Annotated in this window: 117 protein-coding genes, 4 tRNA genes and 1 riboswitch (2 of these 122 cut by a window edge); of the genes, 99 read left to right on the top strand and 22 right to left on the bottom strand. The window is 42.4% G+C overall.

Going from position 1 to position 115,343, the window contains the following annotated elements:
- From NML76_RS01990 to NML76_RS01935, 12 genes are all read left to right on the top strand, one after another.
- Positions 1 to 30 carry the 3' end of a hypothetical protein gene (locus NML76_RS01990; protein WP_230454166.1) on the top strand. Its footprint begins 660 nt before the window's first position, so the window shows 30 of its 690 coding nt (coding positions 661-690); its start codon lies off the left edge, out of view; the stop codon is at positions 28 to 30.
- A 116-nt stretch (positions 31 to 146) separates the two neighbouring features.
- A complete protein-coding gene (locus NML76_RS01985) occupies positions 147 to 590 on the top strand; it encodes a flavodoxin (protein WP_003007049.1) in 444 nt (147 codons plus the stop codon).
- Between the two features lie 63 nt (positions 591 to 653).
- Positions 654 to 926: a chorismate mutase gene (locus NML76_RS01980; protein WP_129824137.1), complete on the top strand. Its 273-nt coding sequence runs from the start codon at positions 654 to 656 to the stop codon at positions 924 to 926.
- Between the two features lie 46 nt (positions 927 to 972).
- On the top strand, positions 973 to 2,136 hold the full coding sequence (locus NML76_RS01975; protein WP_155125322.1) for a chloride channel protein: 1,164 nt from the start codon (positions 973 to 975) through the stop codon (positions 2,134 to 2,136).
- Between the two features lie 123 nt (positions 2,137 to 2,259).
- Entirely contained in the window at positions 2,260 to 2,607 is a 348-nt protein-coding gene (gene rplS, locus NML76_RS01970) for a 50S ribosomal protein L19 (protein ID WP_003003254.1), read from the top strand.
- Positions 2,608 to 2,650: 43 nt separating this feature from the next.
- Positions 2,651 to 2,722: transfer RNA gene (locus NML76_RS01965), tRNA-Arg, on the top strand.
- A 245-nt stretch (positions 2,723 to 2,967) separates the two neighbouring features.
- The gene (locus tag NML76_RS01960) at positions 2,968 to 3,390 is read left to right on the top strand and encodes a hypothetical protein (protein ID WP_254732546.1); all 423 of its coding nucleotides are present in this window, start codon (positions 2,968 to 2,970) and stop codon (positions 3,388 to 3,390) included.
- A 173-nt stretch (positions 3,391 to 3,563) separates the two neighbouring features.
- Positions 3,564 to 4,277 (top strand): DUF6572 domain-containing protein, encoded by a 714-nt coding sequence (locus NML76_RS01955; RefSeq protein WP_254732706.1) that lies wholly within the window; start codon positions 3,564 to 3,566, stop codon positions 4,275 to 4,277.
- A gap of 344 nt (positions 4,278 to 4,621) precedes the next feature.
- Complete coding sequence (locus NML76_RS01950; RefSeq protein WP_254732544.1) at positions 4,622 to 4,909, top strand: hypothetical protein; 288 nt, start codon at positions 4,622 to 4,624, stop codon at positions 4,907 to 4,909.
- A 272-nt stretch (positions 4,910 to 5,181) separates the two neighbouring features.
- Positions 5,182 to 6,150: a DUF6287 domain-containing protein gene (locus NML76_RS01945; RefSeq protein WP_254732543.1), complete on the top strand. Its 969-nt coding sequence runs from the start codon at positions 5,182 to 5,184 to the stop codon at positions 6,148 to 6,150.
- A gap of 169 nt (positions 6,151 to 6,319) precedes the next feature.
- Complete coding sequence (locus NML76_RS01940; protein ID WP_251458260.1) at positions 6,320 to 6,811, top strand: hypothetical protein; 492 nt, start codon at positions 6,320 to 6,322, stop codon at positions 6,809 to 6,811.
- Between the two features lie 152 nt (positions 6,812 to 6,963).
- Complete coding sequence (locus NML76_RS01935) at positions 6,964 to 7,776, top strand: PrsW family glutamic-type intramembrane protease (RefSeq protein WP_254732541.1); 813 nt, start codon at positions 6,964 to 6,966, stop codon at positions 7,774 to 7,776.
- Between the two features lie 291 nt (positions 7,777 to 8,067).
- Here the strand turns inward: NML76_RS01935 and mnmE are convergent, their stop codons facing one another.
- On the bottom strand, positions 8,068 to 9,441 hold the full coding sequence (gene mnmE / locus NML76_RS01930) for a tRNA uridine-5-carboxymethylaminomethyl(34) synthesis GTPase MnmE (protein ID WP_125826312.1): 1,374 nt from the start codon (positions 9,439 to 9,441) through the stop codon (positions 8,068 to 8,070).
- 162 nt (positions 9,442 to 9,603) lie between these two features.
- On the opposite strand from mnmE, the gene rpiA reads away from it, so the two are divergent.
- The 11 genes from rpiA (at position 9,604) to NML76_RS01875 (ending at position 19,756) form a co-directional block, all read left to right on the top strand.
- A complete protein-coding gene (gene rpiA, locus NML76_RS01925; RefSeq protein ID WP_227038767.1) occupies positions 9,604 to 10,275 on the top strand; it encodes a ribose-5-phosphate isomerase RpiA in 672 nt (223 codons plus the stop codon).
- A gap of 248 nt (positions 10,276 to 10,523) precedes the next feature.
- Positions 10,524 to 11,735, top strand: a complete 1,212-nt coding sequence (locus tag NML76_RS01920) for a phosphopentomutase (RefSeq protein WP_003003757.1) — start codon at positions 10,524 to 10,526, stop codon at positions 11,733 to 11,735.
- Between the two features lies 1 nt (position 11,736).
- Positions 11,737 to 12,282, top strand: a complete 546-nt coding sequence (locus NML76_RS01915) for a DUF1697 domain-containing protein (RefSeq protein ID WP_049491156.1) — start codon at positions 11,737 to 11,739, stop codon at positions 12,280 to 12,282.
- A gap of 12 nt (positions 12,283 to 12,294) precedes the next feature.
- The gene (locus tag NML76_RS01910) at positions 12,295 to 13,104 is read left to right on the top strand and encodes a purine-nucleoside phosphorylase (protein ID WP_003007090.1); all 810 of its coding nucleotides are present in this window, start codon (positions 12,295 to 12,297) and stop codon (positions 13,102 to 13,104) included.
- 4 nt (positions 13,105 to 13,108) lie between these two features.
- Positions 13,109 to 14,341 carry a chloride channel protein gene (locus NML76_RS01905; protein ID WP_254732540.1) on the top strand — a complete coding sequence of 411 codons (1,233 nt, stop codon included), beginning with the start codon at positions 13,109 to 13,111 and terminating at the stop codon, positions 14,339 to 14,341.
- Positions 14,338 to 15,051, top strand: a complete 714-nt coding sequence (locus tag NML76_RS01900; protein WP_195189815.1) for a type 1 glutamine amidotransferase — start codon at positions 14,338 to 14,340, stop codon at positions 15,049 to 15,051. Before NML76_RS01905 ends, NML76_RS01900 begins: the two co-directional genes overlap by 4 nt.
- Positions 15,052 to 15,406: 355 nt before the next feature.
- Positions 15,407 to 16,117: a purine-nucleoside phosphorylase gene (gene deoD, locus NML76_RS01895; protein ID WP_070586244.1), complete on the top strand. Its 711-nt coding sequence runs from the start codon at positions 15,407 to 15,409 to the stop codon at positions 16,115 to 16,117.
- A complete protein-coding gene (locus NML76_RS01890; protein ID WP_195189816.1) occupies positions 16,117 to 16,884 on the top strand; it encodes a hypothetical protein in 768 nt (255 codons plus the stop codon). Before deoD ends, NML76_RS01890 begins: the two co-directional genes overlap by 1 nt.
- Complete coding sequence (locus NML76_RS01885; protein ID WP_195189817.1) at positions 16,885 to 17,616, top strand: NAD-dependent protein deacylase; 732 nt, start codon at positions 16,885 to 16,887, stop codon at positions 17,614 to 17,616.
- A 124-nt stretch (positions 17,617 to 17,740) separates the two neighbouring features.
- Positions 17,741 to 18,754, top strand: a complete 1,014-nt coding sequence (locus NML76_RS01880; protein ID WP_195189818.1) for a hypothetical protein — start codon at positions 17,741 to 17,743, stop codon at positions 18,752 to 18,754.
- Between the two features lie 54 nt (positions 18,755 to 18,808).
- Positions 18,809 to 19,756, top strand: a complete 948-nt coding sequence (locus tag NML76_RS01875) for a hypothetical protein (protein WP_195189819.1) — start codon at positions 18,809 to 18,811, stop codon at positions 19,754 to 19,756.
- 121 nt (positions 19,757 to 19,877) lie between these two features.
- Here NML76_RS01875 and NML76_RS01870 read toward each other — a convergent pair whose 3' ends face one another.
- Complete coding sequence (locus tag NML76_RS01870) at positions 19,878 to 20,786, bottom strand: LysR family transcriptional regulator (RefSeq protein ID WP_003003594.1); 909 nt, start codon at positions 20,784 to 20,786, stop codon at positions 19,878 to 19,880.
- Positions 20,787 to 21,029: 243 nt separating this feature from the next.
- On the opposite strand from NML76_RS01870, the gene NML76_RS01865 reads away from it, so the two are divergent.
- From NML76_RS01865 to NML76_RS01745, 25 genes are all read left to right on the top strand, one after another.
- On the top strand, positions 21,030 to 22,466 hold the full coding sequence (locus tag NML76_RS01865; RefSeq protein WP_254732539.1) for a DUF6688 family protein: 1,437 nt from the start codon (positions 21,030 to 21,032) through the stop codon (positions 22,464 to 22,466).
- A 184-nt stretch (positions 22,467 to 22,650) separates the two neighbouring features.
- A complete protein-coding gene (locus tag NML76_RS01860) occupies positions 22,651 to 23,457 on the top strand; it encodes a dihydroorotate dehydrogenase electron transfer subunit (RefSeq protein WP_009730936.1) in 807 nt (268 codons plus the stop codon).
- Between the two features lie 9 nt (positions 23,458 to 23,466).
- Entirely contained in the window at positions 23,467 to 24,405 is a 939-nt protein-coding gene (locus NML76_RS01855; protein WP_254732537.1) for a dihydroorotate dehydrogenase, read from the top strand.
- 179 nt (positions 24,406 to 24,584) lie between these two features.
- The gene (pyrF, locus tag NML76_RS01850; RefSeq protein WP_013903499.1) at positions 24,585 to 25,277 is read left to right on the top strand and encodes an orotidine-5'-phosphate decarboxylase; all 693 of its coding nucleotides are present in this window, start codon (positions 24,585 to 24,587) and stop codon (positions 25,275 to 25,277) included.
- A gap of 267 nt (positions 25,278 to 25,544) precedes the next feature.
- The gene (gene pyrE, locus NML76_RS01845) at positions 25,545 to 26,177 is read left to right on the top strand and encodes an orotate phosphoribosyltransferase (RefSeq protein ID WP_023917983.1); all 633 of its coding nucleotides are present in this window, start codon (positions 25,545 to 25,547) and stop codon (positions 26,175 to 26,177) included.
- A 142-nt stretch (positions 26,178 to 26,319) separates the two neighbouring features.
- Positions 26,320 to 26,919, top strand: coding sequence for a hypothetical protein (locus tag NML76_RS01840; protein ID WP_049491140.1), 600 nt, complete (start codon positions 26,320 to 26,322; stop codon positions 26,917 to 26,919).
- A gap of 55 nt (positions 26,920 to 26,974) precedes the next feature.
- Entirely contained in the window at positions 26,975 to 27,466 is a 492-nt protein-coding gene (locus tag NML76_RS01835; protein ID WP_023917987.1) for a DUF3592 domain-containing protein, read from the top strand.
- Positions 27,467 to 27,614: 148 nt separating this feature from the next.
- Positions 27,615 to 29,117, top strand: a complete 1,503-nt coding sequence (locus NML76_RS01830; protein ID WP_195189821.1) for a glycosyltransferase family 39 protein — start codon at positions 27,615 to 27,617, stop codon at positions 29,115 to 29,117.
- A 130-nt stretch (positions 29,118 to 29,247) separates the two neighbouring features.
- On the top strand, positions 29,248 to 29,901 hold the full coding sequence (locus NML76_RS01825) for a uracil-DNA glycosylase (protein ID WP_254732535.1): 654 nt from the start codon (positions 29,248 to 29,250) through the stop codon (positions 29,899 to 29,901).
- A gap of 9 nt (positions 29,902 to 29,910) precedes the next feature.
- Positions 29,911 to 30,375 (top strand): 8-oxo-dGTP diphosphatase, encoded by a 465-nt coding sequence (locus tag NML76_RS01820; RefSeq protein WP_003003493.1) that lies wholly within the window; start codon positions 29,911 to 29,913, stop codon positions 30,373 to 30,375.
- Positions 30,376 to 30,386: 11 nt separating this feature from the next.
- Positions 30,387 to 31,655, top strand: a complete 1,269-nt coding sequence (locus tag NML76_RS01815; RefSeq protein WP_254732534.1) for a dihydroorotase — start codon at positions 30,387 to 30,389, stop codon at positions 31,653 to 31,655.
- Positions 31,656 to 31,669: 14 nt separating this feature from the next.
- Positions 31,670 to 32,512 carry an SGNH/GDSL hydrolase family protein gene (locus NML76_RS01810; protein WP_254732704.1) on the top strand — a complete coding sequence of 281 codons (843 nt, stop codon included), beginning with the start codon at positions 31,670 to 31,672 and terminating at the stop codon, positions 32,510 to 32,512.
- Positions 32,481 to 33,113 (top strand): YpmS family protein, encoded by a 633-nt coding sequence (locus NML76_RS01805; RefSeq protein WP_195189824.1) that lies wholly within the window; start codon positions 32,481 to 32,483, stop codon positions 33,111 to 33,113. The genes NML76_RS01810 and NML76_RS01805 overlap by 32 nt, the downstream gene beginning before the upstream one ends.
- A 655-nt stretch (positions 33,114 to 33,768) precedes the next feature.
- Complete coding sequence (locus NML76_RS01800) at positions 33,769 to 35,331, top strand: 2-isopropylmalate synthase (protein WP_195189825.1); 1,563 nt, start codon at positions 33,769 to 33,771, stop codon at positions 35,329 to 35,331.
- A 12-nt stretch (positions 35,332 to 35,343) separates the two neighbouring features.
- Positions 35,344 to 36,381 carry a 3-isopropylmalate dehydrogenase gene (leuB, locus tag NML76_RS01795; protein ID WP_049473039.1) on the top strand — a complete coding sequence of 346 codons (1,038 nt, stop codon included), beginning with the start codon at positions 35,344 to 35,346 and terminating at the stop codon, positions 36,379 to 36,381.
- 1 nt (position 36,382) lies between these two features.
- Positions 36,383 to 36,661, top strand: a complete 279-nt coding sequence (locus tag NML76_RS01790; protein WP_150905996.1) for a DUF1294 domain-containing protein — start codon at positions 36,383 to 36,385, stop codon at positions 36,659 to 36,661.
- A gap of 24 nt (positions 36,662 to 36,685) precedes the next feature.
- Positions 36,686 to 38,068 (top strand): 3-isopropylmalate dehydratase large subunit, encoded by a 1,383-nt coding sequence (leuC, locus tag NML76_RS01785; protein WP_195189826.1) that lies wholly within the window; start codon positions 36,686 to 36,688, stop codon positions 38,066 to 38,068.
- Positions 38,069 to 38,079: 11 nt separating this feature from the next.
- Positions 38,080 to 38,670, top strand: a complete 591-nt coding sequence (leuD, locus tag NML76_RS01780) for a 3-isopropylmalate dehydratase small subunit (protein ID WP_003003580.1) — start codon at positions 38,080 to 38,082, stop codon at positions 38,668 to 38,670.
- A 98-nt stretch (positions 38,671 to 38,768) separates the two neighbouring features.
- Positions 38,769 to 39,554, top strand: a complete 786-nt coding sequence (locus tag NML76_RS01775) for an L-threonylcarbamoyladenylate synthase (RefSeq protein ID WP_003003291.1) — start codon at positions 38,769 to 38,771, stop codon at positions 39,552 to 39,554.
- Between the two features lie 99 nt (positions 39,555 to 39,653).
- Positions 39,654 to 40,019, top strand: a complete 366-nt coding sequence (locus NML76_RS01770) for a hypothetical protein (RefSeq protein WP_195189827.1) — start codon at positions 39,654 to 39,656, stop codon at positions 40,017 to 40,019.
- Between the two features lie 56 nt (positions 40,020 to 40,075).
- Positions 40,076 to 40,486 carry a hypothetical protein gene (locus NML76_RS01765; RefSeq protein WP_195189828.1) on the top strand — a complete coding sequence of 137 codons (411 nt, stop codon included), beginning with the start codon at positions 40,076 to 40,078 and terminating at the stop codon, positions 40,484 to 40,486.
- A 367-nt stretch (positions 40,487 to 40,853) separates the two neighbouring features.
- Positions 40,854 to 41,630, top strand: coding sequence for an SDR family oxidoreductase (locus NML76_RS01760; protein ID WP_118095094.1), 777 nt, complete (start codon positions 40,854 to 40,856; stop codon positions 41,628 to 41,630).
- The gene (locus NML76_RS01755) at positions 41,627 to 42,769 is read left to right on the top strand and encodes a glycosyltransferase (protein ID WP_195189829.1); all 1,143 of its coding nucleotides are present in this window, start codon (positions 41,627 to 41,629) and stop codon (positions 42,767 to 42,769) included. The genes NML76_RS01760 and NML76_RS01755 overlap by 4 nt, the downstream gene beginning before the upstream one ends.
- The gene (locus tag NML76_RS01750; protein ID WP_195189830.1) at positions 42,762 to 43,418 is read left to right on the top strand and encodes a hypothetical protein; all 657 of its coding nucleotides are present in this window, start codon (positions 42,762 to 42,764) and stop codon (positions 43,416 to 43,418) included. The genes NML76_RS01755 and NML76_RS01750 overlap by 8 nt, the downstream gene beginning before the upstream one ends.
- On the top strand, positions 43,378 to 44,661 hold the full coding sequence (locus tag NML76_RS01745) for a glycosyltransferase (RefSeq protein ID WP_195189831.1): 1,284 nt from the start codon (positions 43,378 to 43,380) through the stop codon (positions 44,659 to 44,661). Before NML76_RS01750 ends, NML76_RS01745 begins: the two co-directional genes overlap by 41 nt.
- An 82-nt stretch (positions 44,662 to 44,743) precedes the next feature.
- Here NML76_RS01745 and plsY read toward each other — a convergent pair whose 3' ends face one another.
- The gene (gene plsY, locus NML76_RS01740; protein ID WP_195189832.1) at positions 44,744 to 45,388 is read right to left on the bottom strand and encodes a glycerol-3-phosphate 1-O-acyltransferase PlsY; all 645 of its coding nucleotides are present in this window, start codon (positions 45,386 to 45,388) and stop codon (positions 44,744 to 44,746) included.
- 187 nt (positions 45,389 to 45,575) lie between these two features.
- Between plsY and parE the strand changes: the two genes are divergently transcribed.
- From parE to NML76_RS01685, 11 genes are all read left to right on the top strand, one after another.
- On the top strand, positions 45,576 to 47,525 hold the full coding sequence (gene parE, locus NML76_RS01735; protein WP_254732532.1) for a DNA topoisomerase IV subunit B: 1,950 nt from the start codon (positions 45,576 to 45,578) through the stop codon (positions 47,523 to 47,525).
- A gap of 489 nt (positions 47,526 to 48,014) precedes the next feature.
- Positions 48,015 to 48,419 carry a hypothetical protein gene (locus NML76_RS01730; RefSeq protein WP_049515018.1) on the top strand — a complete coding sequence of 135 codons (405 nt, stop codon included), beginning with the start codon at positions 48,015 to 48,017 and terminating at the stop codon, positions 48,417 to 48,419.
- 591 nt (positions 48,420 to 49,010) lie between these two features.
- Positions 49,011 to 49,829 carry an aminoglycoside 6-adenylyltransferase gene (locus NML76_RS01725; protein ID WP_049515019.1) on the top strand — a complete coding sequence of 273 codons (819 nt, stop codon included), beginning with the start codon at positions 49,011 to 49,013 and terminating at the stop codon, positions 49,827 to 49,829.
- A gap of 172 nt (positions 49,830 to 50,001) precedes the next feature.
- The gene (parC, locus tag NML76_RS01720) at positions 50,002 to 52,455 is read left to right on the top strand and encodes a DNA topoisomerase IV subunit A (protein WP_254732530.1); all 2,454 of its coding nucleotides are present in this window, start codon (positions 50,002 to 50,004) and stop codon (positions 52,453 to 52,455) included.
- 175 nt (positions 52,456 to 52,630) lie between these two features.
- On the top strand, positions 52,631 to 53,653 hold the full coding sequence (locus NML76_RS01715; RefSeq protein WP_070450115.1) for a branched-chain amino acid aminotransferase: 1,023 nt from the start codon (positions 52,631 to 52,633) through the stop codon (positions 53,651 to 53,653).
- Positions 53,654 to 53,887: 234 nt separating this feature from the next.
- Positions 53,888 to 54,118 carry a DUF2969 domain-containing protein gene (locus NML76_RS01710; RefSeq protein ID WP_031576999.1) on the top strand — a complete coding sequence of 77 codons (231 nt, stop codon included), beginning with the start codon at positions 53,888 to 53,890 and terminating at the stop codon, positions 54,116 to 54,118.
- A gap of 52 nt (positions 54,119 to 54,170) precedes the next feature.
- Positions 54,171 to 54,251, top strand: a tRNA-Tyr gene (locus tag NML76_RS01705).
- A 49-nt stretch (positions 54,252 to 54,300) separates the two neighbouring features.
- A tRNA-Gln gene (locus NML76_RS01700) sits at positions 54,301 to 54,372 on the top strand.
- A 168-nt stretch (positions 54,373 to 54,540) separates the two neighbouring features.
- A complete protein-coding gene (gene rpsA, locus NML76_RS01695) occupies positions 54,541 to 55,740 on the top strand; it encodes a 30S ribosomal protein S1 (RefSeq protein WP_061604646.1) in 1,200 nt (399 codons plus the stop codon).
- A gap of 231 nt (positions 55,741 to 55,971) precedes the next feature.
- A tRNA-Arg gene (locus NML76_RS01690) sits at positions 55,972 to 56,043 on the top strand.
- Positions 56,044 to 56,099: 56 nt separating this feature from the next.
- Positions 56,100 to 56,516 carry an NUDIX hydrolase gene (locus NML76_RS01685; RefSeq protein WP_045759394.1) on the top strand — a complete coding sequence of 139 codons (417 nt, stop codon included), beginning with the start codon at positions 56,100 to 56,102 and terminating at the stop codon, positions 56,514 to 56,516.
- Between the two features lie 44 nt (positions 56,517 to 56,560).
- Here the strand turns inward: NML76_RS01685 and NML76_RS01680 are convergent, their stop codons facing one another.
- Positions 56,561 to 57,547 carry an L-lactate dehydrogenase gene (locus tag NML76_RS01680; protein ID WP_021153137.1) on the bottom strand — a complete coding sequence of 329 codons (987 nt, stop codon included), beginning with the start codon at positions 57,545 to 57,547 and terminating at the stop codon, positions 56,561 to 56,563.
- Positions 57,548 to 57,745: 198 nt separating this feature from the next.
- On the opposite strand from NML76_RS01680, the gene gyrA reads away from it, so the two are divergent.
- The 4 genes from gyrA to radC all read left to right on the top strand — a co-directional run bounded on the left by gyrA (position 57,746) and on the right by radC (position 62,147).
- Complete coding sequence (gyrA, locus tag NML76_RS01675; RefSeq protein WP_254728079.1) at positions 57,746 to 60,202, top strand: DNA gyrase subunit A; 2,457 nt, start codon at positions 57,746 to 57,748, stop codon at positions 60,200 to 60,202.
- 13 nt (positions 60,203 to 60,215) lie between these two features.
- Positions 60,216 to 60,959, top strand: a complete 744-nt coding sequence (locus tag NML76_RS01670; RefSeq protein ID WP_014713268.1) for a class A sortase — start codon at positions 60,216 to 60,218, stop codon at positions 60,957 to 60,959.
- Positions 60,960 to 61,130: 171 nt separating this feature from the next.
- Positions 61,131 to 61,409 (top strand): hypothetical protein, encoded by a 279-nt coding sequence (locus NML76_RS01665; protein ID WP_003003299.1) that lies wholly within the window; start codon positions 61,131 to 61,133, stop codon positions 61,407 to 61,409.
- 54 nt (positions 61,410 to 61,463) lie between these two features.
- Entirely contained in the window at positions 61,464 to 62,147 is a 684-nt protein-coding gene (radC, locus tag NML76_RS01660) for a DNA repair protein RadC (protein WP_031577011.1), read from the top strand.
- Positions 62,148 to 62,350: 203 nt separating this feature from the next.
- On the opposite strand, the gene NML76_RS01655 is transcribed toward radC, so the two are convergent.
- From NML76_RS01655 to NML76_RS01630, 6 genes are all read right to left on the bottom strand, one after another.
- A complete protein-coding gene (locus tag NML76_RS01655) occupies positions 62,351 to 62,998 on the bottom strand; it encodes a redox-sensing transcriptional repressor Rex (RefSeq protein WP_195529748.1) in 648 nt (215 codons plus the stop codon).
- Between the two features lie 129 nt (positions 62,999 to 63,127).
- Positions 63,128 to 63,343 (bottom strand): DUF4649 family protein, encoded by a 216-nt coding sequence (locus NML76_RS01650; RefSeq protein WP_254732529.1) that lies wholly within the window; start codon positions 63,341 to 63,343, stop codon positions 63,128 to 63,130.
- A gap of 1 nt (position 63,344) precedes the next feature.
- Positions 63,345 to 63,692, bottom strand: coding sequence for a DUF1831 domain-containing protein (locus tag NML76_RS01645; RefSeq protein WP_009730974.1), 348 nt, complete (start codon positions 63,690 to 63,692; stop codon positions 63,345 to 63,347).
- A gap of 9 nt (positions 63,693 to 63,701) precedes the next feature.
- Entirely contained in the window at positions 63,702 to 64,814 is a 1,113-nt protein-coding gene (locus NML76_RS01640; protein ID WP_254732528.1) for a cysteine desulfurase family protein, read from the bottom strand.
- Between the two features lie 9 nt (positions 64,815 to 64,823).
- The gene (locus tag NML76_RS01635; RefSeq protein ID WP_003007186.1) at positions 64,824 to 65,780 is read right to left on the bottom strand and encodes a ribose-phosphate diphosphokinase; all 957 of its coding nucleotides are present in this window, start codon (positions 65,778 to 65,780) and stop codon (positions 64,824 to 64,826) included.
- A gap of 72 nt (positions 65,781 to 65,852) precedes the next feature.
- Entirely contained in the window at positions 65,853 to 66,410 is a 558-nt protein-coding gene (locus NML76_RS01630) for a CYTH domain-containing protein (protein ID WP_254732527.1), read from the bottom strand.
- A gap of 95 nt (positions 66,411 to 66,505) precedes the next feature.
- Here NML76_RS01630 and NML76_RS01625 point away from each other — a divergent pair, with 95 nt between their 5' ends.
- From NML76_RS01625 to mutY, 5 genes are all read left to right on the top strand, one after another.
- Positions 66,506 to 67,177: a GTP pyrophosphokinase family protein gene (locus NML76_RS01625; protein ID WP_003011877.1), complete on the top strand. Its 672-nt coding sequence runs from the start codon at positions 66,506 to 66,508 to the stop codon at positions 67,175 to 67,177.
- Complete coding sequence (locus NML76_RS01620; RefSeq protein WP_302851176.1) at positions 67,161 to 67,979, top strand: NAD kinase; 819 nt, start codon at positions 67,161 to 67,163, stop codon at positions 67,977 to 67,979. The genes NML76_RS01625 and NML76_RS01620 overlap by 17 nt, the downstream gene beginning before the upstream one ends.
- Positions 67,976 to 68,869 carry an RluA family pseudouridine synthase gene (locus NML76_RS01615; protein ID WP_254732524.1) on the top strand — a complete coding sequence of 298 codons (894 nt, stop codon included), beginning with the start codon at positions 67,976 to 67,978 and terminating at the stop codon, positions 68,867 to 68,869. Before NML76_RS01620 ends, NML76_RS01615 begins: the two co-directional genes overlap by 4 nt.
- 21 nt (positions 68,870 to 68,890) lie before the next feature.
- On the top strand, positions 68,891 to 69,865 hold the full coding sequence (gene pta / locus NML76_RS01610) for a phosphate acetyltransferase (protein WP_254732523.1): 975 nt from the start codon (positions 68,891 to 68,893) through the stop codon (positions 69,863 to 69,865).
- A gap of 246 nt (positions 69,866 to 70,111) precedes the next feature.
- Positions 70,112 to 71,266, top strand: coding sequence for an A/G-specific adenine glycosylase (gene mutY, locus NML76_RS01605; RefSeq protein ID WP_254732522.1), 1,155 nt, complete (start codon positions 70,112 to 70,114; stop codon positions 71,264 to 71,266).
- Between the two features lie 27 nt (positions 71,267 to 71,293).
- On the opposite strand, the gene NML76_RS01600 is transcribed toward mutY, so the two are convergent.
- The 5 genes from NML76_RS01600 to NML76_RS01580 all read right to left on the bottom strand — a co-directional run bounded on the left by NML76_RS01600 (position 71,294) and on the right by NML76_RS01580 (position 75,553).
- The gene (locus NML76_RS01600) at positions 71,294 to 71,641 is read right to left on the bottom strand and encodes a thioredoxin (protein ID WP_247923262.1); all 348 of its coding nucleotides are present in this window, start codon (positions 71,639 to 71,641) and stop codon (positions 71,294 to 71,296) included.
- Between the two features lie 261 nt (positions 71,642 to 71,902).
- A complete protein-coding gene (locus NML76_RS01595; protein ID WP_254732521.1) occupies positions 71,903 to 73,618 on the bottom strand; it encodes a phospho-sugar mutase in 1,716 nt (571 codons plus the stop codon).
- A gap of 150 nt (positions 73,619 to 73,768) precedes the next feature.
- The gene (locus NML76_RS01590; RefSeq protein ID WP_254732520.1) at positions 73,769 to 74,329 is read right to left on the bottom strand and encodes an ECF transporter S component; all 561 of its coding nucleotides are present in this window, start codon (positions 74,327 to 74,329) and stop codon (positions 73,769 to 73,771) included.
- Positions 74,326 to 74,865 carry a phosphopantothenoylcysteine decarboxylase gene (coaC, locus tag NML76_RS01585; protein WP_254732519.1) on the bottom strand — a complete coding sequence of 180 codons (540 nt, stop codon included), beginning with the start codon at positions 74,863 to 74,865 and terminating at the stop codon, positions 74,326 to 74,328. The genes NML76_RS01590 and coaC overlap by 4 nt, the downstream gene beginning before the upstream one ends.
- Before the next feature lie 10 nt (positions 74,866 to 74,875).
- The gene (locus NML76_RS01580; RefSeq protein ID WP_254732518.1) at positions 74,876 to 75,553 is read right to left on the bottom strand and encodes a phosphopantothenate--cysteine ligase; all 678 of its coding nucleotides are present in this window, start codon (positions 75,551 to 75,553) and stop codon (positions 74,876 to 74,878) included.
- Between the two features lie 175 nt (positions 75,554 to 75,728).
- Here NML76_RS01580 and NML76_RS01575 point away from each other — a divergent pair, with 175 nt between their 5' ends.
- Positions 75,729 to 77,399, top strand: a complete 1,671-nt coding sequence (locus tag NML76_RS01575) for a formate--tetrahydrofolate ligase (RefSeq protein WP_254732517.1) — start codon at positions 75,729 to 75,731, stop codon at positions 77,397 to 77,399.
- Positions 77,400 to 77,467: 68 nt separating this feature from the next.
- Here NML76_RS01575 and NML76_RS01570 read toward each other — a convergent pair whose 3' ends face one another.
- Positions 77,468 to 78,811: an MATE family efflux transporter gene (locus tag NML76_RS01570; protein WP_254732516.1), complete on the bottom strand. Its 1,344-nt coding sequence runs from the start codon at positions 78,809 to 78,811 to the stop codon at positions 77,468 to 77,470.
- Between the two features lie 96 nt (positions 78,812 to 78,907).
- Here NML76_RS01570 and NML76_RS01565 point away from each other — a divergent pair, with 96 nt between their 5' ends.
- Complete coding sequence (locus NML76_RS01565) at positions 78,908 to 79,462, top strand: GNAT family N-acetyltransferase (protein WP_003011957.1); 555 nt, start codon at positions 78,908 to 78,910, stop codon at positions 79,460 to 79,462.
- Positions 79,463 to 79,642: 180 nt separating this feature from the next.
- On the opposite strand, the gene NML76_RS01560 is transcribed toward NML76_RS01565, so the two are convergent.
- Positions 79,643 to 80,671 (bottom strand): YdcF family protein, encoded by a 1,029-nt coding sequence (locus tag NML76_RS01560; RefSeq protein WP_118228198.1) that lies wholly within the window; start codon positions 80,669 to 80,671, stop codon positions 79,643 to 79,645.
- Between the two features lie 135 nt (positions 80,672 to 80,806).
- On the opposite strand from NML76_RS01560, the gene brnQ reads away from it, so the two are divergent.
- The 3 genes from brnQ (at position 80,807) to NML76_RS01545 (ending at position 83,570) form a co-directional block, all read left to right on the top strand.
- Complete coding sequence (brnQ, locus tag NML76_RS01555; RefSeq protein ID WP_118228197.1) at positions 80,807 to 82,123, top strand: branched-chain amino acid transport system II carrier protein; 1,317 nt, start codon at positions 80,807 to 80,809, stop codon at positions 82,121 to 82,123.
- A gap of 154 nt (positions 82,124 to 82,277) precedes the next feature.
- Complete coding sequence (ccdA2, locus tag NML76_RS01550) at positions 82,278 to 82,985, top strand: thiol-disulfide oxidoreductase-associated membrane protein CcdA2 (RefSeq protein WP_118228196.1); 708 nt, start codon at positions 82,278 to 82,280, stop codon at positions 82,983 to 82,985.
- A gap of 21 nt (positions 82,986 to 83,006) precedes the next feature.
- Complete coding sequence (locus tag NML76_RS01545; protein WP_302851172.1) at positions 83,007 to 83,570, top strand: TlpA disulfide reductase family protein; 564 nt, start codon at positions 83,007 to 83,009, stop codon at positions 83,568 to 83,570.
- Positions 83,571 to 83,607: 37 nt separating this feature from the next.
- Here NML76_RS01545 and NML76_RS01540 read toward each other — a convergent pair whose 3' ends face one another.
- From NML76_RS01540 to NML76_RS01530, 3 genes are read right to left on the bottom strand one after another with little or no spacing between them, the layout of a single operon-like run.
- Positions 83,608 to 84,852: an NAD(P)H-dependent oxidoreductase gene (locus NML76_RS01540; RefSeq protein WP_049507732.1), complete on the bottom strand. Its 1,245-nt coding sequence runs from the start codon at positions 84,850 to 84,852 to the stop codon at positions 83,608 to 83,610.
- Positions 84,853 to 84,870: 18 nt separating this feature from the next.
- Complete coding sequence (locus tag NML76_RS01535; protein ID WP_254732515.1) at positions 84,871 to 85,476, bottom strand: NADPH-dependent FMN reductase; 606 nt, start codon at positions 85,474 to 85,476, stop codon at positions 84,871 to 84,873.
- A 25-nt stretch (positions 85,477 to 85,501) separates the two neighbouring features.
- The gene (locus tag NML76_RS01530) at positions 85,502 to 86,425 is read right to left on the bottom strand and encodes an FAD:protein FMN transferase (protein WP_308219069.1); all 924 of its coding nucleotides are present in this window, start codon (positions 86,423 to 86,425) and stop codon (positions 85,502 to 85,504) included.
- A 224-nt stretch (positions 86,426 to 86,649) separates the two neighbouring features.
- Here NML76_RS01530 and nox point away from each other — a divergent pair, with 224 nt between their 5' ends.
- The 13 genes from nox to ilvD all read left to right on the top strand — a co-directional run bounded on the left by nox (position 86,650) and on the right by ilvD (position 102,553).
- Positions 86,650 to 88,026, top strand: a complete 1,377-nt coding sequence (gene nox, locus NML76_RS01525; RefSeq protein ID WP_003001563.1) for a H2O-forming NADH oxidase — start codon at positions 86,650 to 86,652, stop codon at positions 88,024 to 88,026.
- A 361-nt stretch (positions 88,027 to 88,387) separates the two neighbouring features.
- Entirely contained in the window at positions 88,388 to 89,932 is a 1,545-nt protein-coding gene (locus NML76_RS01520) for a ClC family H(+)/Cl(-) exchange transporter (RefSeq protein ID WP_214259908.1), read from the top strand.
- A gap of 110 nt (positions 89,933 to 90,042) precedes the next feature.
- Positions 90,043 to 90,915, top strand: a complete 873-nt coding sequence (gene efeO / locus NML76_RS01515; RefSeq protein WP_070661354.1) for an iron uptake system protein EfeO — start codon at positions 90,043 to 90,045, stop codon at positions 90,913 to 90,915.
- Positions 90,916 to 90,920: 5 nt separating this feature from the next.
- Entirely contained in the window at positions 90,921 to 92,126 is a 1,206-nt protein-coding gene (gene efeB, locus NML76_RS01510; protein ID WP_254732514.1) for an iron uptake transporter deferrochelatase/peroxidase subunit, read from the top strand.
- Positions 92,104 to 93,789: an FTR1 family protein gene (locus NML76_RS01505; protein WP_254732513.1), complete on the top strand. Its 1,686-nt coding sequence runs from the start codon at positions 92,104 to 92,106 to the stop codon at positions 93,787 to 93,789. The genes efeB and NML76_RS01505 overlap by 23 nt, the downstream gene beginning before the upstream one ends.
- Positions 93,776 to 94,495: a twin-arginine translocase subunit TatC gene (tatC, locus tag NML76_RS01500; protein ID WP_254732512.1), complete on the top strand. Its 720-nt coding sequence runs from the start codon at positions 93,776 to 93,778 to the stop codon at positions 94,493 to 94,495. The genes NML76_RS01505 and tatC overlap by 14 nt, the downstream gene beginning before the upstream one ends.
- Positions 94,495 to 94,692 carry a twin-arginine translocase TatA/TatE family subunit gene (locus tag NML76_RS01495; protein WP_254732511.1) on the top strand — a complete coding sequence of 66 codons (198 nt, stop codon included), beginning with the start codon at positions 94,495 to 94,497 and terminating at the stop codon, positions 94,690 to 94,692. Before tatC ends, NML76_RS01495 begins: the two co-directional genes overlap by 1 nt.
- 652 nt (positions 94,693 to 95,344) lie before the next feature.
- Positions 95,345 to 96,070 (top strand): alpha/beta fold hydrolase, encoded by a 726-nt coding sequence (locus tag NML76_RS01490; protein ID WP_254732510.1) that lies wholly within the window; start codon positions 95,345 to 95,347, stop codon positions 96,068 to 96,070.
- Between the two features lie 182 nt (positions 96,071 to 96,252).
- Complete coding sequence (gene guaC, locus NML76_RS01485; RefSeq protein ID WP_021153179.1) at positions 96,253 to 97,236, top strand: GMP reductase; 984 nt, start codon at positions 96,253 to 96,255, stop codon at positions 97,234 to 97,236.
- Positions 97,226 to 97,321, top strand: a riboswitch (purine riboswitch). It overlaps the preceding gene by 11 nt.
- Before the next feature lie 89 nt (positions 97,322 to 97,410).
- Positions 97,411 to 97,992, top strand: coding sequence for a xanthine phosphoribosyltransferase (locus tag NML76_RS01480; protein ID WP_254732509.1), 582 nt, complete (start codon positions 97,411 to 97,413; stop codon positions 97,990 to 97,992).
- A complete protein-coding gene (locus tag NML76_RS01475; RefSeq protein ID WP_254732508.1) occupies positions 97,992 to 99,254 on the top strand; it encodes a nucleobase:cation symporter-2 family protein in 1,263 nt (420 codons plus the stop codon). Before NML76_RS01480 ends, NML76_RS01475 begins: the two co-directional genes overlap by 1 nt.
- Positions 99,255 to 99,364: 110 nt before the next feature.
- Positions 99,365 to 100,708 (top strand): MATE family efflux transporter, encoded by a 1,344-nt coding sequence (locus NML76_RS01470; protein ID WP_061604233.1) that lies wholly within the window; start codon positions 99,365 to 99,367, stop codon positions 100,706 to 100,708.
- Positions 100,709 to 100,834: 126 nt separating this feature from the next.
- Positions 100,835 to 102,553 (top strand): dihydroxy-acid dehydratase, encoded by a 1,719-nt coding sequence (ilvD, locus tag NML76_RS01465; protein WP_003016651.1) that lies wholly within the window; start codon positions 100,835 to 100,837, stop codon positions 102,551 to 102,553.
- Positions 102,554 to 102,612: 59 nt separating this feature from the next.
- Here ilvD and NML76_RS01460 read toward each other — a convergent pair whose 3' ends face one another.
- Positions 102,613 to 102,795, bottom strand: a complete 183-nt coding sequence (locus tag NML76_RS01460; RefSeq protein ID WP_001117401.1) for a 4-oxalocrotonate tautomerase — start codon at positions 102,793 to 102,795, stop codon at positions 102,613 to 102,615.
- A 114-nt stretch (positions 102,796 to 102,909) separates the two neighbouring features.
- Here NML76_RS01460 and NML76_RS01455 point away from each other — a divergent pair, with 114 nt between their 5' ends.
- The 10 genes from NML76_RS01455 (at position 102,910) to NML76_RS01410 (ending at position 111,176) form a co-directional block, all read left to right on the top strand.
- Positions 102,910 to 103,494 carry a thymidine kinase gene (locus NML76_RS01455; RefSeq protein ID WP_003007269.1) on the top strand — a complete coding sequence of 195 codons (585 nt, stop codon included), beginning with the start codon at positions 102,910 to 102,912 and terminating at the stop codon, positions 103,492 to 103,494.
- A 21-nt stretch (positions 103,495 to 103,515) separates the two neighbouring features.
- Positions 103,516 to 103,995 (top strand): GNAT family N-acetyltransferase, encoded by a 480-nt coding sequence (locus NML76_RS01450; RefSeq protein ID WP_195227400.1) that lies wholly within the window; start codon positions 103,516 to 103,518, stop codon positions 103,993 to 103,995.
- A gap of 9 nt (positions 103,996 to 104,004) precedes the next feature.
- On the top strand, positions 104,005 to 105,084 hold the full coding sequence (prfA, locus tag NML76_RS01445; protein ID WP_003007273.1) for a peptide chain release factor 1: 1,080 nt from the start codon (positions 104,005 to 104,007) through the stop codon (positions 105,082 to 105,084).
- Positions 105,084 to 105,920 (top strand): peptide chain release factor N(5)-glutamine methyltransferase, encoded by an 837-nt coding sequence (prmC, locus tag NML76_RS01440; protein WP_254732507.1) that lies wholly within the window; start codon positions 105,084 to 105,086, stop codon positions 105,918 to 105,920. The genes prfA and prmC overlap by 1 nt, the downstream gene beginning before the upstream one ends.
- On the top strand, positions 105,907 to 106,518 hold the full coding sequence (locus NML76_RS01435; protein WP_254732506.1) for an L-threonylcarbamoyladenylate synthase: 612 nt from the start codon (positions 105,907 to 105,909) through the stop codon (positions 106,516 to 106,518). Before prmC ends, NML76_RS01435 begins: the two co-directional genes overlap by 14 nt.
- Positions 106,519 to 106,556: 38 nt before the next feature.
- Positions 106,557 to 107,813: a serine hydroxymethyltransferase gene (gene glyA / locus NML76_RS01430; protein WP_013903560.1), complete on the top strand. Its 1,257-nt coding sequence runs from the start codon at positions 106,557 to 106,559 to the stop codon at positions 107,811 to 107,813.
- Positions 107,814 to 107,821: 8 nt separating this feature from the next.
- Positions 107,822 to 108,796 carry a nucleoid-associated protein gene (locus NML76_RS01425; protein WP_254732505.1) on the top strand — a complete coding sequence of 325 codons (975 nt, stop codon included), beginning with the start codon at positions 107,822 to 107,824 and terminating at the stop codon, positions 108,794 to 108,796.
- Positions 108,796 to 109,398, top strand: a complete 603-nt coding sequence (locus tag NML76_RS01420; protein ID WP_003007284.1) for a lysozyme family protein — start codon at positions 108,796 to 108,798, stop codon at positions 109,396 to 109,398. Before NML76_RS01425 ends, NML76_RS01420 begins: the two co-directional genes overlap by 1 nt.
- Before the next feature lie 237 nt (positions 109,399 to 109,635).
- Positions 109,636 to 110,646 carry a DUF1002 domain-containing protein gene (locus NML76_RS01415; protein WP_129824881.1) on the top strand — a complete coding sequence of 337 codons (1,011 nt, stop codon included), beginning with the start codon at positions 109,636 to 109,638 and terminating at the stop codon, positions 110,644 to 110,646.
- Between the two features lie 155 nt (positions 110,647 to 110,801).
- A complete protein-coding gene (locus NML76_RS01410; RefSeq protein WP_254732504.1) occupies positions 110,802 to 111,176 on the top strand; it encodes a DUF805 domain-containing protein in 375 nt (124 codons plus the stop codon).
- Between the two features lie 152 nt (positions 111,177 to 111,328).
- On the opposite strand, the gene guaA is transcribed toward NML76_RS01410, so the two are convergent.
- The gene (gene guaA / locus NML76_RS01405; protein WP_003012033.1) at positions 111,329 to 112,894 is read right to left on the bottom strand and encodes a glutamine-hydrolyzing GMP synthase; all 1,566 of its coding nucleotides are present in this window, start codon (positions 112,892 to 112,894) and stop codon (positions 111,329 to 111,331) included.
- 128 nt (positions 112,895 to 113,022) lie between these two features.
- On the opposite strand from guaA, the gene NML76_RS01400 reads away from it, so the two are divergent.
- The 3 genes from NML76_RS01400 to NML76_RS01390 form a co-directional block, all read left to right on the top strand.
- Complete coding sequence (locus NML76_RS01400; protein ID WP_254732503.1) at positions 113,023 to 113,721, top strand: GntR family transcriptional regulator; 699 nt, start codon at positions 113,023 to 113,025, stop codon at positions 113,719 to 113,721.
- A gap of 218 nt (positions 113,722 to 113,939) precedes the next feature.
- A complete protein-coding gene (locus NML76_RS01395) occupies positions 113,940 to 115,217 on the top strand; it encodes a glycosyltransferase (protein ID WP_254732502.1) in 1,278 nt (425 codons plus the stop codon).
- Positions 115,214 to 115,343 carry the 5' end (the start) of an NAD(P)-dependent oxidoreductase gene (locus NML76_RS01390; protein WP_254732501.1) on the top strand. Its footprint extends 848 nt past the window's final position, so the window shows 130 of its 978 coding nt (coding positions 1-130); it begins with the start codon at positions 115,214 to 115,216; its stop codon lies beyond the right edge, outside the window. The genes NML76_RS01395 and NML76_RS01390 overlap by 4 nt, the downstream gene beginning before the upstream one ends.

Below are 115,343 nucleotides of genomic sequence, written 5' to 3'. Positions count from 1 at the left end.
GCAATTCAAGAAGAGAACAAGGGCGATTAAGTAGAATCAGTCCAAATTCTTGAAACAAGCCCCTTCTTTCACCTTATCGGGAAAGGTTTCGTGCAAAATGCTTGAAAAAGTGGTATAATACGGGAAATAGCTTTTGGGAGGAAATTATGACTGTAGCGAAGATTGTTTTTGCTAGTATGACTGGAAATACTGAAGAAATTGCTGATATCGTAGCGGACAAATTCCGTGATCTTGGTGTCGAAGTAGATGTGGATGAGTGTACAACTGTGGATGCGGAGGACTTCCTTGATGCGGATATCGCAGTGGTAGCGACTTATACTTACGGTGATGGAGAGCTTCCAGATGAGATCCAAGATTTCTACGAAGATTTGGCTGGCCTTGATCTCAAAGGCAAACTTTACGGTGTGGTAGGATCAGGTGATACCTTCTACGATGAATTCTGTAAAGCAGTTGATGATTTCGACCGTTGCTTCGCTGCGACTGGTGCTGAAAAAGGTTCTGAGTGTGTCAAAGTTGATTTGTCTGCAGAAGACGAAGACATTGAAAAATTAGAAGCCTTTGCAGAAGAACTCGTAGCAAAAGCAAATTAATGACAAAGAGGCTGGATCGATGGATTAAAGCCTCGATTTATATCCAAAATAAAGAGGAGACACATGGATTTAGATCAGATTCGTAAGGACATTGACCAAATCGATCAAGAGCTTGTAGCCTTGCTGGAAAGACGGATGGTCTGTGTCGGTCAGATTGTAGAATATAAGGAGCAGCAGGGGATACCTGTGCTCGATCAAGGAAGGGAAAGAGAGGTACTTGAGAAAGTTGGCTCTCTCGTGACGGATGAGCAGTATCGGGCGACCATTCAAGCTCAGTTTCAAGATATGATGAAGCGCTCGAGAGACTTCCAAGAGGAGGTGAGGGCGCGTGACTAGTCTATCTATCAAGCAAAAAGCACAACAGTATGTGGTCCTAACAGGGATGGCGCTTTTCATTGGACTCTTGGTTGGTGCTATTGATATGATTTTTGGTCAAGGTCTTCTCCTGATAGGAGATTTTCGAAGCCAGCATTGGCCCTTGATTCTTTTTCTGGCCATAGCGGGGCTTGTCATCGTTTATCTTTATAAACGTTTTGGTGGCAAGGCTTCAAAAGGAATGGGCCTCATCTTTGATGTCGGACACGCTCGTGAGGAGAAAATCCCCTTGGTCTTGGTGCCTTTGATCATGCTGACGACCTGGATGAGCCATCTCTTTGGTGGTTCGGTCGGTCGGGAAGGTGTAGCAGTCCAGATCGGAGCGACCCTTTCGCATCGTTTTGCCCGTCATATCAAGATTCCAGATGCTTCGCGTATCTTTCTCATGACCGGGATGGCAGCTGGTTTTGCGGGGCTCTTTCAGACGCCGCTCGCAGCAACCTTCTTTGCCCTTGAAGTCTTGACAGTTGGGGAGTTGCAGTTGATGGCTCTCTATCCAGCGCTCATCGCCTCAATCGTGGCTAGCTTCACCTCTCATGCCCTTGGCTTGGAGAAATTTGCTGTACCACTAAGAGAAACGCTGAGCTGGACACCAGAGACCTTGATCAAAGTCGCTCTACTTGGCCTGGCTTTTGGACTCGCTGGGAAACTCTTTGCAGTTAGCCTTTCCTGGTTGAAGAAAACAGTCGCTCAAGTCTTGCCTAATCCTTATATCCGGATTGCCCTTATAGGGGCTGGACTCAGTTTGGTCCTCTTAACCCTCCAGCTGACCAAGGTCGGTACTTATAGTGGACTTGGAACCAATCTGATTGATGTGGCTTTTCATCAGGGTAGAGCGCAGAGTTATGACTGGATCTTGAAGCTCCTCTTTACCGTGGTGACCATCTCTGCTGGATACCAAGGAGGAGAAGTGACCCCGCTCTTTGCGATCGGAGCTACACTTGGCGTCTTCCTTGCTCCAATGCTGGGCTTACCAGTCTTAGTCGTGGCCGCTATCGGATATGCCAGTGTCTTTGGCAGTGCGACGACGACCTTGCTCGCACCGATCTTGATCGGAGGAGAAGTCTTTGGCTATGCCAATCTTCCTTTCTTTGTCATTGCTTGCGCCATCGCCTATTGCCTGCCAAAAGAGTGGAGTATTTATTCCGGTCAAAAAGTTGCGAAAAAGTAGAGAAAAGAGCTTTACAAACCTGAAGATATCTGATATGATAGTTTCTGTGCGTAATGGAAGCACAAAAATACAGTTTATCCGCTGAGGGAGGTCCCTCAAGATTGACGAAGATAGGAGAATAAAATGAATCCATTAATCCAAAGCTTGACTGAAGGTCAACTTCGTACTGATATCCCTGCATTCCGTCCTGGTGACACTGTTCGTGTACACGCGAAAGTTGTCGAAGGATCTCGTGAACGTATCCAGATCTTTGAAGGCGTTGTTATCGCTCGTAAAGGTCAAGGACACACTGAAATGTACACTGTTCGTAAAATCTCTAACGGTGTCGGTGTTGAACGTACATTCCCAGTACACACTCCACGTGTAGAAAAGATTGAAGTTGTACGTTACGGTAAAGTACGTCGTGCGAAATTGTACTACCTTCGTGCATTGCAAGGTAAAGCAGCTCGTATTAAAGAAATCCGTCGTTAAGACGAACAAGGAGGCGGGAGTGATCTCGCTTCTTTTTTTATCGGTCCCCTTAGTTCAATGGATATAACAACTCCCTCCTAAGGAGTAGTTGCTGGTTCGATTCCGGCAGGGGACATAAATAGAAAGAAAACACTGAAGCTTCAGTGTTTTTTTGTTGGATAATGTTAGAGTGCATCTTGGGAAAGTGCTTGTGTGGTATAATAGGGGAAAGTATAAAGTACTAATTTGATTGGGATTTCTCTCCTTATAATGAGATCGGATTAATGGGTAAAAGATGGCATCGCCTATTGAGGAAGAAAAAAAGAAGCCTGATTTTATGATATTCTGGTTGAGAGAATAACTTGCACTAGGAGAGTACAAATGAAACCAACAAAACTAGAATGGGAAGATGTTACCAAGTTTGAAGAGGTAAAAGGATACGGTCAGCATATATGGAGAGATGAGGACAAGTATTATTTGGTTTTAGAAGAAGGAACCGTAGTTTCTTGGTTAGTTGTCTATGAATTACCAAATGAGCTGTTTGCTTTATTAGATAGTGGGGAAAGAACGCTAAGCGAAGTATCTTGGAAGATTAGACACGATTCTTGGCCACCGTCAGAAGAAGAAAAGAACGAAATTAGAAAAGATAGAGCTAGAAAAAAGCCAATTGTGCTGATTTCTAACCGCAAAAATCAGTTGCTTTTTAGTAACAAAGAACTTGAAATACTTATTCCCAAAGCGGAACAACAATGGATAGAATCAATGAGTAAACTTCCAGATGATTATGTATCACCATTGAAATAGAAAAAAGAAATAGTATGACAACAGAAATTCAACAATACAAAAATTGTACGGTATTAAAAAACAAGAATGATTATCAGATCCTGTGGAGTAGAGGGAAAGAAGTGCTTAACTTTCCCATTAGCCAAAAATTAGCAGAACGTGTTTCGAAATCAGAAAAAGATGCTTTAGAAGTAATGTTTTATTGTGAACATCATCGTTGGCCAAAGGCAGATGAGTTAGATGATTATAATCATTCCAATACGATTGTACATAGAGGCGATGGATTTGTTGTATATGAAACAGATGGTTATTACGAAATTAGCTTCTTTAAAGAAGTTGGAGGAGCTATGGGCCCAGAAGTATGCTCCCCCATTACTAAGGAGCTAATGGATAAAGCATTTCAATCTTCTAGGGACGCATATGAGGTGATGATTTATGCCGAAACAGGGCACTGGCCCTTAAGTAAGCAAGATGATATTGATAGAAACTATATACGTAATCATCCTGAAACTATGCTGCCAAATATAGAAGATCAACCTGAGTTGTTTGATGTTGAAGAGTTTAAATCTCTTGTAAAAAAAGCTATTGTTTCAGAACTAGAACCTAGCGAACTTGACGCTATTGGTATAGTTGATAATCATTTAGAGCTTCTTCTGGTGGATTCAGTCGGCTGGCAGAAAGAGATAGAAGCAGTCCATCTGGAAATTCTGCAGGAAAAAATTAACAATTACATTCACTTCCTCGAAAGCAAGCAATATGAGGAGAGATATGGCGATAAGTTTGATAAGAAAATCATCCATATCACCTTCCAATATTCTCCATCGGATAACGGCTTAGCCTTCCTCGTAGCGGTTCAGAAGGTATTGCAACCGACGGATATGAGCTTGAAGGTAGAATTGCCGGAGTAAAGAACAACTAAGAAGAATAAAATTAATCAATTTATGAGGGATTAAAAGTATTAAAGCGAAGGTCAGTCAAAAAACAAGATAGCTAAGAAGTAGACAAAATTTTCTAAAAGCCCATTAGAATAGGCTTTCTAAGCATATTTTATATTTCGGCAGGGGACAGAGATAGAAAAGAAAACACTGACAGTTGAACTGCACCCCAAAAGTTAGATTTTTTCTGTCTAACTTTTGGGGAGTAGTTCACTTATGACAGAGTGTTGACGTTTTAGAGCCGTGTTGTTTCGAATGGTCCCAAAACTATTTTTTGTATGATATAACATAATATTTTAAAAATGAAAGGGCTTTCTATGGAAAATGATGTGTTTTTTGATTATTTTTTAAAATCACTTAGGTTTCATTTGGGTGATAGGTGTAAGGATATTGGATTTATAGAGTTTTTAAAAGATGAAAATAATTGTTTTATTACTATAGAGGATTATGTTTTGGAATCATTTGTAATATTGTCAAATATTTTGAGTACGGATAGGATTGTGTTTTCTTGTGGAATTATTTATAGTAAGGGGGTAGTTACTGGAGTAGAAGTATGTATAAATGTATTAGAGTTAGAAAGATTAAATAATTTGTACAAGATATAGTTTTGAAGCATATTAAAAGAATAAGGGAAACTGTCTATGTAGGATGTGTGGAGTTGATAGTATCAATGTTTCCTAGTTTTAGAGCTGTGTTCTTTCGAATGATCCCAAAACAAGAAAAACAAAAAATGATGGTCTAGGAGCTCGATATATTGAGCTTCTTTTTCTTTAGAAATTCAAATAATAATTTTACAGACTTTTATGCCCCCTCCTCTTTTTCTTTGACTCTCCTTTCTTATTTTTCTAAAATAGTAGGTGTGTGAAGGGAGATTGATATGAAAAAAGGTTTGGTAATTGTGCTTTCTGCTTTGGTCTTGGCTTCGTGTGGTCGTCCTCAGAGGACGGTGTCGCCTAAGAATTCGGAGACCAAGCAGACAAGAACTGAAGAAAAGAAACAATCTGGCATGGACTTGAAAGCCATCAAGTCTAAGGACTACTCGAGTATCAAAGGAACTTGGATCGATGGTCGTGGCAATGAGCTGGTCTTTGATGACAAGGGCTTGGTCAGCGAAGATGTTGAGCTTGATGCATCGAGCTTTAAGCAGAAGGACCAGATTGCTGAGATGACGGTTAGTGCCAAGTCGGGTGTTGGCGGCTACGGTCTCTTGCTCCTTCCAAAAGGTCAGAAAGCGGGCAAAGACGATGCTTCGGATAAGTCCAAGGATCGGATCTGGGCTGGTCAGTCACCTGCTTATGGTGATGATGATAATTTCTACTATCGCAAGAAAGAGCAACCGAAAGATCGGGAACAAGTAGATACAGACGATAGCAGTAGTACGTCTAAGACGAGTAAGGCCAAGAAGTGGAATACTCGCCCGGATAGCGAGGTTAAATCTTCGAAGAAGGCGGATAAGAATGATTATCCAGGCTACACCGATGCTCAGGTCGAAGCTGCGCGTGTCTGGGCTTATGTGATCAAGTCTGTACCGACAGAATTGAGTATTAATGAAAAGAGTGCTGGTACAAAAATTTACTTTGGTGGGCTAGGAGTTGACTATCCTAAAGATGTTCGTCAGTTGTTTACACCAATTTCTGCAGAAGGTCATGTGACTTATGCATCCAACGGTGATGGGACAGTGACGATCTATCCTGTACCGAGCCATTGGCAACAGTCTGCAGATGAACTCAATAGTGAGGAGTTTATGACGCAATTTACCCAAGGGATCTTGGATCATGCTGAAACGGTGACATTGCCTGATGGGGATCCAGATATGATCCGCCAGATTCTTGCAGTACTGAAGTAAGAGAGATTATGGTAGAATAATATTAGATATAAATTTTTTAAACTATTAAAGATCTAATGACCTAATAGGTTATAAGATTAAAGGTTTGGAATATCTTTTACAGGAAGCTTATGCAATTTTGGTCAATTACAGGTCGTTTTCTACTTGTAAAAACAAAAGGAGAAAATCTATGAAAAAAACTATGTTTGCAACAATGACCATCCTCTCGCTATTTCTGTCTTCGTGCGCGCAAAAAGAAGTGAAGAATGAAGACAAAAAAGAGCAGTCTACTGAACAGAATGTAAAAGATTCTACAAAGGAAAGTAAAGAATCAGTGGTCAAAGGGATGAATCAAGCCCCTACCTCATTGGTTGGAAATGAAAAACCTAATGTAGTATTTGCTTATATGCTTCAAAATCAAATCAATGGCGAAATTGAGATGGCGAAAGTGTATTATAATGAAGAGTATGTGATCCTTGTCTTCTCTGTATCAGAAAATATGCTATCTTTAGCAAATATAAATCCAAAAGATTATTGTAAGACGCTTTTTGATCTAAAAGAAGAGATAGTAAAGCAATACAATGCAACTCAAAACACACCAAGCAGTATAAAACTTAAAATATATGATAAAGATGAGAAGCTCTTGGCAACGGAGGAAAATGGAGCGCTGGTGATTAAGTAACTAAATTTAGTCAACCATTTGTCGCCATCAACGTTTACATTTTTCTCACTAATCCACATTTATTGTTTTTTTAAGCTGATCCTGTTACAATGATACTACACGGAAAAGACTGGGCTTCCAGCCTTTTTCATTTCACTTTAGAAAGGTCTTTTATGAAACGCAAATCGATTTTGTTTCTCTATTTACTCTTGCTAGCGATCGGCCTAGCCTATGAGACCCAGTCGCTGACAGAAGGCTGGATGTCTGGTAGCCAGTACGGGATTGTGGGACTTTCAACCTTGATCCTCTTGGTTTATGCGCTTCCTGCTGTTTGGGCTCTCTTTCATTTCGCTAAGAAGTGGAAGTTGTCTTGGGTACCGGTTCTCTTTTCTCTATTAGGTGGGGGCTTTGTTGCCGGTTGGTTGTCTAGCTTTGCCAATACTTATTTCCATGACATGATTCAAGCGATCGCTCCTAATAGCGACTTTTGGAACCAGTACGAGAGTGCCATCGCTGCGCCACTCTTTGAGGAACCCTTTAAGTTGATCCCTATCTTCTTTGTCCTCTATTTGTTCAGTGTCCGTCGCATCAAGTCGATCTTCCTCTTGGCGATTGCCTCTGGTCTTGGTTTCCAGATCGTGGAGGATTTTGCCTATATCCGTCAGGATCTACCGGAAGGTTTCTCTTACACGGTGTCAGGGATTCTTGGTCGTGTGGCCAATGCGCCCATGTCTCACTGGGTCTACACAGGTCTTGTTATGCTAGGGCTCTTCCTGATTGTCCAAGCAAGCAGAGGACGCAAGGATCTAGGTCTAGCAGGCTGGGGATACTTAGTAGCTGGGTTTGGACTCCATTTTGTTGGCAATTCACCCTTCTCACAAATCGTGACCGAGTTGCCGATTGCGATTCCAGTCTTGAATGCAACTGGGCTCTTCCTAATCTACCAAGCTTATCAAACCATCGAGCGATTAGAACAAGGAAAATAAAAACAAATAATGCGTATGTGTGGAAACATACGCATTTTTGTTATTTTGGACACATTGTTTTTCTACTTTTGTATAAACTGGGTGATACGATAGATGTAAACTAAATTCTATTTTGAAAGAAATATTTGAGACTTTCTGCCGTGAGAAAAGTGCTTGAAACATTATTGTTTCAAGCACTCGGGAGTTTTGAAACGTTAGATTCAAAACTAAGTCATGGAACTTCTTTGAAGTTCGCTGACGTCCGTACTCACCTAAGGAAAGTCTCTAAGAGTATATGATCTTAAAATAGATTTATTTACCAAGACAGAACTGGCTGAAGAGTTGGGTAATGAGCTCATCTGGAGCAGCATCCCCTGTGATTTCTCCGAGGATTTCCCAGGTGCGGGTGAGGTCGACTTGAAGCAGGTCTACTGGCATACCGAGGGCCAAGCCTTCGTTGACCGCTTGCAGGCTTTCAACAGCTTTCTCGATGAGAGAGATGTGACGAGCATTAGAAAGATACGTCGCATCTTGCTCAACCAGCCCAGCATTTTCGAAGAAGAGAGCGTTAATCCGGTCTTCGATTTGATCGATGTTTTGGTTTTTCAGAACGGAAATCTTGATGTAATCTTCGGGCAGTTGGTCGATTTCGATCTTCTCTGGGAGGTCGACCTTATTGAGGAGAATGATGCGGTTGCTATCTTGAGAGATTTCAAGGAGTTGGCGATCTTGATCAGTCAAGGGCTCGCTAGCATTGAGGACGAGGAGGACTAGATCAGCTTCCTTGAGGGCTTTTTTCGAACGTTCTACACCAATTTGCTCAACGATGTCTTCTGTCTCACGGATCCCGGCCGTATCGACTAGTTTGAGAGGAACGCCGTTGATGTTGACGTATTCCTCGATAACGTCACGGGTGGTTCCTTCGATATCGGTCACGATGGCTTTTTCTTCGCGAAGAAGATTATTGAGGAGGCTGGACTTGCCGACGTTTGGTCGACCGATGATAGCAGTAGAAATCCCTTCACGCAAGATCTTACCGCGACGGGCAGTCTTGAGGAGGTTGGTCAAGAGGGCTTCAAATTCACTGGTCTTTTCGCGGATGATCTCAGTGGTTGCTTCTTCGACATCATCGTACTCAGGATAGTCGATATTGACTTCGACCTGGGCCAGGGTATTGAGGATCTCTTGGCGCGTGTTGTTGATGAGGTCAGAAAGAGAGCCGTCCAACTGTTTAACGGCGATGTTCATAGCCTTGTCGGTCTTGGCGCGAATGATGTCCATGACGGCTTCTGCCTGGGTTAAATCAACCCGACCGTTCAGGAAGGCCCGCTTGGTAAATTCACCAGGTTCAGCCAAACGAGCTCCTTCACGGATGACCAGCTGCAGGATTTCATTGGTCACAGCAATCCCGCCGTGGGTATTGATCTCGATGATGTCTTCACGGGTGAAGGTCTTCGGCGAGCGCATGGCTCCAACCATGACTTCGTCGAGAATCTCGTTCTTATCTGGATCCACGATATGACCGTAGTTGAGGGTGTGACTTGCGACCTTGCTTAAATCTTTACCTTTGAAGATCTTTTGCGCAATGGCAAAGCTGTCTGTCCCGCTCAAGCGGACGATCCCGATCGCCCCCTCACCGAGAGGAGTCGAGATGGCAGCGATGGTATCAAATTCTTTAGTAATCATGTCATTTCTCTTTTCCTGTAGATTCATCTCTATTCTATCGTAAAGTCAGCAGACGGGCAAGGTTTTGCTTTTAGAACTAAAACTTGGAAAGGGTTTCAATTAATTAGTGAAATCTCTTACAGAATATGCTATACTGTAATAGAATATAAAAGGAGGTCTATGATGGTAAACCTAAAAGAACAGGTAGGAATTAAAGCGGCTGAGTTTGTCAAAGACGGCATGATTGTCGGTCTCGGTACAGGGTCAACTGCTTATTATTTTGTGGCTGAATTGGGTCGTCGCATCAAAGAAGAAGGCTTGCAGATCACAGCTGTCACGACGTCAAGTGTGACCTATGATCAGGCTGAAAGTTTAGGCATCCCGCTCAAGGCTATCGACGATGTTGAAGTGGTCGATGTGACAGTGGATGGCGCAGATGAAGTGGATCCTCAATTGAACGGGATCAAAGGTGGCGGTGGTGCTCTCCTCATGGAAAAAATCGTCGCAACCAATTCAAAAGATTGCATTTGGATAGTGGATGAATCCAAACAAGTTGCAACTCTTGGGGCTTTCAAACTTCCAGTGGAAGTAGTGCAATACGGGGCTGAAAATCTTTTCCGTCACTTTGAGCAAAAGGGTTACCATCCTGCTTTCCGTCTCGCGGCTGATCAACGTTTTGTAACCGACCAAGGCAACTTCATCATTGACTTGGATCTCAAAGTGATCAAGGATGCAGAAGCTCTAGCCAATGAACTGGATCACACCGTAGGCATCGTAGAGCACGGTTTGTTCTTGAACATGATTTCAAAAGTGATTGTAGGGACACCAGATGGCCCTGTCATCATAGAAAAATAGAGAGTGGGACAGAAATCGGTAATTCGTTAGAATTTGATTTCGTCGTCCCACCTCCGCACAGTTGAGTAGGGCTGTAAAAGCTGATGAAATCAGCGTAGTAGAGCCCACTCAACCACTGCGTCTTGCTCGACAATCCAAAAATAATTGAGAGGCTAGGACTTTTGTTCCAGCCTCGGATCAAACAACGGCTCTCTTCTTATAGGGATATGGTATAATATAGCTAGTTTAATAAAGGAAAGAGGCAGTATATGTCAAAATTTAAACGCATGCACTTAGTTGTGCTGGATTCAGTTGGGATCGGTGCTGCACCAGATGCCAATAACTTTGTCAATGCAGGAGTTCCAGATGGAGCATCTGATACTTTGGGTCACATCTCTAAAACTGTCGGTTTGAATGTACCAAACATGGCAAAAATTGGTCTTGGAAATATTCCTCGTGAAGTACCATTGAAGACGGTGCCAGCTGAAAGCAACCCAACAGGCTATGCGACAAAATTGCAAGAAGTTTCTCTTGGGAAAGACACCATGACTGGTCACTGGGAAATCATGGGGCTCAACATTACAGAACCTTTTGATACCTTCTGGAATGGTTTCCCTGAAGAAATTTTGACTAAAATTGAAGAATTCTCAGGACGTAAGGTCATCCGTGAAGCCAACAAACCTTATTCTGGTACAGCGGTCATCGATGACTTTGGACCACGTCAAATGGAAACTGGTGAGTTGATCATTTATACATCAGCAGACCCTGTGCTTCAAATCGCGGCTCACGAAGACATCATTCCTTTGGATGAACTCTACCGTATCTGTGAATACGCTCGTTCCATCACTTTGGAACGTCCAGCTCTTCTAGGCCGTATCATTGCTCGTCCTTATGTTGGGGAACCAGGTAACTTCACACGGACAGCCAACCGTCGTGACTTGGCTGTTTCACCATTTGCGCCAACTGTTTTGGACAAGTTGAACGAAGCAGGTATCGATACTTATGCAGTTGGTAAGATCAACGATATCTTCAACGGAGCTGGTATCAACCACGATATGGGCCACAACAAATCAAACAGCCATGGTATGGATACCTTGATTAAGACCATGGGACTTCCTGAGTTCCAAGAAGGGTTCTCATTTACCAACTTGGTAGACTTTGATGCTCTTTACGGTCACCGTCGCAATGCTCACGGCTACCGCGATTGCTTGCACGAATTTGATGAACGCTTGCCAGAAATCATTGCAGCTATGCGTGAAGATGACCTCTTGATGATCACTGCAGACCACGGGAATGACCCAACCTACGCTGGTACAGACCATACTCGTGAATACATCCCATTCTTGGCTTATAGCCCATCCTTCAAGGGCAATGGTGTGATTCCAGTTGGACATTTCTCTGATATTTCTGCAACGATTGCAGAGAACTTTGGTGTTGAAAAAGCCATGATCGGTGAAAGCTTCTTAGACAAATTGAACTAAGATGACACGCTTCGCTCTCCTCGTAAGAGGGATCAATGTTGGCGGGAAAAACAAGGTCGTGATGGCAGAACTTCGAGAGGAGCTTCAAACGATCGGGCTGGATGGGGTAGAGACCTACATCAATAGTGGCAATATCTTCTTTGAATCAGCAGGTTCTAAAGAAGAATTGGTAGATTTGCTGGGACATTTCTTTCGTGATCACTATCCCTTTATCCAGTCTTTTTCTCTCTTTTCAGCTGAGGACTATGCGCGAGATCTCGCTGCTCTACCAGCCTGGTGGCAGGAGAATCTGGCCCGCAAGGATGTTCTCTTTTACACAGAAGGCCTCAATCAGGATGCTGTCTGGGAGTTGGTCTCCTCTTTTTCGCTCGGTGATGAAATCATCCATCGTGGAAGACTTGGGATCTACTGGGGCAAATACTCAGAAGAGACCTATACAAAGACCGCTTACCACAAACAAGTCCTCAAGATGCCGGATTACCGTCTGTTGACCATTCGCAATGCCAATACATTTGACAAAATTGGCCAATTTTTAAGGAAATCATAAAGGAGATATGCAATGACATTATTAGCAAAAATCAATGAAACAGCTGCTTTTTTGAAAGGCAAAGGAATGGAAGCACCTGAGTTTGGCTTGATCCTTGGATCAGGTCTTGGAGAACTGGCTGAAGAAATCGAAAATCCAGTCGTAGTAGACTACTCTGAAATTCCAAACTGGGGTCGTTCAACGGTTGTCGGCCATGCGGGTAAATTGGTTTATGGTGATCTTGCTGGACGCAAGGTTTTGGCCCTTCAAGGACGTTTCCACTTCTACGAAGGAAACCCACTAGAAGTAGTGACTTTCCCAGTTCGTGTCATGAAAGTTTTGGGATGTGAAGGGGTTCTTGTTACCAACGCTGCCGGTGGTATCGGCTTTGGTCCTGGTACTTTGATGGCCATCACAGACCACATCAATATGACTGGTCAAAACCCATTGATCGGTGAAAACTTGGATGACTTTGGTCCACGTTTCCCAGATATGTCAAAAGCCTACACTCCAGAATATCGTGAGACTGCTCATAAAGTAGCAGACAAATTGGGTATCAAATTGGATGATGGGGTTTATATCGGTGTGACTGGTCCAACTTATGAAACTCCAGCTGAAATCCGTGCGTTTAAGACACTTGGCGCAGATGCTGTCGGAATGTCAACCGTTCCGGAAGTCATCATTGCAGCACACTCTGGTTTGAAGGTTCTTGGTATTTCATGTATTACCAACTTTGCGGCTGGTTTCCAAGAAGAGCTCAACCACGAAGAAGTGGTAGAAGTGACAGAGCGCGTCAAAGGCGACTTCAAAGGATTGCTGAAAGCGATTCTTGCTGAACTCTAATCCAATGAAAGTACGACTCCAAAGTCTGCCCTACGGACTGAGGTTGCTTCTAGCCACCTTATCATTAGGGATTGGGACGGGCCTGGTCGGAATTGCCTGTCATTATCTACTAGAAGGGGTGCAAGAGCTGGCTTTTGGCAAAGCTAGTTCGGATTTGCTCCAGCAATTTCAAGAAGCTGGAGGTCTCCGTAGATTTCTGGTTTTGTGTGTGACTGGGTGCTTGGTAGCTGGCTTCTGGTATGTCCTGCAAAAGCGTTATCAGATCCTGTCTATTCGCCAGCAAATTGACTTAGCTGGAGACAGGGAACCAGCGCCCTTAGCCCACCTCCTTCATGCAGGGATGCAGGTGGCAATTGTCGGAGCAGGCGCATCGATCGGAAAAGAAGGAGCCCCACGTGAGGTCGGGGCTCTTCTAGCTGGTCGCTTGGCGAAGGGATTCTCACTAGCCCTCAAAGAGCGAAAAGTCTTGATCGCCTGCGGTGCTGGAGCTGGTTTGGCTGCGGTCTATCAGGTTCCCTTTGCCAGTAGCTTGTTTGTCTTTGAGACCTTAGGGCTCGCCTACAGTTGGCAAAACCTTCTACTGGTTTTGACCAGTACTTATCTGGCCACCTGGGTCGCTCAGCCCATCGTTGGTCAGGAGGCTGTTTATCACCTGTCCGCAGTTTCATGGTCGGCTAGCAGCTTCTTACAGGGTATTGTGATTGCTTTCTTGGTCACTCCCTTGGCTCTGGTCTTTGCTTTCCTCGCCAAGCGGGCTAGTCACAAACGGCGGAAGGATGGGACGATTCTTTGGGCTCTTCCTCTAGCCTTTCTAGTGCTGGGGAGCCTAGTAGCCTTTTTCCCTATCTTTATGGGAAATGGCCAGGTACTGGCGCAAGCCCTCTTGTCTAGCCAGTCGATTCCTTATCTTCCACTGACCCTTGCAGTGAAGGGGCTTCTGGTTTACCTCCTCTTGCGCAATGGTGCCTATGGAGGGACATTGACACCATCATTTGCCTTAGGAATTGGATCTGGCTATCTAGTGACCTTGCTTTTGACAGTCCTTGGGATTCATCTGGATCCAGCTATAGGGATGTTACTAGGAGCGACAGTCTTTTTAGGGACGACCCTAGAAGCTCCTCTGACAGCCATTGCCCTGAGCCTTGGATTTACAGGCCAAGCTTGGAGTTTGACAATCCCGCTTGTACTTGCAGCTGGTCTGTCTTATGTGATTCGAAAGAAATGGGAGAAGAAATGATGAAGGTACATTTTGTACTGCATGAAACCTTTGAAGTGCCGGGCGCTTATCTAAAATGGGCGCAGGAGCGTGGCCATCAAGTGACCACGACCAAAGTCTATGAGAATGAAGCCTTACCAGAGACAGTGGATGAGATTGACTTCTTAATTGTGATGGGAGGACCTCAATCGCCAGATGAAGATCGAGAAGCTTTTCCATACTTCGATCCTCAGGCAGAGATCGAACTGATTCAAAAGGCCATGAAGGCAGATCGTTATATTGTTGGGGTCTGTCTGGGTGCCCAGCTCCTGTCTGTTGCCTATGGTGCGAAGTATGAGCACAGTCCGGAACGCGAGATTGGGGTTTATCCTGTGACCTTGACGTCTGAAGGACTCACAGATCCGCATGTCGGTGAGTTTGGAGAAACGTTTGAAACCGGCCACTGGCATGGTGATATGCCAGGATTGACAGAAGATGCTGTTGTTCTTGCGACCAGTCAAGGGTGTCCACGTCAGATTATTCGCTTCAGTCCGAAACACTATGCCTTCCAAGCCCACTTGGAATTTGATCCAGAAGCAGTCGATCTCTTGATTGCTGCGGACGGTGAAGCTGTTTTGGAAGAACAAAGTCAAAACCTGACCTTTGTTCAAAAACCTGAAGCCATTCGTGCTTACAATTATCGAGAAATGAATGCCAAACTCTTTGCGTTTTTGGATTCATTAACAAAATAAATATAAAAATGAAAGGAAGAGCATGTGTTCTAATTTGAACACGAGTGGAAAGCTCTCCTAAATACTCAATAAAAAAAGAAAGGATGGGTTTACCGTATTCGCTGAACTGAATACGGGCGGAGAACTGTGTAAAAAAGATAAACTGTCTAGCATCTGCGATGCGTCGTCAGTTTCCTATTTTTACTTTGCCTCTTTAATGCCTATTCTAAAAAATAAAAAAGAAAGGTAGAGCATGTGTTCTAATTTGAACACGAGCGGAAAGCTCGGAAAATAGATAATCTGACTGAGAAATCAGGATTTCTCGTCAGATTCCTAATTTTCAGTCGCTTTCTGGTCGCTCTTTGTATCATAAACTATGTCTATCCATATTGCTGCTAAGCAAGGTGAAATTGCTGATAAAATTCTTCTTCCTGGGGATCCTCTTCGTGCGAAATTTATTGCTGAGAATTTCCTTGAAGACGCTGTTTGCTTCAACGAAGTCCGTAACATGTTTGGTTACACGGGTACTTATAAAGGTCACCGTGTATCTGTCATGGGGACTGGAATGGGGATGCCATCCATCTCTATTTATGCGCGTGAGTTGATTGTCGACTACGGCGTGAAGAAATTGATCCGTGTGGGAACGGCTGGTTCTTTGAATGAGGATGTGCATGTTCGTGAATTGGTCTTGGCACAAGCTGCTGCAACCAACTCAAACATCATCCGCAACGACTGGCCTCAATACGATTTCCCACAAATCGCTAGCTTTGATCTTTTAGACAAAGCTTACCATATTGCCAAAGACCTTGGCATGACGACTCACGTCGGTAATGTTTTGTCATCAGATGTCTTCTATTCAAACTACGGTGAAAAGAACATCGAGCTTGGTAAATGGGGTGTGAAAGCTGTGGAAATGGAAGCAGCAGCCCTTTACTATCTTGCGGCTCAACACCATGTTGATGCCCTTGCTATCATGACCATTTCTGATAGTTTGGTCAATCCAGATGAGGACACAACTGCTGAAGAACGTCAAACTACTTTCACAGACATGATGAAAGTCGGTCTTGAGACCTTGATTGCAGACTAATGGCAAAATTCCTTCATGATGAATGGCTCTACGATCTCCAAAATTATCACTACAGCCGGGCTCTGCGCTCTATCAAACAGCAAGAAGAAATACCGGATTTGTTGGTAAGTTTACTGCAGTTAATGGCGGAGCGTCGAGAGCTTAATATCCAACCTGTCATGAATCAAAAGTTGAGAACCGAGTTGCTAGAGGCGACTGGTTTTCAGCTTTTTTGGCATGAAGATCCAGAAGATGAGCAGTTGGCCAATTACCTCTATGACTTAGAGGCGAAGTTGCGAAATGAGCAGATTATTGACTTTGTTCGTGCCGTTAGCCCAGCCATCTATCGGATCTTTATGCGATTGATTCAGTTGAAAATTCCTGATATTACCAACTATATCCATAACTCCAAAGAATCCAGTTATGACCGTTGGAAGTTTGAGAGCCTGCATGCGTCCGACAACCATATCCTGCAGCAATTCCACAGCGAAAGTGTGGTCAATTCGTCCAGTTTGACGGACTTGATTGTGCAGTTGGATTTTCCAGATAGCGTCAAAGTTGAAGCCCAACAATTGCGGGAGTTAGAAAAATCAGTTCGCAACCCACTGGCCCACTTGATCAAGCCCTTTGATGAGGAAGAGCTCCATCGGACGACGGGTTTCTCTTCTCAGGATTTTATGAAGAATTTGATTGACCTTGCAAGCTACACAGGCATTCATTATGATCAAGTTAACTTTTATTTTGATCAGGCCAATGTTGTGATGGAAGAGCTACTAAAGGAGAAGTAGATGGATAAGATTGCTCAACTACAGGAGATGATTGATCAGAGTCAACGGATCGTGTTTTTCGGAGGGGCAGGAGTTTCCACGGAGTCAAATATTCCAGATTTTCGAAGTTCAGACGGTGTCTATAGTGTTCAGGTAGGGCGGCATTTGACAGCTGAGCAATTGGTCTCCCATACCATGTTTGCGCGCTATCCAGAGGACTTTTTCGACTTTTACAAGAAGTACTTGCTCTACCCAGATGCCAAGCCCAATGCTGCTCATCGGTATCTGGCTCGGCTTGAAGAGACCGGTAAACTCAAGGCGGTGGTGACACAAAATATTGATAGTCTCCATGAAATGGCTGGTTCTAAAAAAGTTTTGAAGCTCCATGGCAGTGCCGACCGCAATTACTGTACGGGTTGCCAGCGATTTTATGATTTAGATGCCTTTCTAGCTTTAGAAGGCCCGGTTCCACACTGTCTGGACTGTGGCGAGGTGGTCAAGCCTGATGTGACCCTCTACGAGGAACCTCTCGATATGGAGGTCTTTAGTCAAGCAGCCCAAGCCATCAAAGAGGCTGATCTCCTGATTATCGGTGGTACCTCTCTCGTGGTCTACCCAGCAGCTAGCTTGATCCAGTATTTCCAAGGGAAGAAGCTGGTTGTCATCAATAAAACTAGTATCCCACAGGACAAGCAAGCAGACCTAGTTATCGAAGGAAAAATTGGGGAAGTCTTTTCACAATTAAGACAATAAAAGAACACCTGAGAGAAGTGGAAATCCACTTGTTTCAGGTGTTTTTATGTATCCCTTTTGACTAGCGATATAAGAATGTGTCTGATTATGATATAATGAAATAGATTTTGTCAAGGAGGCGTGCATGAAGAAGTTAAAAAAGAAATTGCCACTTGTTTTAGTAGCTTTAGGATTATTCTTCTTTGGACTTTATCAATATTTGAAAAATTATGTTGATCCTGGTTTATTTGATAAGGACTATCAATATACCAGAGTTTATAACTACAAAGCAGAGAAGATCGAGCCCAAAAAAGCAAAAGTAAAAGAGATCAATCTTGAATTTATTTATTATGAAAAATCAGAGGTTCCTCAAGGGTTAACTTGGACGGAAGAAACTCGGTCTGATCTTGGCCACTTTAGCGGTGGGGATGTCATTTTACATGCCGTGTTAGAAGATGGATCAAAAATTAGAATTCCCCTAGACAAAACGATTCGAATGGGTCCAACCTTCAGTCGTAATTTACTATATGATAAAAAATTAGAAAAAGAAATGCTCCGAAGATTTCCAAATGTGATCACAGAGAAAAATAGTGGTTATAAAATTGCCTTTTTAGCCGGAATGATGTATGTAGGGGATACTCTCTATCAAGTTCCAAAAATAGAAGCTGTTACGCGTTTTGCCCTGAAGAATCCAAAATCAGGAAAGTTACAAACTTATTATGAATATGGGAATTTGCCGGAGAAAACAAATACACCTGTGTTTTTAAAAACAAAAAAAGATGTGGACCAAGTAGACATGCAATCTTTTTATGATGATTACTATAAAAGTTGGAAGGGCTACTGGGACAGGGGAGTCGATCCCATTTCTAAAGAATTGTCTAATACCTATCAATATAAATATTATTACGATACTTGGTATTATTCAGATTCTTTATCTAACCTTCCCATTAATATAAATCCTACAGGTTCGGAATTTAAATTAACAGTTACCCGTACGCAGCTGATAAAACCTGATCAAAATGATCAGATGAGAGTACGGACGGCCACAAAAAACTATACAGAGAAAAATAAAGAGGAGTACGAAAAAGAAGTCCTCAACGAACTGAGAAATTATTATGATGCTAGTGAAAGAGCAAGAAAAAAAATATTTCGTAAGTAAGAAACAAGAGGTTTCAATCTTGTTACTAGAGTCCATCTTTAGGGGGTGAAGAAGTTGGAAATTAAGAAGAAACATATCTACCTGGCTTTATTTGGTGTATTCATCGGTTATATTGCCCTTCGTTATTATTTAAAACCTGAGTTATTTGAGCCAGGAGCTATTTATTATGATGTATACAATTACAAAACCAGTAAAATAAAGCCACAGAAAAAGATTATCAAAGACATTAATTTCGAATTTATTCATGATGACATAGAAAAGAAACCATTTGATGGACAATGGAAAGAATCTATCCGAACAGACATAGAAAAATATGGTAGTCGCAGAATACTACATGTGACCTTTACAGATAAAAGTAAAGCGGACATCCCCTTTGATGTAAGTTCAATTGGTCCTGCATTTAGTGAGAAAATTTTAAATAATGAGCTTCTTACGAAACTATCTAACCGTTTTCCAAATCTAAAAGAGGTGGATCACAGCTACATTTATAGAACTGATTTAGTTTTAATGCTCTACCAAGGGGATACCTTGGTTCAAATACCAGAATATCCATATGAGATTAGATTTCAAGTTAGAAATCCAAAGAGTGGAAAACTACAAACTTACTACCAATATGGTACGGAACCAGAATTTACTTTTTTCCGCCCAGTATTCTTTCGGCAATCTGTTATGAATACAGCAGAAAGGAATCAAAGGTTTTTTGATGCTTATGATCAGTCAAAATCACACAATTATTGGGATACACGGTTTGATCATGGTGGAAATAGTTTAAATATTGGTCAAGAAAAATTTTCTGTTTATTTATTTTATTCTGATCGATTTACTAATCAACCGGTTGGAATTCGTATGACAGGAAATTCATTTAAAACTACTATAACAGATACATATATCATGAAAGACCGAAGCAAGAACATTAAAGGTTTTAGAGTTTTATCACAATCGAAAACATACACAGATAAAAATGAATACACAACTGAAATACTTAGTAAAAATGTTAACTGATTTCAAATAATATGGATGCTTAAATGATTTCGTGGATACAAATTATTGACCCATTTTGTTTTCGAAATATAGAAATGACCATAAAAAATATCTGAGTGATCCATGTTCACTCAGATATTTTTTATTTATCAAACTTCACTTCCTCAAGCAAATACTCGATGAATTTTTCTCCCATTTTTGAGAGGGCTGTTTTTTCATGTTTGATGTAGACCAGCTCGATTGGGTCTTCGATATCAAGGGGAATGGAGACGATGTTATTCCCGTTGAGATTGCTGTTGAGGATCCCGGTCGCAATGGTGTAGCCATCCAGACCAATCAAGAGATTAAAGAGGGTCGCCCGGTCACTGACGACGATGGATTTCTTATGATGCTCTTGAGAGAGGATCTCTTCTGAGAAGTAGAAGGAGTTGTGGGTTCCTTGGTCATAGCTAAGGTATGGGAAATCTTCCAGATCAGACAAGTGAACGATCTCCTTCTTGGCAAGAGGATTGGTCTTGCTGACAAAGATATGAGGCTGGGCTGTAAAGAGGTGGGTGGCAATCAGGTGATTATCATCCAGCATCTTAGAGAGGACATCTCGGTTGTAGCTATTCAAAAAGAGTACGCCAACTTCGCTTCGGAAATTCTTTACGTCATCGATGATCTCCCAAGTCCGCGTCTCCCGTAGGAAGAGCTCGTATTTTTCCATGTCGCTTTTCTTCAATAGAGAAACGAAGGCCTCAACCACGAAGGCGTAGTGCTGTGAAGAGACACTGAAAAGCTCACGAGAGCCTACAGGATTTTTATAGCGCTCGGACAAGAGGTCAATCTGCTCCACCACCTGGCGGGCATAAGAGAGGAACTCCATCCCATCGCGGGTCAAAGTGATCCCTTTGGGATTTCGGATAAAGATTTCAATTCCCATCTCATTTTCCAAGTCCTTAACGGCATTGGAAAGGCTAGGTTGCGTGATGAAGAGTTGTTTTGCGGCCTCATTCATAGAGCCGGTTTCGACGATTTTGATAATGTATTGTAATTGTTGTATTCTCATGCTTTTATTTTAACATAAAAGAGCGCGATTTTCCCGTAAAATGTGGTCTTTCAAGGACTGTATCAGAGTATAATGCAGGCTGAGGGAGGTAATAGGAAGTAGGCTAGATCAAATATTTAAAAAATAGAAAATTGGGAACAAAATCTCCATCTGGGGACTGATTTTGATGGAAAATTACAGTTTTGCCTTGATTAAGGGGTGAGCTGATTGATAGAATGGTAAAAAATTAATTGAGGAGATCTTATGAAAAAACTAGTTTCCTGGTATAAGAAAAAGGATAAGGAAATGGAAACCCATTTCACAGCCGGTCTGTTACAGATCAATTTTGTGACCAATGCTCTGATTCTATTGGCCTTTTACATCTATTTGGTCATTAGTCAGTCGATCTATGCTCTATCGGATCCATTTATCCAATTTAGTTTTTGGGAGATCATTGCCTTTACCATGAAGATCTTGCCCTACGGTTTGACCCTGGCCCTCTTTGTCCCCAATATTTTTGTCATCATTTATGGGATTGGTCGGTGGTCTAGCCTCCAGTTCAAAGAAGCAGAGGAAGAAGCTCTCAAAGATCCGGATCTATTTGAGGAAAGAGGAGCAAAGGAAGGAGAAGGGACAAGAGAAGATGACGCATTTCTTACGAAGGAAAAGCAGGAATCACCTAATCCTAAGCCTGTCAAAAAGAAAAAGCAACAGCCTACCATTGTTCTTTGGTTTGGTCTCTTTGGTTGCTTTCTCGAAGCGATTTTCATTTTCATCGTCAAGGATATGACCTTTTACGATTGGAGTGAGAGTTTGATCAATTCTCAGAAGCATGCTTTGATCTGGTCTGGCGCCTATCCGACCTTCTTCACACTGGCAGCTCTTACTTTACTAGCCTTGATCATTTATTCCTACCGGGATGCGAATTCACTTTCGCCGTTAGCAAATGTCTTCTGCATCAGTGGCATTCTAGGAGGTGTGGTTCTTCTCTTAGTTTTCGATAATCAACTGCAGGTAGCAAGTTTTCACACCTTTTTCTTATTGATCTATTCCATCCATCTATTATGGGTTCGCATCAAGGAGTGGCAGGAAGATCGAACAGAGATAAGCTATGAGAATCGTCTACTTCAATGGTTCCACCAGCTCTTAAATCAGTCGCGTAACTGGCCATGGCTAGCGGTCCTTGTTGCCCTTCCGACTCTTGCCCTTGTTGTCCTTATTCTCATGCTCTTTGGCCAGCAGCCGGATTCCATGATCAAGGCCTGGACCAATACAGCTGACTGGGCCTTCTCACAGAAGATCCCTCCTCAGAATCTCATCATTGATGAGCACTATCTCTGTACGGTTGCGGCTGGTGGGCATGAAAAAGTTGTCAAGCCACAGCGGATGGGCGTCCGCCACGGTCATCCAGTCGTTGTCAATCGCCAGCTCTGTATCGCCAATGCCTTTGAACAGGTACTAGAAGAAAAGGCGCCGCGATTCCATCGCTTATTGCGTCGCAATTATGACCGTTATGGCTATCCCTTTGCCAAACATATCAAGAAGAAATGGGCTATGGACCTGATCTATTACCTGATGAAACCTTTGGAATGGCTCTTTTTACTGGTTCTTTATCTAGTTGATCGCAAGCCTGAGAACCGAATCGCCATGCAATACATCAAACCGATCCCAGAAGATTTTGACCCCCGTAAAGTTTCCTGAGTTACTGATTTTACTTGACAAGCGAGAAGGAGCGCGATATAATGAGACAAATTTAACCTTTAAGAGGTCCAGAGAGGCCTGCAAGGAAAGACAGAAATAAGATCAGCAGACGGAGTCTAGCTGATCATTTGTAGGGCCTTGCTTTTGCGAGGTCTTTTTTGCTGGAAGAAAGAAGAGGAAATCAATGGTCAGTGACAGTTGTAAAAAACGCTTTGGCAAAATCATGATGGAAGAGATGGAGCTGGTTGCTCAAGAGGAAATCGCTCCCCGCATCTATTCTATGATCTTAAAGGGGGAAATGGTCGCGCAGATGCTACCGGGGCAGTTTCTCCATATTCGTGTACCGGATGACTCCAAGCTCCTCCGTCGTCCTATTTCCATCTCAGAGATTGATCCAGACAGCCAGACCTGTCGCCTCATCTATCGGGTAGAAGGGGGAGGGACAGCCATCTTTTCTCACTTGCCTGTCGGTAGCTTCCTCAGTGTCATGGGCCCTCAAGGAAATGGCTTTGATCTCACCAATCTCGGCCAAGGTCAGAAAGCCTTAATCATCGGTGGCGGTATCGGTGTTCCTCCTTTGGTCCAAGTGGCCAAACAACTCCATGAGCAAGGGGTGGAAGTTGAAGTGGTTGTCGGCTTTGCGACCAAAGAAGCTGTCATTTTGGAAGAAGAGCTTTCTCAGGTGGCTCATGTCACTGTAACGACAGACGATGGGACTTATGGCACTAAGGGCTATGTCTCTACGGTCATTGATCAGATGGACCAGGAGTTTGACGCTATCTATTCTTGTGGGGCACCTGGCATGCTCAAATATGTCAATACCAAATTCCATGATCATCCCCGCGCCTACATTTCTATGGAATCGCGTATGGCTTGTGGGATGGGTGCTTGCTATGCCTGTGTAGTGCATCTGGAAAATGAAAGCCAAGCAGCTAATAAGCGCGTGTGTGAAGACGGACCGGTCTTTGAAACCGGTACGATTATGATGTAGGAGGACCTTATGACAGCAAATCGACTAGCCGTATCCTTACCTGGTTTAGACTTGAAAAACCCCATCATCCCGGCATCTGGTTGTTTTGGTTTCGGTCAGGAATATGCCAAATACTATGACTTAGACTTGCTTGGATCCATCATGATCAAGGCAACAACTGCTGAGGCTCGTTTTGGTAATCCAACGCCACGTGTCGCTGAGACGCCTGCCGGCATGCTCAATGCCATTGGGCTCCAAAATCCAGGGGTAGACGTGGTCCTGGCGGAAAAACTTCCTTGGTTGGCCCAACATTATCCAGACCTACCGATTATTGCCAATGTGGCTGGCTTCTCCAATGAAGAGTATGCAACGGTATCTAGGAAGATCTCGCAAGCACCAAATGTCAAGGCCATTGAGCTCAATATCTCTTGTCCAAACGTAGACCATGGGAACAACGGCCTCTTAATCGGGCAGGTTCCTGAGTTGGCCTATGCGGCTGTGAAAGCAGCGGTAGAAGCGTCCTCCGTCCCTGTTTATGTCAAGTTAACGCCTAGTGTAGCAGACATCACGCAGGTCGCAAAAGCAGCAGAGGATGCAGGGGCGACTGGTTTGACCATGATCAATACCTTGGTCGGCATGCGCTTTGACCTCAGGACTGGTAAGCCCATCATTGCCAATGGAACCGGAGGCATGTCGGGGCCAGCCATTTTCCCAGTTGCTTTGAAACTCATCCGTCAGGTGGCCCAATCTACGAAACTTCCGATTATCGGAATGGGAGGTGTCGATTCAGCTGAAGCAGCCATTGAAATGATGATTGCAGGGGCTTCTGCGATTGGAGTTGGAACCGCTAATTTCACCGATCCTTATGCTTGTCCAAGCATCATCGAAGATCTGCCACAGGTCATGGATCGCTATGGTATTGACACCCTTGAGAACTTCCGAAAACATGTACGGGAAAATCTACTGTAAATCCTTGACTTTTCCTAAATATCGTACTACAATAAATAAAAACCTTTAAAGCAGTCCAGAGAGGCTCCTAAGGTCTAGACGGTGAATCATGGTAGTTGTTCCTACCTAATTTTCGTGTAACCTTGCCTCGGGCAAGGTTTTTTTGTAGACAAAATGATCAATCAAAAAAGGAGTAATCCATGCGTGAAGAACGTCCTATTATCGCCCTTGACTTCCCAGCTTTCGAGGATGTCAAAAATTTTTTAGAGCATTTTCCAGAAGACGAAAAATTATTTGTAAAAATCGGAATGGAATTTTTCTATGCAGTTGGTCCTGAAATTGTACATTACCTCAAAGGGCTTGGACACAGTATTTTCCTTGATTTAAAATTGCATGATATCCCAAATACAGTCAAATCAGCTATGTCCGTACTGGGGACTTTCGGAGTAGATATGGTGACGGTCCACGCAGCCGGTGGTGTGGAGATGATGCGCGAAGCTAAGGCAGCTCTTGGTGAAGGAGCTAAATTGGTAGCCGTGACCCAGTTGACTTCTACCAGTGAAGAAGACATGCGTGATTGCCAAAACATCCAAACAACAGTCCAAGAGTCTGTAGTTAATTATGCTCGCAAGGCCCAAGAAGCAGGCTTGGATGGTGTTGTCTGCTCAGCCCATGAAGTAGCCTTGATCAAAGATGCCACTTCGTCAGACTTTGTCTGTGTCACACCAGGGATTCGTCCTGCTGGAGCTGAAATCGGCGACCAAAAACGGGTCATGACCCCACAAGAGGCTCATAAAATTGGATCTGACTATATTGTCGTTGGACGCCCAATTATCCAAGCAGAAAACCCATGGGACGCTTACCATGAAATTAAGAGACAATGGAATAGTTAAGAACGTCTAAGAAGCTGTGCTTCAAGACGTTCTACGGGAAGCCCGATAGGGCCTTCCCTAAACTATTCACTAGATTATGAGAATAAAAAGTATCGTTTTATTCTCATAATCGTCGGAACACTAATTGCTACTAAAAGTGAAAATTTTGTAGCTCTACGGGAAGTCCTACTGGACCTTCCCTAACGCGTTCACTAACCTGTAAAGTTGTTGTTTAAATCAATGATTGATTTAATTCGTATATGATTAAAATCGTAAAAAGGAGTCGTCATGTCATTAGCTAAAGATATTGCTAGCCATCTTTTGAAAATCGAAGCGGTTTATTTGAAACCAGAAGAACCGTTCACTTGGGCATCTGGGATCAAGTCCCCAATTTATACCGATAACCGTGTAACCCTCGCTTATCCAGAAACTCGTACCTTGATCGAAAATGGATTTGTAGATAAAATCAAGGAAGCTTTCCCTGAAGTGGAAGTGATTGCAGGTACAGCAACTGCTGGGATTCCTCACGGAGCCATTATTGCGGACAAGATGAATTTGCCATTTGCCTACATTCGTAGCAAACCAAAAGACCACGGTGCTGGAAATCAAATTGAAGGCCGTGTACCACAAGGTCAAAAGATGGTCGTAGTGGAAGATTTGATTTCTACTGGTGGATCTGTCTTGGATGCTGTCGCAGCTGCCAAGCGTGAAGGGGCGGACGTTCTTGGTGTGGTTGCCATCTTCACCTACCAATTGGAGAAAGCCGATAAGAAATTTGCGGAAGCTGGCGTTCAACTTGAAACCTTGTCTAACTACACAGAATTGATTCATTTAGCAGAAGAACAAGGTTACATCACTTCTGAAGGTTTAGAGTTGTTACACCGTTTCAAGGAAAACCAAGAAACTTGGCAAGATAAATAATAGGACGGAAGCGTTTCTAACGCTTCTTTTTTATACTCTTTTCACTAGTTGGTGATTAACTTGAATCTCAAAGTAAAATCCGGTATGATAGTAGTAATTGTTTTTATGGATGAAGGAAAAACTATTTTTAAGGGAGAATAAGATGACAAAAGAACATTATTTGCAAATGAAGAAGGAATTTAAAATTAGATTTACAATTATTATCGTCCTAGGTATAATTGCTAGTGTATTTTATATTCAGATATTGCTTAGCCACTCTCGTGAAGTGCCCTTTTTTATAACCTGTCTTGGAACTCTCACCTTCATCAATCAGTCATTGATTGCACCTTTCTTTTATGAGAAAAAAGCAGCTGAGAAGGAACATCCAGAATGGAAGAATTTATCAACAAAAGGAGTAGAAATTCCTCAGGAAGAAATTCAAAAACGAAATGGGATATCGATCCTATCTTTCATCATTGTAATTGTTGGATTCTTCATGTTATACCGACCAGCTCCAAAAACGGATGTAGGAACTGAGGTAATAAAAACTAATAGCGAGATCCAGTCTGTGCCAGAAAGTTCGACAGAAAAAGAATCTAGCACAGTCTCTAATTTAACCCCGAAAGATGTTCAAACTTTACAAGAATTGAAAGAAGAGATTGAATCCAATGCTCCATCAGATTCAAATTCACTAGATATAAACAAAGCAAAAGATTTTGCAGAAAAAGCGCAGCAACAGAATTGGTTGAAAAGGGGAGAATAAAAATTTTTCAAGGGATTTGAAACCAACTAGTTTATGTGAAAGGGTAAAAAAATCAATGACAGTAACAATATTCTGGCTTAGCTTGGGCATTCTGAGCCTTGTTTTCTTGATCATGCTGCTCATCTTTTACACCTTGTATCGTCGTGAAATAAAAGTGAAAACAGAATCAACCGCAAAAGTTCTGGGAGAAGTAGTTGCTTTTGATTCCAAAAATCAACTGCTTATTTCCCTGCCTGTGGTGGAGTATCAAGTTGGGGGCGAAAGATACCAAAAGACCTTTACCTACGCTTATTTCAGAGAGACTTCTTCTAAGTCAAGACAAACCAATGTTTTCGATAGAACCTATGTTCTTGGAGCCGGCAAAAATCTGGATTTGCGGATGATATTCCCAATCGGGTCTCCTATGACAGTCTTTTATAATCCAGTCGACCCACAGATCGGTTTTGTCGAACGATATGCTGGCTTAGTCGGTTTCTATAAAATCGGAATGATTCTAACGGTTGGAATTTATCTTGTATTATTATGTATTTTAATTCTAGTATTTTAGGTCTGTTAGTTAAGGTTAAGAGTTAAAAATTGCTTCGATAAAATGAGTATGTTTATAAATTACATTTTAGAACAACTTTTCTTTTCACTTTACAGTTGATAGTCAGTCCAAAACAGCAGAAATGCTGTTTTTTTGATATAATGGAGCTATGTTATCGAAAAGTAAACGTATTCTATTTGGGATGCTTCATGTTGTCATGTTGCTAGTGATGGTCCACTGGTTCTTGATCAGTGTGACCTATCTGAGAGAGATTTCATGGCTAGCCATTTTAGGTGCTGGGTTGCTATTTCTGCTAGCCTGGCTGAAACGCGATGGGCTAAAGAGTGCCTTTGCTTGGTTGACTCGGCATAAAAAAGGCTTCTTGCTTGGAGCGGTTGTCTTTCAGTTGATCGTTATGGTCTGTGCGGAGCTCTTGATCCGTCGGGATGCTGCGGTTGTTTTCAAAGGGGCTTTTGATCTTCTTAAGCAATCCTCTATCACCAACTACCTCAGTCGCAATCCCAATAACATTCCGCTCTTTCTTTACGAGAAGTTTTTCTATGTCTTATTTGGCTCTAGCGGTCTGTGGGTCATGCAGGCTCTCAATATCCTCTATGTCAATCTGGGTGCAGTCCTCTTGTACAAGCTGTCCCAGAAGCATTTCAATCAAAAAACGGCTGATCTGGTCTATCTCTTCTATGTGAGCTTGATCTGTTACTCGCCTTATTTCTATTCCATGTATACGGACATTCCGCCACTTCCTTTGATCGCTCTTCAGTTATGGTGGGCTTTGGATCTATTAAAGGAAGATCAAGCAGTCTCCTGGAAGAAGATTGTTGGCTTGGGGATCTTATCTGGCGTATCCATGTTGATCCGTCCAACGACGATTATTGTCATGATTGCCTTTTGGGCTGTGCTCTTTTTCAGAGGAAATTGGAAGGCCTTTGGAAAGATTGCTACGGTGACGGTCTTGACGACGGGCTTTGTCTTTGCAGGATTGAATACAGCGGTCAATCATCAAACAGTTGTACCGATCTTGAAACAAGAAGGGCTGGCAAAAGGCCCGCTCTTGTTTATCAATCTGGGCTTGACAGATATGGGGCACAACCAAGAAGATATGAAAGAAGGCTTGTTGGCCTATATCGATGAGGATAAGCGCTCGGATTACAACAATGGCCTCTTTAAAAAAGAAAATGTGATCAAAGAAATCAAACGCCGGCTCAAGGAATACGGACCGTTCGGTTTGATCGGGCATATCTACTACAAGCAATCCTTGACGGTAGCAGAAGGGACCCTCGGTTGGCTTTACCGAGATGTAGAGTATGAGAAGACGCCTTTTATCAATCCTCTATATGCACCTCTGACTAAAAATAATGGTTTGGCAAAATGGGTGCGGACCTATTTCCTCAGCATTGATCGACCGCAGTACAAGTATTATGAATTTGTCAAGCAGCTGATCTGGATCGTCCTATCGGCTGGTTTGGTTGGAGCTTATCTCAAACGTCGAGATACAGATGATTTTAACTTCCTTTCCTTAGCGGTCTTTGGTGGTTTGCTTTTCTTAACCATCTTTGAAGGTGGGAAGACCCGCTACCTCATCCAATTCTTACCGCAAATTTTACTAGTCGCTTCGATCGGTCTAGCAGGATTTACCAAGAAAGAAAATACATAAAAGCTCCTGCTTGTTTGACAGGCAGAAAAAGAGGTTGGACAAAATTATCCAGCCTCTTTTTTATCCAGTGGATCTGCGCCAAATGTGGTATAATGGAAGGTAAGAATTTATTGGATAGCGGAGAGTTTCCATGCAGCATTCACCCTGGCATGAAGCCATCAAATCCCATCTTCCAGAAGGGTATTTTCACCAGATCAATGACTTTATGAATGAAGTCTACAGCAAAGGAGTGGTTTATCCACCGCGTGACAAGGTCTTTAAGGCCTTGCAGATGACAGAGATGGATCATGTCAAGGTCTTGATCTTAGGGCAAGATCCCTACCATGGACCGGATCAAGCGCAGGGCTTAAGTTTTTCTGTTCCAGATCATGTACCAGCGCCGCCTTCTTTGCAAAATATTCTCAAAGAATTGCGCTCAGATATCGGAGAGAAGCGTTCCCATGATCTGACCTCTTGGGCAGAGCAAGGCGTGCTCTTGCTCAATGCCTGCTTGACGGTGCCTGCTGGTCAGGCCAATGGCCATGCAGGACAAATTTGGGAGCCTTTCACAGATGCTGTGATCAAGGTGGTCAATGAGTTGGAGGAGCCTGTTGTCTTTATCCTCTGGGGATCTTATGCCCGTAAGAAAAAGCCTCTGATTACCAACGATCGACATTTGGTCCTTGAATCAGCTCACCCAAGTCCTTTATCGGCCTACCGAGGATTCTTTGGTTCCCAACCCTTTTCAAAAACCAATCAATTTTTGAAAGAGGCGGGACGCGAGCCGATTGATTGGTTAAGATAGGAGAAAGAAATGCCACAATTAGCAACGATTTGTTACATTGACAATGGGAAAGAATTTCTCATGTTGCATCGCAATAAAAAGCCCAATGATGTCCATGAAGGTAAATGGATCGGAGTTGGTGGAAAATTAGAACGCGGGGAAACCCCACAGGAGTGTGCGGCGCGTGAAATTTTTGAGGAGACCGGCCTTAGAGCCAAGCCAGTTTTGAAAGGGATTATTACCTTTCCGGAGTTTACTCCAGATTTGGACTGGTACACCTATGTCTTCAAGGTAACAGATTTTGAGGGAGAACTGATCGAGTGTAACGAAGGGACCTTGGAGTGGGTACCTTATGATCAAGTCCTCTCAAAACCAACCTGGGAAGGGGACCACACCTTTGTTGAGTGGTTGTTGGAGGATAAACCCTTCTTTTCAGCAATGTTTCGCTATGACGGCGACCGCTTGTTAGAGTCGCATGTTGATTTTTATGAATAAAGGAGAATGCAATGGTTGTCATTAAAAATGGTCGCGTAATGGATCCCAAGACTGGCTTGGATCAAGTCTGTGATCTTCGCATTGAAGGAAAGAAAATTGTAGAGATCGCTGAGAACCTCCGAACGGATGGGCAAGAAGTCCTTGATGCTACTGGTCTGGTTGTGGCACCTGGTTTGATCGATGTACACGTGCATTTCCGCGAACCCGGTCAAACTCATAAAGAAGACATCCATACGGGTGCCTTAGCCGCAGCTGCTGGTGGTTTTACTCGAGTGGTCATGATGGCCAATACCAATCCGACCATTTCAGATATTGCGACCTTAGAGGAAGTCTTAGCTTCTGCAGCCAAGGAAAATCTTCACATTCATACGGTTGCGACGGTGACTAAGAACTTTGACGGTCAACACCTGACAGATTTTGAAGGCCTGCTTAAGGCTGGTGCAGTGGGATTTTCAGATGATGGGATTCCCCTTCAAAGCACTAAGGTTGTCCGCCAAGCCTTGGAAGAAGCTAAGCGTTTAGGAACCTTTATTAGTCTGCATGAAGAAGACCCTGAGTTGAATGGTATTCTTGGTTTGAATGAGAACATTGCCAAGGAACACTTCCATGTCTGTGGTGCGACGGGTGTAGCCGAATATTCAATGGCTGCGCGTGATGCCATGATTGCTCATGCGACAGGTGCCCACCTCCATATCCAACACCTTTCCAAGGAAGAAAGTGTCAAGGTGGTGGGATTTGCCCAAGGATTAGGAGCTCATGTAACGGCAGAAGTGGCACCTCAACACTTTTCGAAAACAGAAAGTCTGCTCTTGACTAAAGGAAGCAATGCTAAGATGAATCCACCTCTTCGCTTGGAATCTGACCGTCTAGCAGTGATTGAAGGCTTGAAGTCAGGCGTTATCTCTGTGATTGCGACTGACCACGCGCCTCACCATGCGGATGAGAAGAATGTCCCTGATATTACCAAAGCACCATCTGGAATGACTGGGCTTGAAACTTCGCTTTCTCTTGGTTTGACCTACTTGGTGCATGCAGGCCATTTAAGCCTGATGCAATTGCTTGAAAAGATGTCCTATAATCCAGCACGTCTCTATGATTTTGATGCTGGCTATATCGCAGTGGATGGACCGGCAGATTTGACCATCTTTGATCCAGAAGCAGATCGTCTGGTATCGGATCATTTCGCTTCAAAAGCGGGCAATTCACCATTTGTGGGTGAAACACTAAAAGGAAAAGTCGCTTATACGATCTGTGATGGACAAGTGATTTTTCAAGGATGAGCGATCGTATTCATATGAATCTTAAAAAAATGATGCAAGGCTTGGTTTTCTTTTTAACCAGCCTTCTTGTCTTTATCTTTCTATTTCGTGCTCTGCTACCAACTGCGTCTCCTCGCATGACCAAGCCCAAAACGGCTGCGAAAGAAATCACCTATACTTATGTAGCTCTAGGGGATTCACTGACCGAAGGAGTAGGGGATAGCACCAAGCAAGGGGGCTTCGTGCCCATCCTTGCCCAAAGTCTGTCCAATGAAAATGACGGCCAGTATCAGCCTGTCAACTATGGAGTAGCTGGAAATACAAGTGCTCAGATCTTAGATCGACTCAAGAAGCAAACAGATCTTCAGAAGGATCTCAAAAAGGCGCGTGTCATGACCTTAACAGTTGGAGGAAATGATCTGCGCAAAGTCGTTGTCGATCATCTGAGTGACTTTTCCCTATCGGATATCCAAAAGCCGCTCAAGAGTTATACAGCGAACCTCAAAGAAATTATTACAAAGGCCAGAAAGGACAATCCCCATCTTCCTATTTATGTAGTGGGGATCTACAATCCTCTTTACCTGAATTTTCCTGAATTAACCAGTATCCAGACGGCTGTCGATCGTTGGAATGAGACGACGGAAGAAACCATCGCGCAATATGATCAGGTCTATTTCGTTCCGATCAATGATCTGCTCTATAAAGGCATTGATGGCAAAATGGGCGTATCAGAAATCAGTGACGGGAAGACAACCGTTATCAATGATGCCCTGTATGAAGAGGATAGTTTCCACCCCAACAATACGGGCTATGAAAAGATGAAACAAGCAATATTGGAGAAAATCAATGCCACGAAGAAAACTTGGAGTCAAAAATAATCCCATCAAAGAGAAGGTCCCCTTCCTTCAAAAAATTAATATTTGGAAATGGTTATTTTTAGGTTTGGTCAGCCTTCTCTTAGCCTTGGCTTTAGTTGTGCAAGGACGCTTAGCGACGCCAAGGGAAGATGTTAGCCAGCTTCATCAAACAGTTGGCACCAAAGATGTCAAAGTTGGAACTATGACAACGACTCGTGATCAACTCAATGATACCATCAAATCGCTCCTGAAAAAATATAAGCTGTCCGACTACAAGGTCTATGCGGACAATCAGCAAATCCTATTAGAAGGGCAGTTGAGTCTCTTAGGGAAGGATTATCCCTTATATATTTACTTTCAACCATCCAAATTGGAAAACGGGAACATCCTCTTGACGGTGAAGGATTTTTCAGTCGGAACCTTTCAAATTCCACAAAGGATGGTTTTGCAGCTCTTGAGCAAGAATAAAACTATTCCAGAATTTATCCAAATTTCTCCAAAACAGTCTACCATCACCATTGTATTGCCAGAAATTGACAATGACTTCGGAATCTATGTCAAGGCCAATACCATTGACCTCTATAATGACAAGATCGTTTTTGATTTGTATCAGAAGAAGTAGAGCGAAAGAGACTATCCAGATTGAAGTCAATGTCATCTTAGAAACTTTCCTTAGTCTCAATAATTCCGAGAGAGTGGGACAGAAATCGGTAATTCGTTAGAATTCGATTTCGTCGTCCCACCTCCGCACAGTTGAGTAGGGCTGTAAAAGCTGATGAAATCAGCGTAGTAGAGCCCACTCAACCACTGCGTCTTGCTCGACAATCCAAAAACAATTGAGAGGCTAGGACTTTTGTCCCAGCCTCTTTTCTTACGGCTGAAAGTTTCATTATATGATGTGTTTAAATGATCCTAATTGTTTATATCATTATAATTTTTTAAGAGCATCTCAGTTTTCTTATGTAAAAACAGGCTGTCAATAGTCTAACTAGAACTGAAAGCTCTATTTTGTTTCTATTCAAAAAATTCAGAATATTGTAGAAAATTCTTGACATTGCTTTTTCCCTATGCTAAAATACTAAACAAGACATTGAACAAAGGAGAAAGTCAAACATGAAAACAGCTAAGTTTATTCAATTTGCTTTGTTGTTGAGGTATAAGGGCTAGTGCAGAAGCATTAGTCCTGTTTGGCTTACCAAGCGGGCAAAAACATCTCGCTTGGTTAACCGAGTGAGATGTTTTTCTTTATATCCACTACATAGAAATGAGGAGACCCTATGCGTAAAGTTGAATTTTTAGATACCAGCCTTCGGGATGGCGAACAGACTCCAGGAGTTAATTTTTCTATCAAAGAAAAGATTGCCATTGCTAAACAATTGGAAAAATGGGGCATTTCTGCTATTGAAGCAGGTTTTCCTGCAGCTAGTCCGGATTCCTTCACTGCTGTTCAAGAGATTGCGAAGGTCTTGACCAAGACAGCCGTGACAGGTTTGGCCCGTTCTGTCAAATCAGATATTGACGCTTGTTATGAAGCCTTGAAGGATGCCAAGTATCCACAAATTCACGTCTTTATCGCAACCAGTCCCATTCACCGGGAGTTTAAACTCAACAAGACCAAGGAAGAAATTCTTGAAGCCATCAAAGAGCACGTTTCTTACGCTCGCTCAAAATTTGAGATTGTGGAGTTCTCTCCCGAAGATGCGACCCGGACAGAATTGGATTTCCTCTTGCAAGTTGTCCAGACTGCAGTCGATGCTGGTGCTAGCTACATCAATATTCCTGATACAGTCGGTTTCACGACACCAGCAGAGTACGGAGCTATTTTCAAATACTTGATCGACCATGTCAAGACAGACCGCGAGATTATCTATTCCCCTCATTGCCATGATGACCTAGGAATGGCCGTGGCGAATAGCCTCGCTGCTGTTAAAAATGGTGCCCGTCGTGTCGAAGGAACCATTAATGGGATCGGGGAGCGGGCCGGCAATGCGGCACTTGAAGAAGTAGCGGTTGCTCTCAATATCCGTGAAGACTATTTCCAAGTTGAAAGTCCGATTGTCCTTAATGAAACCATCAACACTTCTGAGTTGGTCTCTCGTTACTCTGGTATTCCAATTCCTAAAAACAAGGCGGTTGTTGGTGGCAATGCCTTCTCACACGAGTCTGGGATTCACCAAGACGGGGTTCTTAAAAATCCTCTTACTTATGAAATCATCACCCCTGAGCTGGTGGGTGTCAAGAGCAATAGCCTCCCTCTTGGAAAATTGTCTGGTCGCCATGCCTTTGTCGAAAAACTGCATGAGTTGGGACTGGAATTTACAGAAGAGGACATCAAGCCGTTGTTTGCGAAGTTCAAATCTCTGGCAGACAAGAAACACGAGATCACAGATGCCGATATCCGCGCCCTTGTAGCCGGTACAGCAGTTGATAATCCAGAAGGATTCCAATTTAACGATCTCCGCTTAACCACCAATGCAGACGAAACGATTACAGCAGCAGTTAGCCTCCGCAATGAAGAAGGGGAAGTGCTTGAATTCCTTGCTAATGGTCAAGGGTCAGTTGAAGCGATCTTTAATGCGATTGATAAATTCTTCAACCAAACTGTTCGTTTGACATCTTATAATATCGATGCAGTGACTGATGGGATCGATGCCCAAGCCCGTGTCTTGGTATCCGTGGAAAATGTCGATACAGATACGATTTTCAATGCCTCTGGTTTGGACTTCGACGTATTGAAAGCCTCTGCCATCGCTTATATCAATGCTAATACGCTGGTTCAAAAAGAGAATGCGGGTGAGATGGGACGAGCTGTCTCCTACCGTGATCTTCCACAAGCCTAAGAGGAAATGAACATGACAAAGAAAATTGTAACACTTGCAGGAGATGGAATTGGCCCTGAGATCATGGCAGCTGGACTAGAGGTTCTTGCAGCCGTTGCTCCCAAAATCGGCTTTGATTATAGTTTAGAAGACAAACCTTTTGGGGGTGCTGGGATTGATGCCGCTGGGCATCCTCTTCCCCAAGATACTCTAAAAGCAGCTAAAGGAGCGGATGCTATTCTTCTCGCAGCCATCGGGAGTCCTGAGTATGACAATGCTCCTGTTCGTCCCGAACAAGGCTTGCTCGCTATTCGCAAGGAATTAAATCTCTTTGCAAATATTCGTCCTGTACGAATTTTTGACGCCTTAAAACATCTGTCTCCTTTGAAACCAGAGCGTATCGAGGGTGTCGACTTTGTAGTCGTGCGAGAATTGACAGGTGGGATTTACTTTGGAGAGCATATCTTGAAAGAAGATACAGCACGCGATATCAATGATTACAGTGCAGAAGAAATCCGTCGGATTATGCGCCAAGCCTTCAAGATCGCCCAAGGACGTGGCAAGAAAGTGACCAGTATCGATAAGCAAAATGTCCTTGCAACTTCTAAATTGTGGCGTCAAGTGGCAGAAGAAGTTGCCAAAGAATTTCCAGATGTGACCTTAGAGCACCAGCTTGTCGATAGTGCGGCCATGATCATGATTACCAATCCAGCCCGCTTTGATGTTGTAGTGACAGAGAATCTATTCGGAGATATCTTATCTGACGAATCGAGCGTCCTTCCTGGAACACTAGGCGTGATGCCGTCTGCCAGTCATTCTGACCAAGGACCAAGCATGTACGAACCGATTCACGGTTCAGCACCTGATATTGCAGGTCAAGGCATTGCCAATCCGATTTCCATGATCCTGTCCGTTGCTATGATGCTCCGAGACAGTTTTGGAGAAACAGCAGGTGCAGAAATGATCGAAGAAGCCGTCAATCAAACCTTGAATCAAGGAATTTTGACACGGGATCTAGGTGGACAGGCTTCGACTGCTGAGATGACTGCAGCCATTATTGGGAATCTCTAAGATGACTTGGAGAGACCGCTGTTTAGTTCTTATTGCTATTTGGAATAGTATCGTATTTCTGACCTATGGTTTAGATAAACGAAAAGCTATCCAAAACAGGTGGCGGATTCCTGAAAAGGTCCTGTTACTCGAGAGCTGGCTACTTGGTGGATTCGGAGCTCTACTAGGTGGATATCTCTTTCACCACAAGGTGCGGAAATGGTATTTTCAAGCTACCTGGTGGGGCAGTAGCCTTCTTTTAGCAGGTGTCCTCTTTCTAATCCTTCAATGGATTTCCTAACAAGAAGATAAATGGAGAAAGACGATGAGTGGAAAATCTATCTTTGATAAACTTTGGGACCGCCACGTGATTACAGGAGTGGAAGGGCAACCCCAACTCATGTATGTGGACCAACACTACATCCACGAAGTGACAAGTCCGCAAGCCTTTCAAGGATTACGGGATGCAGGACGCAAAGTCCGACGACCCGATTTAACCTTTGGAACCTTTGATCACAATGTTCCAACGGTCAATATTTTTGATATTCGTGATGTGATTTCAAAAGCTCAGATTGATAAATTAGCTGAGAATGTGGTGGACTTTGGGATTGATCATGCTGCTCATGGTTCTGCTAAGCAAGGAATCGTTCATATGGTGGGACCTGAAACCGGTCGGACCCAGCCTGGAAAATTTATTGTCTGTGGAGACAGCCATACCGCAACCCACGGAGCCTTTGGTGCCATTGCTTTTGGGATCGGAACCAGTGAAGTGGAGCATGTCTTTGCCACCCAAACCATCTGGCAAGTCAAACCAAAGAAAATGTTGGTTGAATTCACCGGAACCCCACAAAAAGGGATCTATTCAAAGGATTACATCCTAGCTTTGATAGCGCGCTACGGTGTTGCTTATGGAGTTGGCTATGTCGTAGAGTTTCGGGGAGAAGCAATTGATCGCTTGACCATGGAAGAACGCATGACCATCTGTAACATGTCGATCGAGTTCGGGTCCAAAATGGGGATCATGAATCCAGATGAGACGACCTTTGACTACCTCCGAGGACGCGAATGTGTGCCAGATGATTTTGAGGCTGCAGTAGCTGATTGGAAGACTCTGGTTAGTGATGACGATGCCGTTTATGACAAGGTCATCCGAATGGACGTATCTGATCTTGCACCGATGGTGACTTGGGGGACCAATCCTTCTATGGGAGTGGACTTCGAGACTCCTTTTCCAGAGATTCGCGACATGAATGATGAACGGGCTTATCATTATATGGATCTAGAACCTGGTCAAAAACCAGCAGACATTGAATTAGGCTATATCTTTATCGGTTCTTGTACCAATGCGCGTCTCAGCGATTTGGAGTTGGCAGCCAAGTTTGTGAAAGGCAAAAAAATTGCGCCAAACTTAACTGCTATTGTGGTACCTGGCTCTCGTCCGGTTAAGCAAGCTGCCGAAAAATTAGGCTTAGACAAGATCTTCATGGATGCGGGCTTTGAATGGCGTGATCCAGGATGCTCCATGTGTCTAGGAATGAACCCAGACAAGGTTCCAGATGGGGTCCACTGTGCCTCTACTAGCAACCGGAACTTCGAAGACCGCCAAGGATTTGGGGCTAAGACCCATCTCTGTAGCCCAGCAATGGCCGCTGCAGCAGCAATCGCTGGTCGCTTTGTCGATGTGCGCCAAATGCCAGAAGTCGAGTAAAAGGAGGAAGCATGGAGAAATTTACCATTTATACAGGAACAACCGTTCCTTTGATGAACGATAATATTGATACCGACCAAATCCTCCCCAAGCAATTCTTAAAGTTAATTGATAAAAAAGGTTTTGGGAAATACCTCATGTATGCTTGGCGCTATTTGGATGACCAATATACTGAGGATCCAGATTTTATCTTTAACAAGCCAGAATACCGCAAGGCAACCATTTTGATCACTGGTGACAATTTTGGGGCTGGTTCCTCTCGGGAGCACGCAGCCTGGGCTTTAGCTGATTATGGCTTTAAAGTCGTTATCGCCGGCTCTTTCGGAGATATCCATTACAATAATGAGCTCAATAATGGCATGCTGCCGATTGTCCAACCACTAGAGGTTCGTCAAAAATTGGCAAGTTTGAAGCCGACAGATCCAGTGACGGTGGATTTGGAAGAGCAGAAGATCATCTCGCCTGTTGGAGAGTTTCGCTTTGAGATCGATCAAGATTGGAAGCACAAATTGCTCAATGGTTTGGATGATATCGGGATTACGCTTCAGTACGAAGACTTGATCGCAGCTTATGAGAAGAATCGGCCAGCCTACTGGCAATGATAAAATTGTATATCGAATTACGAATTTTCTGAAAATATATTGAATTTGAGACTATTTTTTGATACAATACTAAAAAGAATAGAAAAGGAAAGAGACTTATGACAAAACACATTCAATGGGACGGACAACTTTCACAAGAAGGATTTGACATTCTTAAAGGAGAAGGGGGCTGTATCGTCTGCCCTACCAAAGTTGGCTACATCATCATGACCAGTGACAAGGCTGGCTTGGAACGTAAATTCGAAGCCAAAGAACGCAACCGCAACAAACCAGGTGTGGTTCTTTGCGGAAGCATGGATGAACTTCGTGCCCTTGCGCAATTGAATCCTGAAATTGAAGCCTTCTACCAAAAACATTGGGATGAAGATATCTTGCTTGGTTGTATCCTTCCTTGGCGTGAAGATGCTTATGCAAAATTGCAGGCTTTCGGAGATGGACGTGAAGAACTCATGACAGACGTTCGTGGAACTTCATGCTTTGTCATCAAATTTGGTAAAGCTGGTGAGCAAATTGCCAAAGAAATGTGGGAAAAAGAAGGTAAGATGGTTTACGCTTCTTCAGCCAACCCTTCCGGTAAAGGTAACCGCGGGAAGGTCGAAGGAATCGGTGAGCGTATCGAAGGTGCTGTGGACTTGGTTATCGAAGCCGATGATTATGTAGCCTCTATCCAACCAGACAAGACCATTGAAACGCGCTATGAACAAGGCGTGATGGTCTCTATGGTTGATGCCGAAGGAAAACTCATCCCAGAACAAGGAGCAGGTAGCCGTTCTGTCAATACTTGTCCAGTTGTGATCCGTAAGGGATTGGATATTGATAAGATCATGATGCACTTATCTGATCATTTCAACTCTTGGAACTATCGCCAAGGGGAATACTATTAAGAAATAGAAAACAGCATTCCATTTGGGATGCTTTTTTTGTGAAAGGATAAAAGATGGTATAATAAAGTCAAACGATGTTCCAATAGAAGGGGAAGTGGTATGGTCTCCAGAAAAGCATTTATCGATAAAGCCAATCAGGAAGGTTTTTCCTTCAACATCCAAATCCCATGGTGGACGTACAATAACTTCAAGTCATTAGTTTGGAGAAAAAGGCTCTCTGAGGAGCAACTCTATCAGATCTTTCTTTTACTTTGTAGAGAGGTAGAAGACCGGCAAATGAAAGTAGTAGAGGATAAGAGGAAGTATCAGACCGGATTTTATATAGTGGCATGCAATGGCCGGGAGTTTCGCTTTGAGTTTGCTTTTAAAAAGAACCAACAACTAAGAGTTTATAATCTCTTTGAGACCGTCAATGGTCGTAAGAAACTCACCCTGATGGATCTGCTTGACTACATAATGGATTGACTGTGTATAGAAACAATAAGGGTTCACTACAGATTGATAAAAGAAAGAGTGGTTCTATGATTTCAAGAGATGCATTTTTAGAAAGAATCAACCAAGAGGGCTTCTCATTTAGCATTGAAATCCCGCGCAGAAATTTTTCGGATTTTACATCACTAGTTCGGAGAAGAAGAATTTCAGAAGAAGACCTCTATCAGCTGTTTTATAACTATTGCCAGGAGCTAGAAAAGTGTTTGAAAGAAGCAGGAGATAAGCGTCGCTTGCTCTTCAATAAGTTTCCAGTTAGCCCCGTTCATGATAAATATAAAACGAAATTTGATACAGTGGCACCCAACGGACGCGAATTCCGCTTTGAGTTTGTCTTTAGCAATGACAATCGTTTAAAAGTTTATCATCTTATCGAAACTGTTAATGGTCGTAGGAAAAAAACTCCTATGGAAATACTGATGGACTTAGTCAATGCTTTATAGTGGATACTGATCTAAGAGAAATCTTATGAGATACCTATTTCTTCTTGATTCCATTGAGCGTAGTGACTATAATGAGTGAGTTTAATAAAGCTACAGGTAGACTCTTGTTCCTCTGCTTGTTTGCTCTTGCTTTTTTATGTTGGTACTATTTGTAATCATCACAGCTCCAGTAGTTTTATTGAACCGACCTTTCCTATTTGATCGCCTAATAGCTAGTAGTTATCGAAGTACGGTTGGGAAATAGACAAAAAACAAAAGGACTCTATTTTTACGTTAGAGACCATTTTGACAAGTAGGGGTTGAACTGTAAAGCTGGAGAATGGTAGTAAGAGTTTTCTAACTGGTTGAAATTTGGTACACTAGAGCTATGAAGATAGAAGATACTATAAAAAAAGCAATCATTTTAGGCGCTACAGGAGGGATTGGCCGGCAGCTAGCGAAAGAATTGGCACAACGTTTGGAGCATCTGATTTTAGTGAGTCGAGATGCTGACAAACTCTCCCAAGTCCAAAAAGAACTAACTGGGAGTAAGGCGCAGCTTTCAATCCTAACATTAGATATGCTAGATCAAGTGGCTCTAGAAGCTTTTGTAGAGAGTCTAGATGCTGATCTTCTCGTCAATTGTGCGGGACTAGCCTATTTTTCCCTAGGATGTGACCTTGATTCAGCTAGTGAGCAAGACCTCTGGCAAGTCAATTACCATGTTCCGGTCCAACTAATTAAGCCATTAGTGAAGAAGAATCAGAAGATCCACTTGGTCCAGCTGTCATCTCTGGCTGCTCTTTTTCCTCATCCCTATTTAGCAGCCTACAGTGCTAGTAAGGCTGCTTTGCAGACCTACACTCTTGCTCTCCAGGAGGAACTGAAGCAATCAGATTCACCGATTCAGCTAGGTCTCTATATTCTTGGACCAGTCCAAACAGCTATTCTTCCTCCCAAACTAGTAGAAGCATTGGGTGGCGGTCGCTTGCAGATGAAGCCTGAGAAAGTCGCTCAGCAGTTGATCCGATTTATAGAAAGGGATACTTCCTATGCGATTATCGGGCTTCGCTATCGCTTGCTAGTTTGGCTAGGTAGCATGCTTCCCCAAAGGTGGATCATTCGTGTCCTCGCCAGGTATTTACGAAAGGGACTTGATAGATGAAATTTGTATTTATATTTTTAGCCGTTACTTATCTTCTTTTATTTCTCATCCGTTGGTTGCTGTCCTTCACTTATTATAAAAAAAGTCAGGTTCATACTGCGGACTTTCCAGAACAGCTTTTTACAGTGGTTCAACCCATCCTTTCTGGGGATCCTCGTTTAGAGAGTGATTTGCGGGCCAATCTCCAGCAAACTGAAGCAGTTGAATTCTACTGGTTGATTGATCAGTCTGATACAGAAGCCCAGCGAGTAGCAGATCAGATTTGTCAAGAGGCATCTTTTGCCCAACGCATTCGAATTTTTCTCATTGAAGACGTCCCTCAGGGGATTAATCCCAAGAGTTACAAGATTGAGCAGGTTGTAGAGGAGCTGACCCGTCCATATCTGATTGTTTTGGACGATGATAGTGTCATTGATTTTTCTAAAATGGGTGAGCTAACTGCCCATCTGGGTCAAGAGGTCATTCTGACAGGTATTCCTTATAACCAGGAGAGAAGCAATTTCTGGTCTAAGCTGGTTGCAGCATTTGTAAATGGCAATTCTTTTATTACCTATTTTACCATGGCAGAAGTTGAGGCGAATCACTCCATCAACGGGATGTTTTATATCCTACCGGTAGAACTTGCAAAAGGCCAGAAGCTCTTCACAGCAATTAAGGATTATCTATGTGATGATTTAGCCGTGGCTGATTTTTTAAGGAGTAAAGGTATATCCATTATTCAAACGCGAGTTACCTGTAATGTTCGAACCACTATCAAGGATGCCAAGCAATATTTGCTCCAGATGAAGCGTTGGCTTCTCTTTAGCTCTATCTATCTCAAGGAACACCTGGACTGGAAGGTCTTTTGTCTCATAGGTTTACCGAGTTTTCTACCTCTTCCAGGTTTGATCCTAAGTCTCATTTTAGGATGGCCTTATCTTCTTCTAGCCTTAAGCTTACTGGTATTCAAGGCAGTATGGATGCTCCTCTATCGGCAAAGCATTCTATCCAATCGTCTACACTTGGATGAAGTCATCTATGAAGTGCTGAATGATCTCCTGCTTCCTTGGTTGTTTGTCTATGTTCTATTGACTCCTCCTGTGATAAACTGGCGAGGACGGAAGATTCGTGTGACGGACGGAAAGATTCGTTATGAGTAAGATGAAGTCCTATCTAGACCGTTTGTCTGCTTTATCACTTGATCAGACCATGCTAAACTCTAATCGCTTGGTTCTCTTTCTCAGTGGGAGCAGTGATGTCACTTGTGCCGGGCTGACAGCTGGGCAGCTAGATCTCCTCCATGCGATTTGTCCATCAGGTTATAGAGTAGTAGCCAGCAATTTTCCCTTCAATCAAGATTTTGAACATATAAAATTTCCTCAAGTATCCCTACTGTCGGCTTCTGCATCCAATATCATCTACTATTGGCATACGATTTTGAACCCTGTTTTCCAAAAGATGTTACAGAAGCACTTGTCTCCCTTGTTGGAAGCGCAGGAAGTGGTTCTTGTTTGTAAGAGCTCAGGGGTCAATATGCTGACCCAGTGGCTCAGAAGTTTAGGGAATCAGGTCTCCCTTCCAAGATTGCGTGTGATAGCGCTTGGCCCTGTTTCCCAGCTTCTCTTACGTCAAAAGGAGCTAGAACTACTGGTCATCAAAGGAAAGAAAGATCCTTATTCACGTATCCTGGATCACCACTCAGCAGATATCCAAGTGGATACGGATCATTATAGCTATGAATACAGAGAAGATGTGAAAGGAATCATCTATGACTGGATTAGAAAAAGTGATAAAAATCGATTTAATTAGCGTTCCCTTTAGTGGCCATTTATTTCCGACTTTGACTTTGGTCAAGCCCTTGCTGGAGGATCCGCGTTTTCAGATTCGTGTCATTACAGGTTTTCAGAAAAAGGCATTGGTTGAGCGGATTGGTTTTGACTGCCTTGCCTTATTTCCTGATCGTCCGACAGTGATGGAAGATATAGCCAATACAGCCAAGCAAGCAAATCTCTTTATCATGTACCAACAATTAGGGGCCAATAGCAGACTGATACCTGAAGTTTTTGACGAAATAACTCGAATTTGGAACTCTGAGGGGAGACCAGACTTGATCATTGCAGATTTTGTAGCCGCTCCTGCTGGAGTTTTAGCAGATCGTTTGGGCATTCCCTGGATTACGACCATTCCAAGTCCAGTAGCGATTGAAAGTCGCACGACAACGCCTGCTTATCTAGGTGGCTGGAAACCGCACCAGGGAATCTTCTACAAGTGGAGAGATGCGCTGGGTAGGCAAGTCATCCGTCTGGCAAAGAAGGTTGGATTTGCGCTGGTTAAGAAGAATCTCGATACCCTAGAGGATTTCAAATTGTACCGTGAAGATGGGACAGAAGCCATCTATTCTCCCTATTCAATCTTGGCTCTGGGCATGAAAGAGTTGGAGTTTCGAGACGATTTTCCATCCCAACTCAAATGGATTGGTTATCGCTGTCTCTCTTTTGACCACCTTCCTCAAGAACAGAAACAGTATTTTATGAGTTCTAAAAAGCGGGTCCTCGTCACTTGCGGCACTCATTTAAAATGGGAAAAAGAGCGGATGGTGGAGTTGGCAAAGCTTTTGAGCCAAGAACATCCTGACTATGTCTTTTACGTAACCCTAGGTGACCCTAGTGGTTTGGAGCATCCACCAAGGATGTTGTCAGATAATCTTCTGATTTTTGATTACCTCCCTTATTCAGATGTTCTGGATCAAATGGACTTTGCCATTCATCATGCAGGTGCTGGGATTTTGATGGGGTGTATCGAAGAGGGGATTCCTAGTCTGATTTTGCCCCAGGACTATGACCAGTTTGACAATGCGGTTCGGGCTGAGTTATTCCAAGTAGGATTGGTTTCTCGTAAAAAGACGAATTCCGAAGTCTTGCGTTTATTTAATGAATTGGTTTCGCGGGAGGATTGGAATCATCTAAAGGTCCTCGCTCAACGTTGCAAAGCTTATCAACCGACAGAGATACTTTATCAAGAAATCGAGAGACTCCTGAAAGTGAAGTTATAAAAGAAAGATAAGGGAGAGACTCCTATTTGTTTTCTTCCAGAGATCTTCTATTTAATGAATATAAAAAACTAGAGCGCTTACTCTAGTTTTTTGGTTGTTGATGGGTGATGTTTTTTCCCCATGGGATGAGATTTTCTTTTTTCTCCTTGATCCGTTGGATATTGTCCTTATGTCGAAGAATGATCAAGGTAGCTAAGGCCAGGACAATGATTGTAAAAAGCGGATCATAACCGTGCAAGATCCATCCAGTCAAAGGAAGAAGGAGGACCGATAAAATGGCGAGTAGCGCAACGGTAATACTCGAAAACGAAATCATACTGGTTAAATAAAGGCTGGCTACAAAATAAACAGCTAAAATGAGTAGCAAGATAGGCGAGAAACCAAGTAAGACACCAGCACTCGTCGCCACTGCTTTTCCACCCTTGAATCCAGCAAAAATTGGGAAAGTGTGACCCAAAACGGCTAAGAGACCAAAGACCATCGGCGAGATCCCCTGAATTCCAAAGAAAGTCGGAAGGAGAACGGCTAAAGTCCCTTTTAAGAAATCAATCGCAAAGACGATGATCCCAGCTTTCTTCCCTAAAATTCGAAAGGTATTGGTCGTTCCTGTATTGCCCGAGCCATGTTCCCGTATATTAATATGGAAAAAGATTTTCCCAATCCATAATCCCGAAGGAATGGAGCCTAATAGATAGGCTAAAATTAAAACACTTATTTCTTTTATCATACTTTCATTATAACAAAAAGCCATCAATAGAAAAAGCAATTTTTTGAGTTCAAGTGTGACATCTGAAGAAAGTGCTCAGCCAGCATTTTATACTGATATATAGAAATCTCCATATAAAGAGAAAAAATTTTGCAAAATTTCCTAAAAAACTGTAATATAGAAAAGATGAACAAACAGGAGGTTCCTTGTGGCAAAAAAGGAAATCAATATTAATAATTATAATGACGATGCCATTCAGGTACTAGAAGGGTTGGATGCGGTCCGTAAACGTCCAGGGATGTATATCGGATCGACCGACGGAAATGGCTTACATCACATGGTCTGGGAGATCGTGGATAATGCGGTCGATGAAGCCTTGTCTGGCTTTGGATCACAAATCGATGTAACGATTAATAAAGATGGTTCTCTATCGGTAGAAGACCAGGGACGTGGAATGCCGACCGGGATGCATGCTATGGGCAAACCAACCGTTGAGGTGATCTTTACGGTCCTCCACGCCGGAGGGAAGTTTGGCCAAGGAGGCTATAAGACATCTGGAGGTCTTCATGGAGTGGGATCTTCTGTCGTCAATGCCCTTTCTAGCTGGCTAGAGGTAGAAATTACGCGTGATGGAGCTGTCTACAAGCAACGTTTTGAAGATGGGGGAAAACCAGTTACAACCCTCGAAAAGATTGGCTCTGCTCCCAAGTCTAAGACAGGGACCAAGGTCACCTTCATGCCAGATCCAACCATCTTTTCAACGACGGATTTCAAATTTAATACCATTGCTGAGCGGATCAAAGAATCAGCCTTCTTGCTTAAGGACGTGACGCTGACGCTGACCGACCTCCGCAAGGAAGAAGACAACCATGTGGCCTTTCATTATGAAAATGGTGTCCAAGATTTTGTAGAGTACTTGAACGAAGATAAGGAAACTTTGACACCTGTTCTCTACTTTAGTGGCGAATCAGATGGTTTTCAGGTAGAAGTGGCCATGCAATACAATGATGGTTACTCAGATAATATCTTGTCCTTCGTTAATAATGTCCGTACCAAAGATGGGGGAACCCATGAGACAGGTCTTAAGACAGCCATTACCAAGGCCATGAACGACTATGCAAGAAAGACGGGTCTTCTCAAAGAAAAAGACAAGAACCTAGAGGGATCAGACTACCGCGAAGGTTTGTCTGCTGTTCTTTCGATCTTGGTTCCAGAAGCCCATTTGCAATTCGAAGGGCAAACCAAAGACAAATTAGGAAGTCCCTTGGCTCGTCCAGTTGTCGATAGCATTGTTTCTGATAAATTGACCTTCTTCCTCATGGAAAATGGGGAGTTGGCTTCTAATCTGATTCGTAAGGCTATAAAGGCCCGGGATGCGCGTGAAGCCGCTCGAAAAGCGCGGGATGAAAGTCGAAATGGCAAGAAGAGCAAAAAGGACAAGGGACTTTTGTCTGGTAAATTGACACCTGCCCAGTCTAAAAATCCTAAGAAAAACGAACTCTATCTAGTCGAAGGAGACTCAGCCGGCGGTTCTGCCAAACAAGGACGGGACCGGAAGTTCCAAGCGATTCTTCCACTTCGTGGGAAGGTTCTTAATACTGAGAAGGCCAATATGAGTGATATCCTCAAGAACGAGGAAATCAACACCATGATTTACACCATCGGTGCTGGTGTTGGGGCAGATTTCTCAGTGGAAGATGCTAACTATGATAAGATCATCATCATGACCGATGCGGATACGGATGGGGCCCACATTCAAACCCTCCTCTTAACTTTCTTCTATCGCTATATGCGCCCTTTGGTAGAAGCAGGACATGTCTACATTGCCCTTCCTCCTCTTTATAAGATGTCTAAGGGCAAAGGCAAGAAAGAAGAAGTAGCCTATGCATGGACAGATAGCGAATTAGAAGAGTTGCGTCGGACCTTTGGTCGTGGAGCAACCCTCCAACGTTACAAAGGGTTGGGGGAGATGAATGCGGACCAGCTTTGGGAAACCACCATGAACCCAGAAACCCGCACCCTGATCCGTGTCACCATTGATGATTTAGCGCGTGCAGAACGCCGTGTCTCCGTCCTTATGGGAGATAAGGCTGCACCACGTCGTCAATGGATTGAAGACAATGTTAAGTTTACGCTTGAGGAGAGTGGGGTGTTTTAGTGTGAAAAATAAAAATCGTTTATGGATTACTGTTCCTGTTAGTGGTTTGTTAACTCTATATTTTATTAGGTTGATCAAGATTTGGATTGCTATTATAACCAATAGCAAGTCTAATGAATTAGATTTGTTATCATTAGAAAACAAAATAGTTCTAGTAACATTTATTAGTATAATGATTTTTCTTTTTAAAGTCGGTCTATCGTATAACGATAAAAAAAAGAATTTATTAACTTTTTTAATATCTATATGTGCTATTTTTACTTTAGTTTCGTACTTTATTTCTGTGGGTAATAAGCAAGTTAGTAATCTTTTTGTTTTTTTTACTTATATTTTTTTAAATCTGTTGACTTATTTAGCTTATGATGTTGTTTTAATAGTTTATAAGTGGTTAATTAAAGATGAATCTACCATGGCCCCTAAATTGACACTTATTTGGGCCTTAATCACATTTTTAATTACGATTTTATTTAAATTTTAGTGGAGAGACTAATGGAAGATCTTTTATGTTATTTAAAAAAGTTTGGCTTAGGTATTGAGTTTATTTTTATTGCTACTTATTCGATAATTTGTTGTATAAAAGTGATTATTTTTAAAAATAGTGATACTATAAAAAGTATTCTAGCACAGAGGAAAGGCTTAATTGCACAATCATTTGAGATTTTTCAAACTAAGGATTATGTTGTTACATTAGTTCTTGGAATAATATGTATACTACTACTTTCTATCATAATTCATTTCAAGTGGAAAAATGTAACAAATGATCCAACAAATTTTATAGGGATGTTCATATATATAATTCTTCTTATTCTAATTATTGTAATTTATTGGGATCCAGTACTTCTGACTTTTGGAATTATATGTGCAATAGGATTGGGAGTTACAAAGAACTTATAGTTATCTATTATCCTAGTTAAGAAAGTAAGAGTATGAATTTGAACACAAATTACGCAAATTAATAATTACATTAAATATATTATTGTTTTTGTTTTATGATAATTTTCAACGAGTGACCACGCCCTAAATGCTGTATGAAAACTTATTACCGATTTTTGGAAATATGTTTTGAAATTACAGAAAGGATAGTTTGTTTCCAGACGTGGCGGTAATTGAATGCAGGACTATTTTCTTATGAAAAAGATAAATCGCCTTGGAGTACTGCAGGATATTTAGGTAGTTCGAATTGTTCTTTTATTCTATGTAGTACATTCAAATCATTTCACTTGAGGATATAAAGGGAGAGCGATTTCTATTCTGTTTATATATGGAAATTATTGAAAGACTTTCTAATTTTATTTTTCTTACTTCTAGTTAGCCTCTTTATGAGTAGGGGGATTTTTAAAGTTCAAGGGCAATTTCTTAAGAGGATCATTAACATCCATTTAGCGAAACATGTTATTACGATCATATCGTTTTTTCCATTTGTTTCTCTTTATTTTGATAAAAATTAACAATTCCAGGTATCTCATAGCCATGAAGGAGTAAAAGATGAGAACTGATACAGAAATGATGAATCTGATTTTGCAAATAGCTGATACTCTAGAAGTAGAAGCAATTGCCTTATCCGGTTCGCGAGCCAATCCTTGGGCACCCAAAGACGAGTTTCAAGATTATGATGTGGTCTATATCGTTGATGATCTGGAAGACCTGATTTCATATTTATCCTGGTTGGATCAGTACGGAAATCGACTCATCGAACAGCACAACCGTCTGGGACATCGTCGTCTGTATCTCATGCTATTTGAAGACGGCAACCGTATCGATTTGACCCTCTGTCCCAAGGAGTATATCCAAGAGTGGGTGGACAGCGAAGCAAATTTTGAAGTTATAAAAGACGACAAAGGCTTGTTTGAAGCCTATCAGCCTAATTCCAAGCGCTACTGGACCGCTCCTCCTACTGAAGAGGAATTTGCAGCCGCCTGCAATGAATTTTGGTGGGTATCGGCATATGTCGTAAAGGCCATTCGAAGAAATCAGCTTATTTATGCGACCGACCACCTCTATGGCATTTGTCAGCAAGAATTGCTTAAGGTCATAGCTTGGCAGGTGACAAGCGATAGGGGAATAGTTGATATCGGAAAGAACTACAAGTACCTCTTCCAGTATCTACCAGCCGGGCAAGAGAAGGAGTTCTCAGCTTTGCTTGATTTATCTAGTTTCGATAAAATCATTCAGTCTTTATTTGCTACCATGGGGCTATTCAATCGAGAAGCTCAAATTCTGGCTCAAAAGATGGGGGTTACTTACGATATGGAAGTTCCAGAGAAAATGATTTCTTATGCTAAAGAGAAACTTTCTAATCGTTAATGAATCTATTTTAAACATCAGAAAGGAACGTTTGGTTACTTGGTGTGACTGAATTCCTTTTTCTACAAAAGACTACTCAACATTCTTTGAAAGGAGTTGAACACGCCCTGAGTGCTGTGTGAAAAAGATAAATTTCTAATTTTCACTTTGTATTTTAAGGGCTTTGTATCTTATGTCTAATATTCAAAATATGTCCCTAGAGGACATCATGGGGGAGCGCTTTGGTCGCTACTCCAAATACATTATTCAAGAACGGGCTCTTCCTGATATTCGGGATGGCTTGAAACCTGTTCAACGGCGGATTCTTTATTCTATGAATAAGGATGGCAATACCCATGACAAGGGCTACCGCAAGTCTGCCAAGTCTGTCGGAAATATCATGGGGAATTTTCACCCTCACGGGGATTCTTCTATCTATGATGCCATGGTCCGTATGTCTCAAGACTGGAAGAACCGCGAGATCCTAGTCGAAATGCACGGAAACAATGGCTCCATGGACGGTGATCCACCAGCGGCCATGCGTTATACGGAAGCGCGTTTGTCCGAAATCGCTGGTTATCTTTTGCAAGATATCGAAAAGAACACAGTGCCCTTTGCCTGGAACTTTGACGATACAGAAAAAGAGCCAACTGTTTTGCCGGCGGCCTTTCCAAACCTTTTGGTCAATGGAGCTACAGGAATTTCAGCTGGTTACGCGACAGATATTCCGCCACATAATCTCGCTGAAGTCATCGATGCCGTGGTCTACATGATCGACCATCCATCTGCCAAGGTAGACAAGCTCATGGAGTTTCTACCTGGGCCTGACTTCCCGACTGGTGCCATTATCCAAGGGCGTGATGAGATCAAGAAAGCCTATGAAACTGGTAAGGGCCGGGTGGTTGTCCGCTCTAAGACAGAAATCGAGCAACTCAAAGGTGGTAAGCAACAAATCGTGGTCACCGAGATTCCTTATGAGATCAACAAGGCAGTCTTGGTCAAGAAGATCGACGATGTCCGTGTTAACAACAAGGTTGCCGGTATCGCAGAAGTTCGGGATGAGTCTGACCGTGACGGTCTTCGTATTGCCATTGAGCTCAAAAAAGATGCCAATGCAGATTTGATTTTGAACTACTTGTTCAAGTATACGGATTTGCAGGTCAACTACAACTTCAATATGGTGGCAATTGACAACTACACACCACGTCAGGTGGGGATTGTGCCAATCCTGTCTAGCTACATTGCTCACCGTCGGGATATCATTGTCGCTCGCTCGCGCTTTGATAAGGAAAAGGCAGAACGACGGCTCCACATCGTAGAGGGCTTGATCCGCGTCATTTCTATCCTCGATGAAGTCATCGCCTTGATCCGCGCTTCTGAAAACAAGGCAGATGCCAAGGAAAACCTCAAGGTCAGCTACGATTTCACGGAAGAACAAGCAGAAGCTATTGTTACTTTGCAATTGTACCGTTTGACCAATACGGATATCGTGACATTGGAAGAAGAGCATGCCAGTCTCAAGGAGCAAATCGCGACCTTGGCAGCCATCATTGGGGATGAACGGACTATGTTTAACCTCATGAAGAAGGAATTGCGTGAAGTCAAGAAGCTCTTTGGTAACCCTCGTCGCAGTGAGTTGCAAGACACTGCTAAAACGATTGAGATCGATACAGCTAGTCTGATCGTTGAAGAGGAAACCTTCGTCAGCGTGACCCGTGCGGGTTACATTAAACGGACCTCTCCTCGTTCCTTCAATGCGTCGACAGTGGAAGAAGTCGGTAAGCGGGACGACGATGAATTGATTTTCGTAGAGCCTGCTAAGACCACTCAGCATCTCTTACTCTTTACCAACTTGGGGAATGCCATTTATCGACCAATTCACGAATTGACAGATACCAAGTGGAAGGATATCGGAGAGCACCTCAGTCAAACCTTGACCAATTTCGAGCAAGAGGAAGAAATTCTCTTTGCGGAGATTGTGGATCAGTTTGAGGGAGTTACCTACTTTGCAGCAACCCAACAAGGTCAAATCAAGCGCTTTGAACGCAAGGAATTGAGCCCATGGCGGACTTATCGTTCTAAATCGACTAAGTATGCTAAGCTAAAAGATCAAGACGACCGTATCGTAGCAGTTGCGCCAGTTGTTCTTGAAGATATCATGATCATTACTAAAAATGGGTATGGGTTGCGCTTCAATGTTGAGGAGGTCCCTGTCGTAGGAGCCAAAGCAGCAGGGGTCAAAGCCATTAACCTCAAAGATGGGGACCAAGTTGTGGCCGTCTTTAAGTCAACGACGCCAAGCATGTACATTCTGACTCATAGAGGTAGTCTGAAACGGATGTTACAAGACGATATTCCTGTGACCAGTCGGGCCAAACGGGGACTACAGGTCTTGCGTGAGTTGAAAAATAAACCACACCGCGTCTTCAAGGCAGGTCCAGTCTTCACTGACCAGGGAGATTTTGATCTCTTTACGAGCCAAGATGAAGTGGCAGAACAAGATCAAATTCTTCAGATCACTTCTACAACAGGGCAGGTGACAGAAATTGATTTGACGCAATTAAGCATTTCTGAAAGAACAAGCAATGGATCCTTTGTCAACGATACCATTTCGGATCAAGAAGTTTTTTCAGCTACCATCAAATAAAAGAAAGCGTCGGTCCATTCTAGGACTGACTTTCTTTAAAAATAAATTTTCTGAAAATTGAAAATTTCGCTTGAAATTCTCATGAAATGGTGTACAATAGTGTACATAGATTGAGAAACTGAATCGACCTGCATCAGATCGACTAGGAATAGAAAGAATTAAAAGGAGCATTATCATGACAGTATCACTTGATTGGGAAAACCTTGGCTTTTCATATATGAAATTACCTTATCGCTATTTGGCATATTATCGCAATGGAGCTTGGGAAAAAGGGGAATTGACAGAAGATGCGACTTTGCATTTGTCCGAATCTTCTCCAAGTTTGCATTACGGTCAGCAAGCCTTTGAAGGGTTGAAAGCCTACCGTACAAAAGATGGAAGTATCCAATTGTTCCGTCCAGATCAAAACGCTAAACGTTTGCAACGCACAGCAGATCGGTTGCTGATGCCTCAAGTACCTGTTGACATGTTTGTAGATGCTTGTAAGGCAGTGGTAAAAGCCAATGAAGAGTATGTTCCACCATATGGTACAGGAGCTACCCTTTACCTTCGTCCACTTTTGATTGGGGTTGGTGATATTATTGGTGTGCATCCAGCAGATGAGTATATCTTTACCATCTTTGCCATGCCTGTCGGTAACTATTTTAAAGGTGGTTTGGTCCCAACGAACTTCTTGATTCAAGATGAGTATGACCGTGCTGCACCACATGGTACAGGGGCTGCAAAAGTTGGTGGGAACTACGCAGCTAGTATGTTGCCAGGTAAGATTGCGCATGATCGTAACTTCTCTGACGTGATTTACCTCGATCCAGCGACTCACACCAAGATTGAAGAAGTTGGTTCTGCAAACTTCTTTGGTATCACTGCTAATAACGAATTTGTGACGCCATTGAGTCCGTCTATTTTGCCATCGATCACCAAGTACTCTTTGCTTTACTTGGCAGAACACCGTCTTGGTATGACACCAATTGAAGGGGATGTCTTTATTAATGAGCTGGATCGCTTTGTAGAAGCAGGAGCTTGTGGTACCGCAGCTGTCATCTCTCCGATCGGAGGTGTTCAACACGGTGATGACTTCCATGTCTTCTATTCTGAAACAGAAGTAGGTCCTATCACACGTAAGCTCTATGACGAGTTGACCGGTATCCAATTTGGCGATGTCGAAGCGCCAGAAGGATGGATTGTCAAAGTCGATTAAACCGAAAGCATCTGAGATAAAAGTGTCCAGGCTTCAATGAGAACGAGTCTTAACGAAGGACGTAGTAGCTAAAGTTTCTCTTCATTCGCTTTTAGGCTCAAAAGAGTGCCGAATGACCTTTTCGGGGGTGGGAGAAAGAAGGAATTTCTAACTAAATTCTTTCTGCCCACTCCCTTTTCTCTTGCGTCATCAAGAGAATTTTTGTAAAATAGAAAAAGTGAAAAGAGGGTTGAAATGAGTAAAAAAGATAAGAAAATTGAGATTCAAATCGTTGATAGTAAAGTAATCGTCGGGAAAGACACTTTTGATGGGTTCACTTTGTCCATCGGTAAGAAAACGATTGGTGAAATTGCAGACATGGCAGGTCAATTTGCCATTATCAAAAATGGAAATGTGGATTCACTTTACAAAAAGCTTGAAAAAGCCGTTGAAATTTTAATAGAAAATTATAATTTGAATAAATAAGGGCTTGCAATCATAGTAAATCAATGGTATAATAGATCCTGTTGATTTATATGGAGAGATAGCGAAGAGGCTAAACGCGGCGGACTGTAAATCCGCTCCTTCGGGTTCGGGGGTTCGAATCCCTCTCTCTCCATTAGCGTTCATTGTGATGATGATAAAGTGACTGATGTCAGCGCTCTTTTTGGGGTATAGCCAAGCGGTAAGGCAAGGGACTTTGACTCCCTCATGCGTTGGTTCGAATCCAGCTACCCCAGTTCTTAGGTAATATCAGATAAGTGATAAAATATCTATCCAGGTATTTTATTTCTTTATAGGATGAGTCGTTAAAGATTGTAGTTGATCTCATTGCGAGTGCTTGCTTAGGAAAAATAATTATAAGTATGTCAAGTTTTAGAAAACTTGATTGTTGGAGGATTTTTTAGATGAATGAATTTGAAGATTTGCTAAACAGTGTTAGCCAAGTTGAACCAGGTGACGTTGTTACTGCTGAAGTATTGACAGTTGACGCGAACCAAGCTAACGTTGCAATCTCTGGAACTGGTGTCGAAGGTGTCTTGACTCTTCGCGAATTGACAAACGATCGTGATGCTGACATCAACGACTTGGTAAAACCAGGTGAAACACTTGAATTGCTTGTTCTTCGTCAAGTAGTTGGGAAAGATACTGATACAGTAACTTACCTTGTATCTAAAAAACGTTTGGAAGCTCGCAAAGCATGGGACAAATTGGTCGGACGTGAAGAAGAAGTTGTTACTGTTAAAGGAACTCGCGCTGTTAAGGGCGGACTTTCAGTAGAATTTGAAGGACTTCGTGGATTTATTCCAGCTTCAATGCTTGATACTCGTTTTGTACGTAACACTGAACGTTTCGTAGGTCAAGAATTTGATGCTAAAATCAAAGAAGTAGATCCAAAAGAAAACCGCTTTATTCTTTCACGTCGTGAAGTTGTTGAAGCTGAATCAGCTGCAGCACGCGCAGAAGTATTTGGTAAATTGAACGTTGGTGATATCGTAACTGGTAAAGTTGCACGTATCACAAGCTTCGGTGCTTTCATTGACCTTGGTGGTGTTGATGGATTGGTTCACTTGACAGAATTGTCACACGAACGCAACGTATCACCTAAATCAGTTGTAACTGTTGGTGAAGAAATCCAAGTGAAAGTTCTTGACTTGAACGAAGAAGAAGGTCGTGTATCACTTTCATTGAAAGCTACAACACCTGGACCTTGGGATGGCGTAGAACAAAAATTGGCTGCTGGTGATGTGATCGAAGGAACTGTTAAACGTTTGACTGACTTTGGTGCATTCGTGGAAGTATTGCCAGGTATTGACGGACTTGTACACATCTCACAAATTTCACACAAACGTGTTGAAAATCCAAAAGATGTTCTTAAAGTTGGACAAGAAGTAACTGTTAAAGTTCTTGAAGTAAATGCTGCAGATGAACGTGTATCACTTTCTATCAAAGCTCTTGAAGAACGTCCAGCTCAAGAAGAAGGCGAAAAACAAGAAAAACGTCAATCTCGCCCACGTCGTCCAAAACAAGAAAAACGCGACTTTGATCTTCCAGAAACTCAAACTGGATTCTCAATGGCTGACTTGTTTGGCGATATCGAATTGTAATATTCAAAAGAGGCTGGGACAAAAGTCCTAGCCTCTCAATTATTTTTGAATTGTCGAGCAAGACGCAGTGGTTGAGTGGGCTCTACTACGCTGATTTCATCAGCTTTTACAGCCCTACTCAACTGTGCGGGGGTGGGACGACGAAATCGAATTCTAACGAATTACCGATTTCTGTTCCACTCTCTTTTTTACTTGTAAAATTTTTGAAAATTTGATATACTATAACAGTTGCCACCCTTAGTGTAATGGATATCACGTAAGATTCCGGTTCTTGAGATGGGGGTTCGATTCCCTCAGGGTGGATGATTCATAACGAGGCTCCTCGGAGTCTTTTTTGCTCTTTCTTGGAGGAACATGCAATGACAGTAAAATTAATCGCCCATACCTTGATTGAGAAAGACGGGAAGTATCTGCTTATCAAACGCTCGAAAATAAAGCGAGGTCTCCCTAATGTCTATCCATCTTATTGGGATATTCCAGGTGGAAGTGTAGAAGAGAATGAATTGCCCAGAGAGGCTGCTCTACGTGAGGCTATTGAGGAGGTTAATCAAAAGCTTCGGATTAATAAGATTATCCACGAAGATAGTCAATTTGATGCCAGCAAAGATACTGTCTTTACACGCCTAGTTTATGCTGGCGAGATTTTGGAAGAGCGTGATTTTATATTAGATCCAGAAGAGCATACAGACTTTAAATGGATTTCTTCTTTGAAAGACATAGAGAGCAATCTCGTTGTGCCTTATTTGCTTGAAATCCTTGCTGACAAATCCAAATAAAGCAGCTAAAAAACATCCCCTTTTAATAAGGAGATGATTTTTTCTTAGTTTTTAGAAGCTTCTTGGAATTCAGGGTTTTTCCATGCTTCATCAATGATTGCTTGCAATTCATCAGCAGAAGCTTTCATTTTTTGTTGTTCTGCATCGTTCAATGGGATGTTCACTGGACGTACAATACCGTGTGCACCTACGATGGCAGGTTGACCGATAAAGACGTTGCTAACACCATATTGACCTTCTTGGAATACAGAAAGTGGAAGTACTGCATTTTCATCATCAAGGATTGCTTTAGTGATACGAGCAAGGGCAACAGCGATACCGTAGTATGTAGCACCTTTTTTGTTGATGATGGTGTAAGCAGCATCACGAACACCTTCGAACAATTCGATCAATTCAGTTTCTTGAACGTTTTGAGTGTCTTTAAGGAATTCTTCAAGGTTTACACCAGCGATGTTAGCGTGTGACCATACAGCGAATTCTGAGTCTCCATGTTCACCCATGATGTAGGCGTGCACTGAACGAGCATCAACGTCCAATTTTTCAGCAAGTGCTTGACGGAAACGAGCTGAGTCAAGAGAAGTACCAGAACCGATAACGCGTTCTTTAGGGAATCCTGAGAATTTCCATGTAGAGTATGTCAAAACGTCAACTGGGTTAGCAGCTACAAGGAAGATACCGTTAAATCCTGATTCAATAACTTGTGTTACGATTGATTTGTTAATGGCAAGGTTTTTACCAACAAGATCAAGGCGAGTTTCACCTGGTTTTTGAGGAGCACCTGCAGTAATTACAACAAGGTCAGCATCCGCACAGTCAGCGTACTCAGCCGCATAGATCTTCTTAGGTGAAGTGAAGGCAAGGGCGTGGCTAAGGTCAAGCGCATCTCCGACAGCTTTTTCGTGCAATTGAGGAATTTCGATAATTCCAAGCTCTTGTGCAATTCCTTGGTTGACAAGTGCAAATGCATAAGATGAACCTACGGCACCGTCACCGACAAGGATAACTTTTTTGTGTTGTTTAGTCAAATCCATGAGTCTAAACGTCTCCTTCATTTTTTTTTGAGATAGATTCTCATACGACTTCATTCTACCACTTTTGAAAGTCTTTGTCATCTGAAACAGTATGAATCCTTGATGTAAACGTTTTTACGTTTGTGTTCCTAAGAAGAAAAATAGGCTAAAATGTGTTATAATAGTATGGTGAATTAAGTAAAGAGAGGCATTTTTTGAATGCAGGATAATAATCTAATTGATGTGAATTTAACATCAGAAATGAAGACGAGTTTTATCGATTATGCCATGAGTGTTATCGTAGCTCGTGCCCTCCCTGATGTTCGGGATGGTTTAAAACCCGTTCACCGTCGTATTTTGTATGGTATGAATGAATTGGGTGTTACGCCAGATAAACCACATAAGAAGTCAGCCCGTATCACAGGGGATGTTATGGGTAAATACCACCCACACGGGGATTCCTCTATTTATGAAGCCATGGTTCGGATGGCGCAATGGTGGAGCTATCGCTATATGCTAGTGGACGGCCATGGGAACTTTGGTTCTATGGACGGAGATGGGGCCGCTGCACAACGGTATACCGAAGCCCGTATGAGCAAGATCGCACTTGAGATGTTGCGGGATATCAATAAGAATACAGTTGATTTTGCAGATAACTATGATGCCAGTGAGCGGGAGCCCATGGTGCTACCAGCACGCTTCCCTAACCTTCTTGTGAATGGAGCTACAGGGATTGCCGTTGGGATGGCAACCAATATTCCTCCACACAATTTGGGAGAAACCATTGATGCAGTGAAGCTGATGATGGACAATCCTGAAGTGACCACTCGTGAACTCATGGAAGTGCTGCCTGGTCCAGATTTTCCAACCGGAGCCTTGGTCATGGGGAAATCAGGTATTCATAAGGCCTATGAAACAGGGAAAGGTTCAATTGTTCTTCGTTCTCGTACAGAGATTGAAGTAACCAAGAGTGGCCGTGAACGGATTGTTGTCACTGAGTTCCCTTATATGGTCAATAAAACCAAGGTGCACGAGCACATCGTTCGCTTGGTGCAAGAAAAACGGATCGAAGGGATTACAGCTGTACGTGATGAATCAAACCGTGAAGGGGTTCGTTTTGTGATTGAGGTCCGCCGAGATGCTTCGGCTAACGTTATTTTGAACAACCTCTTTAAGATGACACAAATGCAAACCAATTTTGGTTTCAATATGTTGGCGATCCAAAATGGTGTTCCAAAGATTCTTTCTCTTCGACAAATTTTAGGGGCTTATATTGAGCACCAGAAAGAAGTGGTGACTCGACGGACCATCTTTGATAAAGAAAAAGCGGAAGCACGTGCCCATATCTTAGAAGGTTTGCTCATTGCCTTGGATCACATCGATGAAGTGATCCGGATCATCCGCAATAGCCGGACAGACGCTGAAGCACAAGCTGAATTGATGGCGAAGTTCAAGCTCTCTGAACGTCAAAGCCAAGCCATTTTGGACATGCGTCTTCGTCGTTTGACCGGTTTGGAACGAGACAAGATCCAAAGTGAATACGATGATTTGGTTGCCTTGATTGCTGATTTGGCTGATATTTTGGCGAAACCAGAACGTGTGGCGACCATCATCAAGGAAGAATTGGAAGAAGTCAAACGCAAGTTTGGCGATGCTCGCCGAACTGAGTTGATGATCGGAGAAGTCCTTTCTCTTGAAGATGAGGACTTGATTGAAGAAACAGATGTCTTGATCACCCTTTCTAACAAAGGCTACATCAAACGTTTGGATCAAGCGGAATTTACCGCTCAAAAACGTGGTGGACGTGGGGTCCAAGGAACTGGTGTCAAAGATGATGACTTTGTCCGTGAACTGGTCTCTACGAGCACCCATGATCATTTGCTCTTCTTTACCAATAAAGGGCGTGTCTATCGTCTGAAAGGTTATGAGATTCCAGAATATGGCCGGACAGCTAAAGGATTACCAATCGTCAACCTCTTAAAATTGGACGAAGGTGAATCGATTCAAACCATTATCAATGTGGAGCAAGACCGCAGTGATAAAGCTTATCTCTTCTTTACGACGCGACAAGGTTTGGTCAAGCGGACCAATGTAGCTGAATTTTCAAATATTCGTCAGAACGGTCTCAAAGCTCTGAATCTGCGCGATGAGGATGAATTGATCAATGTCTTCCTTACAGATGGCAATGCTGACGTCATTATCGGTACCAAGTATGGTTATTCTGTCCGCTTTAATGAGGCTGTAGTTCGGAATATGGGACGCTCTGCCACAGGTGTACGTGGTGTGAATCTCCGCGAAGGAGACAAGGTTGTTGGGGCTAGCGTCGTTACGGATCAAGATGAAGTATTGATCATCACTGAAAAAGGGTATGGTAAGCGGACAATGGCTAGCGAATACCCAACCAAAGGCCGTGGCGGTAAAGGAATCAAGACAGCCAATATCACAGAGAAAAATGGTCCCTTAGCTGGTCTTTTAACCGTTAAAGGGGATGAAGATCTGATGATCATTACCGATACCGGAGTCATGATCCGTACAAGTGTTGAAAATATCTCTCAAACGGGTCGTTCAACTCAGGGTGTGAAAGTCATGAGACTGGATCAGGATGCGAAAATTGTGACCTTTACAACAGTCCAGCCCGATGAAAAAGATGAAGAAGTAGTGGAAGAAAACGAATAGATAAGGGGACAGCATGTCACGCAAAAGAAAAAAGAAAAAGAGTTTACGCAATACTCTTATCAATATCGTTGCAACACTTTTGATTATTCTCTCGCTTCTCTTGATTTTCAATGCTCCGATCCGAAACATGATTATGGTTTGGCATACCAACCAATACCAGGTTAGCAAGGTCGATAAAAAAACCATTGATAAGAATAAAGAAGTGAAGACGAGCTTTGATTTCCAACATGTCCAGTCACTCTCGACGGAAGCCGTCATCAATGCCCAATGGCAAGCTCAAAAGCTACCAGTAATTGGGGGGATTTCGATTCCTGAATTAAACATGAACCTTCCGATCTTTAAGGGGCTTGAAAATGTAGCCCTCTACTACGGAGCAGGGACCATGAAGGAAAACCAAGTCATGGGGCAAGGCAATTATTCTCTTGCTAGCCACCATGTATTTGGCCTAACTGGAGCAAATGCCATGTTATTCTCACCATTAGAGAAAGCCAAGGCGGGAATGAAGATCTACATCACGGACAAAGAAAAAATCTATACTTATGTCATCTCGTCAGTTGAGACAGTGACTCCAGATCGTGTAGATGTCATTCAAGATCGTGAAGGCGTTAATGAGATCACTTTAGTGACCTGTGAGGATGCTGCAGCGACTTACCGTACGATTGTAAAAGGAAATTTGGAAACCTCTGTTGACTATGACAAGGCTCCAAAAGACATCCTGGATTCATTCAGCAAGTCTTATAATCAAATGCAACTTTAAGAAAATAAAGCCCGAGACAGAAATGTCTGGGCCTTTTCTATGTAGGAGAGGCTGGGAGAAATTCTTGTAAAATTGTAAGAGATTGGTAATATAATGTAAGGAACTTGTCATAATATTAAGGGAAAATCAGTATATAATAAAGGGGAAAGAGTATGATAAGGAGGTAGAATAGTGACGAAAGAGCGAATTTATCATCTCTTGCATCATTTCTATAATCTCTTAGTAAACGATTTTCCACGAAATGGTTTAATTACGAAAGGAATCTACGAAGTAGAGCAGGTCTACCAAGCTTTAGAGGCCATTCCTCAGAGCCAGGAGTACTTGATTCGCTGTGAAATTCAACAGTTTTTAAAAGAGCTTGAACAAGTTCAAACAGGTTACCAGATCCGCTTTAATAAAGATGAAGTCTTAGTGTTAGATGACTTGAAACAAGAAATCGCCTGTAAATAATGAAAGGTTGTCGTTTTCTTCATTTATTACGAATTAATAAGTGAGGAGGAAATTATGTACGACATATCATTTATTGAACCATCTTTGCTTCCTAGAGAACGTTTGGTTTCTGAAGGGGTAGATAAGCTGAGTCATCAAGAATTGCTATCCATTCTCTTACGGACAGGCAATAAGAAAAAAAGCGTTTATGAGATTGCACAAGGTCTTTTGAGTTCGGTTAATAGTTTAAAGGAGTTAAGTCAATTAACCCTAGAGGAGCTACAGGAAATCTCAGGTATTGGCCGGGTGAAGGCCATCGAACTTCAGGCTGTGATTGAGTTTGGACGAAGGATTCATAAAGATGAATTAATGAGTTCTGAACAAATCATGAGCAGCCAGAAATTGGCCCATAAAATTCAACAGGAAATCGGCCATAAGAAACAGGAGCACCTGGTTGCCCTCTATTTGAATACACAGAATGAAATTATTCATCAACAGACCATTTTTATTGGAACCGTGAATCGAAGTATTGCGGAGCCACGTGAAATCCTGCATTATGCACTAAAACACATGGCAACCTCTATCATCTTGGCGCACAATCATCCATCTGGTGCCGTATTCCCCAGTAAAAATGATGATGAAGTAACGCATCGAGTTTTAGAAGCCTGTGAAGTGATGGGCTTAACTCTATTGGATCACTTGATTGTATCTGAAGAAAACTATTATAGTTACCGTGAAGAAACCGATTATTTGGCATAAAAAAGAGAGTGGGACAGAAATCGGTAATTCGTTAGAATTCGATTTCGTCGTCCCACCTCCGCACAGTTGAGTAGGGCTGTAAAAGCTGTTAAAATCAGCGTAGTAGAGCCCACTCAATCACTGCGTCTTGCTCGACAATCTAAAAAATAATTGAGAGGCTAGGACTTTTGTCCCAGCCTCTTTTCTTGTTAATGTATAAGTCTTTATTCTTCATTTTTACGCATGAAATAAAGAAGTGTCTGTAATTCACTGGTGAGGTCGACATATTGGACGACGACATCTTTAGGGACTGTCAGATGTACTGGTGAGAAGCTGAGAATTCCCTTGACACCAGCGTCTACCAAAAGACTAGCAACTTCTTGAGCTTTGACGCTAGGAACAGTAAGGATGGCTGTTTGAATGCCTTCTTGTTTGAGCTTTTCTTTGATGGTGGAAATCCCATAAATGGGGATCCCATCCTTACTTTTGGTATTGATCAGCTCATGATTGTCTAGATCAAACGCCATGACAATTTTCATCTTATTGCGTTCATGGAAGCGATAGTTGAGAAGCGCACTTCCCATATTTCCGATCCCCACAATAGCGACATTGGTAATGGCATTGTCATTTAAAAGATCGGCAAAGAAGTTCATCAGTTTTTTTACGTCATAACCAAATCCCCGTCTTCCTAATTCACCAAAATAAGAAAAATCTCGGCGAACGGTAGCAGAGTCAATCCCAATTGCATCAGCAATTTGCTTGGAATTGGCGCGCTCTATTTTTTCAGAGTTAAAGCGTTTAAAAATGCGGTAGTAGAGCGATAAGCGTTTTGCTGTTGCGCGTGGAATTGGAGTATTTTTATCATGTTTCACAATATCACAACCTTTCCCTCTTATTGTATAGGAAGATTGTGAAAAAATCAACTATGTAGAGCGATTTTTAAAAAATATTTTTGTCTAAAGAAAAAGCTGATGGCGATGGAGAGTTCCATCAGCATCAGCTTAGTTTTCAGCTTGTTCTATCTTTTTCAAAAAAGCATAGAGTCCATCGACTCGCCCTGTATAGGGGAGCTTTTCACCTTTGTATTCAATGGATACGATTGAGTAAGAGTCAGGCAGGGTTACACAGCCTGAAAAATCTAGGATGCAGGCTGCAAGGTCAGGATAAGTAGTCGTTCGTTCTACTTGATAAGCGTCAATATAAGTTAGGGTTACCATATTAGGCCTCTGTTTTGTTGAAAATTTCTCTTTCGACAAGACTATCCATTAAGAAATAGAATTTTTGTTGGATAATGTCATTTTCTGGATTTTTAAAGATATTAACCAGGCGAAGCCCAGACTTGTCTGTAATATTGATCTTAAAACCTGTCAAATCTTTATTGAAAATGATTTTAAGTAGGAAGCCTTCGCCGCTATTTGGAACGGCTTCGAGCAAACGATTTAACTCGTAATTTCCAACTTTTGTAACAGCAAATGTATTGTCACGTAAGGTATATTTTTTTACATTTGGGTGTAGACTATAGGTATATTTGCAGTCTTTCAATGAAACACTTGTTTCAAAAGCCATATTGTTCTCCTATGATATAATTTCTTTAAGTTTTGAGAGGAAGTCTTGAACCTCCTCTACGGTATTGAGTTCTGAAAAACTAATTCGAAGGGATTCTTTTAGGCGTGAGCTATCTTTTCCATAGAGCGCCTCAAGGACATGGCTGGGTTGAACTGTACCAGCGGTACAAGCAGAACCTGTAGAGACAGAAATTCCAGCAAGATCGAGTCGCATCAGTAAAACGTCATTTTGGACACCCGGAAAGCCAAGGTTCCAAACAAATGGAAGATGGTCGTCATTCGCATTTACGTAGTAGTCGTAGGCTGCTAAACCATTGACTAGCTCTTGGCCGAGTTTTTGAACCTGGTTGAAATTTTCTTCTTGATGAAGTGTAGCTTGCTGAAGCGCGGTTGCCATCCCGACAATAGAAATGAGATTTTCCGTGCTGGCTCTCATCTTACTTTCCTGATCCCCACCATGTAAGAGATTATCAAAATCTGGGGCGGCCGCATAAAGGAAGCCGACGCCCTTTGGTCCATGGAATTTGTGGGCAGAAGCACTGAGAAAATCAATTCCCAACTCTTCGGGATAGACAGGGACCTTTCCAATTGCTTGTACAGCATCAACGTGAAAGGCAGCTGGATGAACTTTTAAGAGTTCTCCGATTTCTTTAATCGGTAGAAGATCGCCTGTCTCGTTATTGGCAAACATAGTAGAGACAAGAATGGTATCCGGTCTAAGTGCAGCCTTGATATCACTAGCCTGAATGCGTCCATCTCTTGGTTGAACGATCGTAACTTCAAATCCGAAACGTTCTACAAGATATTCGATGGGTTCTAGAACCGCATGGTGTTCCAAAGCGGTAGTAATGATGTGTTTGCCATCTGCTTGGTGTTTCAAGCAGTAGCCTTTTATAACGGTATTATTACTTTCTGATCCACCTGAGGTGAAAAAAATCCGATTTGGAAGAGTATGGAGGGACTGAGCAATCTGCTCGCGAGACTCTCGAAGGAGTTTACTAGCCATCCGTCCATGAGCATGAAGGCTCGATGGATTTCCAAAAGTGGTCTTCATAGTTTCAGACATTTTATCAATGACTTCAGGTAGAAGGGGAGTTGTTGCGGCATTATCAAAATATATCACATTAAGACCTTATTTCTTGTGGTAGGCAAATAGAGGACTAACAGGTTTTCTTTCTTGAATGCGAACAATAGCTTCAGCGATCAGTTCGCTAGCTGTCAGATAGTTAATATTTTTTGGTGTTGGTCCATTTGGAGCAACAGAATCGGTTACCAAGATTTCTTTGATCGGAGCTTGGTCTAATAATTCAACAGCTCCTTTTACAAATAAACCATGGCTTGATACAGCATAAATTTCAGTAGCACCTTCGCGTTCGACGATTTTCGCAGCTTCTGAGAATGTCTTACCAGTATTGAGAATATCGTCAATCAAGATCGCTTTCTTATCTTTGACATCCCCGATAATATAGCCATAATCACGGTTCGCATCATCTTGCTCGTAATCAATGATGGCAATCGGTGCATCAAGATATTCTGCTAAACTACGAGCTCGTTTGACACCTGAATTTTTAGGACTGACGACGACGACATCAGGACCTGTGAGACCTTTGTTAATGTAGTGTTCTGCAAAGAGTGGAATGGTAAAGAGGTTATCCACGGCAATATCGAAGAAACCTTGAACTTGCACTGCATGGAGATCCAGTGTGACGACGCGATCCACCCCAGCTTTGACCAACATGTTTGCGACGAGCTTAGCAGTGATTGGTTCGCGAGGAGCAGCTGTCCGGTCTTGGCGAGCATAACCGAAGTAAGGCATGACCACATTGACAGTATTTGCGCTGGCCCGTTGGCAAGCATCTACCATAATTAAGAGTTCCATCAAGTGATTGTTGACAGGGAAACTGGTTGATTGAATGATATAAATATCATATCCACGAACACTTTCCTCAATATTGACTTGGATTTCACCATCTGAGAATTGACGGGATGAAATTTTCCCAAGTGGAACCCCAGCATGATCCGCGATTTTTTGCGCAATCTCTGGGTTTGAATTGAGAGAGAAGAGCTTCATATTTTTTTTATCTGACATGTGATTCCAACCTCATTTAGATTTTTGATCTTAGCACTATTTTAGCAAAAATTTGCGATAATTTCAGCTTTTTTACAATCTTTCCGCTAATCTAGCGATTTTATTTTTTGCTGCTTTGTAGACGATTCCATGGTCTGAAATGAACTGATGAAAATTTTCTTCCTGTTCAGCAGTTTCCACCTCAATTTCCAACTCATAATCTTCAGTGTCTAGATAGAGACTGTGGTCTAGTGCCACCAAGCCTGCAGCTGTTTCTTTTTCGAATCGTTCTGTTGTCAGGCTTCCCCAGACAGCAAGTTGTTCAACTGGGATTCCTTTTGACTCCAAGAGGTTTTTGATTTCTCCATCAGGAAACTGTTGTTGTTGAAGAATCTCCTTGGTTTCTTCTGGGCTGAGTGCTTGATTGTACTCGAAATGGCCAACTGTTTCAGGAACTTTGAGGGTCAATTCAGCCTGATCTGTGAAGGTACGCACCCGTAAGGCCATTTTTTCCTTGCGGATGAGCTGGTCGGGTGTATCGATATAGTGATTGGTTTGGACAACCAATTCTGTATCAGTAAAAAGTGGAAGGAGGGATTGGTATTCCTCCTTATCTAGCAAGGTTTTGTATTCAATTTCTAAATGGTTCATTTTGTGGTCCTTTGCTTTTTTTCGAAAGCGATTCATGATATAATAAGAGATGTGTTTATTGTATACAAAAATGGTTCAGATTACAAGGTGGTAGGATGGCAATTGATTGGGAAAACTTCTTAGATCCTTATATCCAAGCAGTTGGGGAATTAAAAATCAAACTGCGTGGGATTCGTAAGCAATATCGTAAGCAACAAAAGCATTCTCCAATCGAGTTTGTGACAGGTCGTGTTAAGCCGATTGAGAGCATCCGTGAAAAGATGGTTCGAAGAAATATTTCTGAAGAAAATCTGGCACAGGATATGCAAGATATTGCAGGCCTTCGCATCATGGTCCAGTTCGTAGATGACGTCGAAGAGATCCTAGAAGTTTTGAGACAACGGCAGGATATGCGCGTGGTCCAAGAGCGAGATTACATTCGCCACAAGAAATCAAGTGGCTACCGGAGTTACCACGTCGTGGTCGAGTATCCGGTCGATACCATTGATGGAAATGAAACGATCTTAGCAGAGATTCAAATTCGGACCTTGTCCATGAATTTTTGGGCAACCATTGAACACTCGCTTAATTATAAATATAAAGGAGACTTTCCAGACGAGATCAAAAAACGCTTAGAGACGACAGCAAACCTGGCCTATCTCTTGGATGAAGAGATGGGGGCAATTCGGGATGCGATTCAGGAAGCTCAAGCCCTGTTTGATCCACTTCATCGTAAGTTAAATGATGGCGTTGGAAATAGTGATGACACAGATGAAGACTACAGGTAAAAAAGTATCCATTATTCGCAATCGCAAGCGTCAAAGCGAAGAGGTTTTTCAGCAATTGCGCTACAAGCTTCGGAAAAATAATTTTATTTTAACGGAGAAGCATCCGGATATTGTAATATCCATTGGTGGTGATGGGATGTTGCTATCGGCTTTTCACAAGTATGAACACCAGTTGGATCGGGTTCGCTTTGTTGGCGTCCATACCGGACACTTAGGATTTTATACAGATTACTTAGACAGTGAAATCGATAAGCTAATTGAGAATTTAAAATATGATACAGGCGCTAAGGTTTCTTACCCTATTTTGAATGTCAAGATTACTTTTGACAATGGGGAAACCCGTACCATGAGAGCGTTGAACGAAGCGACAATTAAGAGAAGCGACCGGACCATGGTTGCCGATCTCACCATCAATGGGGTTGATTTTGAGCGCTTTAGAGGAGATGGGATTACCGTTTCGACTCCGACAGGAAGTACGGCCTACAACAAATCCTTGGGAGGTGCAGTTCTTCATCCTACTATTGAGGCGCTGCAGATTGCGGAAATTGCCAGTCTCAACAACCGTGTTTATCGTACCTTGGGTTCTTCTGTTATTGTCCCTAAAAAGGATAAGATCGAGATTACACCGACGCGTCCTGGCTTCCACATTATCTCTGTCGACAATTCAACCTATTCTTACCGCAATATTGCAAAGGTAGAATACCAGATCGACAACCATAAGATTAATTTCGTGGCAAGCTCCAGTCATACCAGTTTCTGGAATCGGGTCAAGGATGCCTTTATCGGAGATGATAGAGAATGAGATTTGAATTCATTGTCGATGAGCATGTCAAGGTCAAAACTTTTCTGAAAAAACACGAGGTTTCTAAAGGCCTTTTAGCCAAGATTAAGTTTCGTGGTGGCCAAATCCTTGTCAATGGACGTCCGGAGAATGCGATTTATTTGCTGGATATTGGGGATCGCTTGGTCATTGACATTCCAGCAGAAGAAGGGTTCGAAACCCTAAAACCCATGGATCGGCCTTTGGATATTTTGTTTGAAGATGATCATTTTTTGGTCTTAAACAAACCCTTTGGCATTGCCTCGATTCCAAGTGCGATTCATTCTAATACCTTAGCAAATTTTGTAAAAGGCTATTATGTGAAGCAGGGATACGAGAATCAGCAGGTCCACATTGTTACTCGTTTGGACAAGGATACTAGTGGCGTTATGCTCTTTGCAAAACATGGTTATGCCCATGCCCGCTTGGATAAGCAATTGCAGTCTAAAACGATTCAGAAACGCTATTATGCCTTGGTTAAGGGTTCTGGGAAGCTTGATCCTGTCGGAGAGATTATTGCTCCGATTGCGCGTGATGAAGATTCAATTATCACCCGAAAGGTAGCTAAAGGCGGCAAGTATGCCCATACTAGCTATCAGGTTGTTCAATCTTTTGGTAATATTCACCTAGTGGATATTCAGTTACACACAGGTCGAACCCATCAGATCCGCGTTCATTTTTCCCATATTGGTTTTCCGCTCTTGGGAGATGATCTCTATGGCGGAAGTTTAGAAGACGGCATTGAGCGCCAAGCCCTTCATTGTCATCGTCTATCCTATTATCATCCATTTCTAGAGGAAGAATTGGTCATAGAAAGTCCACTGCCTCCAGATTTCCAAGCTGTATTAACACAGCTTCAAACTAGTTATTAATTATTAAAAGGAGTAAAACTCATGGAAGTTTTCGAAAATCTCAAAGCCAACCTCGTTGGTAAGAATGCTCGTATTGTATTACCAGAAGGTGAAGAACCTCGTATCCTCCAAGCGACAAAACGCATTGTGAAGGAGACAGAAGTAACCCCTGTCTTGCTTGGTAATCCGGATAAAATTCGGATTTATCTTGAAATCGAAGGGGTTTTGGATGGATATGAAGTCATCGATCCTCATTCTTATCCAGGTTTTGAAGAAATGGTAGCTTCCTTGGTAGAACGTCGTAAGGGCAAAATGACTGAAGAAGAGGCGCGTCAAGTCTTGAAAGACGACGTTAACTATTTTGGTGTCATGTTGGTTCACATGGGAATTGTTGATGGGATGGTATCTGGTGCGATTCACTCAACAGCCGCAACTGTTCGTCCGGCCTTGCAAATTATCAAAACTCGTCCAAATGTAAAACGGACTTCAGGAGCTTTCCTTATGGTTCGTGGATCTGAACGTTACTTGTTTGGGGACTGTGCCATCAACATCAATCCAGATGCTGAAGGATTAGCCGAAATTGCTATCAATTCAGCTATCACATCCAAGATGTTTGGTATTGATCCAAAAATTGCTATGTTGAGCTATTCAACAAAAGGATCTGGTTTCGGTGAAAGTGTTGATAAGGTTGTCGAAGCGACTAAGCTTGCCCATGAACTTCGTCCAGACCTTGAAATTGACGGGGAATTGCAATTTGACGCAGCTTTTGTCCCTGCAACTGCAGCCTTGAAGGCTCCAGGAAGCAAGGTGGCAGGTCAAGCTAATGTCTTTATCTTCCCTGGTATTGAAGCAGGTAACATTGGATACAAGATGGCTGAACGTCTTGGTGGCTTTGCAGCAGTAGGTCCTGTCTTGCAAGGATTGAATAAACCAGTCAACGACCTCTCTCGTGGATGTAATGCAGATGACGTTTACAAATTAACCTTGATTACAGCAGCTCAAGCTGTGGAACAATAAGAAATGCATTTAGAGAGTGGGACAGAAATCGGTAATTCGTTAGAATTCGATTTCGTCGTCCCACCTCCGCACAGTTGAGTAGGGCCGTAAAAGCTGATGAAATCAGCGTAGTAGAGCCCACTCAACCACTGCGTCTTGCTCGACAATCCAAAAACAATTGAGAGGCTAGGACTTTTGTCCCAGCCTCTTTTTCATTATAAAATCAGAATTTCTAAACTCTAACTCATTCTGTGGTATACTAGGAATATGTTAGATGTAAAAGATTACGGGATTACCATGTGGGAGGAGGAAAAAATTGCTTCCTTCCGAGAAAAGTTATTTGCTTGGTATGATGCCCATAAACGGGATCTCCCCTGGAGAAGGACCCAGGATCCTTATAAAATTTGGATCTCAGAGATTATGCTCCAGCAAACACGAGTCGATACAGTGATTCCTTATTATGAGCGTTTTTTAGACTGGTTTCCGACGGTTGCAGATTTGGCTCAAGCTCCTGAAGAAAAACTCTTAAAAGCTTGGGAAGGCTTGGGCTATTACTCACGTGTCCGCAATATGCAGAAAGCCGCCCAGCAGATCATGGAAAATCACGGAGGAGTGTTTCCATCAAGTTATGAGGAAATATCTAAACTGAAGGGAATTGGGCCTTATACAGCTGGTGCCATTGCTAGTATTGCTTTTGGCTTGCCAGAGCCAGCAGTGGATGGCAATGTCATGCGTGTTCTAGCCCGCTTGTTTGAGGTGGATTACGATATCGGAGTTCCAACTAATCGCAAGATTTTTCAAGCCATGATGGAAATCTTGATCGATCCGGCCCGTCCGGGTGATTTCAATCAGGCTTTGATGGATTTGGGGTCCGATATTGAATCGCCAGTCAATCCACGGCCGGAAGAGAGTCCTGTTAAGGAATTTAGCGCGGCTTATCAACATGGAACCATGGATCGTTATCCCATTAAGGGTCCTAAGAAGAAACCGGTACCTGTCTATCTCACAGCCTTTATTATCAAGGATAGTCAAGGGCGCTACTTGCTGGAGAAAAATGAGCGAGAAGGGCTTTTATCAGGTTTTTGGCATTTCCCTTTGATCGAAGTGGATAGCCTGTCTGAAAACCTAGGCCAATTATCTCTACTGGATGGGCAGGGTCATGCAGAAGTCAACCCAGAAATTCTTTCCTTTGAACAGGACTATGACTTGGCCATTGATTGGCAAAACAGATCGTATCCTATCGTTCAGCATGTCTTTTCGCATCGCAAATGGCAGGTTCAACTTCGTTACGGACTAGTAAAAGAAGGAGAACAGCCAGCAAGTGAATCGACTGTTTGGTTAACACCAGAAGAATTTTCGAATTATCCTTTTGCTAAACCCCAGCAGAAGATTTGGACGACTTTTTCGGAAAATGAAAAATAGCTAGAGATTATTCTCTAGCTAATTTTTTTATAGATGAGCGAATGCTTTGATTTCTTCTTCAGACATAGATGAGTCGCAACGAACACTGACTTCACCGGCTTCGATATGTAAAAATCCTGGGACAGTTGGGATACCGTAGGTTGAGCGGAAGGCTTGTAACGCATCTAGCTGACTTGGTTCTTCACTATTGATGAAGTAGATATGAGCTTTTGTTTCAGCTACGACAGTTGCTAACTTAGCAGCGAACTTCCGGCAGTAAGGACAAGTCTTGCGTCCGATAAAGAAGGTCGCTGTTTCTTTTTGATCGATCGCTTCTTGCGCACGCGTGACAGTTGTCACTTCAAGATCTTTAATATCTTCTAAAAATTGTTCCATGAGATTACCTCGCTTTCTTCTATGTCTAGTATGCCATATTTTCTATAAAATCGCTGGTATTTGCTACGAAAGAAAGAGAGAGTGGGAGAGAAATCGGTAATTCGTTAGAATTCGATTTCGTCGTCCCACCTCCGCACAGTTGAGTAGGGCTGTAAAAGCTGATAAAATCAGCGTACTAGATAGAGCCCACTCAACCACTGCGTCTTGCTCGACAATCCAAAAATAATTGAGAGGCTAGGACTTTTGTCCCAGCCTCGTGTTTTAGCCTACAAAAGCATTGATTTCTGCTTCGATCTTCGCAATTTTTTCTTTAGCATCTGCTTCAGATTCACCAACTGTAGCGATGTAGAATTTGATTTTTGGTTCTGTACCTGAAGGACGAACGGCAAACCATGAATCATCAGCCAAGATGTATTTAAGAACGTTGCTTGGAGGAGTTGTCAATTTTTCAACGCCGTCAGCAGTAGTAGCTGTTTGTTCCAAGAAGTCTTCTGTCTTAGCAATGTCTGTATTGTTAAATTGTTTAGGAGCATTACCACGGAATTTATCCATGATTTTCTTGATTTCAGCAGCCCCGTCCACACCTGAAAGGGTAACAGAGATGGTTTTTTCTGCGAAGTAACCGTATTGTTTGTAGATTTCTTCGATACCATCTGCCAAAGTCATACCACGTGAGCGGTAGTAAGCTGCGATTTCAGCAACGATAAGAACGGCTTGGATAGCGTCTTTGTCACGTACGAATGGTTTGATCAGGTAACCGAAGCTTTCTTCGAAACCAAGCATGTAAGTGTGGTTATGTTGTGTTTCAAATTCATGAATTTTTTCACCGATAAATTTGAAACCAGTCAAGACGTTAAACATCGTTGCGCCGTAGCTTTCTGCAATCTTAGTCACCAACTCAGTTGATACGATGGATTTACAGAGGGCAGCATTGGCAGGAAGTGTACCAGCTGTTTTGTGAGCTTCAAGAATGTATTTAGCAATGATCGCTCCGATTTGGTTACCAGAAAGGTTGAGGTAAGAACCGTCTGGTTGGCGGATTTCAACACCAAGGCGGTCAGCATCTGGGTCAGTTGCAACCAATACATCAGCGTCTACTTTGCGACCAAGTTCTTCAGCAAGAGCAAAGGCAGCTTGGTTTTCAGGGTTTGGAGATTTAACAGTTGAGAAGTCAGCATCTGGAACAGCTTGAGCTTCAACAACTTGAACAGCTTCAAATCCAGCTTGGGCAAGAGCACGACGAGCCAACATTTCACCAGTACCATGAAGTGGAGTGTAGACAATCTTCATGTCACGACCATATTCATTGATCAAGTCTTGGTTGATGTTAACGCCTTTCACTTCTTTCAAGTATTCAGCGTCGACGTTTTCACCGATAACTTCAATCAAGCAGTTAGCTTTGCTTTCTTCAAGGTCAGCTAATTGTACAGTGAAAGGATTTTCGATAGCACGGATGTAATCTGTCAATGCATCAGCATCTGCTGGAGGCATTTGTCCACCGTCTTCACCGTATACCTTGTATCCGTTAAATGGAGCAGGGTTGTGGCTAGCGGTTACCATGATCCCAGCAAATGTGTGAAGATGACGAACAGCAAATGACAATTCCGGTGTTGGACGTAGGCTTTCAAATACATAAGATTTGATTCCGTGTGCAGCTAAAACTTGAGCAGATTCAAAAGCAAACTCTGGAGAGAAGTGACGGCTGTCGTAGGCGATCGCAACGCCGCGTTTCTTCGCTTCCTCACCTTTTGAGTCGATCAATTGGGCCAACCCTTCAGTTGCTTGGCGAACAACATAGATATTAATACGGTTAGTACCAGCACCGATTAATCCACGCATACCAGCTGTACCGAATTCTAGGTTGGTATAGAAGGCATCTTCTTTTGTTTTTTCATCCATTGCGACCAACTCATCACGAAGGTAAGCTGGTAATTCAGCAAAGTCGAGCCATTTTTGGTAGTTTTCTTGATAGGTCATGCAAGCGTCTCCTTTTTGCTTATAATTTAATCGCTTACATTATAGCAAATTTTTTCAGAAAATTCTAGCGATAATTGTAAATCTTTTCAAAAAAATAGGGTTAATTCACCATCAAAAAAAGCCAAGATAAATTAGTCTTGGCTTGAAAGGTTATTTTAATTTTTCAAGAGATGGAACGACTGCACTGGTAATGAGTACTGTCGCAATGACTTCGATGAGTGAGTTAGTAGAGACAATCAAGGCTAGGAAATGTTGAATCCCCCCTCCAAAACTGTTACCAAAGAAGAAGTAAATCCCACTTAGAACGAAAATAGTATTGGTCATAGAGCCGACAATTCCAGCGATCACAAGTCCTGTACGATTGCGAATCCAGCGATAGACGAAGTAAGGGGTTACCCCGATGAGAATCCGAGGGACTATGGCAATGATAAGGGAGTAGAGATTTCCGTGAGGGACAAAGGGACTAAAGAGATAGCTGGCTGGTGTTAAAACCAAGGTATTCATAGTGAGACTAAAGAGTCCCATGAGGAGTCCTAAGATAGCTCCAATCCGTGGACCGTATATGATAGAGGCGATCACGACAGGGATATGAACCAAGGTTGGTTGAATGCCTGATGGAACAAATTGCAAAATGAAGGATGTCACAAAGTGAATAGTGATCATAACCGCAAAAAAGATGGCAATTCGTGAAATAGAAGATGATTTTCTCATAAACAATTCTCCTTAACAGTTTCTACAATAGTTTCTACAGACGCTAGAGCTCCAGAACCTTTGTCCCCACAAGCCAGTAGAGCTTTACGAGGTTGAATAATCTGGTAACCGTAGTCTTGTAAGAGTTTTAGATTTCGTTGGGTAGCAGGATGTTCTAGCATTTTTGTATTCATAGCAGGGGCTAGTAATTTTTTAGTGGTCTGAGGCAAAGCTAGAGCTGTGCTTGTCACCATATTATCTGCAAGCCCCATTGCCAGTTTAGCAATGGTATTAGCACTGGCTGGTGCTACAAGAAAGAGGTCTGTTTCTTTTCCAATGTCGATGTGCTCGATCCTCTGTGGATCGTCTTCGATCATTACATCAAGGTCTACTTGATTTTTTGAAAGAACTTGCAAGGTTAAAGGGGTGATAAATTTTCTGGCTGCAGGAGTCATGAGGACCTTCACTTCAAACCCCAATTTGGTTAGTTGGCTGGTAATATCAGCCGCTTTATAGGCGGAAATACTACCGGTAACAGCTAAAGTAATTTGTGTCATATGTACCTTTTTATTGTAAATGATTTAGGATAGCCTCTGCGATTTCTGTTTTCGTAGAAGCTTCTAGGACCTGATTGTCTGTCACTAGATAGGCTTGATGCTGACCATTCTGAATTTTGGTCAGGTCATTAGCAACGATCATGTTGGCGTGATTTTTAACCAGGCTTTCACGTGCTACCTGGATCAACTCTTCAGAAGAAACGTCGACTAATAGCTTAAAGCCGATCAGTTGAATAGCAGGGTTCCATTCTTTGACGAGCGAGATAATCTTCGGATTTTTCTTTAGAAAGAGTACTTGGTATTCTTCTTTGGAAGAGATTTTAGCTTCCTGATTTTCGCGATGGATAAAGCTATGAAGGTCTTGAGCTTTCTCAACTTCATCAAGGCCTGTCATGTAAACAGGTGTGTAGTCTGAAACAGCCATAGCGTGAATCAAAACCTGATGTTGAGGGACTTCCGTTTTCATTTGTGCGAGAAGTTCTTCGACATTTTGGATCAATAGAAGTCGAAGCTGTGGGTGAGGATCGGGTTTAAGCGCGGTAGGCGTTGTGATCAAGGTCACCTGATGTCCCTTTGCAAGAGCCATTTCTGCAAGGATTTTCCCTAGGCTCCCGGTGGAATGATTGGTGATCGAACGAACACTATCAATGGCTTCGCTCGTCCCACCTGATGTAATTAAAATATGCATATGCTTATTTTACACAAAAAAGATACGTAAGTAAAGTTCTGAAGCTATTAGGATTAACTATGTATAGCCATAAAATTTAGATAAAAAACGAACGTTCGATTCAAAAGGTGGAAAAACCATGTTATTTTCGCGAATTTTAGGTATAATAGATCTATCAAATATAAAGGAGTCCCTTATGAAAACAGATATCGAAATTGCTCAAAGCATTGAACTCCAACCGATTGTGGACGTTGTGAAGAAAATTGGTTTGGTAGACGATGATCTTGAATTGTATGGAAAATACAAGGCGAAATTGAGCTTTGATAAGATTCGTGAAGTTGAGAAAAATCCAGTAGGAAAACTTATCTTAGTCACTGCGATCAACCCAACTCCAGCTGGAGAAGGGAAATCAACCATCACCATTGGTCTAGCAGATGCTTTGAATAAAATCGGTAAAAAAACCATGATTGCCATTCGCGAACCTTCTTTGGGTCCAGTTATGGGGATTAAAGGTGGTGCTGCTGGTGGTGGTTATGCCCAAGTTCTACCGATGGAAGACATCAACCTTCATTTCACAGGGGATATGCATGCGATCACAACGGCTAATAACGCTCTCTCAGCATTAATTGATAATCATTTGCACCAAGGAAATGAGCTAGGTATTGACCAACGTCGGATTATCTGGAAACGGGTAGTGGACTTGAATGACCGCGCTCTTCGTCATGTTTCTGTCGGTCTTGGCGGTCCTTTAAATGGGATTCCGCGTGAAGACGGTTTTGATATTACCGTTGCTTCTGAGATCATGGCCATCCTTTGCTTGGCGACAGATATTGAAGATTTGAAACGTCGTTTGGCCAACATCGTTATTGGTTACCGTTATGATCGTAGTCCAGTTTATGTCCGTGATTTGGAAGTGGAAGGGGCTCTTGCCTTGATTCTCAAAGATGCTATTAAGCCAAACTTGGTTCAAACCATCTATGGAACTCCTGCCTTTGTTCACGGTGGTCCATTTGCCAATATTGCCCATGGATGTAACTCTGTATTAGCAACGACGACAGCTCTTCATTTAGCTGACTATACGATTACAGAAGCAGGATTTGGTGCTGACCTTGGTGCTGAAAAATTCCTCGATATTAAAACTCCAAACTTACCTACATCACCAGATGCAGTTGTGATCGTAGCGACACTTCGTGCCCTTAAGATGAATGGTGGAGTTACCAAGGATGCTCTAACTGAAGAGAATGTAGAGGCTGTTCGTGCTGGTTTTGCCAACTTAAAACGTCACGTTGAAAATATTCGTAAGTTTGGCATTCCTGCGGTAGTTGCTATCAATGAATTTATCACCGATACAGAAGCAGAAATTGCTGCTTTGAAAGAATTGTGTGCTGAAATTGAGGTACCAGTAGAGCTTGCGAGCGTATGGGCGAATGGTGCTGACGGTGGAGTTGACCTTGCTGAAACGCTAGTTAAGACCATTGAAACAAGTCCAGCTAACTACACACGTTTGTATGATAACAACCTTTCTGTAGAAGAAAAAATTGAAAAAATTGTGACGGAGATTTACCGTGGTAGCAGGGTAAACTTTGAGAAGAAAGCTAAGACACAAATTGCCCAAATCGTGAAAAATGGTTGGGATAAGTTGCCAATCTGTATGGCCAAAACACAATATAGCTTCTCTGATAATCCAAATGCCTTGGGAGCTCCTGAAAACTTTGAAATCACTATCCGTGAAGTGGTTCCAAAATTGGGAGCAGGCTTTATTGTCGCTTTGACTGGGGATGTCATGACCATGCCTGGTTTACCAAAACGTCCAGCTGCTTTGAATATGGATGTGGCTGCTGATGGAACAGCCATCGGTTTGTTCTAATAGCTAGATATCTAAAAACAACTTCTGTTCAAATGAGCAGAAGTTGTTTTGGTCTTGTTAATCAATCATTATTCAGTAAGGAGTTGGTACCTGATTTTTCGATAGATTATGATGAGCTGTAGGGTCATGGGAATCCAGATAAGGGGTTCGCAGAGAATGACCCCCATGTAGCCGGTGTGAGGAATAATCCACAGAACGAAGAAAATTTTTCCAAACAATTCAATAAAACTGGATGTGAGTGGGGTTAATTTTTTACCCATTCCCTGTAGGGCATTTCTCAGGATGATGAGACTCGCCAAAATAGGATAAAAGCAAGAGCTGATCTGGAGATAAAGACTAGCATTTGCAATGAGATCAGGATTTGTAGAGCCGGAAATAAAGCTGGTTAAAGACGGACTTGTGAAGAATAGAAGAGCAGCAACCAAGACAGACCAAACCCAAGAAAGAAGGTTGGCAATGGTAACGCCTTTTTTGATCCGCTGGAATTGCTCTGCGCCAAAATTCTGCGAGATAAAGGTTGTGATACTTGAGGCGATAGCTGTAATCGGTAAAACGGCAAAGGACATGATACGACGGGCTGCGACCTGTGCACTGATAATGGTTGTTCCAAGCTGATTAATAGCGGATTGGAGGATAACCGTTCCAATCGAAACGATGGAAGTCATGAGGCCCATGGCAAGGCCCTGACTTAGCAGATCCTGATAAAGCTCCTTGTCCCAAACAAAATCCTTGCGATGCGGGAGCAGAAAAGGGACCTTCTTACGAATATAGAGAAGACAAAGAAGGGCCGAAATACCCTGGGCAATAATGGTCGCAATTCCAGCGGATTGGACTCCGAGATGGAGTTGGGTAATAAAATAAAGATCGAGAAGAATATTGAGAATAGCGGCGATAATCAAGAAATAGAGTGCCGCTAGGCTATCGCCAACCGCTCGAAGAAGTCCGGCACAAAGATTATAGGCAAAGGTCACAGCCACACCATTAACAATGGTAGCGATATAGAGATAAGACTGAGACACAATGGCTGATGGGGTCCCTAAAAATTGGAGCAGGGGAAAAAGTCCGACAGCACCAATGAAGATCACAAAGAGACCGAGGATGCCACCAATAATAGCAGTTGCAGCGACTGATTTTCGTAATTGGTCTTCGTTTTTGGCTCCATAATTTCTCGCGATAATGATGCCCATCCCATTTCCAACACCGACAGCAAATCCAACGATCAAATCAAATATGGCAGAGGTTGCTCCAACGGCAGCCAATGATTTTTGACCTAAAAAACGCCCTACAATCATAACATCCGAGGTATTGTAGAGTTGTTGAAAGATATTGGACAAAAGAATAGGAAAGGCAAAACTCAATAGAGCGGGTAAAATAGGACCATCTATGAGGTCCACACGTTGAATCCTTTTCATAGTGTCATTATACCAACTTCAGGAACTAGCGACAAGCGTCGATAGTTGAAGGCCCTTACATTTTTTGGTATAATCAGGGCAGAAAAGGAGGCTTTTATGAGCTTAACCAGCCAATTAATCACGGAAACGTTCCCAGATCTGGACAAGGTCGAGAGGCTGAATATCGAGGCATTTCCAGAAGAAGAGCGAGTTCCTTTGTCGGAATACCTGCGTTATACGGACAATGACGATGCTAATTTTTTTGCTTTTTATAACGAAGAAGAATTTGTAGGATTTGCTTTTTCTATCTATAATCAGAAAGTTTTTTATGTTAGCTTCTTTGCCATTATGCCCCACCTACGTAGCCACGGTTATGGTCAAGAAATCATTGAAAAATTGGTAGAATTTTACCAAAGAACCATGATTCTTGAAGTGGAACGTTTAGATGAAGAATGTGACAATCTAGAGCAACGTCAGTCTCGGATGGATTTCTATAAGCGTAATGGTTTTAAAACTGCTAATGCTTTTTTAGAATACGAAGGACTGAGCTTTGAAATTCTCTATCGGGGTGATCACTTTGACGAAGAGGCTTATCGCGATATTTTCCGTAAACTGCAGGAAGAAAATTATTTCGATTTCCGCATTAAATACCGGCGCTTTAGTGATCACTAGACAAGAAAGGGAGTGGGAAAGAACTCTGATTAGTTAAAAAGAGTTCGTCTTCCCACCCCCGCACAGTTGATTAGGTCATCTTTGTAGCTTGAAAAGCGAACAAAGATGCCAATCAACCACTGCGTCATATAGTTACTTCTATCAAGCATAGAAGGCTGGACAGTTTTTGCCCAGCCTCTTTTAGTTTAGATATTTAATGAAGAACTCAATCAGTTTCATGATTTGTGTAAAGAACCAAGGCAGAAATAGAAAAGCTAGGAAGGTAACATGCCATTTCCAATAAAGTGAAACCAAGCCAACGGTTTCTCGAATCCAAGCGGATGGGAGATAGTAAAAAGATGTTCTTGAACCGATACTTCGACCAGGTATTTTCAATCGTCTCATAAAGACACCTGCACGGAGCGCGTGAAATGAATTGGTTACTACAAGGACTCGCTTGCCAAGCCCCTCTTCTTCAAGGAGACGCTTGCTAAAGGTCAGGTTTTCAAAAGTAGTACGAGAGCGATTCTCGATGAGAATGGCGTCCTCTGGAACCCCATGTTCCATTAAGTATCTGGCCATAGCTTCCGCCTCAGCGATCAGTTCATCTGACCCTTGGCCACCAGAAACAATCAGCTTTGGTCGTTCCTTGAACTGCTCATAAATGGCCTTTCCCTTCTCAAGACGCTGGGCCAAGAGTGGGGGAACCTTGTCTCCGATCAAACCTGAGCCAAGGATGATGATGGCGTCTGGCTCTTTGCGAACCGGAAAGAGATTGCAAAAGGTCCCATAGGATACATAAGAGAGGTAGAGAAAGGTCATGTAAAACAGGGCAAGGTCAGTCAGATAAATGAGGATGTCATTCCCTGGGAAATAGGGTAGAAAATGAAGTGCCAAAGCTCCGATAATAAACAGCCCATAGAGAAGCGAGAGGAGGTTGGCCAGTCTTTTTCCTTCAAAAGCCATCATTTGACGGCCGTTAAAAAGGAGAAAGATAGATGAGAAAATAATGCTGAGAAAAACGAAGATGGAAATCACAACAAAGACAATAATTGCAATTTGTTGATTAAACCATAGCTCAGTTCGAACGACTAGGAGAAATGCAGAAATCAGTAGAAGAAGTCCTAGGTTTATCGAAAAGAGATAAGCATTGAAAAGCCTTCTGCGATCACTCATAAAGAACAATAAAAAGATAAGAGCTGGAAATAACCAGAATAGATATAGATACATGTTTTGCCCCTCGTAAAATCTTACATCCATTGTACCATAATGACTGATAAAAATAGCGGATTGTTCATACAAATAAGTTGCTTTCTTCAAATGAATTTGATAAAGTTAAGATTATCGTTTTTTTAAGGAGATCGTATGTTACGAAAAGGTTCCCTGACAGGTTTATTACTGTTTGGTATTTTTTTTGGTGCTGGAAACCTGATTTTCCCACCGACTCTTGGTGCTTTATCGGGTAATCAATTTTGGCCAGCTATTGCTGGGTTTGTCCTTTCAGGCGTGGGAATTGCCATTGTGACCTTGATTATCGGTACACTTAATCCCAAAGGATATATTGATGAGATTTCTCGTAAGATTTCACCTGTTTTCGCGATTGTATACTTAGTTGCGCTTTATCTTTCGATTGGTCCTTTCTTTGCCATTCCAAGAACGGCGACGGTATCTTTCGAAGTGGGGATAGCCCCCTTATTAGGTGGAATGAATGCCAGTTTAGCACTTTTCATTTTTACCCTGGTCTACTTTTTGCTAGCCTTTCTGATTGCTTTGAATCCATCTAAGATTCTAGATCGGATCGGTCGTATTTTGACCCCGATCTTTGCGATTCTCATTTTGATCTTGGTCGTTCTTGGGGCTCTGAAATACAGTGGACACGCTCCAATGGTGGCCACCAAAGCCTATCAGGCTTCTGCCTTTGGGCAAGGATTTTTAGAGGGGTACAATACCTTGGATGCCTTGGCATCTGTTGCCTTTAGTGTGATCGCAGTGACTACCTTGAATCAACTTGGATTTTCAAGTAAGAAAGAATATATCAAGACCATTTGGTTGGTTGGAATTGTTGTAGCCCTTGGTTTTAGTGTGCTGTATATTGGCTTAGGATATCTGGGAAATCATTTTCCAATTCCAGCTTCTGTTATGGCATCTGATACCAATAAAGGGGTGTATGTATTATCAGAAGCGACCAAAGCGATCTTTGGTCCGACTGCTCAGATTTTCCTAGCAGGAATGGTGACGGTAACTTGCTTTACCACAACAGCTGGTTTGATCGTCTCTACCAGTGAATTCTTCCATAGCACTTTCCCTAAGGTTTCTTACAAGGTCTATGCAAGTGTCTTCACTCTGATTGGTTTTGCGATTGCCAACCTTGGCTTGAATACCATTATTGCTTTCTCATTGCCAGTCTTGATGATTCTTTACCCAATCACCATTACCATTGTATTGATTGTGATAGTGAATAAATTTGTGGCTCTTTCAAAACCAGGAATGCAACTGACTATTTTCTTGGCCAGCTTGGTCTCTCTTGCAAGTGTTCTGGCAAGTACCTTTAAAATTTCACTAGTAGAAAAGGGGATTGCTTTGCTTCCATTTGCGGCTCAATCTCTTCCATGGTTAGTGCCAGTAGTCATCGGGATTCTTTTATCGCTCGTATTACCAAATAAACAAACGGCAGAAGAATAAGTTATATTAAAAACTCTAAAGGTTTGTGCTTTAGAGTTTTTCTTTTGAAACTAGTATCTAAATCCAAACTTTAGTAAAAAAACGTAGCAGAAATTTTTATTTTTTGTCAGTCAATGTTATACTGAATGTAGCATATCAATATACGGAGTGAACTATGAATCCAATCGTTTTTTCATTGACAGTTTTTCTTGCGGGTATTCTGTCTTTCTTTTCTCCCTGTGTCTTTCCTTTGCTTCCGGTTTATATTGGAATCTTACTAGGAAGTGATCAGGAAAAAGCTATCCAATTGTTCGGGAAAAAAATTCGCTGGCATGGCTTGCTGAAAACCCTTTGTTTTATTGCAGGTATTTCTGTTATTTTCCTCCTCATTGGTTTTGGAGCGGGCTTGCTTGGAAAGATCATGTACACCAATTGGTTCCGTTATCTGATGGGAGCCCTCATCATTATCCTTGGTCTTCATCAAATGGAAGTCTTTCATTTTCATTTCCTTGAAAAGCAAAAATCAGTAGATTTTGGAGCCAACAAACAGAAGAATGAATTGTTTTCAGCTTTTCTCCTTGGTCTTGGCTTTAGTTTTGGTTGGACGCCTTGTATTGGTCCAGTATTAGGATCAGTTCTTGCTTTAGCAGCATCAGATGGACAAGATGCTTTTATGGGAGCTATTTATCTCCTTGTTTATACATTGGGAATGGCCCTTCCGTTTTTACTCTTGGCCTTAGCATCTAGTCTGGTCCTACCTTACTTTAATCGTCTCAAACCCCATTTGTTATTGCTGAAGAAAATCGGCGGAGCTATCATTATTCTGATGGGAATTCTCTTACTTTTGGGACAATTGAACAGTTTGTCATCTATCTTTTCATAAAATAATCCGGAGGTATAACACATGATGAAAGGTATTAAATACGCTTGTTTCTCAGTTCTCTCTTTAGCTTTGCTGTCAGCTTGTTCCATGAATCAATCCAGTGAGAGTAGTATGGACAATCAGCCAACAATGAATACAACAACGAATATGAATCCTTTGGTAGGAAAAGACGCCAGTGACTTTGAACTAAAGGATATGAAGGGGAATACGGTCAAACTTTCAGACTATAGAGGCAAAAAAGTTTATTTGAAATTTTGGGCAACTTGGTGTGGCCCTTGCCGGCAAAGTATGCCTGAATTAGAGAAATTGGTCAAGGATACGGATAGAGACTTTGAAATTTTGACCATTATGGCACCAGGACTCCAAGGTGAAAAAACAGAAGAAGAATTCGTCAAATGGTTTGATCAACAAGATTACAAGTCAGTACCGGTCTTGTACAATCCAGATGGTTCTGCATTTGCGGATTATCAGGTTCGCTCTATTCCTACAGAAGTTTTTATAGACAGTCATGGGAAAATTGGACATGTCCAATTAGGGGCTATTTCAAACGAAGATGCTAAGAAGATCATCAAGGAGTTACAATAAAAAAATGAAGCACGAAGCTTCATTTTTTTCTAGTTTCTTAGTTGCTTGCACCAGAAGTGGCATCGGCATCTCCGTGCCCTCCGTCACCATGTCCTCCAGCATCAGAAGCACCAGAAGTTGCATCTGCACTACCGTGTCCACCAGCAGGAGCAAATGGACCGCTTCCGCCAACTAGACGTTGACCTGTTGTTTGCAGGTACCAGTCCAACCATGGTTTGAAGTTGAAGACAATCTCATTGATACCAGCGTAAGAACCATCTTCATAGTACATAGCTTGGTAGTTGTGAGTGTTAATCACGCCTTCAGGAGATCCTGGAACAATGGTCCGAACATAGTCTTGGTTACCGTTACGAAGGGTACCAATCACCCATTCCACGTTTTTCATACGTGCTGGTGGTAGGGAGCCGTGAACGGTTGACATCCGGCTTCCTGATTGAGGTGGCACGCGTTTAGCAAACATGGTATCTGGATCTTGATGGGCATTGTTGTAGTAGAGGAATTGGTTGTTATCATCGGCATAAGTCAATTCAAATGGCATAGCCTTCAAGAACATATCAATTTGGTTAACGGTTAGGATACCGTGGTCGAGTTTGACATAGGTATCGCCAGAAACGGCACCGGTGATTTCAGCTACTTTTTCTACCCAGTCTGGATCGTCAGGATCGACTTCAGTAACAGTTGTAGCGATTGGATGATTACAATCCAAGTCTTCTGGTTCAATTGGTTTTGGTTTTTTCAATTTCGATACAACCTCAACGTATTTCATAAAATTATCCAAGCAGGTTTCAAGGAATTTGACGGTTCCCTCGTTGATGATATTGCCGTTTTCGTCAAAAGCTTCTTTTGCTTTTCCTAGAAGGAATTCATTCCCTGGAAGAGTGTAAGCATTGACACCTGGAGCATCGAGGATCTTACGGAGGTGAACTTGCGCACGTGAAGTCCCTTGGTCATAGTAAGAAGCACCGACGATCATAACCGGTTTGTTTTCAAATGGATGCACCTCGAAAGAGAGCCATTCAAGAACAGACTTGAGAGCAGCAGAGATCGTATGGTTGTGCTCTGGAGTGGCAATGATAACACCATCTGCACGAGTGATTTTGTTATATAAGAGACGTAATTGGAAACTTTCGTCCCATTTTTCATCTTGGTTAAACATTGGAACTTCGTCGATTTCAAGAACTTCCAATTCAAATTTGATCTTAAATTGGCGGCGAATGAATTCCAAAAGTTTACGGTTATATGATTGATCGTAGTTCGATCCTACAAGTCCAACAAATTTCATTCTTTTCTGTCTCCTATCTTACAAGTTTTCCCAGTCAAATTCTTCAGCATCTTTGCGAAGTAATTCTTGGGCGTTGCGCAATTTGTCTGTGATTTTTACAAACACACGGAAATCATTGAAGACGGCATCTAATTTTTGAATGACATCTAAATCCACCAAGTCTCCATTTTGATCAAAGGATTGCAATGAATGAGAGAGCAAGAATTCATCTGGCAAGACATTCGCTTTAATTTCAGGAGCATTTAAGATTTGGCGAAGTTGGAGTTGGGCGCGTGAAGATCCCAACGTACCGTATGATGCCCCAGTAATCATGACCGGTTTGTTCAACAATGGGAAGACTCCGTATGAGAGCCAAGCGAGTGCACTCATCAAGACTGCTGGAATAGAGTGGTCGTATTCTGGAGTTCCAATAATGACCCCATCAGCTTCTTCAATTTTTGCAACAATATCTAAGACAGCTTCAGGAACTTGTTTGTCGGCTGGTTTGTTAAAGACAGGGATATCTTTAATTTCGACCAATTCGATCTCAGCCTTATCAGCAAAATGTTTTTGCATGTATTGAAGCAGTTGACGGTTTGTAGAACGTTTGGAGTTAGTCCCCACAATCGCAATAAGTTTTATCATGGAAAATTCCTTTCTGATAGGAGAATTATAAATAAGATTGAAGCCCACTTGTATAGGCGATCTTGCCTGATTGAGAAACCAATAAGGTATCTATACCAGGAAGTGATTCAACAGTGTTGAGGATAGAAGCAGGAGATTCCCCGAACAAGCGGGTAGTCCATATCTCCCCGTCTACGGATCGATCAGATATGATGGTGATACTGGCTAAGTCTGTCTCGACCGGATAGCCCGTCGCGCTATCAAAGATGTGGTGAAACGACTGGCCGTCCACTTCTAAATGACGCTCGTAGATGCCAGAGGTGACAATAGATTTATCCTTGACAGAGAGGACCAGTAGGTGCTGACCTCTTTTTTCGACTGGATTTTGAATGCCAATCCGCCAAGGTTGTTGTTTGACGGGATGTTGACCGACAGTGAGGATATTTCCTCCAAGATCGATCAAGGCATCTGTTACTCCCTGGCTCTTTAAAAAGGTCGCAATGCAGTCTGCACTATAGCCCTTAGCCAAGGCACCTAAATCGATCTTCATTCCAGGACGCATAAGAAAGACCGTATGGTTTTCTGGGTCGAGCTGAATTCGGTGAGGATCGATCATGGTCAGAGCTTGATTAATTTCCCCTTGCTGGGGACGTCTAGCATCTGAAAATCCAATTCGCCAGGTCTGTACAAGAGGACCAATGGCGATGTTTAAATGGCTGTTCTGAGCTTGACTATGCAAGGTTCCTAATGCAATCAGTTCAAAAAGATCTGGATGTACTTGGACAGGAGCAATACCAGCTTGGTGATTGACCTCCATGAGTTCAGAACTTGCATCATTAGCACTGAAGCGATGTTCGTAGGAGCGAAGAAGTTCAAAGCAGCGGGCTAAGAGTTCATTCGCTTGTGGGTGACAGATCGAAACAGTGATGGTCGTTCCCATCAAATGTTCGGATCGACTACTTAGGTCCACTAAAAATCTATCCTTTCCTATTTTCACTTACCTACAGTATATCAAAAAGATATCGTTTTCACAATCCTTTCAAGCATATTGTTTGACATTTTTTGAAACATGTGAAGTGGGATTTTCTGGAAAATTGAAAAAAAGATCACAAATTCTGAGCAAAATAATTGTAACCGATATCATTTTTATGATATACTCAAGAAGTAAATTAAATTAAAGGTAGGATTTATTCTATGAGTAAAATCGTTGTTGTAGGGGCTAACCATGCCGGAACAGCTTGTATCAACACTATGTTAGATAATTTCGGAAATGAAAATGAAATTGTGGTTTTTGACCAAAACTCAAACATTTCATTCCTTGGATGTGGGATGGCGCTTTGGATCGGTGAGCAAATCGATGGTCCTGAAGGTCTTTTCTACTCTGACAAAGAAAAATTGGAAGCAAAAGGCGCAAAAGTCTACATGAACTCTCCTGTTCTTTCAATTGACTATGACAACAAAGTGGTGACTGCAGAAGTTGATGGAAAAGAACACAAAGAATCTTACGAAAAATTGATCTTTGCGACTGGATCAACACCAATCATTCCTCCAATTAAAGGAGTTGAAATCGTTCCTGGTAACCGCGAATTCAAAGCAACTCTTGAAAATCTTCAATTCGTTAAATTGTACCAAAACGCTGAAGAAGTGATCGAAAAATTGAAGGACAACAGCAAACACTTGAATCGTATCGCCGTAGTTGGTGGTGGTTACATTGGTGTTGAACTTGCGGAAGCTTTCGAACGTCTTGGTAAAGATGTTGTCTTGGTAGATATCGTGGACACTGTCTTGAATGGCTACTACGACAAAGACTTCACAGACATCATGGCGAAAAACTTGGAAGACCACAATATCCGTTTGGCGCTTGGACAAACGGTTCAAGCGGTTGAAGGAGATGGTAAGGTAGAACGCCTTGTAACCGATAAAGAGACCTTCGATGTAGATATGGTTATCTTGGCTGTTGGTTTCCGTCCTAATACAGCTCTTGCTGATGGTAAGATCGAACTCTTCCGCAACGGTGCTTTCCTTGTTGATAAGAAACAAGAAACGTCACTTCCAGGTGTATACGCAGTTGGTGACTGTGCGACTATCTTCGATAACGCTCGTAACGAAATGAGCTACATCGCTCTTGCGTCTAATGCGGTTCGTTCAGGTATTGTCGGTGCCTACAATGCGACTGGTCATGAATTAGAAGGAATCGGTGTTCAAGGTTCTAACGGTATCTCTATCTACGGCCTTCACATGGTTTCAACTGGTTTGACTCTTGAAAAAGCGAAAGCTGCAGGCTTCAATGCCACTGAAACTGGCTTCAATGACCTTCAAAAACCTGAATTTATCAAACACGATAACTATGAAGTTGGTATCAAGATCGTCTACGATAAAGACACTCGTCAAATCCTTGGAGCTCAAATGGTATCCCGTGATAGCGCCATCTCAATGGCTATCCACATGTTCTCACTTGCGATTCAAGAACACGTGACGATTGATAAGTTGGCCTTGACTGACTTATTCTTCTTGCCACACTTCAACAAACCATACAACTACATTACAATGGCAGCTTTAACTGCTGAATAATAGCTAAAGTTCTATTAAAAACTTTCCTTAGGTGAGTACGGACGTCAGCGAACTTCATAGAAGTTCCATGACTAATTATTGAGCCTAAGGTCTCAATAATTCCGAGTGCCTGAAACTGTATTGTTTCAGGCACTTTTCTCACAGCGGAAAGTTTTGACTTTTCTTTATTCGTTCCATAATAAATAGAACATATTTATATTTCTTTGTAGAATTTCTTAACTTATTTTACTTGATAAAATGGTTTGTCTACATTCTAAACAAAACTAACAAGGGTGGTTTTATTTTTTTCTGTCTTTACATGTATTCAGAGGCAGTGAAATAAGGTATAATGAATAGGATAAGAGTTTGAAGGAGTTAGGGAATGTCTGCAAAAGAAGAAGCCTTTAAAAATGAATTTCAATTTGCATCTAGTTCAATTGTGGCCCATATTGTCAGAGGTGTTCTGGTTGGGATCGTTGTGGGCTGCATCGTCTCAAGTTTTCGCTTTTTGATCGAACATATTTTTCATTTCGTTCAAGGTGTTTACAAGGAGATGTCTGATCAACCACTCTATTTGCTGGCGATGCTGTTGGGGTATGGGGTGATCGTACTGATTGCTGGTCGCCTCATTCGCACCAATCGGGATATCAAGGGATCAGGAATTCCGCAAGTCGAAGCGGAACTCAAGGGCCTCTTGGCGGTGAGCTGGTGGGATACCTTGTGGAAGAAGTATATTCTAGGTGTCTTGGCCATCGGAAGTGGTTTGATGCTTGGTCGTGAAGGTCCTAGTATTCAATTAGGAGCAATGGGTGGAAAAGGAGTGGCCCATCATTTGAAGGTCAGTCCGGTTGAGGAGCGATCTTTGATTGCAAGTGGGGCTGCTGCTGGCCTTGCCGCTGCCTTTAATGCACCTATAGCGGGGCTCTTATTTGTGGTTGAAGAGGTCTACCATCATTTTTCACGTTTCTTTTGGATTTCGACCTTGGCTGCTAGTTTGACGGCTAATTTTATTTCACTCAATGTCTTTGGTCAAACACCAGTGCTTCATATGCCACAAAATATTCCACCTCTCCATCTGTCTCAGTACTGGATTTATCTTTTTCTTGGAGTCTTTTTAGGGGCAGCAGGTTATGTCTACGAAATAGTGGTTCTCAATATCGGTCGACTCTATCGTTTGCTAGAGAAGATTTTCCATGTTCCTTCTCATTATCCTTCTTTATTTGCCTTTGTCTTGATTCTTCCAATCGGCTATTTTCTTCCTCAGATTCTTGGTGGTGGTAACCAATTGGTCTTGGATTTAGCTCGAGTACCGTATCCAGTGCTGACCATCCTTCTCTATTTTGTGATCCGTTTCATCTGGAGTATGTTGAGCTATGGTAGTGGCTTACCAGGTGGCATCTTCCTGCCCATACTAGCATTAGGATCACTTTTAGGGGCCATCGTTGGAACCTTCCTCCAAAACATTGGCTTTATCTCTCAAAATCAGTTACCTCTTTTCATTATTTTAGGTATGAGTGGGTATTTTGGGGCTATTTCAAAAGCGCCTCTGACAGCTATGATCTTAGTAACAGAGATGGTCGGTGATATTCGCAGTTTAATGCCCCTAGGCATGGTGACCTTGCTGGCTTATATGATCATGGATCTCTTCCATGGAGCGCCAGTCTATGAAGCCATGCTCGAGCAATTGTTACCGGATAAGGCGCAAGAAGAAGGCGAGTTGACTTTAATTGAGATCCCTGTATCAGAAAAGATCGCAGGAAAGCAAGTCCATGAACTGCACCTCCCTCAAGATATCTTGATTACCACCCAAATGCGAAGCGGTAAGAGCTATACGGTCAATGGTGCAACCCGCTTGTATCTGGGTGATAGCATCTTTGTGGTGGTTAAAGAATCCGAAATCGGACGGGTCAAGGATATTCTTTTGTAAAAGAAAGATTCTCAGAAATGTTTTTCTATTATTAAATTTTCAGACAATTATTGAAAAATGAGAAAATATCTGGTAAAATAAGGGCAAGAACAAGTGAGGAGAAGTCTTTCATGAAAAAATATAGTCTACTCTTATTGAGTGTTGCTCTTTTAGCAGGGTGTGCAAATTCTACTAGCAAACAGTCGAGTCAAAAGACGCAAACCAGCTCAACAGTACAGTTGTCAAAGGCTGACCAGAAGACTTTGGACAATGCGACAGCTGAATACAAAGACTTTGTTGAAATGCAAATTGACCAATTGCTCAAGGATACAGAAGGATTCCGTGCTACCCTAAAAGACGGTAATTTGGAAGAAGCCAAAAAGCAATATCCCTTGATCCGTATGGCCTATGAACGTTCCGAACCGATTGCTGAAACTTTCGGGGAATCGGATGTCAAGATCGACTACCGCTTGGTGGATTATGTGGATGAAAATAAATCAGAAGATGGCTGGTCAGGTTTCCACCGGATTGAGCGTATCCTTTGGGAAAACAATACTACAGATGGAACAGACAAATACGCTGACCAACTGGTGAACGATATCAAGGAGTTGAAAGCTAAAATTGCTACAGTAGAAGTCACACCGGATATCATGTTGACCGGAGCTGTCGATCTACTCAATGAAGTGGCAACGCAAAAGATTACAGGTGAAGAAGAAGTCTTCTCTCATACAGATCTTTACGACTTCCGTGCCAACATTGAAGGGGCTGAAAAGATCTTCTCTCTCTTTAAACCCTTGATTGAGAAAAAAGATGCCAAATTGGTTAAAACCTTGGAAGCAGAATTTAAGAATGTGAATGCTTTATTGGACAAACACATGACAGATGATTCAAACTATAAGTCTTATACAGATTTATCAAAGGAAGATACCAAGGAATTGGCAGAAGCTGTGACCAAACTCGGTGAACCTTTGTCTCAAATGGGTGTGATTTTAGATGGGAAATAAGAAAAATGGCTGACGAAAAATTTTTAGATAAAAAAATGGACCGTCGTGAATTTCTTAAAAAAGCAGGTATCGGAGGGGCTGGTCTAGCGCTAGGTCTCTCTGGTGCATCTGCTTTTTTCGCTAATCAAGACAGTTCCAGCAAAAAAGCTTATGATGGGGATGAAGACATCTCCTTTTATGGCAAGCACCAAGCAGGAATTACGACGGCCATGCAGAAGGCTTGCTACTTGGTGGTATTAGACCTTCACACGACAGACAAAAAAGAAGTCATCCAGCTCTTTAAAGATTGGACCGATTATAGTAGTAAATTAGTCGAAGGAGAGTTGGTCAAAAAAGATGGGGCCAATGCCCTCTTGCCACCAACAGATACAGGTGAAACAGTAGGACTTAACCCCTATCGCTTGAGCCTGACTTTTGGGGTTTCGGCTTCCTTTCTAAAGAAACTGGGCTTGGAGTCCAAACGTCCGAAACTCTTTCGTGATTTGCCCCCATTTCCAAAGGAGCAGTTGCAGGACAAATATACAGGTGGCGATATCGTCATTCAGGCCTGTGCAGACGATGAGCAAGTAGCCTTTCATGCGGTGCGAAATCTGATTCGTAAGGGTCGCAATACCATTACCATGAAGTGGAGCAAATCCGGTTTTGCGGCCATTGGTGACCGAAAAGAAACGCCCCGCAACCTCTTTGGTTTCAAGGATGGAACAGCAAATGTCACGACGGAGAAGGACTTTGATAAGGTCGTCTGGACTGACAGCAAGGACTGGATGAAGGGTGGTTCCTATATGGCTCTTCGCCTAGTGCAAATGCACTTGGAAACTTGGGATCGGACCAATTTGCAGGAGCAGGAAAATACCTTTGGTCGCTACAAGGAGTCCGGTGCTCCCTTTGGTAAAACCAACGAGTTTGATGAAGTAGATTTATCTAAACTACCAGTAGATTCACATGTCCGTTTGGCCAAAGAAGTGGATCGACCGATTTTACGGAGGTCATATTCCTATTCGGATGGCATCAATGAACAGACTGGGCAATTTGATGCAGGTTTGATTTTTATCGCCTTTCAAAAGGATCCGAACAGCTTTGTCAAAATCCAAACCAACTTGGGTGCGGTGGATAAAATGAACGAGTACATCACCCATATCGGAAGTGGACTCTTTGCTTGCTTTGCAGGCGTTGAGGAAGGAGGGTATCTTGGTCAAGCACTCTTTGAATAAATTCTTGATCCTGTTAGGCCTTCTTGCCTTGTTCTGGACTCATCCAGTGGCTGCGGACTCTTATAGCAATCTCTTTATCAAGATCACGGATGCAACAACCGCTGTACAAAATAAGGACCAGAAAAAGGCCAAGGAATTGATTGCTGAGATTCAGTCTGATTTTGAATCCAAAGACCACCATGATTCCAAGGCAGGGAAAAAAGTTAGCCAAGCCCTGGCTATAAAAGGGGAGGTAACTAAAGACGATCTCACCAAGATCTCATCAGCCTTGCTAGCTTTTGAAAAAGAGCAAAATCCGGTCGATTTAGAGGCGGAAAAAGACAAACTCGTTAGTCGCCTCGCACCTTTTTTTAAGAACCTACAAGAGGCCATTACAGCTAAGGATCTGGATAAAACGCGTCAAACCTATGCAGATCTTAATAATACATGGACGCGAAACGAAGCGGTGGTAAGAGATCACAGCACAGCCTACTATGGCAAAATCGAGACGGCCATTTCGCTCTTGCGCAGTAGTATTGAAACAGAGCCCACCGATTTCACCAACATCCAGTCCTCTTATAATGACCTCAAAAATGGGATTGATGCCTTTGTAAAAGGAGAAGCCATTAGCAGTGCCAGTACGGATTTGACGTTGAACGATGGGATCAAGCTTTTGGAGAAGGCACTAAGCCAATTTCAATCCGGCGACGATAAGTCTGCTGCAGCGACTATGAAGCAGTTCATCACGATCTGGCCAACTATCGAAGGGGATGTCAGCACGACCAATCCCACTCTCTACACGCGCGTAGAGAGTGAATCTCCGGTTATTATGGTCAAGGGGAAAGAAAAGGCCTATCAAGAGAAATTACAAGCCTTGATCAGGGACCTTTCTGCGATCGATACGACTGCTTCTTACAACGCTTTTGATGCCATGTTGATTCTTCTGCGTGAAGGAGTAGAAGCCCTTCTGATCGTTATGGCGCTTGTGACGACCCTTAAGGCTGCTAAGATGAGGAAAGGCCTCAAATGGGTCTACGGTGGAGCCATTGCTGGTGTTCTTGCCAGTGCAGCGATCGCTCTTGTTTTGCAAGTAGCCTTTCCAGCCGTTACTTCGGGGTCTAACCGGGAAATCATTGAAGGTGGCGTTGGGATTTTCGCTGTAGTCATGATGATTCTCATCGGAATTTGGCTCCACAGCAAGTCCTCTGTCAAACAGTGGAATGCCTTTATGGACCGTCAAATGAAGACCGTGACGGCTACAGGAAGCTTTGTCTCTATGTTTGCTCTCAGTTTCTTAGCAGTCTTTCGTGAAGGGGCTGAGACCATTCTATTTTATGTCGGGATCATTCCTCGGATTACAACTGCGAATTTCTTACTGGGAATCGGGCTTGCTATAGCTGTTCTTATCATCATTGTAGTGGCCATGACCAAGGCTAGTCAAGCTATCCAACCTCATCGAATCTTTTTCATTCTGACTTGGTTGATTTACGCTTTGGCCTTCAAGATGCTCGGTGTCAGCATCCACGCCCTTCAGTTGACCAATATCCTACCTAGCCATTTGGTCAATGGACTTCCAACCATCGATTGGGCGGGTATCTATCCAAGCTGGGAAGTTCTTCTTCCTCAATGTATCTTTGTGGCCTTGATCGCACTTGTTACGGTGAGACAACATGGCAAAGAGTAGAGCAGATGAAATGACCATTGTTGAACATTTGGTCGAATTTCGAAAACGATTGATCGCAGTGGTCTTATGTTATATTATCGTCTTTCTGGTGGCTTTTGTATTTGGAGGAGAGCTCTACCAAGCCTTGACGGCTAGCCTGCATCAAAAACTGCTGGTACTGGGACCGAATGATATCCTCTGGATCTATGTATCGCTGGCTAATCTCACAGCTTTTAGCCTGACCTTGCCCTTTATTGTCTACCAGATTTGGCAATTCGTAAGACCGGCTCTGAAGGAGAAAGAGGCGCGTGCAGTCTTTGCCTACATCCCAGCTAGCTTTATTTGCTTTGTGTTGGGACTTGCATTTGGTTATTTCTTTGTTAGCCCAGCTATTTTAGAGGTCTTGATGCGCTTGGGAGAAGGGCTGTTTGATACCCAATTGACGGCACAAAATTATCTAACCTTCTTATGGCACACCACCTTGCCTTTAGGGGTCTTGTTCGAGTTACCAGTTTTGGTCGCTTTTCTGACCTCGATTGGGCTCTTGACACCACAGTTTTTAATAACCTACCGACGATACGCATACTTTGTCCTGCTGGTCTTAGCCGTCGTGCTAACCCCTGCAGACTTTATCAGTGACTTTGCCATGACACTCCCTTTGATCCTCTTATTTGAAGTCAGTGTCGCCATCAGTAAAGTCATCTATTCAAGAAAAAGGAGAAACTAATGGGAATTTTACGTGATATTGGAGCACCAGGATTGATCATCATCATCCTCGGCGCCCTCTTGATTTTTGGACCAAAACGCCTGCCTGAGTTGGGCCAGTCCATCGGTAAAATGTTTACTGAATTTAAGACAGCTGTCAATAAAGGCAGTGAAGAAGCCGATCAAGAAACCAAAGAAGCTAAAGAAGAAAAAGAATAATCAGACAATTTTCAAAATTCTATTGAGTTCGATTGCATAAAAAGGTATAATAAGACAAGTACTTGCAATCGACGAAGGAGGAAACCATGATTATTACGATTTTGTCACTCATTTTCTATTTCAGCTATATCGGATTCTTATGCTGGTTGGTCGTAAAAATTGTCGAAAAATTGTTCAATTTCTTGTTGAACCGTTAATAAAGAAACAATCCATTTCACCCCGAGTGAGTGGATTTTTTGTGTCTCGTTCATTCGGAAAGAAGCAAATAGAAAGAGAGAATTCAATGGTCTCAGATTGAAGACAAGTCGTATCAAAAACTTTCCTTAGGTGAGTACGGACGTCAGCGAACTTCTCCGAAGTTCCATGACTTAGTTTTGGACCTAAAGTTCCAAAACTCCCGAGTGTTAGAAACACGATTGTTTCTAAAACTTTTCTCACAGCGGAAAGTTTCGATATTTTCTTAACTTATTATACTTTAAGATAGTTTGTTTACATTCTAAGAAACAGTGCGGCCTCTTTTTACTTATCTAATTTCCCTAGCTATTGACTAACTTGAACTTCAAACTGTATTTCGGTATGATAGTAGATAAAGGATGACTAAATATGTATAGCTTTCATAAGCTTTTAATCTTATAGAAAAGGGACAAAACACATGCAGTTTTATTTTATTGGTGGCCTAGGTGGTAATAGCTACCATCTGGCTCCGCTTATTGAAGAGCTTGGCTTTCCTGTGACCTTTCTAGATCCCTATAGGGAAATGATTCAGACAGAAAACGATCTTTGTGCTTGGTTTCAAGGTCGGATTGGCCAGGCGGAAGAGATCTGTTTATTAGGGCATTCCTTGGGTGGAGATTTGGCTCGTTATCTGGCTGCCGAGTTTCCTCAGATTCGAGCTCTGATTCTCCTGGATGGGGGTTATCTGGATATGGAAAAAATCCTGCCTCTTGAAGAAGAACTAGAAGGAACGGCGTCTTTCATGCAGCAGCAAGTTTTTGCGACTTTAGAAGAAGCTGTGTTATCCGAACTTGGTGATGGAGCAGATCCTACTCCTATAGCGCCAAAAGCGGTAGAGGCTAGCTATCGTTGGAATCCAGCGAGTGAACAATATGAATTAAATCTGGATCTCGAAAAGGTCATGGCCTTATTGCGTCTACGGCGTCAGATGAAGACTTACCAAATTCCACTGGCAGACCTATCTGTCCTCTTTATTGGACCTCGGTACCAAGAAGAGCCTGAATGGCGAAAAGAAGCTCTGAAGCAACTAGAACCCCAGATCAAGCAAGTCTTGCTAGAAGGTTTGGGGCACGAACTGTATACAGAGGCGCCTGAAATTGTAGCTAGAGAAGTGAACAATTGGCTCCAAAATGTTCATAAATAAAACCTGTTTCTCTTTTTGAAACGGGTTTTTGTCTTGTAATTTCCGAACGTTATTTCCTATAAAATCATTCCCATTGCATTAGGTCCGTATCTTTGGTATAATCTATCAAGGAAACGTCAAGAGACGTAGCGATGCGCTTGCGCATAGGTAGGTCAGTTTTTAGAAAAGAGATTTTTCAATCTATGTTAAATGAATTTCCTATTTTCGACTATGAAGATATTCAGTTGATTCCCAACAAATGTATCATCAATAGCCGGTCAGAAGCAGATACAACCGTCCAATTTGGAAAGCATACCTTCAAGCTTCCAGTCGTTCCTGCCAATATGCAGACAATCTTGGATGAGAATGTAGCAGAGCAGTTGGCGCGTGGTGGTTACTTCTACATCATGCACCGTTTTGATGAAGCGGGACGGATTCCTTTTGTCAAACGCATGCATGATCAAGGTTTGATCGCTTCCATTTCAGTCGGTGTTAAGGAATACGAATACGACTTTGTGAGTCAATTAAAGGCAGATGCTCCTGAGTATATCACTATTGATATCGCACACGGTCATGCGGATAGTGTCATTCGGATGATTCAACACATCAAGAAAGAATTACCAGATACCTTTGTCATTGCTGGAAATGTTGGAACACCTGAAGCTGTTCGTGAATTGGAAAATGCGGGAGCTGATGCGACTAAGGTCGGGATTGGCCCTGGTAAGGTTTGTATCACCAAAGTTAAGACTGGATTTGGTACAGGTGGTTGGCAATTGGCTGCTCTTCGCTGGTGCTCAAAAGCAGCGCGTAAGCCAATCATTGCGGACGGTGGTATTCGGACCCATGGTGATATTGCCAAATCGATTCGTTTCGGGGCGTCTATGGTCATGATCGGTTCTCTCTTTGCAGGCCATATCGAAAGTCCTGGTAAAACAGTAGAGATTGATGGAGAGTCTTTCAAAGAATACTATGGATCTGCTTCCGAGTACCAAAAAGGCGCTTATAAGAACGTCGAAGGTAAGAAGATTTTATTGCCTGCCAAGGGTCATTTGCAAGACACCTTAACGGAAATGGAGCAAGATTTGCAAAGTTCGATCTCGTATGCAGGAGGCCGAAAATTAGCAGATTTGAAACATGTTGACTATGTGATCGTTAAGAATTCTATCTGGAATGGCGATGCACACTAATTGAATTACTTATTTATTTCACGAATAGGCGTGATGTTTCTACAAGGTGCCGGAACACCTAACAATAAGTAAGTCGGGATTATTTCTCTTTCTAGAGGGATTTCAAGGCTTGCTTAGCAGGCCTTTTTGTGTTTTGTGAATGAAGTAGAGGATTTTAAAAAAGTAGGAGGAAGTATGAAATTACTTGAAGAACGCATCTTAAAAGATGGCAATGTTTTAGGTGAGAATATCCTCAAGGTGGACTCCTTTTTGACCCACCAAGTGGATTTTAAATTGATGAAAGAAATTGGTCAGACTTTTGCGGATCGGTTCAAAGATGCTGGCGTGACGAAAGTCGTAACCATTGAAGCATCTGGAATTGCACCAGCCCTTTATGTAGCAGAAGCCTTGGATGTTCCCATGATCTTTGCTAAGAAGGCGAAAAACATCACGATGAATGAGGGCATCTTGACGGCTGAGGTTTATTCCTTTACCAAGCAAGTGACCAGCACCGTTTCAATTGCTGGTAAATTCTTGGATCCAACAGATAAGGTTTTAATCATTGACGATTTCCTTGCAAATGGTCAGGCAGCCAAAGGCTTGATTCAAATCATCGAACAAGCTGGTGCTCAAGTCGAAGCGATTGGGATCGTGATTGAAAAATCCTTCCAAGATGGACGGGGATTGTTAGAAGAGTTGGGATATCCAGTTGTATCCCTCGCACGTTTGGACCGTTTTGAAAATGGTCAGGTTGTATTTAAGGAGGCAGACATCTAATGCAAAAACAAGAAAGCCATTCACAGGCGGCCATTCTAGGCTTGCAACACCTTTTGGCCATGTATTCGGGATCTATTTTGGTGCCGATCATGATCGCAGGAGCTTTGGGCTATAATGCTCATCAACTAACCTATCTCATCTCTACAGATATCTTCATGTGTGGGGTCGCAACTTTCCTTCAAGTGCAGCTCAATAAATACTTTGGGATCGGTCTTCCGGTAGTCCTTGGGGTTGCCTTCCAGTCTGTAGCACCTCTCAGCATGATCGGTGCTAGCCATGGTAGTGGTGCCATGTTTGGTGCCTTGATTGTCTCAGGGATTTATGTCATCCTTGTCTCTGGTTTCTTCTCTAAGATTGCCAATCTCTTCCCATCAATTGTAACGGGATCCGTTATTACCACCATTGGTTTGACCTTGATTCCAGTAGCGATTGGAAATATGGGAAATAATGCGCCAAAACCAACCGTTCAAAGCTTGATCTTGGCTGTGGTGACTATTCTCATCATTTTAGTCGTTAATATCTATACGACTGGCTTTATCAAGTCTATCTCTATCTTGATTGGCTTGATTGCAGGGACAGCTATTGCGGCTTCTATGGGCTTGGTAGACTTCACACCTGTATCGCAAGCACCAGTGGTTCACGTTCCAACGCCATTCTTCTTTGGAGCTCCTAAGTTTGAAATCACCTCCATCTTAATGATGTGTATCATCGCAACAGTTTCTATGGTGGAATCAACAGGTGTCTATCTCGCTCTTTCTGATATTACCAAAGATCCAATTAATAGCACGCGCCTTCGCAATGGTTACCGTGCTGAAGGGTTGGCCGTTCTCCTCGGTGGTATCTTCAACACCTTCCCTTACACCGGATTCTCACAAAACGTTGGCTTGGTGAAATTGTCGGGTATCAAGACCCGTCTTCCAATCTACTATGCGGCTGGTTTCCTTGTTCTTCTTGGTCTCCTTCCTAAGTTTGGAGCTTTAGCGCAAATCATTCCAAGTCCAGTTCTTGGGGGAGCGATGCTAGTCATGTTTGGTTTTGTGTCAATTCAAGGGATGCAGATCCTTGCGCGTGTTGATTTTGAACACAATGAGCACAATTTCTTGATCGCTGCTGTATCGATTGCTGCAGGGGTTGGTTTGAACAACAGCACTCTCTTCAATGGCCTTCCAACAGGATTCCAAATGTTCTTTGCTAACGGAATTGTCGTTGCCAGTGTCTTAGCGATCGTTCTCAATGCTATTTTAAACCGCAATAAACACTAATCTCACATGAACCGGAGGTCCTTGGATCTTCGGTTTTTTTGACTTTTAAGGAAACATATAGTAGAGTGGAAGAGGAGAGAATCTTATTTGATGAGAAGAGAGTTAGAATCATGTATTTAACCTATCACTTTAAAGAGCGCTTGCGCTTGTTTTTGAGTTTATTTTTGCCGATTTTAATCTACCAATTGGCCAATTATTCAGCCAGCTTTGTCGATACAGCCATGACCGGTCAGTACCGGACCCTTGATTTGGCTGGTGTTTCTACAGCTACCAGTCTGTGGAATCCATTTTTTACTTTCCTGACAGGGATTGTCTCCGCACTGACGCCGATTGTTGGGCATCATTTAGGCAAGGGAAATAAAGAACGGATTGCTGGCGATTTTTACCAATTCCTCTATATGTCATTTGGTATGGCCATTCTCTTAATAGGCTTTGTTTGGGGCATTGCACCCATGATTCTCAAGCAGATCGGTTTAGAAAATGTTGTTGCCCAAATAGCCATTCGCTATTTATATTTCCTTTCTCTAGGAATCTTACCTTTGTTGCTCTTTAGTATCGTGCGGACCTTCCTCGATACTTTGGGAATGACGCGTCTATCCATGTACTTGATGCTCTTGCTTTTGCCTCTCAATGCTTGTTTTAACTATATCCTGATCTATGGGGCATTTGGTTTTCCTGAGATGGGAGGAGCAGGAGCAGGTCTTGGAACCTCTCTGGCCTACTGGGTCTTGTTGGCCATTGCGGTTTTGATCTTGTGCAAGCATCCCAAGGTAGCACCTTTCCAATTGTGGAAGCCACAGCCTTATGATTTTAAAGGGATGAAAGAAGTATTGCGACTTGGGCTTCCAATCGGTGGAATTGTTTTTGCAGAAGTTATCATCTTCTCGCTGGTTGGTTTGTTAATGGCAAAATTCCCATCACTTACCATTGCGAGTCACCAATCAGCCATGAATTTTTCAACCCTGATGTATGCTTTCCCGGTTAGTATCTCCAGTACCATGGCGATTATCGTATCTTACGAACTGGGAGCAGGAAGACCAGAAGTGGTCAAACAATATTGCCGTTTGGGACGACTGACAGCCTTTGGCTTTGCGATTGTCACCCTCGTCTTTCTCTATACATTCCGCTTCCAACTGGCAGGGCTATACGGCAAGGACCCAGTCTTTGTGCAACAAACAGCTATTTTCATGACCTATAGCCTCTTTTTCCAAGTAGCCGATACCTTCGCAGCACCCCTACAAGGGATTTTGCGGGGCTATAAGGATACAACGGTTCCTTTCTTATTAGGAGTCTTTAGTTATTGGTGCATTTCTATCCCACTAGGGATTTTCCTTGACCATGTGACCAACTTGGGTCCATATGCTTATTGGATCGGCCTTATTTCTAGCCTTGTCGTAAGTGGAATTTGTTACCAACTTCGGCTCTGGCAGATCGAAAAAAAGCAAACAAACTAAAAAGAAGTCTGGGAAACCAGGCTTTTTGTGTACCGTGAATATTATAAATTTTCTGAAAGTTCTTGACAATTGATGTCAAAGTGGTAAGATTAGGAGGTAGAAATGAAGAACTAGAAGGAGAACAAGATGAGAAGTGATATGATCAAAATGGGGATCGACCGAGCACCAGCGCGTGGTCTCCTCTATGCAACAGGGCAAGTAAAATCAGCAAAGGATATGCAAAAGCCCTTTATTGCCATTTGTAACTCCTATATTGATATCGTTCCAGGCCATGTCCACCTGCGTGAATTAGCAGATGTTGCTAAGGAGGCTATCCGCGAGGCTGGTGGGATTCCTTTTGAATTTAACACCATCGGTGTCGATGATGGGATTGCGATGGGCCATATCGGGATGCGTTATAGTTTGCCATCTCGCGAGTTGATCGCAGATGCTGCTGAAACAGTCATCAATGCCCACTGGTTTGATGGTGTTTTCTATATTCCCAACTGTGATAAGATTACACCAGGAATGATTTTAGCAGCCATGCGGACCAATGTGCCAGCCGTATTTTGTTCTGGTGGACCCATGAAGGGCGGCGTTGACATGACGGGGCATCAAGCGACGCTCTCAAGTTTGTTTGAAGCTGTAGGTACTTATCAAGCTGGTGATATGAGCATGGATGAGCTGGATTTCTTGGAAAAAAATGCCTGTCCAACTTGTGGCTCTTGCTCTGGTATGTTTACTGCCAATTCCATGAACTGTTTGATGGAAGTATTAGGCCTTGCTCTTCCAGGAAATGGTACCATCCTAGCTGTTTCAGATGAACGCCGGGAATTGGTTCGTCAAGCAGCCAAACAATTGGTAGAGAATATTAAAAAGGGTATCCGTCCACGGGATATCGTGACCAAAGAAGCCATCGATGATGCTTTTGCGCTCGATATGGCCATGGGTGGTTCAACCAATACGGTGCTTCATACGCTCGCTATTGCGCGTGAAGCGGGGATTGATTATGATCTCAAAGATATCAACGAGATTGCCAAGAAGACACCTTATCTTTCTAAAATTGCCCCTTCAAGTGTTTACACTATGCATGATGTCCATGAAGCTGGTGGTGTACCAGCCATTATCAATCAGTTGATCAAAAAAGGAGCCATTAAGGGTGATCGTATCACAGTTACTGGTAAAACCTTGAAAGAAAACGTAGCTGGCGCTGAAATCAAAAATGAAGAAATTATCCATCCAATTGAGCATCCTATTTCACCTGTAGGTGGTTTGTCGATCCTCTATGGAAATATCGCTCAGGATGGAGCTGTTATCAAGGTCGGTGGGGTCGATCCATCTGTGACCACTTTCCGTGGTAAAGCTATTTGTTGCGATTCACAAGATCAAGCCCTTGAGTTGATTGACAATGGAACTGTCAAGAAGGGCCATGTCGTTGTCATTCGTTACGAGGGTCCTCAAGGTGGACCTGGTATGCCAGAAATGTTGGCACCAACCTCTAAGATTGTCGGACGCGGTCTTGGTAAGGATGTGGCACTGATTACGGATGGTCGTTTCTCAGGAGCTACTCGTGGGATTGCTATTGGTCACGTTTCTCCAGAAGCAGCAGAAGGTGGGAATATCGCCTTAATTGAAGATGGGGATGAAATCGTGATTGACCTACCAAATCGTACCCTTGATCTACTTGTCGATGATGCAACTCTTGCTGAACGTCGCAAACATTTGAAACCTTTCAAATCAAAAATCTCCAGCGGTTGGTTGCGTCGCTATACAGCCTTTGCCAAATCAGCTAATGTCGGCGGAACCTTGATGAGTGACGAAGAATTCGAAGAACGGAAAGCAGAACGTCAAGCCCAAGAAAAATAAGAAAAAACCTTTCCTGCTATGTGATATCACAAGCAAGAAAGGTTTTTTTAGTGGAACCATTATTTGGTGCGCATTTCACCTTGAGGGAAGTAGGTTCCTTCAGGCATATCATTAATGATAACGTGAACAGCTGACTGAGGAGCGCCAGTATTGCGGACAACAGCTTCGGTTACTTCCTTGGCCAAGGCTTTCTTTTGTTCCAAGGTGCGTCCTTCAAATAGGTCAATTCGTACAAATGGCATATGGCCACCTCCTAAATTTTTTATAGGACTATTTTATCACATTTTGGGATACAAAGCTTAGCAAAATTATGGTAAAATGATAATGAAACACATTTTAGAGAGAACAGAAGGAAAATGGCACAATTATATTATAAATATGGGACCATGAACTCGGGGAAAACCATTGAGATCTTGAAGGTGGCCCATAATTATGAAGAGCAAGGCAAGAGCGTCGTCATCATGACCTCGGCAATCGATACACGAGATGGAGTAGGAGTAGTTTCTAGTCGGATCGGTATGAAACGAGAAGCCGTTGCAATTGAAGACGATACGGATATCTTTGGCTTTATTAAAAACCAAACAATCAAACCTTACTGTGTGTTAATCGATGAAGCTCAGTTTTTGAAACGCCACCATGTCTATGACTTGGCAAGAGTCGTGGATGAACTGGATGTGCCGGTTATGGCTTTTGGCCTCAAAAATGATTTCCGAAATGAACTCTTTGAAGGTTCCAAACACCTCCTCTTGTTAGCCGACAAGATCGAGGAGATCAAAACCATCTGCCAATACTGTTCCCGCAAGGCAACCATGGTCTTGCGTACCCAAGCAGGTAAACCTGTCTATGATGGAGAGCAGATCCAGATCGGTGGACACGAGACCTATATCTCCGTTTGCCGCAAGCATTATTTTAATCCAGACATTCCAACTGAAAGCGTCTAGAACGTTTTAGAGAGGATAATAATGTCTATTTGTTTAAAAGATATTACAATAGAGAATTATTTTGACGTTTTAAATCTAGAAGTTCATCCAAACCAAAGGAATTTTATTGCATCCAATTCCATTAGCTTAGCTGAAGCCTATGTATATGATAAAAATGGTGATTTTATAGCTCCCTTAGCAGTTTATGATAAGGAAGTATTAGTTGGTTTTGTTATGATTGCCTATGACCAGAAAATTGGAATCAGCAAGGGGAACTACTTGTTATTTCGTTTTATGATCGATAAACGATTTCAAGGTTTAGGCTATTTTAAACCGACTATGGATGCAGTCATTGACTTTGTTCGAACAGAGCCAGCTGGAAAAGCAAGAAGTCTTTGGTTATCTTATGAACCGGAAAATAATCAAGCGAGATCTTGCTATCTCCATTATGGATTTAAAGAAACTGGCGAAGTCATAGAAGACGAAATTGTAGCAATCTATGATCTAACAACCAAGAATTAAGGAGCAAACATGAATATCTATGATCAACTACAAGCTGTAGAAGACCGTTATGAAGAGTTAGGAGAATTGTTGAGTGACCCAGATGTGGTCTCTGATACCAAACGATTTATGGAGCTTTCAAAAGAAGAAGCTTCCACTCGTGATACGGTGACAGCCTACCGAGAGTACAAGCAAGTCCTTCAAAACATTGTTGACGCTGAGGAAATGATTAAGGAAGCAGGCGGCGATGCGGACTTGGAAGAAATGGCCAAGCAAGAGCTAAAAGATGCAAAGGCTGAAAAGGAAGAGTACGAAGAAAAACTGAAGATCTTACTTCTTCCAAAAGATCCAAACGATGACAAGAACATTATCTTGGAAATCCGTGGAGCAGCTGGAGGAGACGAAGCCCAATTGTTTGCTGGTGACCTCTTGCAGATGTACCAAAAATACGCAGAAAGCCAAGGCTGGCGTTTTGAAGTCATGGAAGCTTCCTACAATGGCGTTGGTGGGATCAAAGAAGTGGTAGCCATGGTTTCTGGTCAATCGGTTTATTCAAAACTCAAGTATGAATCTGGTGCCCACCGGGTGCAACGGGTTCCTGTGACAGAAAGCCAAGGTCGTGTCCATACTTCGACTGCCACAGTTCTGGTCATGCCAGAAATCGAAGAAGTCGAGTACGACATCGATCCAAAAGACCTTCGGATTGACATCTATCACGCATCTGGTGCGGGTGGACAAAACGTTAACAAGGTCGCAACAGCCGTTCGTATCGTCCACTTGCCAACCAATATCAAGGTTGAGATGCAGGAAGAACGGACCCAACAGAAGAACCGCGAAAAAGCCATGAAGATCATCCGTGCGCGTGTGGCTGACCACTTTGCTCAGATTGCCCAAGACGAGCAAGACGCTGAACGGAAGTCAACCATCGGTACTGGTGATCGTTCAGAGCGGATCCGGACTTACAACTTCCCTCAAAACCGTGTGACCGATCACCGGATTGGCTTGACCCTTCAAAAACTGGATACCATCTTATCTGGTAAATTAGATGAAGTGGTCGATGCTTTGGTCTTGTATGACCAAACACAAAAACTAGAAGAGTTGAACAAATAATGTTGTTGGGACCATTATTAGCCCAGTATGAAGAAGAATTAATAGCCGTTGGAGAGGAAGCAGAAAGCCTCTCCTTCGCGTATCGAGCTTTAAAAAACTGGACCTTTACAGACTTTGTTCTTGCCTTGCAAAAAGAAGTGGTAGTAGAAGATCAGGACTTGCTTTTATCCATCTTTGAGCAGCTGAAACATCACGCTCCTGCCCAATATATTATTGGCAGCGCAGAATTTTTTGGTCATGTTTTTACAGTTGATGAGCGTGTGCTGATTCCACGACCTGAAACGGAAGAATTGGTCGCTCTTATTCTTGAAGAAAACGATGAGAAAGCCTTACGAGTTCTAGATATCGGAACAGGTAGTGGGGCCATTGCTATTAGCCTAGCCCTTGCTAGACCTACCTGGCAGGTTCAAGCTAGTGATGTCTCAGAAGAGGCTTTAGCCCTGGCTCAAGAAAATGCCAAGCAGTTAGAAGCTTTCCTTGAATTTAAGTCGTCAGATGTTTTGGAGCAGCTAACAGGTCCCTATGACCTGATTGTGTCCAACCCTCCTTATATCTCCCATGATGATGTAGAAGAAGTCGGAGCCAATGTTTTAGCCTCTGAACCCCACTTAGCTCTTTTTGCGGATCGTGATGGATATGCTATCTACGAAAAGATTGCCCAGCAAGCACCAAGTGTTTTAACACCAGACGGAAAGATCTATCTAGAAATTGGCTATAAGCAAGGAGCCAAAGTAAAAGAGCTCTTTCAAGAAGCGTTTCCTAACAAACGAGTTCGCGTTCTGAAAGACCAATTTGGACAAGATAGAATGGTAGTAGTAGACAATGGATCACATTGAGAAAGAATTAGAAGCAGGACGTGCAGTTATTCTGCCAACTGAGACAGTCTATGGTATTTTCGCCAAAGCTTTGAATCAAGAGGCAGTCGATTATATATACGAATTAAAACGTAGACAGAGAGACAAGGCTCTGAATTTAAATGTAGCCGGCGAAGAAGAAATTCGACTTTATTCGAAAAATCAACCTAGTTATTTAACAAAACTGGTTGATTCATTTTTACCAGGGCCTCTGACTATTATTCTTCAGGCAAATGAAAAGGTACCTGGCTGTATCCATTCAGGATTGGATACAGTTGGCTTCCGTATTCCGGCTCACCCAAAAACATTGGAATTAATTCGTAAATACGGTCCTTTGGTTGGTCCCTCGGCCAATCTTTCAGGTCATGCAAGTGGAACAAAGTATAAGGCTATTGTAAGCGAATTTGATCAAGTGGTTCCTGGTATAGAGGATGATGACTTTTTGACTGGTCATGATTCAACTATTTTGGATATCTCTGGTTCCAAGGCCAGGATTTTGCGGCAAGGTTCGATTACAAAAGCTGATTTGCTTGCACAAGTGCCAGAGCTTTCCTTTGAGGAAGATGAACTTCCTCAGTGATAATGTACATAAATAATTTTTTATAAAGGAGTAGACCTATGATTTTTGATAAAGAAGATTACAAAGCCTATGATGCAGACCTATGGAATGCGATCGCTAAAGAAGAAGAGCGTCAACAAAACAATATTGAGTTGATTGCTTCTGAAAATGTCGTCTCTAAGGCAGTGATGGCTGCTCAAGGGTCTATTCTGACAAATAAGTATGCTGAAGGCTATCCTGGCCGTCGTTACTATGGCGGGACAGATGTGGTCGATGTGGTCGAAAGTCTCGCGATTGAACGGGCCAAAGAAATCTTTGGTGCTAAATTTGCCAACGTTCAACCGCATTCAGGAAGTCAGGCAAACTGCGCTGCCTATATGGCCTTGATTGAGCCTGGTGATACTGTTATGGGGATGGATCTAGCTGCCGGTGGACATTTGACGCACGGAGCTTCTGTGAGCTTCTCTGGTCAAACCTATAACTTTGTGTCTTATAGTGTAGATCCTGAAACAGAGCTCTTGGATTTTGATGCCATCCTAAAACAAGCCCAAGAAGTGAAGCCAAAACTCATCGTTGCTGGTGCCTCAGCCTACTCTCATATCATTGATTTCTCAAAATTCCGTGAGATTGCAGATGCAGTAGGAGCTAAGCTCATGGTTGACATGGCCCATATTGCTGGTCTCGTGGCAGCGGGTCTTCATCCAAGCCCAGTTCCTTATGCCCATATCACGACTACGACCACTCACAAGACCCTTCGTGGACCTCGTGGAGGCCTAATCTTGACCAATGACGAGGAATTAGCTAAGAAAATTAACTCTGCTATTTTCCCTGGTATTCAAGGAGGACCATTGGAGCATGTCATTGCAGCCAAAGCTGTCGCTTTCAAAGAAGCGCTGGATCCTGCCTTTAAAGAGTATGCAGCTAATGTGATTAAGAATAGTCAGGCCATGGCTGATGTCTTCTTGCAAGATCCTGATTTCCGCGTCATTTCAGGCGGAACAGAGAACCACCTTTTCCTTGTCGACGTCACTAAAGTCGTTGAAAATGGGAAAGTGGCGCAAAACTTGTTGGATGAAGTCAATATCACCCTCAACAAGAACTCTATTCCTTATGAAACCTTGTCTCCATTTAAGACCAGCGGGATTCGGATTGGTGCAGCAGCCATCACAGCTCGTGGTTTTGGTGAAAAAGAAAGTCGCACCGTTGCTGAACTCATGATCAAAGCGCTGAAGAATGCGGACAAGCAAGAAGTATTAGACGAAGTGCGTAGTCAAGTCAAAGCCTTGACAGACGCCTTTCCACTTTACGAGGACTAAACCATCTTATGGATATTTACATAAAAAAATCCATCATTCATCAATTTAGCCCAGACGATACCGATCTCTATCTGGCAGATAAATTTCTCAATATCACGCCTAAAATCGAGGAATACTTGCGTAGGAAGATTGAACGGGTCTATTCCGATGAAGCCAGGACCGGTATTTTCGAAGAGGACAATCCTTTTCTTGAGATGATTTCAGATGACCTATTAGAAACTTCGGTAGCAGTAGCGAATCGCTGGAAGGAAGAATTTGTCGTCTCTGAGAATCAAAAGACCAACGATTTGGTGTTCATTCAATTCTCAAAAGAAGGGGTGGACCATTTTGCCTTTCTTCGGATCGCCTTACGGGAAACCTTGACGCATCTTGGCGGTGAAGTGGACAATCCGATTAAGTTGACGCAAAATAATCTACCTGGTTTTGGGACTGGTGCAGATGAAGCTTTGGTCATCAATCTTCAAAGCCGCAAATACCATTTGATTGAAAAACGGATCAAGTACAACGGGACTTTCTTGAACTATTTTTCTGAGAATCTGTTGCAGGCGCAACCCAAGATCTCTCCTAAAAAATCGATCAAGGCACTGGAAAAAACAGCCCAAAAGATTGCGGAAAGCTTTAACACAGATGATTTTCAATTTCAATCAAAGGTTAAATCTGCTATTTTTAACCATATTGAGGAAGAAAATAAACTCTCTCCAGAGAAATTGGCGGATGATCTCTTCGACGACAATTTGACAGCTCGCCTTAGTTTTATTGACCAAGTCAAAGAAGCTGTACCTGAGCCTGTCACCTTTGAAGAAATTGATGCAAGTCGCCAGTTGAAGAAGTTCGAAAATCAGAAATTGTCATTGTCAAATGGAATTGAACTAATCGTTCCGAATAATGTCTATGAAGATGCAGAATCTGTTGAATTTATTCTAAACGAGAACGGAACCTATTCTATTTTGATCAAAAATATTGAGGATATACAGAGTAAATAATGATTAAACGTATAGTGAAGATCTTCTTATTCATCTTACTAATATTTGGAATCTACAAGGGAATTCAGATCCACCATGATGTCAAACAAGTCATGCAGTACCGCTCCCTGGTTAGAGAAGTCCTTGCTGAAGAGGACACCACGGCCAATGAAAACCTCATTCTTGCTATGATCTATACGGAGACCAAAGGCAGAGAAGACGATGTCATGCAGGCGAGTGAGAGTGCAAGTGGTGAGACCAATACTATTAGTGATAATAAGGCCAGTATTCGCCAAGGAATTCAAACTCTTTCGGATGAGTTAAAAGAAGCAAAGAAAAAAGGCGTTGATAGCTGGACTGCGGTTCAAGCCTATAATTTTGGGAAAGACTACATCGATTACGTCGCAAAACACGGTGGAACAAATTCCCTAGAGTTGGCCCGGGCTTATTCACGGGATGTAGTAGCGCCAAGTCTTGGCAATGTAACCGGTGAAACTTATCTTTACCTCCACCCTATCTCTCTTTTAAACGGGATGGAACTCTACATTAATGGGGGTAATATTTATTATTCCCGTTTAGTAGAAACCAATATGACGATTATGAAGTTATTTTCATGGTTTTAATCATTTTCCAGAGAGCCGATTGGCTCTTTTTAAAGTTGATCAATTCTGCCTCCGATTTTTAGGGAAAATAAAAATGTCATGCATTCTTAAAAAAACTGTAAGCTAGTTTTAAGAAATCAACTGTATAATGAAAATCGAAGTGGGTAAACTCTTTATTTACTTCTTTTTTCATCCCTAGTGAGGTGAGAAAAGTAATAAGAGATTCCAGATTTGATTTGAATTAGAAAGAAGAAAAAGATGAAATTAAAGAAGATTGCATTGTTTGTAACGACGACTTTAGCCTTGTTTACCGCTGTCCCTCGGGTTTCTGCAGATAGCAATGTGCAGAAAGTCATCGACGAAACCTATGTCAAACCAGACTATGTTTTGGGTTATTCGCTGGACCAAAGTCAAATCGAACAAACCTTGAGTCTCTTGAACTACGATAGTTCAAAAGATAAAGAAGAGTGGAAGACCATGACACCAGAGGTTTATTCTTCGATTATGAACGTTGCCAACGATGATAGTTTGGAACTTTATTCCTCTGTTAAAATTCAAAAATTAGGCAAAAATAAGCCACTAGAAGTGAATATCGTGACACCTCAAAATATCACCAAGGTCACTGCAGATATGTATCGTAATGCAGCCGTTACACTTGGATTGGAGCATGCTCAAATTACAGTAGCTTCCCCTATCCAAGTGACCGGAGAAAGTGCCTTGGCTGGGATCTATTACTCGCTTGAGAAAAATGGTGCCAAAGTTTCTCAAGAAAGCAAAGATCTGGCCCAAGAAGAGTTAAAGACTTTATCCGGGATCAATGAAGAAAACGCTGGTAAGAAAAACTTCGATGCGGATAAGTTAAACGTAGCATTGACCGACATAAAAACGGCAGTAGCCAATGCCAAACAGAACAATCAGGATTTAAGCAAAGATGATATTCGAAAGATCGTCGAAGAAACCCTGAAAAATTATAAGCTGGATACAACTGTGACAGGTAACCAGATCAATTTGATCGTGAATTTCGCAGTGAATCTTTCAAAGAGTAGCGTCATCAGTAGCAAAAGCTTTACGAAGACCTTGTCGGATCTGAAAGATAGTATCGTAGACAAGGCAGGCGATACCTTTAACAATATCAATCTGAATTTTGATACCAATGCCATTTTAAAAGACAGTGGAAACTTCTTCACAAATGCGTGGAATGCCATTGCCGGCTTCTTCGGCGCCATCTGGAATGCCATTGTCAAATTCTTTAGTGGTTTAGTTGGCTAAAAATAGCAGGAAAGCACTCCTGACAAGATGTCAGAGTGCTTTTTGTGTGTTTAGCTGCTTGAAGTTTTTTTGAAAATAGTTGCTGCGTAGAAGAGAAGAGTTGCAAAGAATTTAAAAAGATAGTATACTTTGAAAAGCAAATTAAAGGAGGACTTATGTTAAAAGCTTATAAAAAATTTTGGGAAGGCTATGCAGATTTTACCGGTTACTCAACAGTATCTGAATACTGGTGGCCACACTTCATTCATTTGCTTATTACAATGCCATTGTTTTACGCTTTAATACAACTTCAAATCGATCCTAATGATGTGTCTGCTTATCAAATGATTTATTCGTTGCGCCCGCTTTATTCTGTATTTGGCCTCGTAATTTTCCTACCTTCATTAACCCTTTCCGTTCGGCGTCTAAGAGATGCAGGATTACATTGGTTATATCTTCTTGTTGGGCTTATTCCCTACGTAGGTTGGTTTTTCATGCTTCTATTTATGATCTTACCAACAAATCGAGATAATGAAGTAGAACCCGATTAAGTTAATAAAAGATCTTGAAATCATAATCATTTCAAGATCTTTTATTATATAAGGCTTTGCTATTTTTAAGCTCGTGAATCAATGTCCACTGGACCTTTAACCTCGCTTTTCTATTCCTTGGCTCGTGAAAAAAAGGTCCCCCGGACCTTTTTTTATTCCCACTCTACAGTTGCAGGTGGTTTACTTGTGATATCGTAGACGATGCGATTGACGTGGTCAACTTCATTTACGATACGGACTGAGATTTTTTGGAGGACTTCCCATGGAATCTTCGCAAAGTCAGCTGTCATTCCGTCGATAGAAGTGATAGCACGAATGGCAATCGTATAGTCGTAGGTACGGCCGTCACCCATAACACCTACTGAACGAACGCCTGTGTTGACAGTGAAGTATTGCCAGATATCGCGATCAAGACCAGCCTTGGCGATTTCTTCACGGAGGATAGCGTCTGATTCACGGACTGTTTCAAGTTTTTCTTCAGTGATTTCACCCATGACACGGATAGCAAGACCTGGTCCTGGGAATGGTTGGCGCCATACGATGTGGTCTGGCATACCAAGTTCAGTACCAAGAGCACGAACTTCATCCTTGTAAAGAGTGTTCAGTGGTTCGATGAGTTCAAACTGCATGTCTTCTGGAAGTCCACCCACATTGTGGTGAGACTTGATAGTTTGAGCAGTATCCGTACCAGACTCGATCACGTCAGTGTAGAGAGTTCCTTGTGCCAAGAATTTCACATCTTTGAGTTTACTTGCTTCGTCATCAAAGACATATACAAACTCATTACCAATGATCTTCCGTTTTTTCTCAGGATCAGACACACCAGCTAACTTATCAAGGAAACGTTTTGCAGCGTCTGCTTTGACGATGTTCAAACCAAACTTACCACCAAGCATATCCATCACTTGGTCAGCTTCTCCTTTACGAAGAAGACCGTGGTCTACAAAGATACAGATCAATTGATCGCCGATAGCTTTTTGAAGGAGAACTCCAACAACAGAAGAGTCAACACCACCTGAAAGACCAAGAAGGACACGTTTGTCTCCGACGGTTTCACGGATTTTTTTGATCTGCATATCAATGAAGTTGTCCATGGTCCAGTCACCTTTAGCCCCACAGATGTTCAAGGCAAAGTTACGCAAGATATCATAACCGTGAACAGAGTGACGAACCTCAGGGTGGAATTGGATTCCGTAAATTTTCTTGTCTGGATTTTCAATGGATGCAAATGGACAGTCAGCAGAAGTACCAGTGCGGATAAAGTCAGCCGGAATTTCTGTAACAGCATCCCCGTGGCTCATCAAGACCAATTGTTTGTCTGGTGTGCCAGCAAAAAGAGCAGAAGATTCTGTCAAAGTCAGTTCAGATTGACCATATTCGCGGTTACCAGCATCACCTGCAGGAACGACCTTCCCACCCAATTTATGGGTCAACAATTGCATCCCGTAACAGATTCCAAGGATTGGAATACCGAGTTCAAAAATCTCAGGATCGATATCAAAAGAACCTTCCTCGTATACAGAGTTTGGTCCGCCTGAAAGAACGATCCCAACTGGATTGATTGCACGAACTTCATCAGCAGAAATCTTGTGGCTCTTCAACTCTGAGAAGACACCAATTTCACGAATCCGACGTGAAATAAGCTGATTGTATTGGCTACCGTAGTCAAGCACGATGATTTTTTCAACATCATGCAAATCAGTTGATAGGTTTGTCATCTTATCCCCTTCTTAAAGAAATTTACTTTTCTCTATTCTAACACAAAAGCCTTGTCTTTACCAATCTCTGATTGAAGAATTAGGAATTTTACGCTACAATAGAGATAACACAGAGAAAGAGCAAAGTTATGATTCCAGCTTACATTCAAATTCATGATCAGATTAAGTCTGAGATTGATCAAAAAATATGGGAAATCGGGGAGCGCCTTCCTAGCGAACGCGATCTGGCTGAGAAATTTCAGGTGAGTCGGATGACGCTTAGGCAGGCTATTACCCTTCTGGTTGAAGAAGGAGTGCTTGAAAGACGAGTAGGAAGTGGCACCTTTATTACCAGCACGCGCGTTCAAGAAAAAATGCGGGGCACAACCAGTTTTACAGAGATTATGAAATCGCAAGGCAAGGAACCTTCTAGCCAAGTGATTTCTTACCGGAAAACCATTCCTAGCCTCCAAGAAGTGGATAAATTGGGCATTGATAAGACAGAGACCATCATTCGGATGGAACGGGTCCGGTATGCTGATGGGATACCTGTTGTTTATGAAGTAGCCTCTATTCCAGAGAAATTTATTAAGAATTTCAATCGAGAAGAGGTTACTAGTCATTTCTTCCAAACCTTGGAGCGTCATGGTTATAAGATTGGAAAGTCGCACCAGACCATCTATGCGCGATTGGCCAAGGATAAGATTGCGGACTATTTACAGATTTCAAAAGGCCAGGCTATTTTAGGTCTGACACAGGTTTCTTATTTTGAAGATGGGACGGCTTTTGAGTATGTAAAAAGTCAGTATGTCGGCGAGCGGTTCGAATTTTATTTAGAAAATAACTAAGCTCGCAAATCGTAAAAATAGAAAACTCTTCAAATGTGTGAGAGGCTCACTCTCTTTGGCATTTGGGAGCTTTTTTTAGGTTGAAATCATTCTTTCTAAATAGTGATAGTAAAGGCAACATTGAAAATTTTTATTTTTTCTTCAATTTTTGATTTTTTTTACGAATTAATAGATAGAAGCTAGTTTTAGATCTAAAAAAAGATATAAGGCAGGAAAAAATGAAAAAAATTAAAATCGATGTGGTAGCTGTTCCCTTGAGTGGGCATCTGTACCCAACTTTAAATCTCGTTAAACCCTTATTAGATGATCCAACTATGGAAATCCGAGTTTTCACGGGTCCTCAGAAAAAAGCCGTCGCAGAAAGTCTCGGCTTCACGGTCGTTCCGATTCTAGAGGACAAAGTAGAAGTATTTGAACGTGTGGCTAATAACGATAAAAAACACAATCTCTTTTCAGCTTATCGGCAATTGTCTAGGAGTCTTGATTTGATTAATCATGTATCGGATCAATTGCTAGAGGAGTGGCGTGTCAACCGTCCAGATATTGTCATTGCTGACTTTATCACTCTATCAGCAGGCTTTGTGGCAGAAGAGTTAGAAATTCCTTGGATTACCACCATGGCAACACAATTTGCAATCGAAACTCCTTATGGTCCTCCTTGCTTCTTCGGAGGGATGGGAGTCGCGCGCACGAAGAAGGAAGAGAAGATCCAAGCACTATGCCGTAAACTCACGCGCATTGGAAAATACTGTGGGGCTTTCCTCTTACGCAAACGCTTAAAACGTTACAATTTCAAGTTGTACAATCAAAATGGAGTGGAGACCATCTACTCTCCTTATGCCATCTTTGGAATTGGGATGATGGAGCTAGAGTTGAAGACACACTTCCCTCATCAATATGCCTGGCTTGGCCCTTTGGGGACTTCTCTTGAAAAAGCTGAAGATTATCCTTTAGATCTCCGTCCTTACGACGACAAGACGAAGGTACTCGTGACATGTGGAACCCAGTTGCCTTGGGCAAAGGAGAATTTGCTAGAACAAACCAAGCATTTGGCCAAAGAGCATCCAGAATGTCACTTTTTCGTCACCTTAGGTGATGGGGCAAAAGACTTTTCTGAAGAAGAAGTAGCACCAAATGTGACGGTTGCCTCATATCTGCCCTACAAAGAACATATTCCGCAGATGGACTATGTCATTCATCATGGAGGAGCTGGAATCTTTTATCAATGTATCGAATTTAAAAAACCAGCCTTGATCTTGCCACATGATTATGACCAATTTGACTATGCGATTCGAGGAGTAGAAGCAGGAATTGCTTTTCAAGCACATCGTAATCGCACCGAAGAGATTCAAGCAGGTTTTAATGCCCTATTAGAAAAAGAATCTTGGGAAAAGTTAGAAAGACTAAACAAACTTTCAAAAACCTACAAGCCGTTGGATACCTTGGAGTTTGAGATTCAACGATTATTAAGACGTGGAACGGATGGGAAACTATGAAAATTCTTGTAACAGGTGCGACTGGCTTCCTTGGAAAATACGTGATCGATGAGTTGTTGGCTCACGATTATTCCATTGTAGCCTTTGGCCGAAATGAAAAAATTGGGAAGGCCCTGGAAAATGAGC

The organism is Streptococcus sp. CF8_Ac1-9, assembly GCF_024295565.1.
In the GTDB taxonomy this organism is placed as follows: Bacteria; Bacillota; Bacilli; order Lactobacillales; family Streptococcaceae; genus Streptococcus; species Streptococcus parasanguinis_X.
Note: the sequence above shows the minus strand (reverse complement) of the source record. Positions and strands in the feature narration are given on the sequence as shown.

Coding starts and splice junctions, on each gene's coding strand:
- NML76_RS01985 (WP_003007049.1), top strand. CDS start 147: ATGACTGTAGCGAAGATTGTTTTTGCTAGTATGACTGGAAATACTGAA.
- NML76_RS01980 (WP_129824137.1), top strand. CDS start 654: ATGGATTTAGATCAGATTCGTAAGGACATTGACCAAATCGATCAAGAG.
- NML76_RS01975 (WP_155125322.1), top strand. CDS start 973: ATGGCGCTTTTCATTGGACTCTTGGTTGGTGCTATTGATATGATTTTT.
- rplS (WP_003003254.1), top strand. CDS start 2,260: ATGAATCCATTAATCCAAAGCTTGACTGAAGGTCAACTTCGTACTGAT.
- NML76_RS01960 (WP_254732546.1), top strand. CDS start 2,968: ATGAAACCAACAAAACTAGAATGGGAAGATGTTACCAAGTTTGAAGAG.
- NML76_RS01955 (WP_254732706.1), top strand. CDS start 3,564: ATGTTTTATTGTGAACATCATCGTTGGCCAAAGGCAGATGAGTTAGAT.
- NML76_RS01950 (WP_254732544.1), top strand. CDS start 4,622: ATGGAAAATGATGTGTTTTTTGATTATTTTTTAAAATCACTTAGGTTT.
- NML76_RS01945 (WP_254732543.1), top strand. CDS start 5,182: ATGAAAAAAGGTTTGGTAATTGTGCTTTCTGCTTTGGTCTTGGCTTCG.
- NML76_RS01940 (WP_251458260.1), top strand. CDS start 6,320: ATGAAAAAAACTATGTTTGCAACAATGACCATCCTCTCGCTATTTCTG.
- NML76_RS01935 (WP_254732541.1), top strand. CDS start 6,964: ATGAAACGCAAATCGATTTTGTTTCTCTATTTACTCTTGCTAGCGATC.
- mnmE (WP_125826312.1), bottom strand. CDS start 9,441: ATGATTACTAAAGAATTTGATACCATCGCTGCCATCTCGACTCCTCTC.
- rpiA (WP_227038767.1), top strand. CDS start 9,604: ATGGTAAACCTAAAAGAACAGGTAGGAATTAAAGCGGCTGAGTTTGTC.
- NML76_RS01920 (WP_003003757.1), top strand. CDS start 10,524: ATGTCAAAATTTAAACGCATGCACTTAGTTGTGCTGGATTCAGTTGGG.
- NML76_RS01915 (WP_049491156.1), top strand. CDS start 11,737: ATGACACGCTTCGCTCTCCTCGTAAGAGGGATCAATGTTGGCGGGAAA.
- NML76_RS01910 (WP_003007090.1), top strand. CDS start 12,295: ATGACATTATTAGCAAAAATCAATGAAACAGCTGCTTTTTTGAAAGGC.
- NML76_RS01905 (WP_254732540.1), top strand. CDS start 13,109: ATGAAAGTACGACTCCAAAGTCTGCCCTACGGACTGAGGTTGCTTCTA.
- NML76_RS01900 (WP_195189815.1), top strand. CDS start 14,338: ATGATGAAGGTACATTTTGTACTGCATGAAACCTTTGAAGTGCCGGGC.
- deoD (WP_070586244.1), top strand. CDS start 15,407: ATGTCTATCCATATTGCTGCTAAGCAAGGTGAAATTGCTGATAAAATT.
- NML76_RS01890 (WP_195189816.1), top strand. CDS start 16,117: ATGGCAAAATTCCTTCATGATGAATGGCTCTACGATCTCCAAAATTAT.
- NML76_RS01885 (WP_195189817.1), top strand. CDS start 16,885: ATGGATAAGATTGCTCAACTACAGGAGATGATTGATCAGAGTCAACGG.
- NML76_RS01880 (WP_195189818.1), top strand. CDS start 17,741: ATGAAGAAGTTAAAAAAGAAATTGCCACTTGTTTTAGTAGCTTTAGGA.
- NML76_RS01870 (WP_003003594.1), bottom strand. CDS start 20,786: ATGAGAATACAACAATTACAATACATTATCAAAATCGTCGAAACCGGC.
- NML76_RS01865 (WP_254732539.1), top strand. CDS start 21,030: ATGAAAAAACTAGTTTCCTGGTATAAGAAAAAGGATAAGGAAATGGAA.
- NML76_RS01860 (WP_009730936.1), top strand. CDS start 22,651: ATGGTCAGTGACAGTTGTAAAAAACGCTTTGGCAAAATCATGATGGAA.
- NML76_RS01855 (WP_254732537.1), top strand. CDS start 23,467: ATGACAGCAAATCGACTAGCCGTATCCTTACCTGGTTTAGACTTGAAA.
- pyrF (WP_013903499.1), top strand. CDS start 24,585: ATGCGTGAAGAACGTCCTATTATCGCCCTTGACTTCCCAGCTTTCGAG.
- pyrE (WP_023917983.1), top strand. CDS start 25,545: ATGTCATTAGCTAAAGATATTGCTAGCCATCTTTTGAAAATCGAAGCG.
- NML76_RS01840 (WP_049491140.1), top strand. CDS start 26,320: ATGACAAAAGAACATTATTTGCAAATGAAGAAGGAATTTAAAATTAGA.
- NML76_RS01835 (WP_023917987.1), top strand. CDS start 26,975: ATGACAGTAACAATATTCTGGCTTAGCTTGGGCATTCTGAGCCTTGTT.
- NML76_RS01830 (WP_195189821.1), top strand. CDS start 27,615: ATGTTATCGAAAAGTAAACGTATTCTATTTGGGATGCTTCATGTTGTC.
- NML76_RS01825 (WP_254732535.1), top strand. CDS start 29,248: ATGCAGCATTCACCCTGGCATGAAGCCATCAAATCCCATCTTCCAGAA.
- NML76_RS01820 (WP_003003493.1), top strand. CDS start 29,911: ATGCCACAATTAGCAACGATTTGTTACATTGACAATGGGAAAGAATTT.
- NML76_RS01815 (WP_254732534.1), top strand. CDS start 30,387: ATGGTTGTCATTAAAAATGGTCGCGTAATGGATCCCAAGACTGGCTTG.
- NML76_RS01810 (WP_254732704.1), top strand. CDS start 31,670: ATGAATCTTAAAAAAATGATGCAAGGCTTGGTTTTCTTTTTAACCAGC.
- NML76_RS01805 (WP_195189824.1), top strand. CDS start 32,481: ATGCCACGAAGAAAACTTGGAGTCAAAAATAATCCCATCAAAGAGAAG.
- NML76_RS01800 (WP_195189825.1), top strand. CDS start 33,769: ATGCGTAAAGTTGAATTTTTAGATACCAGCCTTCGGGATGGCGAACAG.
- leuB (WP_049473039.1), top strand. CDS start 35,344: ATGACAAAGAAAATTGTAACACTTGCAGGAGATGGAATTGGCCCTGAG.
- NML76_RS01790 (WP_150905996.1), top strand. CDS start 36,383: ATGACTTGGAGAGACCGCTGTTTAGTTCTTATTGCTATTTGGAATAGT.
- leuC (WP_195189826.1), top strand. CDS start 36,686: ATGAGTGGAAAATCTATCTTTGATAAACTTTGGGACCGCCACGTGATT.
- leuD (WP_003003580.1), top strand. CDS start 38,080: ATGGAGAAATTTACCATTTATACAGGAACAACCGTTCCTTTGATGAAC.
- NML76_RS01775 (WP_003003291.1), top strand. CDS start 38,769: ATGACAAAACACATTCAATGGGACGGACAACTTTCACAAGAAGGATTT.
- NML76_RS01770 (WP_195189827.1), top strand. CDS start 39,654: ATGGTCTCCAGAAAAGCATTTATCGATAAAGCCAATCAGGAAGGTTTT.
- NML76_RS01765 (WP_195189828.1), top strand. CDS start 40,076: ATGATTTCAAGAGATGCATTTTTAGAAAGAATCAACCAAGAGGGCTTC.
- NML76_RS01760 (WP_118095094.1), top strand. CDS start 40,854: ATGAAGATAGAAGATACTATAAAAAAAGCAATCATTTTAGGCGCTACA.
- NML76_RS01755 (WP_195189829.1), top strand. CDS start 41,627: ATGAAATTTGTATTTATATTTTTAGCCGTTACTTATCTTCTTTTATTT.
- NML76_RS01750 (WP_195189830.1), top strand. CDS start 42,762: ATGAGTAAGATGAAGTCCTATCTAGACCGTTTGTCTGCTTTATCACTT.
- NML76_RS01745 (WP_195189831.1), top strand. CDS start 43,378: ATGACTGGATTAGAAAAAGTGATAAAAATCGATTTAATTAGCGTTCCC.
- plsY (WP_195189832.1), bottom strand. CDS start 45,388: ATGATAAAAGAAATAAGTGTTTTAATTTTAGCCTATCTATTAGGCTCC.
- NML76_RS01730 (WP_049515018.1), top strand. CDS start 48,015: ATGGAAGATCTTTTATGTTATTTAAAAAAGTTTGGCTTAGGTATTGAG.
- NML76_RS01725 (WP_049515019.1), top strand. CDS start 49,011: ATGAGAACTGATACAGAAATGATGAATCTGATTTTGCAAATAGCTGAT.
- parC (WP_254732530.1), top strand. CDS start 50,002: ATGTCTAATATTCAAAATATGTCCCTAGAGGACATCATGGGGGAGCGC.
- NML76_RS01715 (WP_070450115.1), top strand. CDS start 52,631: ATGACAGTATCACTTGATTGGGAAAACCTTGGCTTTTCATATATGAAA.
- NML76_RS01710 (WP_031576999.1), top strand. CDS start 53,888: ATGAGTAAAAAAGATAAGAAAATTGAGATTCAAATCGTTGATAGTAAA.
- rpsA (WP_061604646.1), top strand. CDS start 54,541: ATGAATGAATTTGAAGATTTGCTAAACAGTGTTAGCCAAGTTGAACCA.
- NML76_RS01685 (WP_045759394.1), top strand. CDS start 56,100: ATGACAGTAAAATTAATCGCCCATACCTTGATTGAGAAAGACGGGAAG.
- NML76_RS01680 (WP_021153137.1), bottom strand. CDS start 57,547: ATGGATTTGACTAAACAACACAAAAAAGTTATCCTTGTCGGTGACGGT.
- gyrA (WP_254728079.1), top strand. CDS start 57,746: ATGCAGGATAATAATCTAATTGATGTGAATTTAACATCAGAAATGAAG.
- NML76_RS01670 (WP_014713268.1), top strand. CDS start 60,216: ATGTCACGCAAAAGAAAAAAGAAAAAGAGTTTACGCAATACTCTTATC.
- radC (WP_031577011.1), top strand. CDS start 61,464: ATGTACGACATATCATTTATTGAACCATCTTTGCTTCCTAGAGAACGT.
- NML76_RS01650 (WP_254732529.1), bottom strand. CDS start 63,343: ATGGTAACCCTAACTTATATTGACGCTTATCAAGTAGAACGAACGACT.
- NML76_RS01645 (WP_009730974.1), bottom strand. CDS start 63,692: ATGGCTTTTGAAACAAGTGTTTCATTGAAAGACTGCAAATATACCTAT.
- NML76_RS01635 (WP_003007186.1), bottom strand. CDS start 65,780: ATGTCAGATAAAAAAAATATGAAGCTCTTCTCTCTCAATTCAAACCCA.
- NML76_RS01630 (WP_254732527.1), bottom strand. CDS start 66,410: ATGAACCATTTAGAAATTGAATACAAAACCTTGCTAGATAAGGAGGAA.
- NML76_RS01625 (WP_003011877.1), top strand. CDS start 66,506: ATGGCAATTGATTGGGAAAACTTCTTAGATCCTTATATCCAAGCAGTT.
- NML76_RS01620 (WP_302851176.1), top strand. CDS start 67,161: ATGAAGACTACAGGTAAAAAAGTATCCATTATTCGCAATCGCAAGCGT.
- NML76_RS01615 (WP_254732524.1), top strand. CDS start 67,976: ATGAGATTTGAATTCATTGTCGATGAGCATGTCAAGGTCAAAACTTTT.
- pta (WP_254732523.1), top strand. CDS start 68,891: ATGGAAGTTTTCGAAAATCTCAAAGCCAACCTCGTTGGTAAGAATGCT.
- mutY (WP_254732522.1), top strand. CDS start 70,112: ATGTTAGATGTAAAAGATTACGGGATTACCATGTGGGAGGAGGAAAAA.
- NML76_RS01600 (WP_247923262.1), bottom strand. CDS start 71,641: ATGGAACAATTTTTAGAAGATATTAAAGATCTTGAAGTGACAACTGTC.
- NML76_RS01595 (WP_254732521.1), bottom strand. CDS start 73,618: ATGACCTATCAAGAAAACTACCAAAAATGGCTCGACTTTGCTGAATTA.
- NML76_RS01590 (WP_254732520.1), bottom strand. CDS start 74,329: ATGAGAAAATCATCTTCTATTTCACGAATTGCCATCTTTTTTGCGGTT.
- coaC (WP_254732519.1), bottom strand. CDS start 74,865: ATGACACAAATTACTTTAGCTGTTACCGGTAGTATTTCCGCCTATAAA.
- NML76_RS01580 (WP_254732518.1), bottom strand. CDS start 75,553: ATGCATATTTTAATTACATCAGGTGGGACGAGCGAAGCCATTGATAGT.
- NML76_RS01575 (WP_254732517.1), top strand. CDS start 75,729: ATGAAAACAGATATCGAAATTGCTCAAAGCATTGAACTCCAACCGATT.
- NML76_RS01570 (WP_254732516.1), bottom strand. CDS start 78,811: ATGAAAAGGATTCAACGTGTGGACCTCATAGATGGTCCTATTTTACCC.
- NML76_RS01565 (WP_003011957.1), top strand. CDS start 78,908: ATGAGCTTAACCAGCCAATTAATCACGGAAACGTTCCCAGATCTGGAC.
- NML76_RS01560 (WP_118228198.1), bottom strand. CDS start 80,671: ATGTATCTATATCTATTCTGGTTATTTCCAGCTCTTATCTTTTTATTG.
- brnQ (WP_118228197.1), top strand. CDS start 80,807: ATGTTACGAAAAGGTTCCCTGACAGGTTTATTACTGTTTGGTATTTTT.
- ccdA2 (WP_118228196.1), top strand. CDS start 82,278: ATGAATCCAATCGTTTTTTCATTGACAGTTTTTCTTGCGGGTATTCTG.
- NML76_RS01545 (WP_302851172.1), top strand. CDS start 83,007: ATGATGAAAGGTATTAAATACGCTTGTTTCTCAGTTCTCTCTTTAGCT.
- NML76_RS01540 (WP_049507732.1), bottom strand. CDS start 84,852: ATGAAATTTGTTGGACTTGTAGGATCGAACTACGATCAATCATATAAC.
- NML76_RS01535 (WP_254732515.1), bottom strand. CDS start 85,476: ATGATAAAACTTATTGCGATTGTGGGGACTAACTCCAAACGTTCTACA.
- nox (WP_003001563.1), top strand. CDS start 86,650: ATGAGTAAAATCGTTGTTGTAGGGGCTAACCATGCCGGAACAGCTTGT.
- NML76_RS01520 (WP_214259908.1), top strand. CDS start 88,388: ATGTCTGCAAAAGAAGAAGCCTTTAAAAATGAATTTCAATTTGCATCT.
- efeO (WP_070661354.1), top strand. CDS start 90,043: ATGAAAAAATATAGTCTACTCTTATTGAGTGTTGCTCTTTTAGCAGGG.
- efeB (WP_254732514.1), top strand. CDS start 90,921: ATGGCTGACGAAAAATTTTTAGATAAAAAAATGGACCGTCGTGAATTT.
- tatC (WP_254732512.1), top strand. CDS start 93,776: ATGGCAAAGAGTAGAGCAGATGAAATGACCATTGTTGAACATTTGGTC.
- NML76_RS01495 (WP_254732511.1), top strand. CDS start 94,495: ATGGGAATTTTACGTGATATTGGAGCACCAGGATTGATCATCATCATC.
- NML76_RS01490 (WP_254732510.1), top strand. CDS start 95,345: ATGCAGTTTTATTTTATTGGTGGCCTAGGTGGTAATAGCTACCATCTG.
- guaC (WP_021153179.1), top strand. CDS start 96,253: ATGTTAAATGAATTTCCTATTTTCGACTATGAAGATATTCAGTTGATT.
- NML76_RS01480 (WP_254732509.1), top strand. CDS start 97,411: ATGAAATTACTTGAAGAACGCATCTTAAAAGATGGCAATGTTTTAGGT.
- NML76_RS01475 (WP_254732508.1), top strand. CDS start 97,992: ATGCAAAAACAAGAAAGCCATTCACAGGCGGCCATTCTAGGCTTGCAA.
- NML76_RS01470 (WP_061604233.1), top strand. CDS start 99,365: ATGTATTTAACCTATCACTTTAAAGAGCGCTTGCGCTTGTTTTTGAGT.
- ilvD (WP_003016651.1), top strand. CDS start 100,835: ATGAGAAGTGATATGATCAAAATGGGGATCGACCGAGCACCAGCGCGT.
- NML76_RS01460 (WP_001117401.1), bottom strand. CDS start 102,795: ATGCCATTTGTACGAATTGACCTATTTGAAGGACGCACCTTGGAACAA.
- NML76_RS01455 (WP_003007269.1), top strand. CDS start 102,910: ATGGCACAATTATATTATAAATATGGGACCATGAACTCGGGGAAAACC.
- NML76_RS01450 (WP_195227400.1), top strand. CDS start 103,516: ATGTCTATTTGTTTAAAAGATATTACAATAGAGAATTATTTTGACGTT.
- prfA (WP_003007273.1), top strand. CDS start 104,005: ATGAATATCTATGATCAACTACAAGCTGTAGAAGACCGTTATGAAGAG.
- prmC (WP_254732507.1), top strand. CDS start 105,084: ATGTTGTTGGGACCATTATTAGCCCAGTATGAAGAAGAATTAATAGCC.
- NML76_RS01435 (WP_254732506.1), top strand. CDS start 105,907: ATGGATCACATTGAGAAAGAATTAGAAGCAGGACGTGCAGTTATTCTG.
- glyA (WP_013903560.1), top strand. CDS start 106,557: ATGATTTTTGATAAAGAAGATTACAAAGCCTATGATGCAGACCTATGG.
- NML76_RS01425 (WP_254732505.1), top strand. CDS start 107,822: ATGGATATTTACATAAAAAAATCCATCATTCATCAATTTAGCCCAGAC.
- NML76_RS01420 (WP_003007284.1), top strand. CDS start 108,796: ATGATTAAACGTATAGTGAAGATCTTCTTATTCATCTTACTAATATTT.
- NML76_RS01415 (WP_129824881.1), top strand. CDS start 109,636: ATGAAATTAAAGAAGATTGCATTGTTTGTAACGACGACTTTAGCCTTG.
- NML76_RS01410 (WP_254732504.1), top strand. CDS start 110,802: ATGTTAAAAGCTTATAAAAAATTTTGGGAAGGCTATGCAGATTTTACC.
- guaA (WP_003012033.1), bottom strand. CDS start 112,894: ATGACAAACCTATCAACTGATTTGCATGATGTTGAAAAAATCATCGTG.
- NML76_RS01400 (WP_254732503.1), top strand. CDS start 113,023: ATGATTCCAGCTTACATTCAAATTCATGATCAGATTAAGTCTGAGATT.
- NML76_RS01395 (WP_254732502.1), top strand. CDS start 113,940: ATGAAAAAAATTAAAATCGATGTGGTAGCTGTTCCCTTGAGTGGGCAT.